Here is a 115343-nt window from a genome sequence, read left to right as displayed (position 1 = left end):
TGGGCATGTCACGTGTTCTCCCCCACGCGAGTAGTAATGACACTTCCCGTGGTTGCGGCACCCATTCTCCGGCTCAACAAGAAAGCGGGGATTGGCGATGAGGTCGCGACAGAGCCCAATATGCGCATTCTGTGGCAACTCTGAAGCCCTTTGAGCGATACGGCCCGATACTATGAAGCGCCGCGTCGGATGGCGCTGAGCGACATCAACGCTATCTCGAAAGCGCGTGATCGTGATCTCAGCTCGGGCCGGATAGATGAGCCGCTTGTCGACATTGTAGAATCCAGAGGAGAGGTCGATGAAATCGAACGGCAGGGCTGCGATGCGGTCTTGCAACGCTATGGCACCGGACGCGTCGAATTGGATATCGCCGGTCCGCATCGATATCCGGATTGAGCTCTCGACGCCCTGTGCGCGCAGCCACTCAGCCAATCTTCCTAGCCTGTCTTCGACGTGGCTCGCGTCGGGATTGATCCGCTCGTCTACGAGAAGGTTAAGCAAGTAACCGTGGGCCGCATGGACCTGAACGTGAATGAAGCCATGCTCAATGGCGATGGCCGCTGCGGCTCCGAAGGAGTCGAGGACGCGGTCACCCCCATGACGTCCAAGCGAGCGGACGAGCTCCCTCGCGCGCCTTATAACCTGAGCGGTATCAGTCGATCGAAACTTCCGGGCGCCTTCGTAGCCCTCCCATGCTGTTGCGAGCTGAATACCCGGGAGCGATCCACGCTCGCGTATCGCGCCGGCTAAGTGCGCCCACATCGGGTTTGATCCAATAGATGGCGTTGAACGATTGCTCCCGTGACCTCCGGGAACGATCACGTTGCCAACAATGGCGCAGTGAAGATCAGCTGAGCTTCGCTGGCTGTAGAAATCGATGTACCGCGCGTCCGGTTCCCCGTCAGTCACGAAGCCTGTGTTCACCCCCAGCAAGAAGACGAGCTTATCGCTCCAGCTTGCGGTAGCGGTCGTCATTTACGTCCATCTTAGAAAGAATGTCCCGCTCCAGATCGCCGCCGAGGATGGTCGAGAGACGAAAAAGATAAATTGCGGCGTCAGCTAGCTCCTCGCGCAGGTGCGGTGTAGCCTCCCCGAGGCTTGGACCTGTGTACTTTGGATTGTTCAGACCGAGACCTACTTTCTTGAGCTCGTTCGCGAACTCCCCTATCTCGCCGACAAGGCCGACGAGGTCGCGAACGAGTTGATCGTGCCGTTCAGCGTCGGAGCCGAAGTGAACCGGGAATCCTCGCCGCTCGTCAGCGCCGATCTGCCGGGCAACGATCGCAGAAAAATCCATTACCTATTCCTTCCGAGCAGATTGATCGTCAGCGATCCTAAGCTGATTATCGACGCGGCCACGAGGCTTGCAATGACGCCTATCATGCCATCGACAAGCCATTTTTCCATCACGAAGATCGCGAATGAGTTGATGATGATGGCGAGAACCAGTCCGATGTTCGTCCAGAGCTGTGTCGTTTCCATGCGGCGTAGCACGGTTCGTGTTGCTGCGGGAAGGAGGGCGAGGCTCTCCTGCTTTTCGGACAACACACGTCGATCATCTGCGACCTCGCTGTGAGTCTTCTGAAGGTGCGTCTTGATAGGCCAGATGCCAAGCTGAAAACCGTGCTGCCCCTCGTAGAGCCTCGTGGCCGGACTCGAAAGCCTAGTGAAATCTGCCTTGGCGATGGGCTCGCCCTGGGGCAGCTCGACATACTTGTCGCTAATGTTTTGGGTCACGATTCCAAGGTTCCCTTTGAAGCCCGGATCGGCGTAGGTCGCAACCGGACTCAGGCCGATGCTGAAGAGGGATCCCTTGCTGACTACGCGGACTAGGATATGCGCGGGGGTGTCGAGTTCCTCCGCGGTGATCAGGACGACCCGATGCCCGGGCTTTATTAACGCGTTTTCGCCCGGCTTCAGCTGAAAGCGCGTGCCATTTTCAGTAAGGTCATAGTACACGCTTCCAAGCCGGAGCTCGTAGCAGGCGCCATCGAGCATGTCCGGGTCCGCATTCCGGATCAACCTTCCGGCATCAAGTTCAGTCATTATCTCGTTATCGCTGAGCGTCGTCATGTTGCCCTCCATTGATGGTAGGGACATTGCATCGTCTGGACTGCGATTGGAACTCTTCGAGACCATGTTGCGGCGGGTCTCCGCTATGTCGGCTGCGCTCGACGAGGTCATCACATGTGATAACGGTCGACCGTCAGAAGGCGCTCGACTTCGGCGCATACGAATTGGTCGACCTCAACAACGATGCCTTGGAAGATCTCCGCACAGTCGATCTGGTGTTCGATGTCATCGGAGATGACATCCAGAAGCGTTCCGCAGCTCTGGTCCGATCCGGAGGAACGTTGGTGACCATCGCGCTTCATCCTTTCGGATCAGGCCAATGTCGTCATTCTGGTCTGCCAGGAGGGTTTTATCATCGGCGCGAACGGCAGTTTCTCGCGATCTGACACCAGCACCGGACAGTCTGGTTTCGGCCCCTCAGCGGACGGTCAGGGCGGGTATGTAGGCGAAACAGGCGAGGATGAGCAGCGCCATGAGGTAGAACGGCCAGAGCTGGGCAACCACTCGAACAATCGGCTGCTTGGCGATTGAAGCGGAAATGAAGAGCGTCGTGCCAACCGGCGGCGTGTAGAGACCGATCGCCAGTGAGAGAACCATGACCAGTCCCAATTGCACGAGGTCCAGCCCGATCTGGTTCGCCAAGGGGACGAAGATTGGCCCGAGCAGCAGGATCGCCGCGGGAAGGTCGATGAACATGCCGACGATGAGCATGATGATGATCATTGCGAGGATGATGAGCCAGGGCTCCTTGAAGGTCGCCACAGCCCAGACGGCAAAGCTCTGCGGGATCTGCGCATAAGTCAGCAGCCAGCCGATGACGGCGGAACCCATGATGACGATCATGACCACGCCGGTGGCGATGCCCGAGGAGATGACAGCGCGCTGGAGCTTTGCCAAATTCATGTCGCGATAGACAAAGCTGCTCACCAGCAGGGCATACAGCGTGGCGAGCACCGATACTTCCGTAGGCGTCGCAAGCCCGAAGCGCAGGAACAGGAGGATCATCAGCGGCATGGCTAGCGCCGGCGCGGCCTGCAGCGTGCTTTGGCCGATCTCGGTCCAGGCGGCGCGCTTCGGGTTGTAGGGGAAGCCCCTGAAGCGGGCTGAGAGATTGCAGACAAGAACGAACCCTGCGGTGATGACCAGGCCCGGTAGGACGCCGGCCAGGAAGAGCGCGCCAACGGAGACGCCCGAGACTAGGCCGTAGAGGATCATCGGGATCGAGGGAGGGATGAGCACGGCGATCATGGCCGATGCCGCGTTGTTGGCAGCGGCGAAGTCGAGCGGAAAACCCTCGCGCTTCTGCCAAGGAATGAGCATGGCACCGAGGGCGGTCGCGTCTGCGACGGCCGATCCGGAGACGCCACCGAAAGCCGCCGAGCCGACCACGGACGCCGAGAGAGGCCCGCCTCTGTAGCGCTGGACGAGCAGCGAGGCGAAGCGGATTAGATTGGCGCCGAGCCGGCCGCTCATCATCAAATTGCCAGCCAGGATGAAGAACGGCAGTGCCAGCATGGGAAAAGACTGCGTCTGCCCGAACATCTGCTGGACGATGATGTTGAGCGGCAGGAAATCGGTCGTCAGGATGCCTGCGCCGGACGCAATCAGGATCACGTGCCCCACCGGGACGGCGAGAGCGAGCAGAAGGAAGAAGACTAACCCCAAGACCAGCATCATAGCGGGCTTTCCTCCGCCGAAAGACCCGCGACGGCACCGCGGCCGCCATGCGCGATGCGTAGAGCGACGACCAGGCTTGCGACGGTCACCCCGACCGACATGTAGACGAGAGCGTAGTAGCCCCAGCTTCGCGGTAGACGCAGCAGGGAAGACATCTCGATGGAAGCTATCTGCGCTACGTTCACCGCCACGACAGCCAGCACGACATAGGCCACCGCGATCAGAAGCTGGATCAGTACGGCCAGGATTCCGGCGGCCCGTTCCGAGATCACGTCCAACAGGATATCGACAGCGATGTGGGCGCCCTGGAGCGCGGCCAGCACGACTCCGGCCGCCACCATCCATGGGAACAAATGCTCCGGCAGCTCGCTCAACCAGGAGATGCCGCCCTGCTCGAATGCATAGCGCATCGCCACGTTTACTCCGAGCGCTGCGAGCAGGACCACCACCGTGATGACGACGATCGCCTCGCTCACGCGCCGCAATATACCCTCGACGGTGTCGACAACCGGAAGCATTCGTTCGATCAGTCGCATAGCCGCCTCAGTTGCCCGCGGCCTGGACCAGCGACGTCACGAAAGTGCCGAACTCCTTAGCCTTCCAGGCGTCGTAAACAGGGGCCGTGGCCGCGCGCAGCGCCTCGCGGTCGGGCTCATTCACGGTCACCTTCGAGTTCTTTTCGAATTCGGCACGCAGCTTCTGTTCTGCCTCGCCCATCATCCGCCGCTGCAGGTTCCCCGCTTCGACCGCCGCTTCTCTCAACGCCTTCAATTGCTCCGCTGACACCCGACCGGCAGCGATCTTCGACATCAGGAATGGCGTGCTCTCCCACTTGTGGGCAGACAGCGAAATGAATGGATTGACCTCGTAGAGCTTGCTCGAGGCGATGTTGGCGAGCGGGTTCTCCTGTCCGTCAACCACGCCCTGTTGAAGCGCAACATAGAGTTCGCTGAAGGAAATCTGCTCCGTCGCGGCGCCGAGCGCGCGGAAGATATCGACCGTCATCGGGTCGGCCGGCGTGCGAATCTTCAGTCCCTTGAGATCGTCGGGTTGGTTGATGGAGCGCTTGGCGTTGGTGATATGGCGGATACCGTTATCCCACCAGTCGAGCGTCACGATGCCGACGGCGTCGAACCTGGCCGACAGCTCCTCGCCGACAGGCCCCTTGAGGACATCGAACGCGTCCGCGGGATCGTCGAACAGGAAGGGCAGGCCGAGAGCGGCGAGTTCCGGCACAAGACCGGAAGCCGCGCCCTGGCTGTTGATCGTGAAATCCAGGCTCCCGGTGCGAAGACTGGTAAGCATGGCCACATCATTGCCCAGTTGCTCTGCGCCGGCGATCCTGATCGTGACTGTGCCTCCGGTCTTTTCCGCAACGAGCTCGGCGAATTTCTCCGCTGCAACGGAACGTGGGTTTCCCGGTGCGGCGCCGTGGCCGAGCGTGAGCACCGTCTGGGCCCAAGCTCCCGCGGGCAGGACAGTTGCCGCGGCAAGACACAAGAGCCCGGCCATATTTCTGCGTGTCAGTCTGAACATTCTTTCCTCCCTGTTGTCGGTGAAGTCTGCTTGCGAGGGCTCCCTCGCGTTCACGATACCCATTGCCGGATCGAGGCGGCGACCGCGTCGGACGAGATCCCGTAACGGTCGTGCAGCGTGGGCAGGGCGCCCGCGTCTAGAAATTCGTCGGGCAGCGCGATCTGTCGGAATGGCGGCGTCACGCCCTCGCGCAGCAGCAACGCCGCCACACCTTCGCCCAGGCCGCCGATGATCGTATGGTTCTCCGCCACGACGACGAGACGGCCGGGCACGCGGGCCGCGGCCAGGATCGCCTCCGTATCGAGCGGCTTGATGGTCGGCACGTGCAGGACGGCGCAGCCGATCCGGTCTGCTTCCAACGCCTTCGCCGCCTCCAGCGCGCGCATGGTCATCAGGCCGCTCGAGATGAAGAGCACGTCCGGGCCTTCGCGCAGCATGCGCGCCTTGCCGATCTCGAAACTGTAGTCGTATTCGTCGAGCACGACCGGCACCTTGCCGCGCAGGAGCCGCATGTAGACGGGGCCCTTGTGCTCCGCGATTGCCGCAGTCGCGAGTTCGGTATCGAGCGCGTCGCACGGATCGATGATCGTCAGGTTTGGCATCCCTCGAAAGATGGCGATGTCCTCGGTCGCCTGATGGCTCGGCCCGTAGCCGGTTGTGAGGCCCGGCAGCGCGCAGACGATCTTGACGTTGAGATTCTCCTCGGCGATCGCCATGCAGATGAAGTCGTAGGCGCGGCGCGAGGCGAAGACGGCATAGGTGGTGGCGAACGGCGTGAAGCCTTCGCGCGCAAGGCCCGCCGCCGTGCTCATCAAGAGCTGCTCGGCCATACCCATCTGGTAGAAGCGGTCTGGATGTTGCTGCGCAAAAACGTGGAGGTCGGTGTATTTGGCGAGATCGGCGGTGAGCCCGACGATGTCGGCGCGCTCGCGTGCGATGTTGGCCAGCGTGTTGCCGAAGGGCGCGTTGCGCGTCGGCATGCCCTCGGGTGCGAGCGAGGCGATCATCGCCGAGGTGGTCTTGCGTTCACCGGCCGACATGGCACGGCGCGGCTCGAACTTCGATTTGTTCATTGCGGGCGTCCCTCTTCCAGGGCCTTCAGGGCAAGCACCCATTCGTGCGGTTCGACACGGATGAAATGTGTGATCTCGCGCTGCTCGAGGAAGGGCACGCCCTTGGCCATACGCGTGTCGCAGACGATCACGCGCGGCCGTGCGTCCTTGAGGTGGCGCGCGCGGTCGAAAGCCTCCCTGACCGCGTCGATGTCGTTGCCGTCGACGCGCTGGGCGTGCCAGCCGAAAGCCTGGAACTTATCGGTGACCGGTTCGGAGGACAGCGTCCTGGTCGAGGGGCCATCCGCCTGCTGGTCGTTGAAGTCGACGATGGCAATCAAATTGTCGAGCCCGTGATGGGCGGCGGACATCGCCGCCTCCCAGGTCGAACCTTCGCCAAGCTCGCCGTCGGAAAGGAGATTGTATACGAAGCTGTCGCTCTTCTTGCGCTTCAGTCCCAGACACATGCCCACCGCAATGCCGAGGCCATGCCCGAGCGAGCCGCCGGTGATTTCCATGCCGGGCGTATAGGTCGCCATTCCCGACATCGGCATACGACTGTCGTCGGTGCCGTAGGTCTCTAGTTCCTCTTCAGGCAACACGCCCGCCTCGATCAGCGCGGCATAGAGCGCGATCGCGTAATGGCCGATGGAGAGCAAAAAGCGGTCACGGCCTTCCCAGAGGGTGTCCTCCGGCCGATAGCGCATTGCGTGGAAATAGGCGACCGCTAGCACGTCGGCGACGCCGAGGGCCTGTCCGACATAACCCTGCCCCTGTACCTCCCCCATGCGCAAGGCATGGCGGCGAATATGCCAGGCACGCACGGCGAGGCTGACATTGCTGCCGAAGCGGGGCATCTCCTTCGCTATCTCAGCCATGGATCAGCATCCCGCCATTTACATCGATCACAGCGCCAGTGATGTAGGCCGACAGGTCCGAGGCCAGGAACAGGTAGGCGCCTGCTACGTCCTTCGCCTCGCCGAGGCGCGAAAGCGGTATTCCTTTGATGATGTCGGTGCGCATCTGGTCTGTCAGCTTGCCCCCGGTGATATCGGTCTGGATCAGGCCGGGTGTCACGCAATTGACGCGGATGCCGTCGGGACCGAACTCGCGCGCCATCGCCTTGGCGAGGCCGAGCACGCCTGCCTTCGCAGCTGAGTAGTGCGGCCCGCCGAAAATGCCGCCGCCACGCTGTGCCGAGACGGAGGACATGCAGATGATCGAGCCGCCCCGCCCGCGCATGTGCGGGATGAAGGCCTGGCTGAGGTAGAGTACGCCGCGCAAATTGACGTCGAGGATGCGGTCCCAGTCCTTCGGACCAATCTCCAGCGTTTTCACCGGCTGGGTGATGCCGGCGTTGTTGCAGAGGATGTCGACTGTGCCGAACGCCTCGACCACTTGGGCGGCGGCAGAGCGGCATGCGTCGAGATCGGTCACGTCGCAGGCGATCCCGATGTGATCCGGCCCCAGCGAGGCGGCCGCCTCCGCCGCCTGGCCGGCGTCCAGATCCACGATCGCCACGCGCGCCCCGTGCTCGGCCATCAGCCCCGCCGTCGAGCGCCCGATTCCGCGCGGACTGGCGCCCCCGGAGATCACCACCGTCTTTCCTTCAAGCAACATGGAATTTCCTCGTATCTTCGTTCATTGCGTTGGTTTGCCTACAGCCGGTAGAAGCGCGCGGCGTTGTCGTGGAACAGCGCCAGCCGCTCGCTGTGGGAATATTCCCTCGTTATTTGCTTGAATGCGTTCAGGATGGCGTCGAAGCTCGAGAAGAGCTTGTCGACCGGGAAGTTGGTCGCAAACATCGATCGCTCGACGCCGAATGCGGCAATTGCTTCCTCGACATAGGGACGGATCGATTCCGTCGTCCACGTCCAGTCGCCCATGCCAAGGCCGGAGATCTTGCAGGCGACGTTAGGCGCCTGGGCGAGCAGGCGCATATTCTGCTTCCAGGCCTCGAAATGGTCGGGCCCGTCGACCTGCATGCCGGTGTGGTCGAGGATGATCTGCACGTCCGGGAAATCGCGGGCGAGATTGAGAAATTCCGGCATTTGCGGGTAATAAAGCTGCAGGTCGAAGCTGAGCCCGCGCTTCGCCAGTTCCTTGAAGCCCCGTCGCCATTCCGGCGTGCGGCTCACCTCCGGCCGCGACTGATAGGTCTTGGCCGGATCGGCATGAAAGTTCATGGATTGGCGGATGCCGCGGAAGTTCGGATACTGCATGTGCCGGTCGAGAAGCTCGCCGACGTCGGGCTTCGACAGGTCGGCATAGCCGACGATGCCATGCGGAAAGCCGCGTGTGTCCGCGATCTCCTGCAGCCACTTCGTTTCGCCAACCGGGTCCGTCGGGTCGAAGCCGACGTCGAGGTGCACGGATTTCACCAGGTTCTGGTTCCTGGCATCCTCAAGATAGTCGTCGAGCAGGTAACTCTTGCGGATGGCGCTGTAGTCGCCGAACGCAGCCGGCTTTACGCCGTCCGTCAGCCACGGATAGTAGTTGGTGTCGAGATCCCAGAGATGGTGATGCGGGTCGATGAAAGGCAGTTCGGCCACGATGCGCTCCTCATTGCTTGCCACGCCCGCCGGGGCAGCCGGCGGGCGCATCTTGCGAGCGGTCAGTTGCTCGGGGGGAAGACGCGGGCGATGACCTTCTGCGCCTCGGGGCTGTCGACCTTGTCGGCGGTGACCAGCGGCATGACAAGCGCGAGGTTCTGGGTCACGGGCGCGCCGGTCAGCGCGTTGTAGACCTGCTGGGTGCCATCGATTCCCTGGCCGACCGCCTCCTGGAAGAAGATGCCCTGGATCGCGCCCTGCTTGAGGAGCCCGATGGTCGTCGGCGAACCGTCGGCGACGGTGACGCCGACCTTTCCGGTGAGGCCGCGGGTCTCCAGCACCTTGGCCGCGCCGGTGCCGGCCTCGTCATACATGCCGTAGATGGCCTTGATGTCGGGGTTGGCCGTCAGCAGGTCGTTGGCCTGCGTCACGGCCTCGTTGATGGTGAGGCCGCGCGTTTCCAGCATCTGTACGAGGTCGCAGCCTTCAGCTTCGAAGGCCTCCTTGGCGCCGGCCAGATATTTCTGCGCGTTCTCACGATCCTGCGGTAGCGAAAGCATGCCGACCTTGTTGCCGCCCCGCTCCTTGGCCAATTCGCAGGTGAACTTGGCCTGAGCCTTGCCGGTCTCGAAGTTGTTGGCCGTAACCGAGGAGGTGAAGTTGGTCAGCCCCGGCTGCGGGCCAATGCCGGCGAAGGCAATCGGAACACCTTCCTTCTCCAAGTAGTCGAGCAGTGGCGGGGTGGAGGTCGAGCTGACCGGCCCGATCACGATGGCGTCGACGCCCTTCGTCACCGCCGTGCGCGCATTGTCCATCTGCTTGGCGGGCGAATTCTCGGAGGTGAATTCGACATAGTCCATGCCGAGTTCCTCCGCCTTCTGCTTCACGCCATAGCCCACCCATTGCCAGTAGGAGATGTCGAGCGAGGGCGCGATATAGGCGACGGTCTTCTTGTCTTGCGCATATGCCGAGCCGGATATGGCGGCGGCCACAAGGGCTGCGAGTAGGACTGTGGTTCCGGTCTTCATCTTGGTTCCTCCCTTTGTGAAGATTTAGGTGCGCTTGCTATGGCTGAATCGGTCGATCAGCACCGCGAGCAGGATGGCCGTTCCAGTAACGGAGCCCTGCCAGAAGCTGTTGACGCCGATCAGGTTCACGCCGTTCTGGATGGCGGTGATCATCAGTGCGCCGAGCACGGCGCCGATGGCGCTGCCGGTTCCCCCGAAGAGGCTCGCGCCTCCGATCACGACGGCTGCGATTGCCTGGAGCATGAGGCTTGCGCCCGCCATCGCCTCGGCGTTGAGGATGTAGCTGACGGTGAGCAGCCCGGCGAAGGAGGCGAGCAGGCTGGACGCGACATAAGCTGCGAACTTGATGCGCAGGACCGGAATGCCCAGCAGCCGGGCGGCTGTCGCCGACGAGCCGACCGCATAAAACCAGCGGCCGACGACCACTTTGCGAAGCACATATTCCAGCGCGACCATCAGCACGATGCAGAAGAGCAGATGGTTGGGCACACCCGGGATGATTTCGCCCGAGTTCAGCAGCCAGAAATTCGGCGCGCCGATGGGCATCGAGCGCCCGTTGGTGACGATGAAGGCGAGGCTGCCGGCCACGGCATAGGTGATGAGGGTGACGACGAAGGGAGCGAGGCCCACGATAGTCACCAAAAACCCGTTGATCGCGCCGAAGACGAGGCCGACCGAAAGCCCGGCGAGGCTCGCCGTAAAGGCATCGGCGCCGTTCGCCATGGCAAGCGCCGTAACCATTCCCGTCAGCGAGAACACGGAGCCGACCGATAGGTCGATGCCGCCGCTGACGACGACCAGAAAGACGCCAAGCGACATGATGATGAGCGGCGCCGCGGCCTGGATGATGTTGCGCATGTTGCCGGTGCTCAGCGCGGCGGGCACGTACATGCCGACCGCGAGCATCAGCACGACGATCGCGCCGGCGATGGCCAGTTCCGTGCGGTAGGATTTGACGATCCCTGGAGCCCGCATCCTCGGGCCGCGCCCCTCCTGAGTGGTTGCCATGTGATTTGTCGCTTCGGTCATGCAGCCATCCCCGTCAGTTCGGCGAGGCTTTCCTCGGTGAAACGGTCTTCGGGCAGGAATCCCCGCGGGCTCCCTTCGGTGTCGAAGGCAAAGATCGCGTCGCAAAGTTCGATGAGTTCGACGTTCTCGGTCGACCACCACACGATGATCGCGCCCGCGTCCGCCATCTGGCGGATCAGGGTGTAGATTTCACGTTTGGTGCCGACATCCACGCCGCGCGTCGGCTCCTCCAGCACCACCATGCGCAGCGGAAGGTTCAGCCAGCGCGCGACGAGCAGCTTTTGCTGGTTGCCGCCGGAGAGCGAGGACGGCATGTCCCAGATGGACCCGGCCTTCAGCTTGAGCGCCGACACCAGGTCCAGGCATTGCGGCCTCTCGGCCGCGCGCACCAGTTGGGTTCGTTGGCGGACCCGGCGTGCGGCCACCACATTGTCGATGATCGGCAGTTGCGAGAGTATCCCCTTGGTCGCCCGATCGCCCGAGATGAAGCCGACGCCGGCCCTGACCGCGTGGGCGGGCGACCGGAAGGCGCCCCGAAAGCCATCGCCGGAGATGCTCCAGCCGTCGCCGCTTCCCGCCCCGACGAGCGGCGCGATCAGCCCGGTAGGCCCCGCCGGTGCACCGGCAAGCCCTAGCACCGTGCCCGGCCGGACCTCGATGCGGGTGTCTTCCGGCCCCGCCAGCGTGAGTGCGCCGCCTGCCGCGGCGGCAGACGGCCTGCGCTCAGTCGCGGCGCGATGCGCTGGCTGCCCCATGTACTGCACGATTTCGCCGTCGCTCAATCCGGCGAGCGGGGCGGCGTTTAACACGCTTCTACCGTCCCTCAGGATGGTACACACGTCGCAGAGCTCGCGGATCTCCTTCATCCGGTGCGAGACGAAAACGATGCCGATGTCTTCTTCCTGCGCCAGCCGCTTGAGCACGCCGAAGAGCTTCGCCGACTCGGCCGCCGTGAGGTTGGCGGTCGGCTCGTCTAGCAGCAGCACCTCGGCACCGGTCGAGAGTGCACGTGCTATTTCCACAATCTGGCCCTCGTGCAGCGATAGTCTGCCCGCCGGCTCATCGACGATCTTTCCTGCCAGAGCCGGATCGATGAGGCCCAGCGCATCGAGCGCGAGTTGCCGCATCCGGCGCATGCTGCTTCGCGAGAAGCCGGATGCCGCGTGCACAATGCCGATGTTCTCGGCGACCGAGAGTTCGGGCAGCAGCGCAAGCTCCTGGTGGACGACCGCGATGATCGGGCTTTCACGCCCGCTGCGGCCGGAGGCGAAGCGGATCGTGCCTCCATCGCGCGATGCCAGCCCGGTGATGATGCGGATCAGCGTGCTTTTGCCGGCGCCGTTGCCACCCAGCAGTGCCTGGATTTCACCTGCCCTCACGCGGAAGGCCACACCACGCAGCACGCGGGTCGCGCCGTAGTTTTTCTCGATTTCTGCAGCATCGATCAGCGTGCGGGCCGGCAGTTCACTGCCATCGATTCCTGCATCGCTGCCCGCCGCTTTGGCGGCATTCGCTCCCATCCGGCATCTCCTCCCGAGACGCGATCAAGATGAGACCAATTGACACTTCACTCAATTTTCGATTCTTAACGCTCTATGTAGCTGAGCTAAACTGACGACTGATGTCTGATCTCAATCTGAACTCGATGAGCCACTTCGAGGCGGTGGCGCGCCTGGGCGGCGTGGCCAAGGCCGCCGAGGAGCTAAAGGTCACCCCGTCGGCGGTCAGCCAGCAACTCAGGCTGCTTGAACATCAGCTCGGGGTACGACTTTTCCGCCGCGAGAAGCGTCACCTTTCGCTGACCATCGACGGCGAGCGGCTCTACCAGACGGCTACCCAGGCTTTCGAATCGCTGCGCGAAGTACGCAATGCGATCGTCAGGCAGCGGGAGAGCTTTCAACTCAGCATCCGCGTCAGCCCCTCATTTGGCGAGAAATGGCTGGCGCCGCGCCTGGCGGAATTCAGCGGCGAATATCCCACCTGGGAACTCAGGGTCGACGCGACGCCTAATTTTTCCGATTTCGAGACGGAGGTGATCGACCTCGACCTTCGTTACGGCGACGGCGGATGGGCCGGCCTCTACTCTGCCTGCGTGGTGAACGACCTCATCCTCCCGATGTGCTCGCCTTCATATCTGGCGCAACTGCGAGCGATCTCGTCCGATCCGCGCGAGCAGCTGCGCCACGCCCGGCTCATCGACAGCGTGAAGGCCTATTTCCGGTGGGACTACTGGCTGCCGCGCAACGGCATCCAGGGTGCGAACATGACCTATCCCTACCGCCTCGACCGATCATCGATGTCGATACAACTGGCCAAAGACGGAGTGGGCGTTGCGCTGGACAGCACGTCAATCGCATTCGACGATCTGGCGAGCGGCGCACTGGTTCCGCTGTCGGCCGAGTTCGACGTCATCGAATTCCCAGGCTATTGGCTGGTGTGCCCTTCAAGGCACATGAACAGACGGGCGGTCCGGTTGTTCTCCGAGTGGGTTTCCCGGATCGGCAATCGAGACACCACGCACGCACGAGGGTTTCTGACGGCCAGGGGATTCCAGATTACCTTCGAACACCGGCCTCATTTCCTGACACGCGACTGATCTGGGGCGGCAGCTCTGGACACTTCATGCCTCTGGTGATGACGATCTCCGCTTCTCGGCCAAGATGTGCATCTCGATGAAGGCGGTGACCTTGGCCGGCCCGTGGCGGGCTGCGGGATAGACGGTAAATGGCGCCTGCCGGATTTCCGCTATCCAGCAAAAAAACGCTCAGGAAGGTCGGGAAGGGGTCATTGAACGAACCCGCTCGCGGGAGGGGCGTGGGGTTTGAGGCGTGTGCTTCGTTGGCAGCATCGGTGAGGCTTTAATCGATCAGGGGTGACGGACGGCCATCGGCCTCCGAGCATGAAGTGTCAACCTTCAGCTTGAGAGGAGCATCCGATGACCGTCCCTACGCATCCATCCGGCAGCGCACTTCGCGAGCGCATGATCGAAGACATGTCCATGCGCGGCTTCACCGAGGATACACGCCGTGACTATATCCGTTGCGTGAAGGCGTTTGCAGCCTTCATCGGGCGGTCGCCTGATACCGCGACGGCTGAGGATCTGCGGCGTTTCCAACTGCACCAGACCGAGAGCGGCATGCGGCCGCCGGGGATCAACAGCTCGGTCTCGGCGCTTCGCTTCTTCTTCACCGTGACGCTCGACCGGCCCGATCTCTCGCGCCGTCTCACCATCATCCGCCAGCCGCGCAAGCTGCCGCTGGTGCTGAGCGTCGAGGAGGTGGCGCGGCTGCTCGAAGCCGCACCAGGTCCGAAGTACAAGGCCGCGCTCGGCACGGGCTACGGGGCGGGGTTGCGGGTGTCGGAGATCGTGGCGCTCAAGGTGAGTGACATCGACTCGACGCGCATGCTGATCCGCGTCGAGCAGGGCAAGGGGCGCAAGGACCGCCACGCCATGCTGTCGCCGCAACTGCTCGGGCTTCTGCGCGCCTGGTGGGGCCAGGGCAAACGCCGCGGCGTGATGCTGCCGCGGGGCTGGCTGTTCCCGGGCCGCAACCCGATCACGCCACTTTCCACGCGGCAGATGAACCGCGCCGTTCATACGGCGGCGGAGGCCGCCGAGATCAAGAAGCGGGTAACGCCGCACACCCTGAGGCATTCCTTCGCCACACATCTCCTGGAGCAGGACGTCGACATTCGCGTCATCCAGGTCCTGCTCGGCCATGCCCGGCTCAATACGACCGCGCTCTATGCCCATGTCGCCACCAAGACGATCCACACCGTGATGAGTCCGCTCGACCGGATCAGCCTGCTCACAGAGGGCGAGATACGACCGGACAGGTGACGCGGCGGCGGTGCGCCGCCCGTCCCTGGAGGTCGCCGACATCTTCCATCGCCATGGCGCCGCCTGGCGCGCGGCCCAGGCCGGCCATTTGAGCCTCGGCCAGCTAAAGGTGATGTCGGCGATCGAGACCTGCCGCACCGCGGCGCTTGGCGGTCACGTCGAGGCGTGCGAGGACTGCGGCCACCGTCGCATTGCCTATAACAGCTGCAAGAATAGACACTGTCCAAGGTGCCAAGGCGCGACGGCAAGGGAATGGCTCGCCGCACGCGAGGCCGATCTCTTGCCGGTCGGCTACTTCCACGTCGTCTTCACGCTGCCGGCCGAGATCGCCGGTATCGCCTATCCCAACAAGGCGGTGATCTACGACCTGTTGTTCCGCGCCGCCTCGGAAGCGATGCTTACCATCGCCGCCGATCCAAAACATCTCGGCGCCCGCATCGGCATCACCGCCGTGCTGCATAGCTGGGGCTCGGCGATGACCCATCATCCGCATGTCCACATGATCGTGCCCGGTGGCGGCATCTCGCTCGATGGTGAGCGTTGGGTGTCCTGCCGGCCCGGCTTCCTCCTGCCCGTGCGCGTGCTCTCAAAACTGTTCGGGCGGCTCTTGCTGGCGAAGCTTACTGATGCCCATGCCGCCGGCCGGCTGAGGTTCTTCGGCGACAATGCTGGCCTCGGCGACAAGCGCGCCTTTGCTGCCTTCCTGGCACCGCTCAAGAAGAAGAACTGGTTCGTCTACGCCAAGCCGCCCTTCGCCGGACCCGAGGCCGTGCTGGCCTACCTGTCGCGCTATACCCATCGCGTCGCCATCTCCAACAGCCGCCTGATCACGCTCGATGAGACCGGCGTGACGTTCCGCGTCAAGGACTACCGTCGCAACGGGAAGGAGCGCTTCCGGACCATGACGCTGGAAGCGGGCGAGTTCATCCGCCGCTTCCTGCTCCATGTCTTGCCCAAGGGCTTCCACCGCATCCGCCACTACGGACTGCTTGCCAGCGCCAACCGCAAGGCCAACATCGCGCGCGCTCGCGAACTTCTCGCCGCGCCGCAGCCCAAGGCCGAATGCAACGGAACGGGCGCCGATGCCGCCACGCCATCGGATTGGCGGCCGCCATGTCCATGCTGCGGCGGCAGGATGATCGTCATCGAGACCTTCGAACGCGGCGGCGACCGCGCCCGCGCGCCGCCATGGACGAGGGCGCCATGACCCCAAACCGCTGCTCTTCATCGCTCTGCATGCCCGCCGAGGGCTCTGGTCGTCGGCGGACCGATGCGATCGGGCGTCTCCGGCCGGTCGCATGTCCCGCACCATCTGCAGCGCCGAAACCGCCCGCTCTTCAAGGGCCGCATCGCTATGCGCACCGCCATCGCCAGCCCGTCGAGCTACGCCTGCCCACCCACCAAGCCCGTCGGTGCGGTCACAACGGACCAAGCCGAACCGTCAAATCCCCATAGACTCGAAACCGAGATCTCCACCCCGCGAGTTCCTTCCCTGGAGGCTTCCGGACGCCGGCATCGGAGCCACGCCATCTCAGTAGAGGGCCGGCATCCGAAACTCATCACACGTCACGACGATACTCGTACCGACCTGAAGGTCCGCAAATTGGAGGTTTGAGGTCCAAAGCTGCCATTCCGCTTGCGGCCCCATTGCGGCCTTCGAGAACTGTAGACGAACGATTGCCTATGGCCGTTGGAAGCTTTCATCGAACAGCCAAAGCTGCCGTTAGAAGGCCTCGCTTTGGGAAGCTTCGCCATGCTTCCCTGCAGGGTAAGAATGGCTACAGAGTGGACCTCAAGGAGTAGGTCTCTATGTACCGCCTGAATAGCGTAACGATCCCAGCCCACGAAAAAGCCTCTCTCAATCAAGAGTTGAATACGTCCTCCGGGCCTCGAACCCTAGAGGGATTTTCGACTATCATCGATGCACAAGCCGTTGTCATATCGGCGTGGTTACCAAATGTCGGCATCGGTGGTTGCGTGTCCCCGCAACCAAATATCAAAACGGCCCGCATCACGCGGGCCGTTTTGCGTTTGCGGCCGGGCGCTGTGCAGATCCGGCGTAAGCGGTGTTTTGGACCCACCTTTCGAGAATGGTCGCGATCTGTGAGGTTGCCGGTTCTGCATGGGAACGGAGGTCGGCTCGTGTTCTGGACTTGACCTTACGTTCAACCTTGAGCGTCGGCCTCGACGTTTCGACGCGATCAACGGGGGCTGGTGATCATGCCTGCAGGTCGGATCCGAAGGTTTGGTGGTAGATCGCCTCGATCCGCGCCGCCTCGTCATCCGTTAGAGCGGCGAATTCCTTTTCACGGGCGCGGTTCGAAAGGCGGCCGCCGTTCTGATGAAGGAAGCGAAAGAGCGAATCGGTCAGACGCTCGGGCATGTCGATGAAGGCATCGACCTGCTGCCGGAACTGATCGTAGCGGCGCAGGAAGGCGGTCTCGTCGGGAAGATCCTTTTCTATCGTCCGCCGGACGCAGGTGTAGAGAAATTCGGCGTGGGGTGTCGCGTCGAAGAAGCGGTAGAAATCCCCAGTGTCGTTCAGGACACGGACATTGAATTGCGGCGTCGGCTGCCATTCGATCAGCGGCAGCAGGCGCTGCGAAAAACTCTCAAGCACGCCCCGGTACTCGTCGATTTTCTCCAGTATCGCGGCCGAAACAGGGAACACTACTCCTGGCGGGTTGAAGCCGCGCGCGGCAAGGACATGATGGATCAGGTAGCGGTGAATGCGGCCGTTTCCATCTTCGAATGGGTGGATGTAGACGAAGCCGAACGCGAGGATCGCCGCGACGATGACCGCATCGAGGCCTTGGGCGGGGCCGCGGTCGAACGCGACCATGCCGTCGATCAACGATTCCAGGTCCTCGGGCCGGGCGCTGATGTGATCGGGCAGCGGCATGCGGTTGTCGCGGTCATGCGCGCCGACGAAGCCGCCCTCCTGCCGAAAACCGAGCTTCACGAAGCGGGCATCGCCGAGCACGATCCTTTGCAGGCGCAGCAGCTCATCGCGATCAAGCGGCTGACGACCAGCCTCGCCGATGGCGCGGCCCCAGCGCTGCATGCGGTCCTGCGGCGGACGCTCGCCCTCTATCGCATAGCTTGATCGCGAGTCCTTGAGCAGAAGGAAAGCGGCTGTCCGAGCAAGCAGGTCGCGCGGCACGTCCGCGACGATCGCCTGCGCGCGCCGAGGCAGGTCGAGGCCGATGAATTCTTCAAGGACCCTGGTGCGGAACACGAGCGGGCAGAAATACGGCGTGCCGGGCAGGTTATCCTTCACGCGGTAGCGCGGAGCGGTCTTATCCTGCGCCGCCCATTGCAGTTCGGGGTCGACAACAGGAACATAGCGTCCGGCGGTCGCGTCGGGGAGATCGAGGCGCGTGTCCATCAGCCACTCATAGAGAAACCAGATCCGGCGGGCGTAGCCGCCGGTCGGGCTTTTGCGGACAAGCGCTTCAATCGGTGCGGTTCCGGTCACCAGAAACAGCCGCTTGAGGATTGCCAGGTCCAGTCCCTCGTATTTGAGAGCGAAGGTCAGGTGGCCTTCAAGGGTTGAATGCGGCGCATGCCGGGGCGTCATAATGCGCCAGCCGTCCCGCTCGGCAATGCGGTGATGTTCGCCGGTGGCGGAGAGAGTGTGCGGCAGGGGCACGGCAAGCCCATAGGCCCCGATCAGCGCGCTGTAGCCGGCAAGAGTCGCGGTTTCAGGAAGGCGTAGTTCCTGAAAAACGTTCACCTGCCCTGAAAATTGATGCTCCTGCGGAACAGTCATGAAAACCGTGCCTTCCATTCGAATTTTGGTACGAGCCACCAAAATCCATGAAAAATGATTCTAATTTATGAAAAATGAGGCGTCAAATGCGGATGTCTCGAAAAGCGATTCTGAAAGTAGTTGATAGACTGCTTGTTCAGGCCGCGCCTCTACCGCAGGCTTTCCAGCTCGCGGATGCGTTTGGCGCCGTCGGCCTCGAGCTGCCGGGTGACGGCGCCGATCAGCGTCTCGGCCACGACGAAAAGGGCCGCCGAGGAGTCCCAGGCCGAGGGCACGGCGGTGCGCCCGGCGATGACATGGCGGGCGAAGCGGGCGATCGGCGACAGCCACTGGTCGGTGAACAGCACGATCTGCACGCCGCGCTGATGCGCCGTCTCGGCGAAACGGACCAGGCTGTCCTGGTAGCGTCGGATGTCGAAGATCACCAGCACATCGCGCTTGCCCATGTCGATCAGCCGGTCGCGCCAGACGCCTTCCTGTCCGCCGAGGTGAAAGACGTTGGGCTGGACGATGGCGAGGTGAGCGGCCATGTAGCGCGCCAGCGGATCGGTGAAGCGGCCACCGATCAGGAAGGTTTTGCCGCGCCGGTCGGCAAGCTTTGCGACGATGTCGGCAAGCTGTTTGTCGGACAGGTGCCTGAACGTCTCGCGCATGTTGTCGAGCGTCGCCTCCAGCATCGGCGATACCGCGCCGCCATTCGGCGATGGCGGGTTGAGCGTGCGCGACGCCGGCGACTGCAGTTGCGCCGCCAGTTCGTCCTGCAGCGCCGACTGGAATTCCGGGTAGTTCTGGAAGCCGAGCCGGGCGACGAAACGCAGGATCGTAGGAGAGGAGACGCCAGCGGCAGCTGAGAATTCGGCGACCGTCTTCAGGCCGATCAGCGGATAGCTGGCGATCAGCGTCTGCGCTGCGCGGCGTTCGCCCGCCGGCATCGAGCCGATGCGATCCGAGATCAGTTCGGCAATGCTCGAAATCATCTTTTCCCCATGCCCGGCCGTTTTGCCGAAATCGCATTTGACCCGAAATCGCGTTTGACAAAGCCGGACAAACTGTATGAAATCATCCACAGGGACGCAATGAGGCAAAATACGTAACATACGATACAGCGCTCCCCGGGGACGACATGATAATGGAGACAGCACGGCCCGCCAGCCTTGCATCGCCTGAAAGCGTAGGGGTGACGAACCCCGGCGGATCGAGCCCTTTCGTGCTGACCTGCGACCACGCCTCCAACTTCCTGCCGCCAGAATTCGGAACGCTCGGCCTTGCTGCCGAAGAGCTTTCCCGCCACATCGCCTGGGATCCCGGCGCGCTGCCGGTGGCCCGCCGCATGGCCGCGACGCTTGACGCGACGCTGGTCGAGACCCGCATTTCGCGCCTTGTCATCGACTGCAACCGCCCGCTCGACGCACCCGATCTGGTGCCGCCGGTCAGCGAGATCACAACCATTCCGGGCAATGCCGGCCTGTCGGAAAAGCAGCGCGCTGCGCGCATCGCTCTGTCCTGGCAACCCTTCCACGATGCGGTCGCGCGTATCATCGACACAAGGCTGGCGCGCGGGCTCGAGACGCGGCTGGTTTCAATCCATTCCTTCAACCCGGTCTACAACGGCAAGAGCCGGCCCTGGCACATCGGCGTCATCCATGACGAGGATCGTCGGCTGGCAGCGCCGCTTGTCGCCGCGCTGCAGCGGCTCGCCGGCGTCACAGTCGGCGTCAACGAACCCTATTCGCCGGCCGACCGCGTCTATTTCACGCTGGAACGGCACGCGCGTCCGCGGGGGTTACCCTGCGCGATGATCGAAATCCGCAACGACGAAATATCCGACGGAGCCGGGCAGCGAAAATGGGCGGATCTGCTCGCGAGGATTTTTTCCGATCTCGAGCCGTCATCCGGATCCCAGGGATCTGGCCGGCGCGGGCTCGGCCATCCGGTGGAACCGGTCAACTGACAAGAAGAAGGGGACTTTCAAATGGCAGGCGGTAATACGAAGCACGTTGGCAGCGTCGCATACGCGAAGCGCGACAAATCTTATTTCGAGGACCGGCAACTGGTGCGTCATGCCAATGTCTGGCATCTGTGGGCGCTCGGCGTCGGCGCCGTCATTTCCGGACATTTCTCGGGCTGGAATTTTGGATTCGGGACAGGCGGCTGGGGCGGCATGCTGGTGGCCGGCATCATCATCGCCATCATGTATGTCGGCCTCGTCTTCTCGATCGCCGAGATGAGCCCGGCTTTGCCGCACACCGGCGCTGCCTACTCCTTCGCCCGGACGGCGATGGGGCCGTGGGGTGGCTTCATCACTGGGCTTTGCGAAAACGTCGAGTATGTGGTGACGCCCGCCGTCATCGCCTTCTTCATCGGCTCTTATATGGGAGGCATCTGGTCGGTCGCCTTTCCCGACTCCAGCGTCTGGCCACCGCTCTGGTGGCTGGTGACCTATGGGCTGTTCCTGGCGTTGAATATTTTCGGCGTCGCGCTGTCCTTCCGCGTCACCCTGATCGTCACGCTGCTGTCGCTCGCCGTGCTGATCGTCTTCTGGATCAGCGCCATCCCGAGCATGGACTTTTCGCGCTGGGCGCTGAACATCGGCGTCGGTCCGGACGGAGCGGCGATGGAGCTTCCTGAAGGCAATGGCTCGATGTTCCCGTTCGGCTTCTCGGGCGTGTTGGCGACGTTGCCTTTCGCGGTTTGGCTGTTCCTGGCGATCGAGCAGCTTCCGCTGGCGGCGGAAGAATCGGTCGACCCCAAGCGCGACATGCCGCGCGGCATTATCGCCGGCATGCTGACGCTGATGGTCTCGGCCTTCATGATCGTGCTGCTCAACCCGTCGGTCGTCGGCGTCGGTTCGTTCAAGCTCGCCACTTCCGGCGAGCCTCTGCTTGACGGGTTCCGGGCGATCTATGGCGACTCGGGCGCAGTGCTGCTTGGTGTCATCGCGCTGATTGGATTGATCGCAAGCTTCCACACCATCATCTTCGCCATGGGCCGCCAGGTCTATTCGCTGAGCCGCGCCGGCTATTTCCCGTCGGCGCTGTCGGTCACCCACAAATCGTACAAGACGCCGTATGTGGCGATGTTTGCGGGCGCCATCGTCGGCTTCGGCATCATGCTGATCATGTGGTTCGCGCTTGGCGGCGCTACGGCCGGTTCGCTCATCGGCTCGGTGTTGCTGAATATGGCGGTGTTCGGCGCGATGTTCTCCTACATCCTGCAGGCGGTGTCCTTCATCCTGCTGCGCCAGAACCAGCCGAACATGGAACGTCCCTATCGCAGCCCGCTCGGCGTCCCGGGCGCCGTGCTGACGATCATCATCGGCGTGGTCACCCTGCTCTACCAGATTCAGGACGCGAACTTCACCAAGGGCGTGGTCTGGGTGGCGCTGTGGTTCGCCATCGCGATCGTTTATTTCGGGCTGGTCGGCCGTCACAAGCTGATCCTGTCGCCGGAAGAAGAGTTCGCGCTGGAGCACGCGCAGAAAGCCTGACCCTGTCTCGGACCTCAAGAAACACCCGGCCGCTTCCTGCGGCCGGGTCCAGAGTTGAACTCTCGAAGCGCCACAAAGGCGGCGGAGCTTGCAAGAATGGCCGGAAATTTCTCGTTCGATCAGTTGAAAATGGCGGTCTCCAGCGGTGAGGTCGATACCGTGCTGGCGTGCATTGTCGACATGCAGGGGCGGCTGGCGGGAAAGCGGTTCCTGGCGCAGTATTTCGTCGATTCCGCCCATGACGAGACGCATGGCTGCAACTATCTCCTGGCCGCCGACATCGATATGGAACCGGTGCCCGGCTACAAGGCGGCGAGCTGGTCGAAAGGCTATGGCGACTTCGTCATGAAGCCGGCTATGTCGACGCTGCGGCGCATTCCATGGCTGGAAAAGACGGCGCTGGTGATCTGCGACGTGCTCGACCACCACAGCCATGACGACCTGCCGCATTCGCCGCGCGCCATCCTGAAGAAGCAGGTCAAGCGGCTGACCGAACGCGGCTATATCGGCTATTTCGCCTCCGAGCTCGAATTCTATCTGTTCAGCGAAACCTACGATTCCGCCCGCAAGAAGCACTGGCAGGGCCTCGACACAGCCTCGCCCTATATCGGCGATTATCAGATCGGCATCACCACCAAGGAAGAAGGCGTCATGCGCCGGCTGCGCAACGAGATGCAAGCGGCCGGCATTCCGATCGAGAACTCCAAGGGTGAGTGGGGTCCGGGCCAGGAAGAAATCAATGTGCGCTATGCCGAGGCCCTGGAAATGGCCGACCGCCACGTCATCCTGAAGAACGGCGCCAGGGAAATCGCCGAGTCCGAAGGCAAGGCGGTCTCGTTCATGGCCAAGTACAATTACGGGCTGGCCGGCAATTCCAGCCATATCCACAACTCGCTGTGGAGTGCCGACGGCCAGACGCCGCTTTTCTACGACAGACAAGCCGAATGGACCCTGTCGACGCTCGGCCAGCAATGGGCGGCGGGGCAGCTCAAATATGCCAGGGAATTCACCTGGTTCCTCGCGCCCTACGTCAACTCCTACAAGCGCTTCCAGGCCGGCACCTTCGCGCCGACCAAGATCATGTGGAGCGAGGACAACCGCACCGCCGGTTTCCGCCTGTGCGGCGAGGGCACCAAGGGCATCCGCATGGAATGCCGCATCGGCGGCGCCGACCTCAATCCCTATCTCGCCTTCGCCGCGCTGATCGCGGCCGGCCTTGCCGGCATCGACGAAAAGCTTGAACTGCAAAAACCCTTCGTCGGCGATGCCTATCAAGCCTCGCAGCTGCCGGAAATTCCGAAGACCCTGCGTGACGCCACCGAGACGCTGGCGAAATCGGAGATGCTGAAGCAGGCGCTCGGCGACGGCGTGCTCGAGCATTACGTCCATACGGCGCACTGGGAGCAGTTCGAATACGACCGCCGCATTACCGATTGGGAACTGCACAGAGGGTTCGAGCGGTATTAAACTACGCCAGCGCTGCCGTTCAGCCTTTGCTGCCCGACGGGCGGGCGACCCAAAGACCGCGATTGTCATAAACTGCGAGGACTCAAGGAATGACCGACACGGTCAAGATAAAATCTCCCGTCGATGGTTCGATCTATGCCGAACGGCCCATCGCCACGGACCAGGCGATCAATGCCGCGGTCGAGCGTGCCAAGGCGGCGCAGGAGAAATGGGCTGAGACGCCGATCGTCGAGCGCGGCAAGTACATGCTCGCCATGCTGGAAGCGCTGGTCGCCATGACCGACGAGATCGTGCCGGAGATCGCCTGGCAGATGGGCCGCCCGGTGCGCTATGGCGGCGAATTCGGCGGCGTCAGGGAACGCACCAGCTACATGGTCGAGATCGCCGAAGCGGCATTGAAGCCAGTGATGGCCTCCAATCCCAAGGACGGGTTTCGCCGCTATGTGAAGAGAGTGCCGCTCGGCGTGGTCCTGGTGATCGCGCCGTGGAACTATCCCTATCTCACCGCCGTCAACACGATCGTGCCGGCGCTGATGGCCGGCAGCGCCGTCATCCTCAAGCATGCGGCGCAGACGCTGCTGGTCGGCGAACGCTTTCAACAGGCGTTCGACAAAGCAGGCCTGCCCAAGGGTCTGTTCCAGAACCTCGTCATGAACCATGCGCAGACCGAAAAACTGCTCGGCTCGGGCAAGATCGACCATGTCAATTTCACCGGCTCGGTTGCCGGTGGCCGCGCCATCGAAAAGGCCGCAGCGGGCACCTTCATGACACTCGGCCTCGAACTCGGCGGCAAGGATCCGGCCTATGTCCTGGCCGATGCCAAGATGGACCACGCCGTCGCCAACCTGGTCGACGGCGCCTTCTACAATTCCGGCCAGTGCTGCTGCGGCATCGAGCGCGTCTATGTCCATGAGAAGGTCTATGACGAATTCGTCGAAGGCTTCATCGCCGAAACCAGGAACTACGTCGTCGGCAACCCGCTCGACCAGGCGACGACGATGGGGCCGATGGCACAGGCGCGCTTTGCCGACCTGATCCGCGAGCAGAAGGCCGAGGCGCTGCGCAAGGGTGCCAGGGCGCACATCAACATGACGGTGGCCAATGACGAGCAAGGCTCGCCCTATCTGGCGCCTGAAGTGCTGACCGGGGTCGATCACCAGATGAGTGTCATGCGCGAGGAGAGCTTTGGGCCGATCGTCGGCATCATGAAGGTGCGCAACGACGAGGAGGCGATCGCGCTGATGAACGACAGCCCCTACGGGCTGACGGCCTCGATCTGGACGCGCGACACCGACCATGCCGCGGCTCTCGGCGATCGCATCGAGACCGGCACTGTGTTCATGAACCGCTGCGACTATCTCGATCCGGCGCTGGTCTGGACCGGCGTCAAGGACACCGGCAAGGGCGCCGCACTCTCGGCCATCGGCTACGACAATCTGACGAGGCCGAAATCATATCATCTGCGTGAAGCCATCTGATTTTTTCGAAAGACAAAAATGACAAAATTGATTTCCAAATGGAACTACCCGACAACCGTGCGCTTCGGCGTGGGGCGCATCAAGGAATTGCCTGATGTGCTTGATGCCACCGGCATCAAGCGGCCGCTCTTCGTCACCGATCCAGGGCTGGCCAAGCTGCCGGTCGTCGCTTCGACCTTGAAGATCCTCGACGACGCCAAGGTGCCCTATGGTGTGTTTTCCGAGGTCAAGCCGAACCCGGTTGACTCCAACCTGACCGCCGGCATTGCGGTGTTCAAGAAGGGCAAGCATGACGGCGTCATCGCCTTCGGCGGCGGCTCGGCGCTCGACCTCGGCAAGCTGATCGCTTTCCAGGCCGGCCAGACGCGGCCGGTCTGGGATTTCGAGGATGTCGGCGACTGGTGGACGCGCGCCAACTCCGACGCGATCGCACCGATCATCGCCGTGCCGACCACGGCCGGCACCGGCTCGGAAGTCGGCCGCGCCGGCGTCATCACCAATGAAGCGACCCACACCAAGAAGGTCATCTTCCATCCGAAACTTTTGCCGGCCATCGTCATCGCCGATCCGGAACTGTCGGTCGGTATGCCCAGCTTCATCACCGCCGGCACCGGCATGGATGCGCTCGCCCATTGCCTCGAAGCCTATTGCGCGCCGGGCTATCATCCGATGGCCGACGGCATCGCCGTCGAAGGCGTGCGGCTCGTCTTCGAAAACCTGCCGAAAGCCTTCGCCAACGGCAAGGATCTGGTCGCCCGCGCCCACATGATGAGCGCGGCCGCGATGGGCGCTGCCGCCTTCCAGAAAGGGCTGGGCGCCATCCACTCGCTGTCGCATCCGGTCGGCGCGCTCTACGACACCCATCACGGCATGACCAACGCCGTGTTCATGCCTTATGTGCTGGCCTTCAACCGCGACGCCATCGAGGTGCGCATCGCCCGGCTCGCGGCTTATTGCGGCATCAAGGGCGGCTTCGACGGTTTCGCCAAGGCTGTCACCAAGCTGCGCAAGGAATTGAAGGTGCCGCACGCGCTGCCAGGCCTGATCAAGGGGCTCGACATGGACAAGAAGCGCAAGGGCCTGATCGCCGATATGGCAGTGGTCGATCCGACCGCCGAGGGCAACCCTGTCAAGCTGACCAGGAAGGCGGCGCTGACGCTGCTCGAAAATGCCATTGCCGGCACCGCCTGACACAGTATTCGCGCCGGAAACTGATCCGGGAAATTGAGGGCAATGAAAGGGGGAAAGATGAAAGGTAAGACGGAAACTCGTTAGCCGGAAAAATAGTCGCGAGGCGATTGCTACAGCCGGTTAAAAAGAGTTTACTTTTTCGTACTGCAGGGCATCGCTTTCACAAACCATTCATCGGGCTGTCACACGAAAACGATACCGCATCGCAGGCGTCCAACGGCGTCAGTTCAACGGAGAGAACACATGTTCAAATTCACGGGAAAAGTACTTTCCCTTACGGCCGTCGCCCTGATGGCGACCTCTGCCATCTCGTCGGCGCAGTCAATGGATGAACTGGTCGCCGCCGCCAAGGCGGAAGGCCAACTCACCACCATCGCGCTGCCGCATGACTGGTGCGGCTATGGCGCGGTGATCGCCGGCTTCAAGGCGAAATATCCGGAAATCACCGTCAACGAGCTCAACCCCGATGCCGGCTCCGGCGACGAGATCGAGGCGATCAAGGCCAACAAGGACAATAAGGGCCCGCAGGCGCCCGACGTCATCGACGTCGGCCTGTCCTTCGGCCCGACCGCCAAGGCCGACGGCCTGATCCAACCCTACAAGGTGTCGACCTGGGACACGATCCCCGACAGCGCCAAGGATCCCGAAGGCTACTGGACCGGCGACTATTACGGCGTGCTGGCGATGATGGTGAACAAGGATCTGGTCAAGGAAGTGCCGACTGATTGGGCCGATCTTCTTAAGCCGGAATACGCCAACGCCGTCGCGCTCGCCGGTGATCCACGCGCCTCGAATCAGGCAATCCAGGCGGTCTACGCCGCTGGTCTTTCAAGCGGCGCCGCGGCCGGTGAAGCCGCAGGTACTGCCGGCCTCGAGTTCTTCAAGAAGCTCAATGCCGCCGGCAATTTCGTGCCGGTCATCGGCAAGCCGGCGACGCTTGCACAGGGTCAGACACCGATCCTGATCAACTGGGACTACAACGCGCTTGCCGGCCGCGACACGCTGAAAGGCAATCCGCCGGTCGACGTCGTCGTGCCGAAGACCGGTGTCGTCGCCGGCGTCTACGTGCAGGCGATCAGCGCCTACGCGCCGCATCCGAACGCTGCCAAGCTCTGGCTGGAATATCTCTATTCCGACGAAGGCCAGATCGGCTGGCTGAAGGGCTATTGCCACCCGATCCGCTTCAACGATCTCGCCAAGAACGGCAAAATCCCGGAGGACGTGATGGCCAAGCTGCCGCCGGCCGCATCCTATGAGGCCGCGGTGTTCCCGTCGCTCGATGAGCAGGGCAAGGCCAAGGAAGTCATCACCAAGAACTGGGACGCCGTCGTCGGCGCCAACGTTCAGTAAGGTTGAAAACCGCCGGGCGGCTTCACCGCCGCCCGGTATTCCCGCTAGAGCGACGTGCGTCGGACGCACAAAGTACGCTCTAGAACTCAAATTTCCGCATCGTGCTTTCCGAAAATCGAGTTCGATTTTCGGGCCGATGCGATAAGACGGTAGCCGGCGCATGACCGATCTCTCGCTTTCCGATCACGCGATTGCCGGGAAGACGGCGCCGCCCAGCGAGGCGCGCGCGTTTCGGCTGCCGACGCAATGGCTGGGCGTGGCGCCGTTCTTCATCTTCGCCATCATGTTCCTGGTCCTGCCCACACTCTATCTGGTGCTTGGCGCCTTCCAGAACGCTGCCGGCACGTTCACCTTCGACAACATTGTCGGTATCTTCGACCCACCCAATCTGTCGAACTACATACAGTGCCAATATGATTCCTGGATCTCCTGGGTCGACGGAAACTGCAGGCTGCCCACTATCCTTGCCGCCTACTGGATCTCGATCAAGATCAGCCTCGCTTCGTCGCTCATCGGGGCATTTGCCGGTCTGGCCATTGCCATTGCCATCGTGCGCGGCGGCCTGCCGAACTGGATACGTTCGGCGACGCTGACCTTTTCCGGCGTGGCTTCGAATTTCGCCGGCGTGCCGCTAGCCTTTGCGTTCCTCGCTACGCTCGGCCGGCTCGGCCTCGCGACGGTGATCCTGAACACCGTGTTCGGCCTCAACATTTACGCCCACGGCTTCAACATCCTGTCGTTCTGGGGCCTGACGCTGACCTATGTCTATTTCCAGATCCCGCTGATGGTGGTCATCATCACGCCGGCGATCGACGGACTGAAGAAGGAATGGGGCGAGGCGGCCGCGACGCTTGGCGCCACCACGGCGCAATACTGGCGCATGGTCGTCATCCCAGTGATATGGCCGAGTTTTCTCGGCACCGTCATCCTGCTGTTTGCCAACGCCTTCGGCGCTATCGCCACCGCCTATGCGCTGACCGGCTCGTCGCTCAACATCATTCCCATCGTGCTTTACGCACAGATCCGCGGCGACGTGCTGCACAACCCGCATCTCGGCTATGCCATTGCATTCGGCATGATCGTCATCACCGGCCTCGCCAACGTCTTCTACATCTGGTTCCGGACGCGCAGCGAAAGGTGGCTCAAATGAAGAGCGGACGTTTCTGGGCCTGGGTCGTCTTCGCGCTGGGTGCGGCCTATTTCTTCATTCCGCTGATCGCGACCGTGGAATTCTCGATGCGCATGCGGCGCGGGGTCTATTCCTTCGATGCCTACGAGGTCGTGCTTGGCGATCCCCGCTTCCAGGCGACCTTCGGCTATTCGGTGCTTGCCGCCATCTTCACCATCATCCTCGGCGTGCTCATTGTTGTGCCCACCGCCTACTGGATCCGGCTACGGCTGCCGCAACTGAGACCGGTCGTCGAGTTCATCACTCTGCTGCCGCTGGTCATCCCGGCCATCGTCATCGTCTTCGGCTACATCAGAATGTACGGATCGAACTCGCCGCTGCCGTTCCTGGCGAGCGACACGGGCACCAACGCCTTGCTGGTCATCGGCTATGCGACGCTGGCGCTGCCCTATATGTACCGCGCCGTCGACACCGGGCTTCGCACTATCGACGTGCGCACGCTGACGGAAGCGGCGCAGATCCTCGGCGCCGGCTGGGGCACGATCATCGCCCGTGTCATTCTGCCCAATGTGCTGATCGCGGTATTGTCGGGCGCCTTCCTTACCTTCGCTATCGTCCTCGGCGAATTCACCATGGCCAGCCTGCTCAATCGGCCGGCCTTCGGTCCCTACCTGCAGAACATCGGCGCCAACCGCGCCTATGAGCCGGCGGCACTTGCCATCATCGCCTTCGCCATTACCTGGGCGTGCATGTCGCTGATCCAGATCCTGTCGCGTTTTGCGCCGCGATCGGCGAACCGGCCAAACTGACCGAAAAGTACTGACCGAAAGAAAAAAAGCCATGGCCGAGCCGTTCCTCTCCATCCAGCATGTGCGAAAATCCTTCGGCGCCACCACCGTCGTCCAGGATTTCAACCTCGACGTCGAGCCGGGCGAATTCGTCTCCTTCCTCGGGCCGTCGGGCTGCGGCAAGACGACGGTGCTGCGCATGGTCGCCGGCTTCGAGGAGCCGAGCGCCGGCAAGATCGTCGTCGCCGGCAAGGACATCACCCGGCTCAAGCCCAACCAGCGCAATGTCGGTATGGTGTTCCAGGCCTATGCGCTGTTTCCCAACCTGACGGTGGCGCAAAACATCGGCTTCGGGCTGAAGGTCGCGGGCATGCCTAAGACCGATGCCGACAGGCGCGTTGCCGAGATGCTCGACCTCATCAAGCTGCCGCAGATGGGCGACCGCTATCCCTATCAGCTCTCCGGCGGCCAGCAGCAGCGCATCGCGCTGGCGCGGGCGATTGCGCCGAAGCCGAAGCTCCTGCTGCTCGACGAGCCGTTATCGGCGCTCGACGCCAAGGTGCGCGTGTCGCTGCGCGAGGAAATCCGCTCGATCCAGAAGAGGCTCGGCATCACCACCATCTTCGTCACCCACGACCAGGAAGAGGCGCTGTCGATCTCCGACCGCATCGCCGTCATGTATGGCGGCAAGGCCGAGCAGGTCGGCACGCCGTTCGAGATCTACAACCGGCCGGCAACCAAGTTCGTCGCCAATTTCGTCGGCACGCTGAACGTGCTCGAAGGCACCGTCACCGATGCAGCCTCGGGCAAGGTGCGCGTCAATTCGCAAGAGGTCTCGCTGCAGGGAAAGCTGAACGGCTCCAAGTCCGGCGACACGCTGTCGTTGGCGCTGCGGCCCGAGGCGATTTCGCTCGGCCGCCATCCCGGCCGCGACTCCAGCCTTTCGGGCGAGATCACCGAAGTGCATTTCCTCGGCTCGGTCATCCGGGTTCGCGTCGGCATCGGCGGCAGCACGGTGTCGCTCGACACGTTCAACAGCCCGGCCGCGCCGCCGCCCGCTGTCGGCGAGAAGGCCGAGATTTCGTTCTCGTCGGGCGACATGCTGGTGCTGCATTAGGGGAAGAGTGAATAGTGAATGGTGAATAGTGAGTAGTGAGTAGTGAGTAGCAAGAAGGGCACTTTACGCGGCGAAATTGCTCTGCAAGCGACCATTCACCATTCACCATTCACCATTCACCATTCACCATTCACCATTCACCAGCCAAAGCCGGTCGCCGTTTTTGCAGTGCCAATCGCCCGGCTTCACCGCTACGATGAGGCATGGCGCTTTTCGAGCTGACCCTTGTTCTCCTGCTGATCGCCGTCGCGCTGGCGGCGTTGTCGCGGCGTCTCCAGGTTCCTTATCCGTCGTTGCTGGCGCTGGCAGGCGCGGGCATCGCCTTCCTGCCGTTTGCGCCGACCATCGAGATCGATCCCGAACTGGCGCTCGCCTTGTTCATCGCGCCGGTGCTTCTCGACGCGGCCTACGACACGTCGCTGCGCGATCTCAATCGCTACAGACTGCCGCTTTTCTTGCTGGCGCTTGGCGCCGTCGTTTTCACCACCGCTGCCGTGGCGCTCGTTGGATGGACAATGGCAGGCCTGCCGATCGCTGCGGCCATCGCCCTTGGCGCGATCGTGGCGCCGCCCGATGCCGTCGCGGCGTCTGCCGTGCTTGGACAGTTCAAGGTGCCGCACCGCGTCACCGCGATCCTGCAAGGCGAAAGCCTGCTCAACGACGCCACGGCACTGCTGATCTACCGCATGGCGGTTTCCGCAACTGCCGGCTCCATCCTGGTGAGCAGCGCGGTTCCGATGATCTTGCTGTCGACGGTCGGCAGCCTCGCCGCGGGCTATGTGCTCGGCCGATTGTCTCTCGTCACACTCAGCCGCATCAGAGATCCGGCAAGTGGCACGGTGGTGCAATTTGCCGGGACGTTCGGCGTCTGGATCCTGGCCGACAGGATCGGGCTCTCCGCCATCATAACGATCGTCGTCTATGCCATGACCATCGCACGTACCGCGCCGCGCCACATGCCGGCCAGAAATCGCGTCAGCTCCTACTCGGTCTGGGAGACGGCGGTGTTCGTGCTCAACGTGCTGGCCTTCGTCCTGATGGGACTTCAGGCACGGTCGATCGTCGGCCGGCTTGCCGAGCAGGGGCAGGTCGGAGCGTTCGTCTTCGCCGCAGCCGTGCTGGCTGTCGTCATCGTCTCGCGCCTCGTCTGGGTGCTGGGATGCGGTGCGATCATGAGGTGGCTCGCCAGCTTCGGTGACGCGGAACGGCAGGCCGAGGCGCCGTCATTTCGCGGCGGCGTGCTGATCGGCTGGTGCGGCATGCGCGGCCTTGTCACGCTTGCAGCAGCATTTGCCTTGCCAGCTGACTTTCCCGGCCGCGACCCAATCGTGCTCGCCGCTTTCTCGGTCGTCCTCGGCACCCTGGTGCTGCAAGGCATCAGCCTGAAGCCGCTGCTGCGCCTGCTTCGTCTCGATCCGGACGGAACTGTCGACCGCGAGGTCGCGCAGGCACGCGTCGCCATCATGCAGGCCGCGCTGGACGTGTTGAGCGGCAAGACATCGAATGCCGCGGCGGTGGTCCGCGAGCAATTTGCCGCGCAACGCACGATCGCTGAAAACCCGGAGGACGCCCAGGCAGCGACCGAGTACGACAGGTTGCGCCTCTATGCCATCAAGAGCCAGCGTGACGCGCTGGAGCAATTGCGTATCGACGGGACGATCGGCGACGAAGCGTATCATCGCCTGGAGGAGGAAATCGACTGGTCGGAATTGGCCGCTTCTCCGCCGGGACGATTCCAGCCGTTGACGACTTAGAGCGGCGGACTTTCAAATCGAATCGTACCGCCGCTCTATCTCTTTGTTTGAGCATCCGGCTGCACATTGCAGCCGATCAGCCCAACGGCTACTGCTTTCAGGGAATTGAGCCGGATAAGCAATGAAGCTGGTCAGCTACAACATCCAGTACGGGTTCGGCGGCGACGGCCGCTACGATCTCTCGCGCTGCGCCAAGATCGTCGCCGGCGCCGACATCATCGCCTTGCAGGAGGTGGAACGGCACTGGCTGCGCAGCAACGAAGACGACCAGCCGGAACTTCTTTCGCGATTGCTGCCCGAATACTATTGGGTTTATGGACCGGCCTTCGACATGGACGCCAGCGAGCGGCGTGACGGCCGCATCGTCAACCGGCGGCGGCAATTCGGCACCATGCTCCTGTCCAGGCTGCCGATCGTCTGGTCGCGCCTGCACACGCTGCCGCTGCGCCGCACCGTGCGTCCGCTCAACACCCGTAACGCAGCGCTTGAATGCATGATCCACACCCCTGCCGGTCCGGTGCGGGTGCTGTCGCTGCATCTGGCGCATATCGCCGCCGAAGAGCGGCTGGAGCAGATCGACTATCTGCTCGCCGAGCATCGCCGGGCGCCGTCCGACGGCGGCCCGTGGAGCGGCGCCGACGATGAGCCCGTGCGCAACTGGAGCAATGGCGAGCCGGAGCCGGAAAACCCGCTGGCGGCGATCTGGATGGGCGATTTCAACATGGAGCCGGGCAGCGCCGAGTACCGGCGCATCGTCGGCAGCACGCCATATCATCGCGGTGCCGTCTATCTCGACGGTTTCGTCGATGCCGCCGCCGTCACCGGCGAACCAACGGCGGATTTCCACACCCATGTGAAAACCATCGACGGCAGGCTGGCAAAGCGCCGGCTTGATCATTGCTTCGTCGGCGGGATGTTGGCGGGACGGGTGCGCTCGGTCAGCGCCGATATCGGCGAAATCGCCTCCGACCACTTCCCACTGCGGGTCGACATCGACCTGGAAACGCCGTTCGCGACAGGGACCGGAGGCGGATGAGCCGCCGATGACCTTGTCCGTCTTTTTTGCGGTGCTTGCTGCCGCCGCCATGCACGCGATCTGGAACGCGCTGGTCAAGGTCCATCTCGACCGCTTTTTGTCGATCACGCTGATGACGCTCGGCATGGGCGCCGTGGCGCTTCTGGCGCTGCCTTTCGTCGAGGTGCCGAAAGCGGACGTGTGGCCTTACATCATCGCCTCGGTAATCTTCCACATGGGCTACAGGACGTTCCTGATCGCCGCCTACAAGGCCGGCGATTTCGCCCAGACCTATCCGCTGGCGCGCGGTACCGCACCGCTGCTGGCTGCACTTGGCGGCATCGTGGTCGTCGCCGAAGTTCCGGCGCCGCTCGCCATTCTCGGCATTGTTCTCTTGTCGGCCGGGACGCTGGTGCTGTCGTTTCGCGGCGGCGCGCATCTGGAAAGGCTGAACCTGCGCGCCGTAGGCTTTGCGCTGGGCACCTCGATCTTCATTGCCGGCTATACGCTGTCCGACGGCAGCGGCGCGCGGCTGGCCGCGACGGCGTCGAGCTATGCCGCATGGCTGTTCGTCTGCGATGCGCTGTGGGCGCTGGTGCTGTGCCTGATCTTCCGCGGACCAAAGGCGCTGCCGGTCCTGGCGCGCGACTGGAAGGCGGGCGTGTACACCGGCGTGCTCAGCGGCGCCGCCTACTGGATCGTGATGTGGGCGATGACCAAGGCGCCGATCGCCTCGGTCGCGGCGCTGCGCGAAACCTCGATCCTGTTCGCCATGATGATCTCGGTGTTTGCGCTCGGCGAGAAGATGACGGCGTGGCGCGGTGCCGCCGTGCTCAGCATCGTTGCCGGCGTCGTCGCGCTGAGGCTTGGATAGGCTAAAGCGCGTCGCGTTCGACCACCTGACGCGACGCGCTTTAGATTGTTGTTTTATGCATGTCGTTAACGCAAAACCGCTGCACACTTTTGCGCGACATGCATTAAGCGCCTATCTCGAGGTCGAACACCATCAGCCCGTCGGTTCCGCCTTCAAGCGCCGCGACCAGCCGAGCGCCGGCTCGGCTGTGAGCCTCATGCACCAGATAGGCGTCGCGTGCGGCGGCATCGCGGAAGTCGATGGTGAAGCCGTGCGTGAAGCCGCGCGCGAACGGTTCTGGGCTGACATTGGCGCTGAATTCGACCTTGCCCATACCGTCGATCACCCGCCGCAGCGCCTCAAGATCGGCATGGATTGCCGCGCGCTCGTCGTCGGTGATGTCATTGCGGAATCGAGCGAAAACACAATGCCTGATCATTCTTGGAATCTCATGCCGCTTGGTTGGTGGAAAACACGGCCGGCGGCAGCGGGACGCGGCCAAGGATCAGATCGGCGCCTTTTTCGCCGACCATGATGGTTGGCGCATTGGTGTTGGAGGATGGGATGCGCGGCATCACCGACGCGTCGCAGACGCGCAAGCCCTCGATACCACGCAGCCTGAGATCGGGCGTCACCACGCTCATCGCATCATGACCCATGCGGCAGGTGCCGACAGGGTGGTGGTCGGTCTTGGAACTGCGGCAGGCATAGTCGAACAGCTCGTCGTCGCTGGTGAGTGTCGGTCCCGGCAGCACCTCGCGCAGCACGTAGGGGGCCAGCGCTTTCTGCCGCATGATCTCGCGTGCCAGCCTGAGGCCCTTGATCGACATGTCGCGGTCGTAGGGATCGGACCAGTAGTTCGGGTCGATCAGCGGGTGGTCGGCGGGGTCGGCGCTGTTCAGCCGCACCGTGCCGCGCGATCGAGGGCGCAGGAAGGCCGAGTTCAGCGTCACGCCCGGATTTTTCAGTTTTTCGACACCGGCCTCGATGCCGGAGCCGAGGCCGAGATGGAGCTGGATGTCGGGCGAGGCGGCGGTCGGGTCGGCGTACCAGAAGCCGCCGGTCTCGAACAGGCTGGAGGCAACCGGGCCTTTTTTCAACAGCAGGTACTGCAGGCCGGCCCACACCGTCCGGTGCAGCTTGGCGTAGTTGTCGTAGGTGTGGTCGCCGGTGCATTCGGCAATGACGAACAGGTCGAGATGATCCTGCAGGTTGGAACCGACGCCGGGCAGATCGTGTACCGGCGTCACGCCGACCGACTTCAGATGGTCGGCCGGGCCGATGCCCGACTGCATCAGCAGCTTCGGCGAGCCGATGGCGCCGGACGAGACGATGACTTCGCGTTCGGCACGCAGGATTTTCTTCTCGCCGCCCGGCCTGTCGACGATCTCGACACCGACGGCGCGGCCCTTGTCGATGACGATGCGCGTGACCAGCATATCTGTCCTGACGGTCAGGTTCTTGCGCGCGCGGATCGGCCTGAGATAGGCGACCGAGGCGGAGGAGCGTCTCGCGTCCTTCTGCGTCAATTGATAATAACCGACGCCTTCTTGGGCCATACCGTTGAAGTCGGGATTGAAGGGAATGCCCATCTCCTGTCCGGCGCGGAAATAAGCCTCGCAGATCGGCAGCGGCGCAATCGGGTTCGACACACCGAGCGGACCCTGGTCGCCGTGAAAATCGTTGGCGTAGCGCTGGTTGTTCTCGGCCCGCTTGAAATAGGGCAGCACGTCGCGATAGCCCCAGCCGGCAAGGCCCTCGTCCTTCTCCCAGGCGTCGTAGTCGCGGGCGTTGCCGCGTGTATAGATCTGGGCGTTGATGGAGGAGCCGCCGCCGATCACCTTGGCCTGCGTGTACCGGAAGACGCGGTCCTTCATGTGCTTTTGCGGCACGGTCGACCAGCCCCAGGCGGCAATGCCCTTGGTCATCTTGGCGAAGCCGGCCGGCATGTGGATCAGCGGGTGCCAGTCCTTGCCGCCCGCTTCGAGCAGCAGCACTGAATTCGATGGCTCTTCGCTCAGCCGGTTGGCCAGGACGCAGCCGGCCGGGCCGGCGCCGACGATGATGTAGTCGGTCATGGCGTCACCTGTTCACAGCCTCGGCACCGACAGCGCGCCGTCGACATTGATGATCGAGCCGGTCGAAAAGCCGAGCTTGCCGCCGGCGAGTGCCACTACGGCGGCGGCGACATCGGCGGCTTCGCCCCAGCGCTTGGCCGGCACCAGACCGCCGTCGATCAGCGCGTCGTATTTGGCCGCTACCCCTGCGGTCATGTCGGTGTGGATGATGCCCGGCCGCACCTCGAACACGCCGATATTTTCGGCGGCGAGGCGAAGCGCCAGTGTTTTCACCCACATCGAAAGTCCGGCCTTGGAGATGCAGTAGTCGGCACGTTCCGGCGAGGCCATTTCGGCGCTGACCGAGGTGATGGTGATGATCGATTTTGGGTGGTCAGCCGGCGCCGCAAGCATCGCCCTGGCAACGGCCTGGCTGAGGAAGACGGTGCCGCGCAGGTTGATGGCGAGGATCCGGTCGAAGTTTTCCGGTTTCAATTCCAGCAGGTCGCCGCGTACCACGGGGCCGATGCCGGCATTGTTGACCAGGCAGTCGATGCGGCCGAAGGCGCTTGTCGCGGCATCGACCAATGCGGCATGGTTGTCGAGATCGGCGATGTCGCCGCAATGGTAGGCGAATTTCGCGCCGCGGGCGGTGATGTCAGCGGCAAGCCCGTCGCCGGCTTTTTCGGCAAGGTCCACGACAAGGATATCGAAGCCCGCATCGGCCAGCGCTTCGGCGCAGGCAAGGCCGATGCCGCGCGCGCCGCCGGTGACGATGGCTGCCGGGCGGGTCATGTGAAGATGTTCCTTTGGATGTCAGCGCCGCCCCTCACCCTTACCCATTCCGGGGCGAGCCGCTTGTCTCGCCCGTCCTTCGGACCCCCGTGAAGAACGGGGAGAGGGGGATCGCCAGCGTTGCGGCAAGATCCCTTATCCCCGTTCACGGGGAGAAGGTGCCGGCAGGCGGATGAGGGGCGGCGCAGACCGATCACGCGACAAGCTCCGTCTTGCGGATGTGGTCGGCAACGCGCAGCGCTTGTGCGGCGATCGACAGCGCCGGATTGACCGCGGCTGAGTTCGGCAGGAAGCCAGCGTCGACGACAAACAGGTTCTTGTGGTCGAACGAGCGGCAGAACGGGTCGAGCGGCGAGGTTGCCGGATCGTCGCCCATTTTGACCGTGCCGCACTGGTGCGACGGCGTGCGCTTGTCGAAAGGCCGCGACAGGACGATCGGATAGCCGCAGGCGCGGAAGTTTTCACGCATCACCCTGGTCAGCCCGTCGAGAGACTGCATGTTGGAGCGCCGCCACTGCATGACGATGTCCTTGCCGTCGACCATAATGCGGCTTTCGGGGTCCGGCAGGTCCTCGCACATCAGGTACCAGTCGACGGCGTGGCCAGCCATGAAGTCCAGCGCGAATTTGGGCGCAAGCTTGACGTTGGCCCTCAGGATATGACCGTCGATCTTGCCGAGAAGCTGGACGTTGCCGAGCGGCTTGCCGCCCTTGCCGTCGGATAGATAGTAGTCGTTGAGCATCAGCGTTTTCTGGTAGACGGAGGTGTTCCTGCGGCGCGGGTCGATCGCCAGCATGGCGCTCGAATTGTGGTTCATGAAGTTGCGGCCGACCTGGTCGGAGCGGTTGGCAAGGCCGTTTCCGTTCGGGGACGGCGAACGCAGCAGGATGGCGGCGGAATTGACCGCGCCAGCCGAGAGGATGACCAGTTTCGGCGTCACTTTCTTCAGCCTGCCGTCCTGGCGATAGTGAACGGCGGCGATCGTCCTGGCATCCGATGAGGCTTCGAGGTATTCGACATGAGCACCGGTCTCGAGCCTGATGTTCCGGTCGGCAAGTGCCGCTGTCAGCGGCCCCGATTGGGCGTCGACCTTACCGGTCCCGGTGTTAGGAAACGCGTCCCAGCCTGTCTTGCCGTCCTTTAGCCAGGCATCGATGTCGACGCCGAGCGGCAGCGATGCCGGATGCAGGCCGAGGCCCATGAGTTCGGCGCGGGCGCGGGCGATCGGCGGCTCGTCCGGCACCGGCCCGAAGGGGTAGGGGATCGAGTGGAACGGCTCGGTCGGGTCTTCGCCGAGTGCGCCGCGCACGCGAAAAAGCTGCTCGGCCCTGGAGTACCAGGGCTCGAATTCCTCATAGGAGAACGGCCAGGCCGGCGAGACGCCGCCATAGTGCTCCATCTCCGAAAAGTCTTCCTTGCGGTAGCGGATCAGCACCGCGCCATAGAATTTCGAATTGCCGCCGACATAGTAATAATTGCCGGGATTGAACGCAGCACCCCCGGCCTCGCGCCATATCTCCTTCGGCCGGTAGTGGCCGTCGACGAAGATGGCGCGCGTGTCGCGCGTGTGCGGCGTCGCCGGCAATAGTTCGCCGCGCTCCAGCATCAGGATCGAGGCGCTACTGCCGGCAAGGCCGGAAGCGATCGTGGCGCCGCCGATGCCGGAGCCGATAATGACGATGTCCGGGTTTGTCATGGCTGTCAGAGGATGCGGTTCTCGGTCGCCGGATCGAAGAACACCGCCTTGGTCAGGTTGAAGGCGAGCGGCGTGCTGGTGCCCGGCTGGATGTTGGCGTCGGCGCGCAGACGCGCCACCACCGCCTTGCCGCCGAGATTGGTGACGGCGAAGGTGTCGGAGCCGGCCGGTTCCACGACTTCGATGTGACAGTCGGCGGTGGCGATGTTCGATGCGTTGCGTTCGGCTCCTTCAGGATCGGTCAGGGCCTCGGGGCGGACGCCAAAAATGATCGGCTTGTCGTGGAATGCCGACAGGCCCGTCGGCGCATCGGCCAGCGGCAGCGAGATCGGCTCGCGCGCCTCGCGCTGCAGCACCACGGAAAGCGCATTGCCATTGCCGCCGATCGTCGCCGGGATCAGGTTCATCGCCGGCGAGCCCATGAAATCGGCAACAAACAGGTTGGTCGGGTTGTTGTAGATTTCGGCAGGCGTGCCGAACTGCTGCACCTCGCCGTCGCGCATCACCGCAATCTTGGTGGCCAGCGTCATCGCCTCGATCTGGTCGTGGGTGACGTAGACGATTGTTGTGCCGGTGGTCGCATGCAGACGCTTGATTTCGATGCGCATGTCGACGCGCAGCTTGGCGTCGAGATTGGAGAGCGGCTCGTCGAAGAGAAAGAGCTTGGGGTCGCGCACCAGTGCCCGGCCCATGGCGACGCGCTGGCGCTGGCCGCCGGAAAGCTGGCTCGGCTTGCGCTGCAGGAGGTGGCCGATCTGCAGCACCTTCGCCACCTTGTCGATCGCCTTCTGGCGCTCCTGAGCCGGCACGCCGCGCATCTCCATGCCGAAGGCAATGTTTCCCGCGACGGTCATGTTCGGATAGAGCGCGTAGCTCTGGAACACCATGGCGATGTCGCGCTTCGAAGGGTGGAGATCGTTGATCGTGCGGCCGTCGACGCGGATTTCGCCTTCAGTGATGGTTTCCAGGCCGGCGATGGTGTTGAGCAAGGTCGACTTGCCGCAGCCGGACGGGCCGACCAGCACGAGGAAGCCGCCCTTTTCGAGATCGACGTCGATGCCCTTCAGGATCTCGACCGATCCGAACCGCTTCCTCAGCCCATCAATTTCGAGAAAAGCCATTCGATTATCCTTTGACGGCGCCGGCCATCAGGCCGCGCACGAAATAGCGGCCAGCGACCACATAGACGAGAAGGGTCGGCAGTGCGGCGATCATCGCCGCCGCCATGTTGACGTTGTATTCGACGACGCCGGTCGAGGTGTTGACGACGTTGTTCAGCGCCACGGTCATCGGCATTGCGTCGCCGGTGCCGGCATAGGCCGAGGCGAACAGGAAGTCGTTCCAGATGTTGGTGAACTGGTAGATGACGGTGACGACGAAGATCGGCATCGAATTCGGCAGCATGATGCGCCGGAAAATCTGGAAGAAGCTGGCACCGTCGACCTGTGCCGCCTTGACCAGTTCGGTCGGGAACGCCTCGTAATAATTGCGGAAGAACAAGGTGGTGAAGCCAAGCCCGTAGACGACGTGGACAAAGACCAGGTTGACCGTCGGATTGCCCAGGCCGAATGAAAATCCCGTGGCGTTTCGCAGCGTCACGCCGAAACGGCCGAGGCTGCCGAGGATCGTCGCCATCGGCAACAGCACGGACTGGAATGGAATGAAGCAGGCAAACAGCATCAGCCCGAAAACCAGCGTGTGGCCGCGGAAGCGCCATTTGGTCAGCACATAGCCGTTGAGCGCGCCGAGCAGCGTCGAGATCAGCACCGCTGGAACCACCATCTTGATGGAATTCCAGAAATAGCCCTTGATGCCGGCGCAGGTCAGGCCGACGCACGTCTCGCCCCACGCCTTCAGCCACGGCTCGAAGGTCGGCGCCTGCGGCAGCGCCAGCATGTTGCCGTTCTGGATCTCGTCCATGGTCTTGAACGAGGTCACCAGCATGACGAACAGCGGCATCAGGTAGAACAGCGCGAACAGCGCCAGCAGGCCGTAGATGACGATGCGGTTGACGGTCCGGGCGCTGATGCCGCCAGTGCTCTGGCGAGCGGGCGTGGCAATGACGCTCATCGCGGTCGCTCCCTGAGCTCGGAGTAGAGATAGGGCACGATGATGGCGGTGATCGTCATCAGCATGATCACGGCGCTGGCTGAGCCGACGGCCATCTCGTTGCGCTTGAAAGTGTACTCGTACATGAAGTTCGACGGCAGCCAGGCCGAGCCGCCGGGCCCGCCGCTGGTCAGTGCTACGACCAGATCGTAGGACTTGATGGCGAGGTGCGCGAGCACGATGAAGGCCGACAGGAAGATGGGCCGCAGCAGCGGGATGACGATGCGCCGATAGAGCTGGAAGGTGGTGGCGCCGTCGATCTGCGCCGCCTTCATGATCTCGCCGTCAATGCCGCGCAGGCCGGCCAGGAACATCGCCATGATGAAACCCGAGGCCTGCCAGACGCCGGCGATCACCACGGTGTAGATGACGAAATCCTTGTTCTTGATCCAGTCGAAATGGAAGCTCGTCCAGCCCCATTGATGCAGCGTCTGCTCCAGGCCGAGGCCGGGATCGAGGAACCATTTCCAGGCGACGCCGGTGACGATGAAGGACAGCGCCATCGGATAAAGATAGATCGGCCGCAACATGCCTTCGCCGCGGATTTTCTGGTCGAGCAGGATCGCCAGGAAAAGGCCGAGCGCCAGGCAGATGAAGATGTAGAGAAAGCCGAAAATGCCCATATTGGTGATCGACGTGTACCAGCTCGACGGCGGGTCGCTCTCGAAGGTCCAGCGCCACAGCCGCTGATAGGCACGCGGCCCGGTCAGCGTATAGGACGGGAACGTCTTGGAATTGGTGAAGGACAGATAGACCGTCCACAGGATGAAGCCGTAGACGAAGACGATGGTGATCGCAAAGCTTGGCGCCAGCACGATCTTCGGCAAGGCGTCCTGCAGGCGCGAACGCACCGACGCGCCCGGGCGCGCATTATGCTCCGGCGTCAGCTTGATCTGGGTCGCGACCGTTGTCATGGGCTCCTCCCTCGCGGGTCCCTTCACCGCCAGGCGGGGAAGGATAGCCCCGCCGAGACGGGGCGTGTTGGTTGATCGCCGGCGCCATTCCGACCAGAGGCCGACCATCCTGGCTTGGTGGAACCTTCCCCACCGGAGCGGGGAAGGTCCTTTCATGCCGGTTCCTACTTGGCGTCTTCGATTGCGTTGACCAACTGGGTCACGGCCTCGTCCGAGGTCTTGATCTGGCCGTGGACGAATTTCGAGACGACGTCCTTGTAGGCATTGGCGACGGCGGGCGGCGCGCCATAGCCTTGCGCCAGCGAACCGAACAGCGTGCCGCCTTCGTTGGCGGCCTTCAGGTCGGCCATGCCCTTCTTGCCGCAAGCGTCGAAGTCGGTGTCGGGCACGTCGGTGCGGGCCGGGACCGAGCCCTTGACGACGTTGAAAGCCGACTGGAAGCTCTTCGACAAAGTGGCGGTGGCCAAGGCGACCTGCGCGGCCTTGCGGTCCTCCGGAACGTCGAACATGCCGAACATGTCGGAGTTGTAGACCACGCTGCCGTCGGTGCCCGGGAAGCGGTAGCACAGGAAGTCGGTGCCCGGGGTCTTCTTGGCGGCGTTGAATTCGCCCTTGGCCCAGTCGCCCATCACCTGCACCAGCGCATCACCCTTGATGACCATGGCGGTGGCGAGGTTCCAGTCGCGGCCGGAGAAGTTCGGGTCGACATAGGTGACGAGCTTGGCAAGGTTGTCGAACGACTTCTTCATCGTGTCGGACTTCAGCTGCTCCTCGTCGAGGTCGTTGAAGGCCTTCTTGTAGAACTCAGGTCCGCCGGTCGACAGCACGACCGAATCGAACATGGTGGCTTCCTGCCAGTTCTGGCCCCCAAGCGCGAGCGGGATGACGCCCGCCGCCTTGGCCTTGTCGAGCAGCGCGATGAATTCGTCGAAAGTCTTGGGCTCGGTGCCGCCGATCTTGTCCATCACCGCCTTGTTGATCCACAACCAGTTGACCGAGTGGACGTTGACCGGAGCCGCGACCCACTTGCCGTCATAGACCGAGAATTTCTGCAGGGCGGCCGGCACCGATTTGTCCCAGCCTTCCTTTACCGCCGTCTCGGTCAGGTCGCCCATCACGCCGGCCGCGGCGTAATCGAGCACGGTATAGCCGAGCATCTGCGAGGCGGTCGGGTAGTTGCCGGCCGCGACCATCGCCTTCAGCGCGGTCATGGCGGCGTCGCCGCCGCCGCCGGCCACGGGCACGTCCTTCCAGGCAAATCCTTGCTTGGCCAGATCCTCCTTGAGCACGTTCAAGGCAGCCGCTTCGCCGCCAGACGTCCACCAATGCAGCATCTCGACTTCCTTGACGTCCTGGGCATGGGCCGCGAACGCAAGACCCGAGCCGAGAGCCGTTCCGATAAGCAGTTTGCGCAACATGTACTTCCTCCCTTGTTGCAGCTACACGACCGGCGGCTGTCCGCCGGGTTCTTCACAGCTCAGCCGACCCACCATCCGGTGCGCTGGCCGCGATGAAACTGGATTGTCTTTTCCTCGGTATAATCCTCGACGGCGCGCTTGCCGAGTTCGCGTCCGAGACCGGATTGCTTGTAGCCTCCGAAAGGCAGCTCGGGATAACCTTCCATGAACGTGTTCACCCAAACGGTTCCCGAACGCACACTCCGCGCCACCGACATGCAGGTGTCGATGCTGGCGCTCCACACGCCCGCCGACAGACCATAGGGCGTGTTGTTGGCGATGCGCAACGCCTCTTCAATCGATCCAAACGTCAGCACCGACAGCACTGGGCCGAACACTTCCTCACGTGCAATGGCCATGTCTTCGGTGACGCCGCGAAGGATGGTCGGATCGAGATACTGACCGGCATTGGAGGCGATCTGCTTGCCGCCGCTATAGATGCTGCTGCCGTCGTTTGCCGCCGCCGCCACGTAGCCGGTCACCTTGGAGAGGTGCTCGGAAGAGATCATCGCGCCGACCTTGGTGCTGTCATCGAGCGGATCGCCGACGGTGACCCTGGCGGTGAGCGCCTTCACCGTGTCGAGGAAGTCGTCGGCGATCGCCTCATGGACGATTAGCCGGCTGCCGGCGTTGCAGCATTCGCCGGCGTTGAAGAAGCCGCCGAACACCGCCGCGTCGGCGGCGGCTTCGAGGTCGGCATCTGGAAAGACGATCTGGCCGTTCTTGCCGCCGAGCTCCATCGAGACCTTCTTCAGCGCGTTCGCAGCCGATGCCATGGTCACCTTGCCGACCCGGGTGGAACCGGTGAACGACACCATCTCGACCAGCGGATGGCTGACCATCGGCGCGCCAACATCAGTGCCCAGTCCAGCGAGGATGTTGACAACGCCATCCGGCAAGCCGGCCTGCATCAGGATGTCGCCGAGCACGAAGGTCGAGGCCGAGGTCATCTCGCTCGGCTTGACCACTGCCGTGCAGCCGGCGGCGAGCGCGAACGGCAGTTTCTGGCTGACGATGAGGAACGGAAAATTCCATGGCGTGATGATCGAGACGACGCCGATCGGTTCACGCAGCACGACGCCCAGCATGGCGTCGCCGAGATTGGCGTAGCTCTCGCCATGGAGCGTGCGGGCAAGCGCCGCGGCATAGCGCCAGATGTCGACGGCGCCGCCGATCTCGCCGCGCGCCTGGGCGATCGGCTTGCCGGATTCCAGCGCGTCGAGCCGGGCAATCTCCTCGAGCCGCGCCTCGATCAGGTCCGCCGCCTTGAGCAGGACCGTGGCGCGCTCGCCGGCCTTCATGCGCGGCCAGGGGCCGGTCTCAAAAGCCTTGTGCGCGGCCTGTACCGCCGCCTCGACTTCCTCTTCGCCAGCTTGCGCATAGCGCGAAACGGTGAAGCCGTGGCCGGGGCTGTTGCGCTCCAGCGTGCGGCCGTCGCGGGCATCGACGAACTTGCCGTCGATCAGCAGCCGGTAGGTCTTCGGTGCTGCGGATGCCTCGGCGGGCATGGCGATGGTGAGGGGCAAGTTCATGTGAGGTTCCGCTCGCATTCTCATGATCTTGAAAACGCTGGTTTCCGCTTGGCCTTGAAAGCGTCGACACCAGCCTTGAGGTCTCCAGTGAGCGCGATGAAGCCGCTGGCCAACGCCTCTGTCGCGGCAGCACTTTCCTCGCCCTCGGCGACCGCGATCATCAGCTTGGCGGCCTCGGTTGCCAGCGGGCCGCGCTCGGCGATCTTGCCGGCCCAGGCCTTGGCCTCGGTGAATGCATTGCCTGTTTCGGCCACCCGGTCGACGATGCCCAGAGCGAGTGCTTCGGACGCCACGAACGTCTCGCCGCCGATTGCCATGCGCCGCACCGTCTGCGCGCCGAAGCGGCGCACCGCGCGCTGCGTGCCGGACCAGCCGGGCACCACGCCGATCGAGGTTTCCGGAAAACCTAATTTGACCTGCGCCTCGGCGACGCGGAAGTCGCAGGCGACCGCCAGTTCCAGCCCGCCGCCCAGCGCATGGCCGGACAGAACGGCGATCGTCGGCTGCCGCAACCGCGCCAGCCGGTCGAAGACGCGGTGGCCGTAGCGAACCCATTGCACCTGGAAATCGGCGGCGCCCATTTGCGACCACGCTTCGACATCGCCGCCGGCGCAAAAGCCCTTGCCTTCGCCGCACAGCAGCACGACGCGGACGCCGTCCGCGGCCTCGGCCGTATCGAGCGCGGCTTCCAGCGCGCGCAGCATCGGGATGTCGAGCGCGTTGAATTTCTCCGGCCGGCGCAGCGTGACGATGCCGAGGTCGCCGTCGGTTTTAAAGGTGACGAGTCGCTCAGCCATGCGCGCCTCCAAGTGAGGCGCCGCCATTGAGCGACAGTCCGATCGGCCGGTCACGGTAGAGCGCGTCCGGCGTGACCTTCAGGTCGTTGGCGACGGCGAGCGGGATCTCGGCCTGCGCCAGCACGTCGCGCTCGAGGTCGATGCCCGGTGCCAACTCGGTCACCATCAGCCCATCCGGCGTCAGCTTCATGACGCAGCGCTCGGTGACATAGGTGATGTCCTGTCCTTGCGCGACAGCGCGCTTGCCGGAGAAGGAGATGTGCTCGACCTCGCCGACCACCTTCTTGACCTTGCCTTCCCCGTCGATGCGGATGCCGCCATCGGCCAGCGACAGTTTGGCGCCGGCATTGAAGAAACCGGAAAAGACGATCTTCTTGGCCCGCGCGGTGATGTCGACGAAACCGCCGGCGCCGGCAGTGACATGCGGTCTGGCCGAAAGCTTCGACACGTTGACCGAGCCGTGGCGGTCGATCTGCAGGAAGGACAGCAGCGACGCGTCGAAACCGCCGCCCTGGAAATAGATGAACTGGTGCGGCGAGGGCATGATGGCCTCGGCATTAGAGGCGCAGCCGAACTTGAAGTCGAGCAGCGGCACGCCGCCGACCGCGCCCTGTTCGATCACCCAGGTGACCTTGCCGTGCTGGCCTTCCTCGATAAGGATGCGCGGCACGTTGGCCGAGATGCCGAAACCGATGTTGACGGCCATGCCGTCGGCAAGCTCCATGGCGACGCGTCGCGCGATGACCTTCTGGACACTCATCTCGGCGTTGCGGAAAGTCGACAGCGGCCGGAAGATCTCGCCGGAGATGGCCGGGTCGTAGGGTGTCAGCGTCGTCTGCAACTGGTCGGGTGCCACCACGATATGGTCGACCAGCACACCGGGCACGCGCACATCATGCGGCTTCAGCGTGCCGTTCTCGACGACGCGCTTGACCTGCGCGATGACGATGCCACCGTTGTTGCGGGCGGCGAGCGCCTGTTCCAGCCCGCCGAGATAAGCGCCCTCGTGCTCATAGGTCAGGTTGCCGCGCTCATCGGCGGTGGTGGCGCGGATGATTGAGACGTCAGGCACGATCGAGCGGAAGTAGAGCCATTCCTCGCCGTCGAACTGCTGCACCGAAACGATCGGCTCGCTGGCCGCCGCGTTCATGGCACAGCCCTGATGACGCGGGTCGGCGAAGGTGTCGAGGCCGACCTTGGTCAGCACGCCAGGGCGCTTGGCAGCGGCCTCGCGATGCATGTCGAACAGGATGCCGGACGGCACGTTGTAGGCGGCGACCGAATTGTCACCGATCATCTTCCATATCTGCGGCGGCTCCGAAGAGGACGGGCCGGACGGATAGGAGCCGCACAGCGTGCGCTTCAACAGGCCGGGTTTGGCCAGATGGTCGATACCCCTGATTCCGTACATGTCGCCGGCGGCGATCGGGTGCAGCGTTGTGATGTCCTTCGGATGGCCTTGCGCGTCGAAGCGCTCGCCTATCGCGGCAAGCACCGCATCCGGGCAGCCGAGGCCGCTCGACGACGACACCGAAACGACCATGCCGTCGCCGATCAGGCTGGCGGCTTGCGCTGCGGAGACGAGTTTGCTCACCCTGCGCCCCCGAGGTTCGGGTCGATCGCGACCGATTTTCCGGACTTCGCGGATTGCAACGCCGCTTCGGCTGATGTCAGCGACCAGACGCCGTCCTCGCCGGTGGCCGACGGCTGGCCTTCGCCACCGATCGCCGCATGGAACTGGCGCAATGACCTGACATAGAGATCTTCGCGGTCGAAGCTCAATTCCTCCTCGCCCGTTGCCGTGCGCAGCAGCACAGAGCCGATCGGCTTCTGCGTCATCACATCTTTCGCGATCAGGGAGCCTTCGCTGCCATGCACCTCGAAGCCGGTGCCGGCGAATTTGGTGGTGAAACCCTCATGCGACTGGGCGATGATGCCCGATCTGAAGCGCCAGATGCACATGGCGCCATCTTCCAGCCCGCCGCTGGCCATGCCTGCGGCCTGGGTGAACGCCGAAACCTCGAGCGGATCGTCGCCGAGCACGAAGCGCAGCGTGTCGGTATCGTGCACGGTGATGTCGAGCACCACGCCGCCGCCGGCTTCCGGCCTGGTGATGCGCCAGCCCTGCAGATTTTCGGGCAGATAGACGGAGTGGAAGACGCGCGCGGCAATCGGCTTGCCGATGCGGCCGGCGGCAATGGCTTCGCGCATCGTCCGGTGCGAGCCGGCATTGCGCAGATGATGGTTGGTGCCGAGCACGAGACCTGCTGCCTTGGCGGCGGCGACCATTGTGCGCGCATCGGCGCTGGTCAGCGCCAGCGGCTTTTCGCACAACACATGTTTTCCCGCGGTGATGGCGGCCAGTGCCTGTTCGAGATGCAGTTCGTTGGTGGTCGAGATGTAGACGGCGTCGATGTCGGAGCCGAGCAATGCATCGAGCGTCGAGACGGCGAGCGCAATGCCGTTCTCCTTGGCATAGGCCGTAGCGCGCTCCGGGCTGGAACTCATCACCGCCGCGATCTCGCTGTTCGGTTGCGCGCGGATGGCGTTGATCACGAATTGCCTGGCGATCGTGCTTGCGCCGATCAGTCCCCATTTCACGGTCATGCCGCGTCTCCCATTCCGGCACGGCGATCAGGACCGCAACTGTCCCTGACGACGAGGTTGACGGCGCCGATATGATCCTCGGCGCGCGTGGTGCGCGACTGGATCATCTTCAGCATGACATGGGCGGCGCGCTCGCCGAGGCCTGCCGAATCCACCGCGACACTGGTCAGCGCCGGCATGTAGTGCTGGGCTTCGATCACGTCGTCGAAGCCGACAACTGCGAAATCCGCGCCGGGCTCGAGTCCCCGCTTGCGCAGCGCCAGCATGACGCCGAAGGCGACCGCATCGTTAAAACACAGCGCCGCGGTCGGCGGCTCGGCCATGGCGAGGGCCGTCTCCAGGCAGGCAATACCGCCCTTGCGGCTGGTTTCGCCTTCGACGACCAGTGTATCGCGCTTGGCGATGCCGAGCCCCTCGCAGGCCTCGCGAAAACCGCCCAGCCGCTCGTGATAGACTACCAGGTCCGATGAGCCGCCGAAGAAGGCCAGCCGGCGATGCCCTTTGCCGATCAGATGGGCGGTGGCGAGCCAGGCGCCGCGATGATTGTCGGGCGCGATCACCGGGATGCGGCTTTCAGGAAGGCGGCGCATGGTGAAGACGATCGGAAGGCCCGCCATCTCGATGCGGCGGAACGCACCGGGAGTCGTGCCGCGCGCCGGCGACACGATCAGCCCGGCGACACCTTGCTCCATCAGCGATTTCAGCACCTCTTCCTGGCGCACCGGGTTTTCCGCCGTGTTGGCGATGAACGGCACGATGCCCGCCGACTGGAACACACGCTCCATGCCGACCGCCATTTCGGCGAAGAACGGGTTGGTAAGGTCGTTGATGACCATGCCGATGACGTTGGAATGGGCCTTGCGCAGATTGGCGGCGCCGCGGTTGTAGACATAGCCGACATCCTCGATCGCCTTGCGAACCTTCAGCGCGGTCTCAGGTCGGATCAGTCCGCTGCCCTGCAGCACCAGCGACACCGTCGACTTGGACACGCCCGCCTCACGGGCAATGTCGAGTATCGTCGCCTTGGGCCTGCTGGCCATTCAGATACGTCCTCCGGTGTTTTCTGGCCGAATTTATTGGAACGTTCTAATTCTGAGCTGGATTTGAGTCAATCAGGATTTTTTCCCGAATTCGAAAAATCTCGCATCGGCGCTTAAATGCCGCTCTTAAACGACTTTCTTCGCTGCGATGCAGCATTCTGGGGTATGGATCGAGAATCCACAAAGGTCCTTGATTTGTTGGAACGTTCCATTTAATAGCGCGACCAAGGGAGAGATCGATGGACATTGCCTTGCCCGGGGAGGGCGATCGCAGCACTCGCTACCGCCTTGTCGGCCAGCCGGCACAGCCGGTGATCGGCGCGCGGTTTTCGCGTATCGCCTATGCCGCCGCCCATGTCGTTGCCGATCCCCTCGCGATGACCGATCCGTGGTCTCATCCTGCGGTCGACTGGGAGCGCACGATGGCGTTCCGCCATCATCTGTGGCGGCTCGGCTTCCGCATCGCCGAGGCGATGGATACCGCGCAGCGCGGCATGGGTTTCGACTGGACAAACGCCAGGGAATTGATCCGCCGCTCGATCGCCGAGGCGCGAACCGTCGAGGGCGCCGATCTCGCCTCAGGTGCCGGAACAGACCATCTGGCGCCGGGCGCCGCCAGGACGCTCGACGATGTCATCGCTGCCTATGAGGAGCAGTTCGATTTCATCGAAGGCCTGGGCGGCAAGGCGATCATGATGGCCAGCCGCGCACTGGCGGCTGTCGCCAAGGGTCCCGAAGACTATGCCAGCGTCTATGACCGCATCCTTCGCCAAGCCTCCGGCAAGGTCATCCTGCACTGGCTGGGCGACATGTTCGATCCGGCGCTGAAGAATTATTGGGGCAGCCATGATTTCGACACCGCGCTCGATACGGTCGTCGCCATCATCGAACGCCACCCCGGCAAGGTCGAGGGGATCAAGGTATCGCTGCTCGATGCCGGCAAAGAGGTTGCCCTGCGCAACCGGCTGCCGGAAGGCGTCGTCATGTTCACCGGCGACGACTTCAACTATCCCGAGCTGATCGCCGGCGACGGCGAAAGACACTCGCATGCGCTGCTCGGGATTTTCGACGCCATCGCGCCGGTCGCCAATGCCGCGCTGGCGAAACTGGCCGCTGGCGACCGCTCAGGCTATGACGCGCTGATGGCGCCGACGGTACCTCTGTCGCGGAAAATCTTCGAGGCGCCGACCGAATACTACAAGGCCGGTATCGTCTTCCTGGCGTGGTTGAACGGCCACCAGGACCATTTTTTGATGATCGGCGGCATGCAATCGGCACGCGGCATTTGCCACTATGCCGATGTGTTCCGCCTTGCCGACCAGGCCGGATTGCTGGTCGACCCGGAGCTTGCCATCGCCAGAATGGAGAACCTGTGCGCCGTGGCGGGTGTCTGACCGCCATACCACAAGAAGAGCTCGCCCGAATCTCCGATTTGGCTTGTCTCGGCAAATCTGTATGCGCTATGCGTCCGACGCAGGACCATCCGGCACGCCGACGCCAGATGGTCATAGCGGCCGTTCTGCATAGGGATACGCCAATGGACTTCGACCTAAGGGGCAAGCGCGTTTTCGTGGCCGGGCATCGCGGCATGGTCGGCTCGGCCATATTGCGCAGGCTGGCGGACGAGGATTGCGAGGTCCTGACGGCATCCCGCGATGAACTCGACCTGATGGACCAGGCCGGCGTGCGGCGCTGGATGGCTGGCCACAGGCCGGACGCGGTGGTGATGGCAGCGGCCAAGGTCGGCGGTATCCTGGCAAACAACAGGTTGCCGGTCGATTTTCTGCAGGACAATCTCATCATGCAGACCAATGTCATCGAGAGCGCCTTCCGCAACGAAGTGCAGAAATTGTTGTTTCTCGGTTCATCCTGCATCTATCCGAAGTTTGCGGCGCAGCCGATCTCCGAGGATGCCTTGCTGACCGGTCCGCTCGAACCGACCAACGAATGGTACGCGATCGCCAAGATCGCTGGGCTGAAACTGTGCCAGGCCTATCGGCGCCAATACGGTGTCGAGTACATCTCGGCGATGCCGACCAACCTCTATGGCCCCGGCGACAATTTCGACCTCTCCACCAGCCATGTCGTACCAGCCCTGATGCGCAAGGCGCACAAGGCCAAGCGCGCCGGCGACAAAACCCTGGAGGTCTGGGGATCGGGCACGCCGATGCGCGAGTTCCTGCATGTCGACGACGCCGCCGACGCTCTGGTCTGGCTGCTGAAAAATTATGCCGGCGACAGCCACGTCAATGTCGGCTCGGGCGAAGACATCACCATTGCCGAACTGGCCCGCACCATGCTCGCCGTCGTCGGCGCCGAGGCGGCGCTCACATTCGATGCGACGAAGCCGGACGGCACGCCGCGCAAGCTGATGGACGTGTCGCGCCTGTTCGCCACGGGCTGGCGCCCGCGCTACTCGCTTCAGAGTGGCTTGGAGCAGACCTATGCCTGGTTTCTCCAGCATATCGAGACGGGCGATCTCCGCCTCGGCGCGGCGTGATCTCAATCGACGCTGATTGCTGCTACCAGACATGACGGCCTGGGCGGCCGTGGCCAATGCAAAGTCGCTCGCCGACACGCTTGAACACCGTCTCGGATTCAGCTGGGAGAGCGATGCCTCCAACGGACACCAATTTCATATCGTCGAGGTGGCCGAAGAGATATTTTCTGCCGACTTCGCCAACTCCAGTGAGAGCATTGGCTGGCCCAAAGAATCAAGGCGTCCGATTCTTGGCATTCTCGAGAATCGGCGTTCGCCGTCCAGCCTGAAGCGCTCGTCAGACGAAGAAATCCGCGGGGCACGAGATGCGGCGGATTGTCTGGATGGTGGGCGTGACAGGGCTACCCCCATCGTCTTGAAGCCCAATGCTGCTGGGCATTCTGGTCAGGCAGGGAGACGAAATGCCTCCCTTCGATGCCTTCCTACTAGCAGCTATGCGGAATCGACGCAAACGCCTCGCTCACCATCAGAGAAGTATTGAACGTACGACCAACCTTGAGCATGCTTGGCTCAAGCCGCAATGCTGTCTTGCGTAATGCCTTCGAAGAAATATTTCACTATATATCGATCAAATGGCGTGAGTGATTTCAAGGAAATTACCGCCTCTACCCCTAAGCTCTGGAACTCTCCTATCACCTTTCTGAGATCAAGAGAGGGGTCTGATAGTTTCACTAAGCCTTCGCTATTTATCTTTCGTGAGATCATACGAGGTAATCCGTACTCCTCAAGCTGATATACGACACCCGGGAGAAAAGCATGGCTAAGTTTGAATATAAATGGGGATACGTCAACAGACGGATTGACAATTATCTTGTGGAGTTCGTTTACATCCCTAAGAAGTGCGGACATCTTAAAGGTAACGTTACGCTCAAGCTGGAAGAATTGTTCTAGGCCAATGCCCACTTGGTCTAGACGAGAAAGAAGCCTAGGTATGCCCTGTTGCCAATTATCAGATAATACTTTTATGAAAGCGACAAGCTTTGAGAATTGTATATCCCAACCGGAGGGGCTCAAATTTATAACCTTATAAAGCATTCTTTCCCAATTTCTCGGATCGTCAGAATTCAGATATGCGAACCCATTCCATTCCTCTGGATTTCTCTTCATATTTCGAGCCAGTTCTAGTATGAAATCCGAGTCGCTATTCTGTATAAGGTTCCCCTTGCTGATCCTTTCGAATTCGTCTTCGCCTAATATCTCGGTCATTTCGTACTTATATGCAATAATATGTTCAACTTGTCGGTCGTTCAAATCATCTCTATGCTCAACTTCATCTAAATCACCAAGAATCGCGTCAGGAAATTGAATCTCCAATTGAGTGTCTTCTTCCTTCGGAGGAGGTTCAAGGAGGTATATCCTTCCCACAAAATGCTTGAACATCCTTCCGCCTCTTCCGATTATGTTCTTATAGGTAAAATCCTTGAGGCGCGTATTTCCTAAGCGATTTCTCCAGATAATCACATTCTCTGCGGACGTGTTGACCCCCTCAATAATCGACGATGTCGAGATGATGCTATCGAATCCGTGGGGCGCCTCGAATATCTTAATCTGGATCTGACTCAACGAACGATGCATCCGCCCGTTGTGAATTCCGACGCCTCTACGAACAAGGTGCGTTAATTGCCAGTTTGGTCCGTAGTTCTCCCCAAGCCATCTTGAGAAATGATTCAGGACAGGTCGGTCCAGTACCTCCATGCTAGTCATTATCAGGTTGGCGACCCTATCGATTTGCGGATACGACCCCGCATAGATAAGTGACTTCGCATTCCGAAGCCCGATTATCTCAAGCAGCTTCTGACCTTTGCGCTCTTCATCGTCACCAATATCTTTATATAATTCGTGTTTTTCAAGGTATACGGTATTGAAATCAAGAAGTTCTATGAATTCCATTCCTCGCGTAAACACGTTGTTCGCAATAGTCTTGACGTTAGGTGCGAGAAAATACCTTTGTTTTGCCTTCTTTGAAAGTTTCAATATGGCCTTTAGCAATGACGGAGAGCGCTCTTTGTCGTGGTTCGCGCTAGCTTTGTAGAATTCGTCAACGATTAGGAGATCTATTGAGTCAATCTTGTCGATGTAACTGAATGCACGCTCTTGCGGAAATATGAATATATTGCGATCTGATATATTCATTTCGGTTGCGGTGATGATATTGTATTTGTCAGAAAATTTCTTAAATATTCGACGCCGTGTCTCGTCCATCAGCGCGATGGTCGGAACGATGATAAAGACGTTTTGAGGGCGTTTTGCGGCGATGAATGCGTCAATTATGAAGCTCTTGCCAAAGCTAGTCGGCGCGCTCACCGCAATATGAGATCCTTCCAGAAGGCGGGAAAGTACGTAAGATTGTTCTCTGTGAAGAGTGGCATTGGCGCGACCAACGTCAACCTTGAAGGCTTCGGTCACAAACTTCTCCTGCCAAGACGCAGTCTCCAGTTGCAGGTAGGGGTAAAGGCCGGCTTCGCGGATAAGATGGTTCAGAACGTCAGGATAGGGAATGTCGTCGCGACTTAGCTCGCCAAGAAGGAGGATCAGCTTATTCCTGGCCTCCGGGATATCCCCTGACGATGTAAGATGGTTTATCTCTTGGCATGACTTGAATATGTCCATCACGCTTGCCCCTTGTAGAAGGAAACGCCATCAATAAAAGCCTTGACTATTTTTTCTTTATTCGGAACAGGGAAGAAGATAACATGGAAATTGATTTCGTCATACATAAAGACTGGCGATGAAGCGGAGATTTGCTTCTTGAAGTACGATTCTGCGCGATCTTTGTGATGGGTAACGAGTGAGTCTCTATAAGTCTTGTTGATAATTGAATTCGACGATGTAATTGAACATTCGTGGAGAAGCATTATTGGTATGTGTATCTTCGATTTTATGTTGTCGATCGATTCGCGCGGCTGAATGGCAGCAATAATTTTCGCTTTAAGATCAAGTGGTATCTCTAGATCGTGTATATCGAATATGTTTGTAACGATGCTATTCTCTTTCTTTAGTTTGTCAGTTCGAAGTGATTCGATAACAGAGTTAACGATCGCATCCAATCGACCATCTGAAATTGAATTGTAAAACTTCGCTTCTCCAAACCACAGGGTAAAGTCGTCGTCTTTTATAACGATATGTACGCTGTCTGCACCTTTGGCGTTATCTTGACTATTCTGTTTATAGAATATCTTAGGAACAACCGGCAGAGCGCCGAAATGATCTTTCATCACACCGTAGAGAAATACCTCAGCTATCTCGCTTCCTTGCCCAATTTTATCGCTGTCAGTCAGACGGAGATTCTTGGCAGATTCCACAAGAGCCGTGTGACCCTTACCTACCAGTGCGTTTCGTTCTTTCTGCGATAGCGCGGTCTCGGCGATATTGTCCCAGAGAAAGCTTTGGAAGCGAGCATAGCGCCATTCTCCGTCCTCATAGTCATTGACTAGGCTTAACATCCGCTTGTTGAGGGCGGTTTTCAGCTCGTTGACGTTTGAGACGGCTGACAGGGACGTGTCGAGCAACGTCTCAAAGGTAATAGTCGTGCTCATATAAGGAATGACCATGGTTGTGCCATTCCGATATTTTATCAGCGACAAATAAACAACGGGTGCATTGGACAAAATACAGTATTTTGTCTTTGAATGGTCGTGGGTCGGGTGCCTGAGTAAATTGAGTGCGGGTTCAACTGGCGTTTATGTGAGTCGTGCGCGTCAAGCGGGCACTCGTAAGGGACCTAGTGGTCGAAATCTGACGCTTGGTTCCGGGGCCGTAAGCCCGCTCAGGGTGGAATGTTGCCATTCGTCTCGTCGACCGGAACGAGCAGGTAGCGCCAACTCCTGACCTTGGCGTTTGGACGTGACGAACGCCGCGATCCGCCTCACTGCGGACGCTTTGGCGAGATGTGGGCAATGACCGCTCCGTCGGGCTCAAAGGACATTCCGCTCCGTTGGGTTTCCCTCGATCCGCTCCGCCACAAGGCGTTGAAGCCGCCAGAGGTTGCTGTCACGTATGCCCTTTGATTCGAGGTGAGAAACCGTGTTGAGCAAGTACTCGGCCCCGGTGCCCCAATGACCGCAGGCCCGGGCCAGGACGTCGGCAACCGCTTCGAGCGACTGGCGGCCGGCATAGAGCGGCGAGGCGCGGTTCATGACAAAGGTCAATGCCGGAATGGCTCCAGAGGCGGTCTCGACCGTGATCCACCGGGGCATGCTGTTGGCCGGCTTGTAGGTGAATTCGCGTCGAAAGAGTTTGCCGAATTGGCTTTCGAGATTGTCCCTGGGAAGGTCGTACAGGACGCCCCGGCATTGCCCTCCACGATCGAGGGCCATCATAAGGCCGGGCTGCTCTGGCGTACCCCGAAAACGGGTCATACGGAAGCAGAAAGCCCGATGCCAACCCCGAGCAGCGCCTAGCTGCTCTCCGATATGCTCGATCTCCGGCTTCCAGATCAACGAACCGTAGGCAAAAAGGCGGGTCGGTGCTTTCGGGGCCGGATGAGTTCGGATCATTTGCTTGACCCAGCTGTCGTAGTCGGCATCGGTGTGTAGCTCGGCACCTGGCGTCAAACCCTGATCCTGAACGACCTTGTGGACCCGCGCGACATGGTCCGCGGTCAAGGTCAGCTTTCTCATTTGGCTCGGCATCCCGTGCTCCATCGGATCAGGATCGCGTATCCTTGGCAGATGCTACGGGCGTTGCAAGATACGAACCGGCGCACGGCGTGAATGCGCCATGTTCGGACCTACACGGGACGAGCGTGAACGTCTCATTCCGTTACATTCCAGTCCAAACGGACAAACGCGCGTCTCGGGTGCGCAATGAGCCAAGCTTGCATCAAATCGACGCAAACTGCGTTGTCGGAACCGACGCAGATGGTGCGACCTCAACGGCTCAGGGCGTCCAGCGCCCTTTGTGCCGCGATGAGGTCGACAATTGGATACCTAGTGTTAAATGTGTGGACCACCGCTCGCAGACGCGTCGCGGCCTCATGGACACGACGTTGACGTGCCAGAACTGGTGCTAGTTGCGTTGCGGCGCGAAGCTCGAAGAGTCTCGCTTGCTGCCGACGGGCAGTGGCAATTGCTGTTTCGAATAGGTGCGCGGCACCCATCAGGTCATCTCTGCCCGCGGCGATTTGGCCACGAAGGCGAATACATTCTGCTAGGTAGCTCGCCTCGTCCGTATCGAAAACGAGGGTATCGACATCATCAAGCATTTGCGATGCGTCTTCGATGCGATTGGCCCGCAGGAGAAGATCACAAAGTTCGCATGCTTTCTCAGGGGTATGAAATACGGCGCCCTGCCCACGCCAAAGAACCATACTCTCCCAGGCGTCATCGATGCCGGCATCCAGTTCACCTAAATGCGAGCGGGCATGGCCACGCCACCTAATGGCGCTACTTCGACGCGCCGTGTAGCCATGCCGTTCGCAAATCTCGACGATCTTCGTAGCGTTCTCAAGGAGTTCCTCGTATTGACCGAATAGCGCACACAAATCGCACTGAGCGAGAAGACGCCAGGCCAAGTCGAAGGGCTTGTCGAATTGGTCAACATTTCGAACCAAGCGCTCGTTCTCTTCGACTGCAGCATCGATGAAGCCCAAAATGATCAGCGAACCACTAAGATAGTCCTGGGTAGAGACACGTTGATCCGCACCGGCGAACAAAATACGGCGACTTGGGTCAACACGATCAATCAGATCTAAGGCCTTCCGCAACGCCTCCGCTGCCTGCGGTTGTTCTCCCCGGTTGAAATGAGCAATCCCCTTGGTTGCCCAAAGACCACTCAGATAGGCCGTTGGAAGGAGATCGGCATCGTTTGCGAGCTGCTCTTCGGCCAGGATCAGGTAATCTTGATTGCGCCCAGTGGCATAAAAAAATGGAGCGAGTGAAAGCGCAACGTCACATTGCAATTCGACCGATGCAGTGTTCGCGGCAGCAAGACGTGCATCTTGAAGCGCCTTCCCAAGGCGCTCAGAACGATACCCTTCAGCCTGCATCAAGGCATTGGCCATCGCTAGGTGGAGACGTGTCATCCGTTCGGCACCGCCGGAGACGTCGCCAAGTCTCCTGCTGCAGTCGATCGCACTGGCAAAGTGCGATACGGCTTCCCTAGTGGCAGCTCTGGCCACGGCGGCCCCTCCCGCCTTTTGCCAGTGATCGAGCGCGCCCGCCCAATCCCCAGCTTCCTGAAAGTGGTGCGCGAGGAGCTCGGGTTGCGCTTCAGTGATTTCGGTCCACTTTTCCTCCAACACATCTGCGACACGCTTATGTAGCTCCTGGCGCTTAGCGCGCAGCAGCGTGCCATAGGCTGCGTCCTGAACGAGCGCATGCTTGAAGAGGTAAGTGGCCAGTGGCCGCGTCCCGCGGCAGAACACCAGACCGGCGCTGACGAGTTGATCCAGTGCGCCATCTAGCTCAGCGGCATTTCGCTGTGCGACTGCTGCCAGCAATTCGTAGGAGAGCTCCCGACCGAGAACCGCGCCGACCTGTGCGACCTCCTTAGCGGCTGAGCCGAGGCGATCGAGCCGCGCCATCAACGAGGCATGCAGCGTAGCGGGAACGTTCAACACCGTCGCGGCAGCTCTTGAGAGCACTGTCCTGGCGTTGCCGCTCTCCAACACCGCCTTGGTCAGTTCCTCGACGAACAGTGGCACCCCATCCGTGCGCTCGATGATCTCCGCGACAACGTCGCTCGGCAGATCTCCGGTGCCGACGACCCGCTGGACCAGCGCGGCGCCTTCACGACGGTCGAGCCGATTGAGGACCAGAACCGTGACGTGCGACTGCCCGGTCCACGGCGGTTGAAACTCGGGGCGGAACGTGAGGAGAAGCAGCACTGGCAGGCGCGGCACCCGCTCGATAACTAGGTCGAGCAGCTCGCGCGAGCTGGGGTCGATCCAGTGGACATCCTCGAAGAGCATCAGCACCGGACCTTGTCGCGCCAGGTCTTCGAGCCGCCGGAGCAGCGCATCGAAGGTTTTCTCTTTCTTACGCTGGGGCGTCAGTTGGAGAGGCGGAAAGCGGCCATCGGTCGGCAACGACAGCAGCTCGGCCAGCAGCGCCCCCTCCTCCGGCGAGGCCGGGGCAAGCAGGGCCGCAAGCTTATCCAGCTTTCTCTCAGGCGGGTCGTCGCGCTCCAACCCGGCGGCACGTTCTAGCTGCGCAATGGTCGGGTGGAGCGCGCTGTCTTGATGGTGCGGCGAACAGAAATAGCGCAAGCGGGTGTGTGGCTCATTCTGGATCCGCTCCTGCAAGGTGACAGTGAGGCGCGACTTGCCTATGCCCGGCTCGCCCGAGAGCAGCACCACACGACCTTCGCCACCTTTCGCGCGATGCCAGTGGCGCTGCAGCAGGTCGACCTCCTCCTCACGCCCAACCAGCGGCGTGGGCGTCGTCCCATGCAGCGCCTCGAACCGGCTTTCGACAGCGCTCTCACGAACCACTTGATAGGGATGGATCGGCTCCGGAAACCCTTTCACCTCGACGGCGCCAAGATCGCGATATTCGAAAAGATCGCCGACCAGCTGCCGCGTTTGCGGCCCGATCACGACCGCGTCGGGTTCGGCAAGAGCTTGCAGGCGGGCGGCGAGGTTCGGCGTCTCGCCCACGACGCCGCGCTCGTGCCCTTCGCCGGCGGTGATCAGATCGCCGACGACGACCTGTCCGGTGCCGATGCCGATACGAACCCGCAATGGCTCGGGCTCTGGGAGTCGCCTAACGGCATCGACGAGAGCAAGGCCAGCGCGCGCCGCCTGCTCGGCGGCGTTCTCGTGCGCCTGCGGGTAGCCGAAATACACCAAAACTCCGTCGCCCATGTGCTTGGCGATAAAGCCGCCGAAGTGGGCGACCGTGTCGGCGACACAGCGGTGATACGCTCCGATGATCTCACGCAGGTCCTCGGGATCCAGACGCGTCGCCAGCGCCGTCGAGCCGACGAGATCCACGAACATCACGGTCAGCTGTCGACGCTCCGCGCTTAGCTCCCGGGTGCTCTGAGCTGCGATGTCATCGGTGCTCGCGTCGGGATGGCTTGACGACGGCCCCAGCCCCACTACCGCCTTGCGGAATCGCTTGCGATGACCGAGGAGCATACCGAGCTTCTCGAGGTCGGCATCGGTCAGCTCCGGCAGGACTTCCGCGTCGATCGCGTTGTCGCGAAATGCCTGCTCGTATTGCTGGAGGCCGAGGCCTCGCAACCAAGCGGCAACGTCCACACAGCTCTCCCAAGGCTGAATTCGGGTCCCTCAGCCGCAATATTAACTCAGATGCCAGGGAAATGCTGTAGTCCGACATGGTTACCGCGGCGGTGACAGCTTCTGGCAGCAAAGCGGACGATACGCTCCTAGTGATCAAGCGTCCGCATCGGGTCATGGGCGTAAGTTCAGCCGAGGGACAGCCAACTTCCGCTTGGGGTCGGCAGCGGTATTCCGTTTCGGTACCAAGCGTCAGGTTTTGACCACTAAGATATCGAAATATCGCTGGTGGTTGAGGCTGCTAGATGCCTATTTCGAGGATAATTTAGAAGGACCTCTTTCACGCGTTGCGCGTCCGAAGATGTGACTAGGGCAATCTCGATCTCGCCCCCCAGAATCTCGCTCAAGAGTTCGAGGTGCTGGCGTTTCTGATCCTCTGACCGTTTGACCCAGCGATCCGCTTTCTTTTCCTCGGCCATGAATTTGATTGCAACGGCACCAAGAGTGTCTTTTGAGCTGGATGCTGGTTTTGCAAATGTCGTCCCTGAGGGAAGGGCGGCTTCATCGAAGTCGAAGCTATCAAAGGACTGATCATGGGCCAGGACCGCAGTGCAGTAGTCCCTGTATGCCCTTTTCATCTCGTTCTTGAATGTCACGAAGGCGTCAGAACCCGGAGCCAGCGGAATCTGATGTTGTTCGGCAAAGCGGATAGCTAACGAGTCGTCGGTTTCATGGGGAAAGATATCGCGGCCCGTCAATATAGCGTCGTCGGCGAACGCTACCCCGTTCTGCAAGGCAGCCAAGGTCTCGGGTGTCAGTCGGCCTTTCGCAGCCATCTCGTTTTTGCTGCGTTCCAGAGCGTCTTGAAAGTGCGTTCTAAGTGCGGCACGTAATTCATCATACCGCATGCCAGATGCCGACCACCGTTTCACAAGAACTTGGCCGACATAGCTTAGGTGCCGAGCTAGGTACAAGGCCTCTGAGTCAACCCGCGTACGAAGCGACACTTTGAGGCTTGCTGGCTTTCCACTGCTGCCAGCACAAGGCTTTGTCAGCGGCCAGCGAAAATAGAAAATCCGATTTCGGGAGAGTTCAAGATAAGTAGGGTTTCGCATTCTGGTGCGTCCCTTGGATGCCTCACCAGCGAAAACTCAGCGTAACCCATTGATTTTCAAGAGGATGGTGGGCGTGACAGGGATTGAACCTGTGACCCCTGCAATGTCAATGCAGTGCTCTCCCGCTGAGCTACACGCCCATCCGAAGCCGCGCATACACCATTTTTGCCACGGCGCGTCAATAGCAGGAAAAGGGAAAGAAAGGTTCGCCTTGCCGCACCGTCGAAGGCGCGCCGGAAGCCGGCGGCGGAAAATGTGTCAGGCTGCCTGCAGCATCTTTTCGACCTCGTTGACGAGGTCGCGCAGATGGAACGGCTTCGACAGCACCTTGGCGTCTTTCGGCGCCTTGGAATCCGGATTGAGCGCAACGGCGGCGAAGCCGGTGATGAACATGACCTTGAGGTCGGGATCGATCTCGGTGGCGCGGCGGGCGAGTTCTATGCCATCCATCTCCGGCATGACGATATCGGTCAAGAGCAGCGAGAAAGGCTCTTCGCGCAACCGCTCATAGGCGCTGGCGCCATTGTCGAAATCGCTGACCTGGTAGCCGGCACGCTCCAGCGCCTTGACGAGGAACCGGCGCATGTCATCGTCGTCTTCCGCCAGTAGAATGCGTGCCATCTTGTCCCGTCCGAATCACCCGCCCGAGACTGCCGTAGGGCAGCCCGTTAACCATCCTGTATATGAGGAGGCGAGGGTAAACATCAAGTGAACGATAAAGGCCCGACCGGCCTTAACAAAGCGGTCCGGACGCCGAAACGCTGGACATGCGGCCGGCGAGGTGGCACCTTTCCAACCATGATGCATGGGTGTTTCCGGATTCTTTCAAATTGAAAACGGCAGCCGAGGATTTTTCGGTCGTTCCCCCCTTCGAAATCCGGTCGGGCGCCGAACAGCGCGTCCCCTTCCTCTTCAACTCACCGCATAGCGGCCGTCACTATCCGGACCGGTTCCTGGCGATGGCAAGGCTGGACCGAAACGCCATCCGCCGCTCCGAAGATTGCTATGTCGACGAATTGTTCGGCGGCGCCGTCGCGCTCGGCGCGCCGATGCTGGCGGCAAACTTCCCGCGCGCCTATCTCGACGTCAACCGGGAGCCGTGGGAACTCGATCCGCGCATGTTCGCCGAACCCGTGCCGTCGTTCTGCAATATCCGCTCGGCGCGCGTCGCCGGCGGGCTTGGCACCGTGCCCAAGCTGGTAGGAGAGGGGCTCGAAATCTATGCCGGCCGCTTGCCGTTGGCGGAAGCCGTCGGGCGCATCGAGGCTGTCTACAAGCCTTATCACGAGACGCTGAAACGGCTTTTGACCAGGACCCATGCGCGGTTCGGCTTTGCCGTGCTGATCGATTGCCACTCGATGCCGGCGAGCATCAGGGTCGGCGACAGCGGTGTCAGGCCCGACTTCATCGTCGGCGACCGTTTCGGCATCTCCGCCGCGGCAGCGTTGACCGAGACGGCGATCGGCCTGCTGATCGGCATGGGCTATACCGTCGCCCATAACAAGCCTTATGCCGGAGGCTTCATCACCGAGCACTATGGCCGCCCCGTGCGCCACCTCCATGCACTGCAGATCGAGGTCAATCGCGGGCTTTACATGGACGAGCGGACGTTCCAGAAATCCGCCGGCTTCGATGCGCTCGCCGACGATCTGGCGCAATTCTCGGCCGACCTGATGGCGATGCCCGACCACAATTTTATCGACCTGCCGCTTGCCGCCGAATGATTGCCGAAAAACGAAACGAGATCTGGCGCCGGATATAGGCATCGGGGTGCGGGTCGGGACGCGCAATCGGCTGAGTGCCGCGCCGAAAAAAAGACCGCATCGTTTGCACGACACGGTCGAAGTCTAGGGAGGAAACGCCCAAGGAGGGCATGGACAGGAGAACCTGTCCGAGAACAAATCTATTGTGCGATGCACAAATGTCAAGCCGCCGTGCGGCGTTTTTAATTCACTATGATGTGGAAACTGCGTTTCGAGGGCGCCAGCGTTGCATTCGAGCAACAGTCGTCGATGCGCAAAAGTCCCTCACGCCCTTGTTTTGGCGGAAATCCACAGGCAGACGATGGTTCCAGCACGCTAAAGCGCCTCGCGTTTGACCGGACGACGCGCTTTAGGTTGTTGTTTTATGCATGTCGTTATCGCAAAACCGCTGCACCCTTTTGCGCGACATGCATTACGCGGGAGAATCAGTTGGACATCAGCATCGATTTCATGCGGCGCATTGCGGATGCCGCGGCAGCCGAAACCTTGCCGCGCTTCCGCAGCCAGGGCGCGATCGCCAACAAGGAGCAAGGCAGCTTCGACCCGGTCACCGAGGCCGACCGCGAGGCTGAGCGGGTTATCCGCGCGCTCATATCGGCGGAATATCCCGATCACGGCATTCTTGGCGAGGAGCATGGCAGCGAGAACATGTCCAGCAGGCATGTCTGGGTGATCGATCCGATCGACGGCACCCGCGCCTTCATTTCCGGCCTGCCGGTGTGGGGAACCTTGGTCGGGCTGACTGTCGACGGCGATGCCGTTGCCGGCATGATGTCGCAGCCCTTCACCGGCGAGCTTTTCTACGCCAACGCGTCCGGCGCCCATTATGAAGGCCCGGGCGGACCGCGTAGGCTGACGACACGCAAGACGACAAGCCTCGCCGAGGCGACGCTGTTCACCACCACGCCGGCACTGTTCAAGGGAGACGCGCGCCTGCGCTACGACCTGTTCGAGCGGCAGGTCCAACTCGCCCGCTACGGCACCGACTGCTATGCCTTCGCCATGGTCGCGGCGGGAAGCGTCGACATTGTCGCCGACCCCGGTTTGAAACCCTACGATATCGTCGCGCTGATCCCGATCATCGAGAAGGCCGGCGGCGTCGTCACCACCTTCGAAGGCGGACCGGCGGAAAGGGGCGGCGACATCCTGGCTGCGGCGACGCCGGAGCTTCATGCCGCCGCGATGGCGGCGCTGCGTGGCTGAACCGGCTGGGCAGCTGGCGATTGCGGACTGAGGTGCCCACGGCGACCACAACCCAATGCTCCTGACGGCAAGGTGTCAGCAGCTCTCGGCTATGGAGACAATGCCACGGGAGGGAGTCTCATGCCGACGCAGTCAACAACCAGCCGTTCCGAAGATGCTCCAGTAGAAAATGCGCCGGCAGAAAATGCTCCATCAGATGGGCGGGCCGATTTCGATTTCTTCTTCGGACGCTGGAACGTCAGCCATCGAAGGTTGCAGAAGCGCCTGCAGGGCGACACGAACTGGGACGTGTTTGGCGGGACATGCGAGGTGCGCCCGATCCTTGGCGGGCTCGGCAATGTCGATGACAATGTGATTGAATTGCCCGGCGGCGCCTATCGCGCCGCCACGCTGCGGACCTTCGATCCGGCGACGAGACAATGGTCGATCTGGTGGATCGACGGCCGCAGCCCGGCGACCATCGATATTCCGATGCGCGGCGCCTTCGAAGCAGGCGTCGGCACGTTCCTGTGTGAAGACGTCTTCGACGGACGCGATATCCGGGTTCGCTTCCTGTGGTCGCGGATCACTGAAAAATCGGCGCGCTGGGAGCAGGCTTTTTCAGTGGATGGCGGCAAGACCTGGGAGACCAACTGGATCATGGATTTCGCCCGGCAAGTGTAGGCCGGCGATCGACCTGGCAGGCATTTTTTCAAGCCAAGTCATTTTTTCAAGCCAAGTCGTGGATTTTCAATGATTTGGAGCGGTCTTTTGCGCGCCCGGAGGAGCACGGCACTCAATCAAGAGTTGTCGTCGCTTCCCGGGATGAAGGCATCGAAGGCGGCAAAGAACTGCTCGCGATAGAAGTCGGTTTCCTGCAATATTTCATGGCGTGCGCCATCGATCACCAGCAGCGAACCGAGACGCAGGCGTCTGGTGTAGGTTTCCACCGCCTTCGTCGAGACGACCTGGTCGGCGCCGGCGGCGACCACCAGCAAGGGAACCCGGATCCTGGCCATGAAGTCGGGATCGCTGATGACCTCGGAGGCCTGCGCCGCCGCTTTCAGCCAGCGGATCGTCGGGCCGCCGAGCGCCAGCTGCGGGTAGGTTTCGTAGAGCAGCGTGTTGCGCCGATACCGCTCCGGATCCGATGTCACCTTGTTGACGGCAAAGGGTATGGTTTTTCTAGGCCGCGGACCCCAGGCGGCGTAAAGCTTGCCAAGGCCCAGCAGGCAGAACAGCGAGCAGAGGCGGCGAACGGTGGTTGTCGAGACCGGCAGGTCGGGCACTGCCAGGAAGGGCGCGATCAGCACCATGCGCCGTACGCGGTTCACCATCGACGGCCCGGCAAGCAGCGTGATTACCGCCCCGGCCGAATGGGCCAATATGTAATACGGCCCCCGGCAGTCGGGCAGCACGATCTCCTCGAAGAACTGTTCCAGGTCGCCGGTGTAGTCGAAGAAACTGCGGACATAGCCGCGCTCGCGATCGCTGATCAGCCGGTCGGAACCGCCCTGGCCGCGCCAGTCAAAGGTGGCGACGCCAAAGCCGCGGTCGGCGAGATTGCGGATGGTCTCGAAATACTTTTCGATGCACTCGTTGCGGCCGGTCAAGAGGACCACGGTGCCCTTCATCGGGCGGGCAACGGCGGCAAAGAGGCCATAACGGATCTTCTTGCCGTCGCGCGTGGTGAAGAAACCACCGGCCGCATTTTCAGGTAGCGGATTGCCCGGAATTTCGCGGAAGAGAGGAGTTTTGGCGAGGAGGTCCGTCATTCGGCGCTGCGTTTCAAGTGTCGCTGCCTGCATGGCGCAAGCTTTGGTAGGCATAGACGCCCATGCAGCAAAAGCAAAGGAATTCCGGACGCGTTGGAAAGGCTGGAACGAGGCAGCCGGCGAGTGAGGCCGAAAGCAGCTTGCGGCATGCTTCCGGCCCCCCGTCGATCCGGGAGGAAGGGACGTTACACCCGGTCGGCCTCGTTGCGGCATCTCGCGCATAACCCCGAAAACCGCAGCCGATTTCGCTGTGAATCATGCGCAATCAAAGTGTTACAGCTTCCTTTTGCGTGTCCGAGATGACGCGCGACGCTGTAACCGCCGCCTGTTCCTTGATCCTGGAAGCAGATTAGCGCGGCTTAGCTGAACGTCCGCCGAAGCCGCGGTTCATCTGCCGTTCATCGAGGCGGCAGAATCTTGAAATGCCTTCTCGTGCTCCCCAAATGTCTGCTGCGGCCGCCAATGTCGGGGCCGCTGGCCCATCCGGAACGCCGTCACGGGTTTCGCACCGGCCATACGTTTGTTGCTCAACAGGAGAACACACTATGCGTCACGTTGATTTTTCCCCGCTTTATCGTTCGACCGTCGGTTTCGACCGGCTGTTCACCATGCTCGATTCGCTTGCTCAGCCGGAAGGTGCACAGACCTATCCGCCCTACAACATCGAGCGCACCGGTGAGGATTCCTATCGCATCTCGATGGCGGTCGCCGGCTTCTCGGACGATGAGCTCTCGATCGAGGCTCACCGCAACGTTCTGACTGTCAAGGGTGAGCGCAAGGAGGGCAACGGCGAAGGCTCCGAACTGCTCTATCGCGGTATCGCCAGCAGGGCCTTTGAGCGCCGCTTCCAGCTTGCCGACCACGTTGATGTCGTCGGCGCCTCGCTGAAGAACGGCCTGCTCTTCGTCGACCTCAAGCGCAATATTCCCGAGGAGTTGAAGCCCCGCAAGATCGCGATCACCGCGTCTTCGGCGAAGGCCAAGCAGATCGAGGCCAAGACCACCGCGTAAGCTGCGTGACAAAGACGACCTAACAGACGAGGGCGGCGCCTGGCGCCGCCCTTTTGATGGATAGGTGCCGCTATCCAGCAATTAGCTCGCCAAAGCGGTCGACCTCTTCGGCCGTGGTCGCAAAGCTGGTGACGAAACGATAGAGCGCTTCGTCCTCGCCGATATGGCCATCAAAGTCGTGCGGCTTGTGCCAGTCGTAGAAGGCGGCACCGGCCAAATGCACCCGTTCAGCCTTGGCCTTTTTCATCACTGCGAACACTTCGTTGGCTTGCGGCAGCCAGGCCAGACGCGCCGACGGGGAATCCCCGATCAGTGCTGCGAGGCGTGCTGCCATGGCGTTGGCATGCCGCGCCGTGTCGAGCCACAGGTCGTCCTTGAAATAGGCTTCGAACTGCGCTGCGATGAAGCGCGATTTCGAGAACAATTGCGCCGCGCGCTTGCGCAGGAAGGCCAGTTCCCTGGCGCGGTCGAGGTCGAACAGCACGATAGCCTCGGCGCACCAGCAGCCGTTCTTGGTGCCGCCGAAAGAGAGGATGTCGACGCCGCCCTTCCAGGTCATCTCCGCCGGTGTTGTCTCGAGCGCGACCAGCGCATTGGCGAAGCGGGCGCCATCCATGTGCAGGGGCAGTTTGTGATGCTTGGCGATCGCCGAAATCGTGGCAATTTCGTTCAGTGTATAGATGGTGCCGACCTCGGTCGACTGGGTGATCGACACCGCCATCGGGCGCCCGGAATGGACGATTTCAGGCGCGAAGCGGCCGACCGCCCTGTCCAGCATATTCGGATCGATCTTGCCCAGCGCACCGTCGACGGCATGGAGCCGTGAGCCGCCGGTAAAGTATTCCGGGGCGCCGCATTCATCCTCGATTACATGCGACTCTCGATGGCAGAAGGAAATGCCGCCCGATTTGTTGTAGGCGGTCAGCGACAGGGAATTGGCGGCGGTGCCGGTGGCCACGAAAAACACCGCGACCTCGCGCTCGAAGATTTCGTTGAAGCGCTGGTATGCGGCCTCGTCGAGGGCGCCGTCGCCATAGGCGGTGGAAAAGCCGCCGGCATGGGCCGACAGGCCCGCGGCGATGCTGGGATGGGCGCCTGCCCAGTTGTCGGAAGCGAAATTCATGCGTTTGCCTGTGCTGGGAAAATCGAGGCGACCTTGGCCGCTTTCGCATGCCGCTCGCAAGTGCCAAGCGCCGGAAAAGCGGTAAAGCCAGCGAGAGGCCGGGGCACAGGCGGACGACTGAAGGTTGCGTTTTGACGGGGTGGCGCGTAATTTTCTGTCTCTGGATGCCCACAATTGTTGTGAATCGGTCTTGTGCGCATCCGCAATTTCTGTCATAAAAATTTAGGACAGTAGTGCTGTCTTATTTTGTCGCACAAAACAGGCTGGATTGGCGTATCATTGGGCCTCTCCGGCCGTTGCCGCGAGCGACAGGTAGACAGCCCGGCTCTGGCCTGTACGATTGCCGGATGCGAACCAGGCCGCCTGGTTCGGCAAGGATTTCGCAAGACGTGCCGCAAGGATGAGAGGGAAGCTCATGCGCTTCCCAACGGAAAACCAGCGCCCTAAGGGCTGGGGATGGAGGACAGGACGATGACGGAAGTGACGCCATCTGCGACGAACGGCCCGGCCGCGCAGACGAAAGCGCCAGCCGTCAAAAATCCGTCCATCGCCACTGGCCTGACCAGGATCGGGCGGACCCCTACCGGGTTCGCCGCCCACGGCCTTTACGATCCGCGCAACGAGCACGATGCCTGCGGCGTCGGCTTCATCGTCAATATGAAGGGCGTCAAGTCGCATCAGATCGTCACGGACGGCCTGGCGGTGCTCGAAAATCTGACGCATCGCGGCGCCGTCGGCGCCGACCCGCTGATGGGCGATGGCGCCGGCGTGCTGGTGCAGCTTCCCGACCGCTTCTTCCGCGAGGAGATGGCCAGCCAGGGCGTCGAACTGCCCAAGCCCGGCCATTACGCCGTCGGCCATGTGTTCATGCCGCGCGATCCTGAGCTTCAGGCGCATATCGAAGGCATCATCGCCGAGGTCGCGCAGCTCGAAGGCCAGCCGCTGCTCGGCTTTCGCGACGTGCCGGTCGACAATTCATTGCTGTCGAAGGCGCCTGATATCGCTGCTTCAGAACCGGTCCAGCGCCAGGTGTTTCTGGGTCGTGGCGCCGAGATCGAGAGCGACGACGATTACGAACGGCGGCTCTACATCCTGCGCAAGGTCATTTCCGGTCGTATCCATGAAGAGACCAAGGGCGTCGACAATGGCTTCTACGTCGTGTCGATGTCATCGCGGACCATCGTCTACAAGGGCATGTTCCTGGCCTATCAGGTCGGCGCCTATTACAAGGATCTGACCGATCCGCGTTTCGAGACGGCGCTGATCCTCGTCCACCAGCGTTTCTCGACCAACACCTTCCCGTCGTGGAAGCTGGCGCATCCCTATCGCATGGTCGCCCACAATGGTGAGATCAACACGCTGCGCGGCAACGTCAACTGGATGGCGGCGCGGCAGGCCTCGGTCGATTCCGAACTGTTCGGCAACGACATCTCCAAGCTGTGGCCGATCTCCTATGAGGGGCAGTCGGACACCGCCTGTTTCGACAATGCGCTCGAGTTCCTGACGCAGGGCGGCTACTCGCTCGCCCACGCGATGATGATGCTGATCCCTGAGGCCTGGGCCGGCAACAAGCTGATGGATCAAGATCGCAAGGCCTTTTACGAATACCACGCCGCTCTGATGGAGCCGTGGGACGGGCCGGCGGCGGTGGCCTTCACCGACGGCCGCCAGATCGGCGCCACGCTCGACCGCAACGGGCTGCGCCCGGCGCGCTACATCGTCACCGACGACGATCGCGTCATCATGGCCTCGGAAGCCGGCGTGCTGCCGGTGCCGGAGGAAAGGATCGTCAAGAAGTGGCGGCTGCAGCCCGGCCGCATGCTGCTGATCGACCTGGAGAAGGGTCGCATCGTTTCCGACGAGGAGATCAAGTCGGAGATCGCGACCAGGCATCCCTACAAGAGCTGGCTCGCCAACACCCAGCTCATCCTCGAAGACCTGAAGCCGGTCGAGCCGCGGGCGCTGCGCAGGGACGTCAGCCTGCTCGATCGCCAGCAGGCGTTCGGCTTTACCCAGGAAGACACCAAGCTGTTGATGTCGCCGATGGCGACCACCGGCCAGGAAGCGGTCGGCTCGATGGGCACCGACACGCCGATTTCGGCGATGTCGGACAGATCGAAGCTGCTCTACACCTATTTCAAGCAGAACTTCGCCCAGGTCACCAACCCGCCGATCGACCCGATCCGCGAGGAACTGGTGATGAGCCTGGTGTCGTTCATCGGGCCGAGGCCGAACATCTTCGATCTCGTCGGCAATTCGCGTCGCAAGCGGCTCGAAGTGCGCCAGCCGATCCTGACCAATGGCGATCTTGAGAAGATCCGCTCCATCGGTCACACCGAGGACCGTTTCGACACCAAGACGATCGACATCACCTATGCTTCGAACGAAGGCGCGGCCGGCATGCAGGGCGCCATCGACCGGCTGTGTGAGCGCGCCGAGGCGGCGGTCGCCGGCGGCTACAACATCATCATCCTGTCCGACCGTCAGCTCGGGCCGGACCGCATCGCCATCCCGGCATTGCTGGCGACGGCGGCGGTCCACCATCATTTGATCCGCAAGGGATTGCGCACGTCGGTGGGGCTGGTCGTCGAGTCCGGCGAACCGCGCGAGGTGCATCATTTCTGCTGCCTTGCGGGCTATGGCGCCGAGGCGATCAATCCCTATCTCGCCTTCGACACGCTGCTCGACATGCACAAGCGCGGCGAGCTGCCGGCCGAAGTCGACGCCAATGAGGTCGTCTCCCGCTACATCAAGTCGATCGGCAAGGGCATTCTCAAGGTGATGTCGAAGATGGGCATCTCGACCTACCAGTCCTATTGCGGCGCGCAGATCTTCGACGCCATCGGGCTGAAGACCGACTTCGTGCAAAAATATTTCACCGGCACCGCGACGCTGATCGAAGGCGTCGGGCTGGAAGAGATCGCGGCCGAAACGGTCAGCCGCCACGCCGACGGCTTCGGCAACGACCCGGTGCTGCGCAACAGCCTCGAGGTCGGCGGCGAATACATGTTCCGCATGCGCGGCGAAGCGCATATCTGGTCGCCCGATGCGGTGGCCACCCTGCAGCACGCCGTGCGCCAGGGATCGTGGCTGACGTTCAAGGACTATTCCGCTCAGATCGACAGCGAGACGGCGCGGGCGCAGAGCATTCGCGGCCTGTTCAAGATCAGGCTGGCCGAAGAAACCGGGCGCAAGAAGGTCGCGCTCGACGAGGTCATGTCGGCTGCCGATATCGTCAAGCGGTTCTCGACCGGGGCGATGTCCTTCGGCTCGATTTCCAGGGAAGCGCACACCACGCTGGCCCGCGCCATGAACGCCATCGGCGGCAAGTCTAACACCGGCGAGGGCGGCGAAGAGGCCGACCGTTACCTGCCGCTGCCGGACGGCGGCAAGAACCCCGAGCGTTCGGCGATCAAGCAGGTCGCTTCCGGGCGTTTCGGCGTGACGGCGGAGTATCTGGTGAACTCCGACGTGATGCAGATCAAGGTGGCGCAAGGCGCGAAGCCCGGCGAGGGCGGTCAGCTGCCCGGTCACAAGGTCGATGCCACCATTGCCAAGGTCAGGCATTCGACGCCCGGTGTCGGCCTGATCTCGCCGCCGCCGCATCACGACATCTACTCGATCGAGGATCTGGCGCAGCTCATCTACGACCTCAAGAACGTCAATCCGGCGGCTGATGTCTCGGTCAAGCTGGTTTCGGAAGTCGGTGTCGGCACGGTTGCGGCCGGCGTCGCCAAGGCGCGCGCCGATCACATCACCATTTCCGGCTATGACGGCGGCACCGGCGCATCGCCGCTGACCTCGCTCAAGCACGCCGGCAGCCCGTGGGAAATGGGCCTTGCCGAGACGCACCAGACGCTGGTGCTCAACGGCCTCAGGTCGCGCGTCGCGCTGCAGGTCGATGGCGGCCTGCGCACCGGCCGCGACGTCATCATCGGCGCGCTGCTTGGCGCCGACGAATTCGGCTTCTCGACCGCGCCGCTGATCGCGGCCGGCTGCATCATGATGCGCAAGTGCCATCTCAACACCTGCCCGGTCGGCGTCGCGACGCAGGACCCGGTGTTGCGCAAGCGCTTCAAGGGCACGCCGGAACATGTCATCAACTTCTTCTTCTATGTGGCGGAGGAGGTCCGGGCGTTGCTCGCCGAGATGGGCTACACCCATCTCGACCAGATCATCGGCGACACCGAACTCCTGGAGAAGCGGGCGCTGATCCAGCACTGGAAGGCGCGCGGGCTCGATTTCAGCAGGATGTTCTTCAAGCCGGATGCCCCGCACGAGGCGGTGCACTGGACAGAGCGGCAGAAGCATCCGATCGACGACGTGCTCGACCGCAAGCTGATCGAACTCGCCAAGCCGGCGCTGGAAGCCAGGCAGCCGGTCAGCATCGAGCTGCCGATCCGCAATGTCGATCGTTCGACCGGCGCCATGCTGTCGGGCGAAGTGGCAAAGCGCTTCAAGCACAAGGGCCTGCGCGAGGACACGATCTCGGTGAAGCTCACCGGCACCGCCGGCCAGTCCTTCGGCGCCTTCCTGGCGCGTGGGGTTTCGTTCGAGCTGGTCGGTGCGGCCAATGACTACGTCGGCAAGGGCCTGTCGGGCGGACGCATCGTCATCCGCCCGCCTGAGAACACGAAAATCGTCGCAGCGGAGTCGATCATCGTCGGCAACACGGTGCTTTACGGCGCGACCGAGGGCGAGGCCTATTTCTGCGGCGTCGCCGGCGAGCGTTTTGCGGTTCGCAATTCGGGCGTCGCTGCCGTCGTCGAAGGTGTTGGCGACCATGGCTGCGAGTACATGACCGGCGGCATTGTCGTCGTCATCGGGCAGACCGGCCGCAACTTTGCCGCCGGCATGTCGGGCGGCGTCGCCTATGTGCTCGACGAGGTGGGTGATTTCGCCGAGCGCTGCAACATGGCGATGGTCGAACTGGAACCCGTTCCCGAAGAAGACGACCTGATGGAGAAACTGCTCCATCATGGCGGCGACCTCGATCACAAAGGCCGCGTCGACGTGTCCGGCGACATGACCAGCCATGATGAGGAGCGGCTCTATCAGCTGATCTCGAACCACGTCCATTACACGGGTTCGGTGCGCGGCCGCGAGATCCTCGACAACTGGGCGACTTTCCGGCCGAAATTCCGGAAGATCATGCCGGTCGAATACCGCCGCGCGCTGATCGAAATGGAACGCATGCGCATGGGCGTTGCGGCGGAATAGGTATTGGGATTGCCGGGAAGCAAAGCTTCCCGGTCGATGCCTTCATCAACAATCCTGGCCTCGGACTGAAGGTTGCCATGGCTGCCTTATGAGGTTAACGGGTGCGTCGTCGAGCGCGCCATCTGGACAGCAGGGACTGGACTATGGGCAAGGTAACAGGGTTTCTCGAGATCGACCGGCAGGTGCACAAGTACCAGCCGGCTTCCGACCGCATCCGGCATTTTCGCGAGTTCACGCTGCCGATGTCGGACAAGGAGGTCGAGAAACAGGCCGCGCGCTGCATGGATTGCGGCATTCCGTACTGCCACGGGCCGACCGGATGCCCGGTCCACAACCAGATCCCGGACTGGAACGACCTCGTCTACAATGGCGACTGGGACAATGCGATCCGCAACCTGCACTCGACCAATAATTTCCCGGAATTCACCGGCCGCATCTGTCCGGCGCCTTGCGAGGAAGCCTGCACGCTGAACCTCGAGGACATTCCGGTCGCCATCAAGACGATCGAGCAGGCGATCGCCGACAAGGCCTATGAAACCGGTCATATCCGGCCCTATCCGCCGGAAAAGAAAACCGGCAGGCGCGTCGCCGTCATTGGCTCGGGGCCGACCGGCATGGCGGCCGCCCAGCAGCTTGGCCGCGCCGGCCACGACGTTCACGTCTATGAGCGCGAGAGCCGGCCGGGCGGGCTGATGCGCTACGGCATTCCCGACTTCAAGATCGAGAAGCACTATATCGACCGGCGCATCGAGCAGATGCAAGGCGAGGGCGTGAGCTTCCATTGCGGGATCAATGTCGGCGTCGACAAGCCGGTGGCGGAGCTGCTCGCCGAATATGATTCGGTGCTCTATTGCGGCGGTTCGGAAACGCCGCGCCCGGCCAACATTCCCGGCGACGATCTCGACGGCGTGCATGACGCGATGCCTTACCTGGTGCAGCAGAACAAGCGCATCGGCGGCGAGCCGATCCAATCGGTGGCGTGGCCGTCGCCGCCGATCGTCGCCGGCGGCCAGCATGTCGTCGTCGTCGGCGGCGGCGACACCGCGTCCGACTGCGTCGGCACCGCCTTCCGCCAGGGCGCCGTTCGTGTCACCCAGCTCGACATCCGGCCGCAGCCGCCGGAAAAGGAGGACAAGCTTTCGGTCTGGCCCTACTGGGCGACGAAGATGCGCACCTCGTCCTCGCAGGCGGAAGGCGCCGAGCGCGAGTTCCAGGTGGCGACGCTCGAATTCATCGGCGAGGACGGCGCGTTGACCGGCGTCAAATGCTGCGAGGTCGATGAAAAGCGCAAGCCGATCGCCGGCACGGAATTCGTCATCCGCGCGGATCTGGCCTTCATCGCTATCGGCTTTGCCGGGCCGGTCGCGGTCGGGCCGGTGTCGGAGCTGGCTGGCCAGATGAAGATCGCCATCGACAGCCGCCGCTCGAACAACGTCGAGGCCAATGATCGCGACTACAAGACCAGCGTCGAAAAGCTCTATGCAGCGGGCGATGTGCGCCGCGGTCAATCGCTGGTCGTCTGGGCGATCCGTGAGGGCCGTCAGGCAGCGCGTTCGATCGACGAGGCGCTGATGGGATCGAGCGTGCTGCCGCGCTGAGACCGTTTGAGGCTTTTCTGCGCTTCCGGCCTTCGCCGGCCGAAGCACTTGTGAGCGGTCGTGGCAGTTAAAGCTACGGCCGGCGTAGGCCGGTGCCCGGAGCAGTTCACTTACGGAGTGATCGCCGTGGTCGTTTCGGGCACGGCCGCCGCTGCAGGCTGCTTCCTTGGCGGCCAAGAAAAATCGTCGGCGCGGCCGGGCGAAGCAGTTGATGCCTTGCCCCCGACGACGAGTTTTTCGCCGGGCCCGTTCGCCTTCGCCGGCGCTGCGGCGCCGAGAAGTTCCGAACCGCCGTCGAGTGCCGGATCGCTGAGCAGCATCGGCACGGTGCGGTCGACGGGCATGGGGGTCGGTGCCGGCGCCCCGACGGGAGCGCCGGCTGGCGCATAAGCTGCCGGTGTGCCCGGAGGCGCGGTCATTCCAAGGATCTTCAGCAAGGGTTTTTCGGCATAGAAGGCGAGCTTGCGTTTGCCGGCTTTCGACACACGGATGCCGTCGTCGGTACGCAGGCGCACCGGCTGGCCGTTGATATCAGGCCCGCTGGTGACAAAGGCGCCTTCCTCGTCGACGAAACCGTCCCAGATGTCGACGAATTCGCCGCCGTGGCTTTCGGCCGTCGAGCGGTAGATGTCGTTGAAAGCCAGCATGTCGGAGGTCATCTTCGGCGCCTTGAAGGCCGGCATGCCGACCCACAGATACGGCACCTTGGCCGATGCAATGGCCTTGCCGAACGCTTCGGTACGGCGTTCGTATTCCTTGGTCCACGCTTCGGTCCGTGGCTGTTCGCGTTCACCGTTCACGCGCATCTGCTGCCGATCGTTGGAACCCAGCATGACGATCACGGCCGCGGGCTTTTCGGTCTCGATCAGCGACTTGATCTGTTCGGGCCAGTTGTAGAAATCGTCACGCACGAAACCGGACGAACCATTGCTGCGAACGACGATCCTGACCTTATTGTTTTCGGCAAAGGCGGTGTCGAGACCCTCGGCGAGGCCGGTCGCCATGAAATCGCCGACCACCAGAACGGTGCGGGCATCCGGCGCCTTCTGGACAATGGGGGCTGCCGGCTCAGCCGGCCGGCGCGGCGCGGCACGCGACTTTCTGACTTTTGGCTTGCGTGGCCCGATCCTCTGAATCCGTCGCGGCTCAATCAGTCGCGGCGGTTCCACCCGCTCGCTTCGGCGCAGAAACAACAGGTCGCGCAGCGACCAGCCACGCCTTTGTTCTTCCTGCGCCACGGCCGGCGTGTGAAAGACGGCGGCAGTGCCGACGGCCAGGACGGCAATAGCCAGAATCAGGATCGGCACGCGACGAAGGATCACACGGATACGCGCAGCCGAAACCAATTACCGTCTCCATCCCTAAAGAGCGCCGGACTCCGATACAACCGTGCCGCCGCTCTACCTTAAGTTGAGCATCGGATTTTCTCAAAACCGGTTTGGGTCCGATGCTCCAGGTCTGCCCTATGCGAGGCTAGTTCTGCCTGAGCCATTTGAGCACTTCCATGCTCGGATGTCCGTCCTGGGTCAAGCCAGCCTTCGCCTGGAATGCCATGATGGCGGCTTTCGATCCCTCGCCGATCTTGCCGTCGAACTTGCCGTCATAGTAGCCGTACTGGGAAAGCCGTTGCTGAAGCTCCTGCCTCTCCTCGAAGGAGAGCTTCGTGAAAGGCCGCTTCCAGTCCTGCACAAGCCCACCATAACCGGCGATTTCGTCGGCAAGAAGGCCAACGGCAACCGCGTATTTGTCGGCATTGTTGTAACGCTTGATGACCGAAAAATTCTTGACCATCAGGAAAGCCGGGCCGCCACGGCCGCCTGGCACCTTCAGCGTGGCCTTCTCCGCACTGTTGAACGGCTTGCCGTTGGCACGCGTGACACCCAGCGCTTGCCATTGCGACAACGACTTCGATCCAGCCGGGAACTTCTTTCCGTCGGGAAGGCTGACTTCATAGCCCCAGGTCTTGCCGGCCTGCCAGCCGTTCTTCCTGAGCAGATTGGCGGCCGTTGCCAATGCATCGGGAATCGAATTCCAGATGTCGCGCTTGCCGTCGCCATCCATGTCGACCGCATAGGCCTGGTAGCTGGTGGGAATGAACTGGGTATGGCCCATGGCGCCGGCCCATGAGCCACTGAGGTGGCTTTTATCGATGTCGCCCCTTTGCAGGATCTTCAGCGCCGCGATCAACTGTGTGCGGGCAAACTTCGATCGTCTCGAATCGGCATAGCCAAGCGTTGCCAGCGAACGCACGACATTGCGCATGACATCGTCGCGCTTGAGGATTTCGCCGTAGTTCGATTCCATCGACCAGATCGCCAGCAGGATGTGACGGTCGACGCCGTATCTTGCCTCGATCCTGTCCAGCCACGGCTTCCACTTCCTGGCCATCTGCTTGCCAACAGCGACCGACTGGTCATGGACGCGGTTGTCGAAATAGTCCCAGGCGGGCGCGGTGAATTCGGGTTGATAACGCGCTTTTTCCAGCACGACCGGGTCGGCATCGCTGATGCCCTCGAATGCGCGGTCGTAAACGGCGCCGGAAACGCCGCTCCGCACCGCGGTGCCGCGGAAGCTCGCCACCCATTGCCGGAAACCGGCGTCGGCAAAAGCCGATCCGGTGGGCATCAGCAAGGCAAGCGACAGACTGGCGGCCGCAACGATGCTGGTGAAGCGCTTTGCGGCGTCGCGAACGGACATCTTTTCCTCCTTCTTCATCACAGGAAGATCATTCATCGCCGAACCCGGTTAGCATTTAGTTTACCATAGGTGCCGTTGGGAACGAAAAGGCGGGTTGGTGCTTTACGGACTACAGATTTTTTCTGACCAGCCGTTCCATAATCCCAGATTCCGGCACGAAAATGTCTTGAAGCGGGATTGCCGAACAGCCTTAGAAGCGGATATTTGACAGCATGAAGAGAGTTCGCAAGGCAGTTTTCCCGGTCGCTGGCCTCGGCACGCGTTTTCTCCCGGCCACCAAGGCCATACCCAAGGAAATGCTGACCGTCGTCGACAGGCCTGTCATCCAGTATGTGGTCGACGAGGCACGCGAAGCCGGCATCGAGCATTTCATCTTCGTGACCGGACGCAACAAGGCGGTCATCGAGGACCATTTCGACGTTCAGTTCGAACTCTATGACACGCTCGCCCAACGCGGCAAGGACGACGAGCTCGCCCGCCTGCAGCGGCTGCAACCTTCGCCAGGGCAGACCAGCTTCACCCGCCAGCAGGTGCCGCTTGGCCTTGGCCATGCCGTCTGGTGTGCCCGCGAGCTGGTCGGCGACGAGCCCTTCGCGCTGCTTTTGCCCGATATGATCATGCAGTCCGAAAAAAGCTGCATGAAGGAGATGGTCGAGCTTTATGCCGAGACCGGCAACAACATCGTCGCGGTTCAGGAATGCGACCCCGCCGAGGCCCATAAATACGGTATCGTCGGCCGCGGCGAGGATACGCATCACGGTTTCCGCATTACCGGCATGGTGGAGAAGCCGAAGACCGGCACGGCACCCTCCAACCTATACATCAACGGGCGCTACATCCTGCAGCCGGAGATATTTGGGATACTCGAAGGCCAGGAGAAGGGCGCCGGCAACGAGATACAACTCACCGATGCGATGCTGAAGCTGGAGAAGCAGCAGCCCTTCTATGGCTGCCACTACCGAGGGCGCACCTTCGATTGCGGATCGCCGGAAGGCTTTGTCGAGGCCAACGTCGCCTTCGCGCTGTGGCGCAGCGACATGAACGGACGCATGGCGGGCGTTATCAGCAAGCTTCTCGACGAGATGAAACCGTCAGAGCAGCGGGGCGCGGCGTTCTACCCCCCGGGCTAATGCATGCGCGCAAAAGCATGCCCTCGGGCCTGAACCGAGGGTGCGCGGCGGCTTGGTTTACGGCTGCAGTGTCACCCCGACAAAGATGCTGTGGGCGGTGTAGTCGCGGCCCTCGATGTTGCTGGTCTGTTTTTCGGTTCTGGCGCGGGTGGTCAGTCCGGCATATCGGTTCAGCCACCATGTCAGTCCGGCCTCGGCGCTCAGCGTCAGATCATGGCCGTCCGACCCGATGTAGTCGCGCCAGTCTACGCCGAGAGCTGCGTTGCCGATCAGGTTGGCACGGATTTCCCGCTCGGCGGTGAGGCGGCCGGAGTAAAGGATGGTGCCACTTTCGTCGGCGGTTGTCGTGCCCTCGACGGTCGTCTGCCCGGTGAGGCCGATCGTGGTGCCGCGTTGCGGCGACCATCTGAGGTCGGCGTTCACCGTGGCGCCCGAAATTGCCGGCAGGCGGTCATCGTCGATCGCCTCGCGCAGCCAGCCGGCCGAGAACTCGCCGGCAAGCTTCTCGCCGAGGTCGAGCTCGGCGCCGGCCCGAACCCCAAGCCGCGTCGAGGATCGTTCGAAACCATTGCTGTCGACCCGCAAATCATAGACCCGGCGGCCGATTTCGACCTCGGTGAAAGGGGTGATGGCGGGCGAAATCTCATAGCCGGTGCGCAAGGTGGCGGTATAGAGCGTCGAATCGCGGTCTTTCTGCGACAGCGTTCCGCCCGTCGAAAGCCTGGCGTCGCCGTAGATGTCGTGTTCGACTGCGCCGGTCAGGGCGAAGCGCATCTTGCCGGCATCCTTCTCGACCGCCAGGCTGCCATCAATGGTCTGGCGCACCGGCTGCTCGGCGGTGCCTTCGATGACGACCGGCGAGGAAGCCGATTCCGGTGCCGCCTCGTAACCGAGCTTGGCGATGGCGCGCAGATCGTTGTCGAAGTCGACATTGAGCGTGCCTTCGACACGGCCGCGCGCCTCCTCAACCTCGTCGCCCGATAGGGTCTTGAGAAAGGTGCCGTAGCCGTCGACGGTAGCCGAATTCTCCCGCCAGTCGGAGATGGCGTTGAAGCGCAGCGTCGTTTCCGACAGCAGGGCCGGCTTGCCTTCGCTGCTTGAATCGGCATTCGATGAGGCCTTCAGGCCTTGCTCGAGCGTCGGCCTGATCACGAAGGAGCCGAGTTTGATGCCGGTGGCGGCGAACGGGTCGTCCTCGGCCCTCCTGTCCCGGCCTTCGATGGCTTCGGCGCGCTCGGCGCCCGGATCGAGTTGCTGCCTGTCGGCGGAAGCGATGGTCACGGCACGGGAATTGATTGGGTCCGTCTCGGCGGTGTCCTCGTCATCCGTCGGGGCCGTCGTCGCGGTGGCGGCCTGTGTCTCGGCGGCTTCGTCCTGATCGGCTGCGCCCTGGGTTGCGCTCGATGGCCGGCGCGGCGGGACGGGAACGGGGGCGTCCGCAAACGGATCGTCGGTTGCTTCCGGCGGATCAAAAATGCTGCCGGTCGCGGGTGCCGCGTCGTCGTCCTGCTCGGCGCCCGGGCTGGCCGGCTGATAGGTGGGCGTCGGCGCAGTGCTCTGGGTGGTTGCACCGGCCTGCGCCGTCTGATCCTGGGCGATGCTCAATTGCCTGGTTTTGCGCTGCTGGTCGTCCAGAATCGCCGATTCCGAAACCTCGCCGCGCAGCTCGGTTACCTGGGCATAGGGCTGCGCAGGCCGCAGCAAGGCGAAGACGCTGGTCGCCAGCAGCAAGGCGCAGACCGCCTTGCCGTTTCGTCTTCTTTTCTTTTCAGGCGGGGCCCCGGACATCGCTACCACTGCTTGCGCGGCGCACGCGCGCCATACTTACCGAACCGTAAACGGGGATGGTTAACGGAGGGTTGAGCGGCGGTCGATCAAAGCCCACTGGATAGCTACCGGATGGCAATTCCGTTGGACAGGCGCGCAGCAAAGCGCTAATCGCATCAGCCATGCATGCGGGATCCCCAGACAAGAAGCGGCTCGATGGGCAGGCTTCGATCGCCTCGGCGCTTAGAACGGTAGCGACCGAGCAGGCCGGTGTCGCGGCGCTGGCGGCCGCGCTCGAAAACGGATTGACCGAACCGTTCGCGCGCGCCGTCGATATGGTGTCGCATATCGCTGGCCGCGTCATCGTCACCGGCGTCGGCAAGAGCGGCCATATCGGCTCAAAGATCGCGGCAACGCTCGCCTCGACCGGCACGCCGGCTTTCTTCGTCCATTCTGCCGAAGCCAATCATGGCGACCTCGGCATGATCGCCAGGGACGACGCCATCATCGCCATCTCGTGGTCGGGCGAGAGCCGCGAGCTCAAGGGCATCATCGCCTATTCCAGGCGCTTCTCGATTCCGCTGATCGCAGTCACCGCCGGAGAGCGATCGGCGCTAGCGCGGGCGGCCGATGTGGTGCTTTTGCTGCCGCGCGCGCCGGAAGCCTGCCCGCACGGCCTGGCGCCGACGACATCGACGCTGCTGCAACTGGTGATCGGCGATGCACTGGCCATCGCGCTGCTCGAAGCGCGCGGCTTCACGCCGGATCATTTCCGCACCTTCCATCCCGGTGGGCAACTTGGCGCCAATCTGACGCAGATCCGCGAGATCATGCATGTCGGCGACAGGCTGCCGCTGGTGCCTTCCGGCACTGGAATGCACGAAGCGATCCTCGAATTGTCGCGCAAGGGGTTTGGCTGCGTGGCGATAACCGATGCGGATGGTGCGCTGATCGGCATCATCACCGACGGCGACATCAGGCGCCACATCGGCAGCAATCTTCTGGCGATGAGCGTCGATCAGGTCATGACCAAGGAGCCGAAGACGGCCGGATCGGATACGCTGGTGGCGACCGCGCTGCAGACGATCAACAGTTCGACCATCTCCAGCCTGATGGTTGTCGAAGGCAGACGGCCGGTCGGACTTGTCCATCTGCACGACCTGCTGCGCATCGGCGCAGCTTGAGCTCGCCTGAGCGAATTTCGAAACTGAGAGACATCAGGCCTGTTTGAAAAGTCGCCTGCCGAGATGGTCGGATCAGTCCAGGACCGCCTCGACCGTCAGTTCCAGATCGGTGTCGGCCGCGCCCGTCACGCGCACCTGCGTGCCGGCCGGCAGGTCGGGGCCGGAGACGCGCCATAGCGTGTCGCCCAGCTTTATGCGGCCGCGGCCGTCCCTGATCGGCTCGTCCAGGGTGGCCATCCTGCCGATCATCTGTGCGCCGCGGCGGTTGAGCAGTGGCTGATCGGTGCCATCATCGCGCCCACCCACCAGTCTCTTGCCGACATAGGTTGAAACCAGCGACATCGCCAGGAAGGCGAGAACCTGGATCTGCCAGGTCCAGAAGTCCGCGTCCCAGATGAGCAGGGACACCACGCCGATCAGCAGAGCGGCGATGCCGATCCACAGCATGAATATGCCCGGTGCGATGACCTCCATCACCAGGAGGACGAAGCCGAGAACCATCCAAACCCAGGGGCCGAGTTCGGAAATGATGCGTTCGAACATGGCCTCAGGTCTCGCTGGGACGAACCACGGGCGGGCGTGCAGCCTGCCGCGTGGTGCCGGCAGTGCCCTCGCTGCCGAAAACTTCCTTGGCGATCGCGCCGATGCCGCCGAGCGTGCCGATCAATGACGAAGCTTCCATAGGCATCAGCACGACCTTGCTGTTTGTGGCGGAGCCGATCCTGGTCAGTGCTTCGGTGTATTTCAGCGCAACGAAGTAGTTGAGCGCCTGCACGTCGCCCTTGGCGATCGCTTCCGACACCACTTGCGTGGCGCGGGCCTCGGCCTCGGCCGAGCGTTCGCGCGCCTCGGCGTCGCGGAAGGCGGCTTCCTTGCGGCCCTCGGCTTCCAGGATCTGCGACTGCTTGAGGCCTTCGGCGTCGAGGATCTGCGCGCGCTTGTTGCGCTCGGCCATCATCTGGCGCCCCATCGATTCGACGAGATTGGCCGGTGGATTGATGTCCTTGATCTCGACGCGGGTGATCTTGATGCCCCAGGGATGTGCCGCCTCGTCGACGACGCGCAGCAGGCGTTCGTTGATGGCGTCGCGGTTCGACAAAAGCTCGTCGAGGTCCATCGAGCCCATCACGGTACGGATGTTGGTCATCGTCAGGTTGAGGATGGCGTTCTCCAGCCCGGCGACCTGGTAGGCGGCCTGCGCCGCGTTGAGCACCTGGTAGAAGGCGACGCCGTCGACGGCGACGGTGGCGTTGTCGCGGGTGATGATCTCCTGCGTCGGGACGTCGAGCACCTGCTCCATCATGTTCAATTTGGAGCCGATGCGGTCGACGAACGGCACGATGAGGTTGAGGCCGGGGCTCAATGTCCTGGTATAACGGCCAAAGCGTTCGACGGTGTAATTGTAGCCTTGCGGGATTGTCCGGATGCCTTTGAAAAGCACGAGCACGACAAGAGCGACAAGAACAAGAAGCGCGATATCGAAACCACTGAAATCCATTTGGCTCTCCCTCAGATGCCGGCCACGGAAATGTTTCAACGCAAGCGACTTCACCAAACACTTAAGTGTGTTTCAGGAACGTTACAATCAGGTGATAGTGGATTGCCGGTGCATAGAAAGCCGGTTGGCGGCGCTCGATTGTATCGGCTTCACACCCAACCCGACAGTTCGCGCCGCACCATCGCCTCGATCACCGCCATGCCCTCGGCACTGTCGTTGAGGCAGGGAATATGCGCGAACTTTTCGCCGCCGGCATGATGGAAGGTCTCGGCCGCCTCCCTGCCGATCTCGTCCAGCGTCTCGATGCAGTCGACAGAAAAGCCCGGATTGACGATGGCGATCGATCTCACGCCTTCTCCGGGCAGTTTCTCGACCGTCTTGTCGGTGTAGGGCTGCAGCCACTCCTGCGCGCCGAAGCGCGACTGGAACGTGGTGATCAGCTTCTTCTCATCCCAGCCGAGCTTTTCCCGCAGCAGCCGGGTCGTCTCAAGGCAATGGGCCTGATAGGGATCGCCCTTGTCGGAATAGGGCTTCGGAATGCCGTGATAGGAGGCAATGACCATTTCCGGCTCGAAATCAAGCGTCGCCAGATGGCGCTCGATCGAACGGGCAAGCGCCTCGATATAGACCGGTTCGGCATAGTAGGGCGGCACGCTGCGGATCGCCGGGGCGCGGCGCATCTTCATCAGCGCGCGAAACAACTGGTCGTTGGCGGTCGCGGTCGTGGTCGCGGAATATTGCGGATAAAGCGGAAAAGACAGAATGCGGTCGCAGCCCTGCGCGACCAGCCCTTTGGCGACGCTCTCGGTCGAAGGATTGCCGTAACGCATTGCCCAGTCGACGCTGACGCCGGGCAGGTCGCGCAGCGCCTCGGTCAGCTTTTCGCTCTGAGCGCGGGTGTAGGTGCGCAGCGGCGACTCGTCACGCTGCCGGTTCCAGATCCTGGCATAGTTGGCGCCCGACTTCTTCGGCCGCGTGGTGAGAACCAGCCCGTAGAGGATCGGGTACCAGATCGCCTTGTTGAGTTCGATGACGCGCGGATCGGACAGGAATTCCCTGAGATAGCGCCACATCGGCTTGAATTCCGTGCCGTCGGGCGTGCCGAGATTAACCAGCATGACGCCGATCCTGCCCGCCCCGACCGGCGGCTGTCCTGCCGGCAGCGGGTCGAGGACCGTCGCGGCCTTGGGATCGGCAGGGTTGGAAGGCGTCATAAGGGATCTCCGGACACCGCGCGAAACTAGCGATGCCGCGCCGGTTTTCAATGCAGCGTCTGGCCGCACCTTACCTTGGCTGGGGAGGCTAAAGCCGAAAACCCGCCCGGTTTGCCGGACGGGTCTTCCAACAATGACAGAAGAATTCAGTTTGCGGCCGGGATGGTCAAGGTTGCGCCGACCGGAAGGCGGCGCGGCTCGTAGTCCTGGTTGGCGTCGGAGATCGTTTTCCACCTGGCGCCATCGCCATAGGCCTTTTCCGCCAAATCCCAATAGGTGTCGCCGGCAACGATCACATGGCTGCTTTCGGCCGGCTTTGCCGGCTCGGCAGGCGCAGCCTCCGCTGGTGCCGGCGCTGCCGGGGCGGGTTCCGTCGGCACGGCTGGCGGTGTCGTGGCAATATCGTCCGAACCGGCCGGCGGTTCGGGCATCGCCGGCTCCGCAGTCGTGGCTGGAGCCGTTTCTGCCGGTTTTGCGGGCTCGGCCGGAGCGGGAGCCTCGGCCGGCTTCGCCGGTTCCTGGGCCGATTGCTGGGCTGATTGCTGGGCCGGTTCCGCCGCGGCGGCGGCTGTGATTTCGGTGATGCGGCCCTCGAGCTTCGGCGTATAGGGCCGATGCGCGCCGAGGTAATCGGCGACCACCTGCTCGAGGCCCGGACCGTAATCGTAGGCGTTTTTGGCCTTGTCGGCGAACACCTTGTAGCCGTCGCCGCCCTGGCGCACATAGTTGTTGGTCGCGACCAGGTAGTCCTTGTCCGGATTGATCGGCGTCCACGCGCCGCCCTCCATGACTTCGACCGACTTGACGCGCCCGGCATTCGCGGCAGCCGATTTGTCGAATGAATATTTCAGGCCGGCAACCTGCGGGAAGCGGCCGGCGCCGTCCTCGATCTGGCTGAGACCATTCTCGAGCCCGGCAACCAGATCCTTGCCGGAAATCTGGAAGGTCGCCACCGTGTTCTGGAACGGCAGCACGTTCAGCACCTCGCCCATGGTGACGGTACCCTGGTCGATCGAAGCGCGCAGACCGCCGCCATTCGTGATGACGATCTCGACACCCTGGTCCTTGACGCGGTCGAGGACGGCATCGGAGACAAGATTGCCCATCTCGCACTCGCGGGTGCGGCAGTTCTCGCGGCTGCCGTCGATCGCCTTGGTGGTTTCGGCGACCTCCTTGTTCTTCAACGCCTCGATCGGCGCGCCGAGCTCCTTGATGCGGGCAAGCACGGCGGGGTCTGGCGTGATCGACTTGTCGAGGTAGATCGGGTCGCCGCTGGCTTGCTTGACGACGCCATTGTCGTCGAACACGACCTTGAACTCGCCGAGATACTTCGAATAGGACGCCGCCTGGACGACCGGCACCTTGTAGCCGTCCGGATTGTCGACCATCGTCGGGTAGGGGCCTTCAGCCTTGGGGTCGGTGTTGGACAGCAGCGAATGGCTGTGGCCGCCAACCACCACGTCGACACCCGGGATCTTGGCGATGACGTCACGCTCGCGCTTGTAACCAATATGGGTGACCGCGATGATCTTGTTGACGCCTTCTCCCTTCAGCCTCTCGACCTCTGATGTGATCAACTTGACGTCGTCCTCGATCGTGACGTTAGGGCCTGGCGAAGCCAGCTCCGGCGTGTCGTTGGTGACCGCGCCGACGACGCCGATCTTCTGGCCGCCGACCTCGATCACAACAGACGGTTTCACGCGGTCACCGAGCTTGGATTGCGCGTTGGCCTTCACATTGGCGCCGAGCACCGGAAACTTGATCATATCCAGGAACGGCGCCAGCGCCGCCTCGCCGTCGTCGAACTCGTGATTGCCGACCGCCAAGGCGTCGAATTTCATCTGGTTGAGGAATTCGCCTTCGGTCTTGCCCTTGTAGGTCGTGTAGAACAGCGAACCCTGGAAATTATCGCCGGCGCTGAGCAGCAGCACATTCTGGCCTTCCAGCTTCTTGCGCTGCTGGGCGATCGCCGTGATCAGCCGCGCCGCGCCGCCGGTGCACTCGCCCTTGGTCTCCTCTTCGGCCGAGCAGGTCGATTCATATTTGTTGTTGCTTTCGATGCGGCTGTGCCAGTCGTTGATGTGCAGGATGTTCAGCGTGTAGTCGGCAAAGGACATGCCGGTCGACAGGCCAAGCGTAGACGCCGACAGGGCGGCAATGGCGGCGATCTTCTTCATCTTCGTCTCCCGGATGACCTGTTTAACGCCCTCGCTCGACTGGAACATAACAGCCGGCTTTTCGCCCATGTTCACATCGCGTTTTAGCCGATGCAAGCGGAATCGGGCCCAGCTTTGCCGGCACAAAAAGACGGCGGCCTCAAGCCGCCGTCCTTTGCAAAAGCAGTTCAGTATGGGCTCAGGTGCGTCGCGTCAGCACAAAGTTCTGCCCGCTCACGCTGGTGCAATTAAGCTGCGAGGTGGAGATCAACAAGCAGTTGAAGCTGATCGGCGTCTGGCGGATCAGCGAAGTGCCCTGGATTTGGACCGAGGTGCCGCCGGTCATGGCGTAGCTGCCGTCGGCAAGCTTCTGGCCGGTGTCGGTGGCGACGGTCTTGAAGCTGCCGCCGGCGAAGGTCGACAGGCCCGTGCCCTGCGCGTCGATCCATGAGCCTTCGACCGGACTCCGCGTGGCCGATGGCGGCCCGCCCGGGCCGGCGGTGGTGCACGCCGCCAAGGCGGCAGCCGCCGCGACAACGCCGGCCGAAAACAATTTGCGCGCAATCGTCATCATCAAGATCCTCTCCTCTCGCATTGGCCCGAAAATCGATGCGATTTTTCGGAAAGCACGATGCGTACACTCGAACCGCCAGAGCGTACTTTGTGCGTCCAAATGGATGCACGTCGCTCCAGGCCGCCTTCCTTCAATCGCCCGATTTCCAGACGATTGCAAGGCAGTGAGACATTGCTTTCGAACGAGGATGCTGAACTATCGAACGAGGATGTTGCGGAATTGCCATGGGTCGTTTTTGTCGAGGTCTTCCGGGAACAGCCCAGGGCGGTTGTCGAGCGGCGTCCAGTCGGTGTAGTAGCCCTTGACCGGCCCGAGATAGGGCGACTGCACTTCCAGGCAGCGCCTGTAGTCCATCTCGTCCGCCTCGACGATGCCGGCCTCGGGATTTTCCAGCGCCCAGACCATGCCCGCCAGCACTGCCGACGTGACCTGCATGCCCGTGGCGTTCTGATAAGGCGCCAGCTTGCGCGCCTCCGCCAGCGACAGCTGCGAGCCGTACCAATAGGCGTTCTTGTCGTGGCCGTAGAGCAGCACGCCGAGCTCGTCGACGCCGTCGACCAGTTCGTTCTTATCGAGCACGTGATGCACCGGTTGTGCCTTGCCGGCGGCGCCGAACATCTCGTGCAGCGACAGCACGGCGTCGTTGCAGGGATGGTAGGCGTAGTGGCAGGTCGGGCGATATTGGACCTTGCCCTTCTTGCCGCGCAGGGTGAAGAAGTCGGCGATCGAGATCGACTCGTTGTGGGTCACCAGGAAGCCATATTGCGGGCCCGGCGTCGGGCACCAGCTGAGCACACGCGTGTTGGCGCCCGGCTGCTCCAGATAGATTGCGGCCTTCGAGCCATGCTTGTGCTTCTTGCCGTTCTTCGGCATCCACGTCTCATGCGTGCCCCAGCCGAGCTCGGCCGGTTGAAGCCCTTCCGAGATGAATCCTTCGACCGACCAGGTATTCCAGAACACGTTCATCGGCTTCGGCTTCTTGGTGCGCTGTGTGTCGCGCTCGGCGATGTGGATACCCTTGACGCCGGCCTTCTTCATCAGCCTGGCCCAAGCTTCGCGATCGTGCTGCGCGGGCTCGGAGAACTCGAGGCCAAGATCGGTGGCGAGGTTGACCAGCGCCTGCTTGACGAACCACGAGACCATGCCTGGGTTGGCGCCGCAGGTGGAGATTGCGGTCGCCCCGCCGGGGTGCGCGCGCTTTTCTTCGATCATGGATTCGCGCAGCGCATAATTGGTGCGGCTGCCAGTGTCGGCCTTGGTGTCGAAATAGAAGCCGAGCCATGGCTCGACGACGGTGTCGATGTAAAGCACGCCCAGCTTGCGACAGAGCCGCATCAAATCCACGGAGCCGGTGTCGACCGACAGGTTGACGCAAAAGCCCTGGCCACCGCCTTTGGTCAGCAGCGGCGTCAAAAGCTTCTTGTAGTTCTTGCTGGTCACCGCATCCTGCATGAAGGTGATGTCGCGCTCGTCGAGCAGCTTGCGATCGGTATCGCGTGGGTCGATGACCGTCATGCGCGACTTATCGAACTTGAAATGGCGCTCAATCAGCGGCAGCGTTCCCCGTCCGATCGAGCCGAAGCCGATCATCACGACAGGGCCGGTGATCTCACCGTAAACGGGCCAGTTTTCATTCGCCATTTTATCGATTACTCCCTCAGATAGGCTGAAAAGCCGGGCAAACAGACGCAAAGCGGAGCATTTTTTTGCCCGACCGCCACGCGCTACAACCACAGATCATTGTCATAAACCAGCGAAAAGCCGCGAGCTACGCCGCATTCGTCATGTGGTTAAGGAGACGATCAGCCGCTGACGGCCGGCCGTCATTCCCCTGTTGTCGAGTTGGCCCTTGTAGTCGAGTTGGGCGAAGTCGAGCGCCAGCAATGGCGCGGCGAAAGATGCGGCGAGCACCAGTTCTCATCGATGGTTCCCGATCTCGGTCCCGTTCCGGTGACACTCGGTAAGCGCCACAGCCTCGGTCGCGAGGCCGAACACCCTGCGCATACGCCGATCCATTCACCCTCGCGGCAGATCGTGCGAGGTCACATCGGCGATTGCCTTGTTGACCCGGATCATCTCGATTTTCTCGCCGGGACGCATTATGCCGATCACCGGTTCGATGTCGGGACAGCCATTTTTGCGGCATGCCAGCTCCGTGACGGACACGACGACATCGTCATCGAGCCCGCAAGCCTTGCGAACCCAGACCTTGATCTGGCTGGTCTTCTCCGGAACGGCAAACCCGCGCGGGGCGAGTGGGTTCGCGAGACGATTCACTTACAATCCCGTTCCGAAGACCAAGGCGCCCGGCCAGACCAACGGGATAAAGGACGCGCGCTGCCGTCGGCCTTGCCGAACCTATGCATTCAGCGCCACCAGCGTGTCCATTTCGACACGGCATTTGAGGAAGCCGTCTTCAATCAGGCCTTTGGGCAGGTTGCGGCCGATAAAAACCAGGCGGCTGACGCGCTTCTCCCCCGCTTTCCAGGGGCGCTGGTGGTCGCCTTCGAGCAGCATGTGGACGGCCTGAACGACAAAGCGGTCTTCATCGCCCTTGAACGCCAGGATGCCTTTCATGCGCAGCATGTCGATGCCGAATTTCTGTGTGATCATCTGGATCCACGGCAAGAATTTGCGCGGATCGATCGAAGCTTCCGTGACGAGAGAGAAGCTGGTGACGTGATCGTCATGCACATGGTCGTGGCCCGCATCGAGAAAGTCCGGCTCGACTTCGAGGACACGGTTCAGATCGAACGCGCCGCGACCCAGAACCTCGTCGAGTGGAACGTTGCAACGTATGGAATGCTTGATCGCAGCCGTCGGGTTGATCCTGCGAATGCGCGCCTCCACTGCCTTGAGTTCGGCCTGCGCCACCAGGTCCGTCTTGTTCAGTATGACGATATCGGCGAAGGCGAGTTGCTCCTGCGCCTCATGCGCATTATCCAGTTCGCCGAGGAGATGCTTGGCATCGGCGACGGTGATGATCGCGTCGAGTGTCGTCTTCTGCCTCACATCGTGGTCGACGAAGAAGGTCTGGGCGACGGGGGCGGGATCGGCAAGGCCGGTCGTCTCGATCAGGATGGCGTCGAAACGGTCTCTGCGCTGCATCAAGCTCTCAATGATCCGGATCAGGTCGCCGCGCACCGTGCAGCAGATGCAGCCGTTGTTCATCTCGAAGACTTCTTCGTCGGTATCGACGATGAGGTCGTTGTCGATGCCAATCTCGCCGAACTCGTTGACGATCACGGCGTAACGCTTGCCGTGCTGTTCGGACAGGATGCGGTTGAGCAGCGTCGTCTTGCCGGCGCCGAGGTAGCCGGTAAGAACCGTGACGGGCATTTTCTGGGAGGCTCAAGCGGCATAGTCGTCTCCGGATGTTGGATTGTTGCGGATTCAGCTGGGTCAGGCGCGAGCCGATTGGATCGCCCGTAGACGGAAGGCCGGCGCCTGTTCAATGCGCGCAAGCCTCGCACAGACCCGAAAGCTCCACCGTGGCCGAGTTGGTTTGGAAGCCCTGCCGTCGGGCAATGCGGCGCAGCACGCGCTCCAATCCGGGGTCATGAACCTCACTTGCCCGCCCGCAATTCGCGCAGATTGCAAAGGCGGCGCGCCCATGGGTGCCGCAGTCGCTGTGGACGCAGAGCGCAAACGCGCTCAGGCTCTCAATCCGGTGAACCAGGCCCTGCTCGACGAGCCGATCCAGAGCGCGATAGATCTGTAGCGGTGAGCGGAGCCCTTCCTGGCGAAGAAGTCCAAGCAGTTCATAGGCCCCCATCGGCCTCTCGGAGCGCGTCAGCGCGTCGAGTACCAGCTGCTGGTTGCGTCCAGGCATCCGCTGTTCCCTCGTATTCCAGGCAGTTTCGAGCACAATGGCGGGCGTCGGTTATAGTATAACATTTTGGATTGACGAGCGTGATAACATAACATAACGGATCGTCAAGAGCGGGGCTGACTTCGATGGCTCCCGCGGAGATGGATCGAATGGCTGCCTGCGTGATCTTTCAAGACCTGACACTTCAAATCCTGACGCTGGGCCACAACAGCCATCCCGCCGCCTCGATGGGATCGTGCAGGACGACGATCATTTGTCGGCGGGCACGATCCACATTCCCTTTTATCTCTGCCGGGGCGCGCGGCTGCTCGCCACGCGTCCGGCGCATCTCCCACAGAACCGCTTGAACAAAGGAGTCGATCGAATGTCCAGGACGCTAAAACTCGCCGTCGTGATAGGCGCTATAACATCGTTGCCAATCGCTCCGTCGGTGGCCGCTGCCGAGAACCTCAGGGTTGTCGCCAGTTTCTCGATCATCGCCGATTTCGCGAAGAATGTCGGCGGCGATCGTGTCGACATCATCACGCTGGTCGGCCCGAATGGCGACGCCCATGTCTACGAACCGAAACCGGCCGACGCGGCAACCGTCGGTTCGGCCGACGTGGTGCTGGTCAACGGCCTCCAGTTCGAGGGTTTCCTCCAGCGTCTCGTCGAGGCGAGCGCCACGAAGGCGCCGATCGTGGAATTGACCAAAGGCAGCGAGGTGTTGCGCAACGCCGAGGAAGAAGGTCACCACGATCAGGATCAAGCCGCCGAGGGCGGGGGAGAGCACGCCGCGGCGGAAGAGGGCCATGAGGAAGGGCACCATCATCACGGCGAGTCCGATCCCCATGCATGGCAGTCCGTGCACAATGCCGAACTCTATGTGAAGAACATCGCCGATGCCTTCTGCGCCGCCGATGCAGCCGGCTGCGACACTTATCGGGCCAATGCCGAATCATACGGCCAGCAGCTCGAGGCACTGGAAGCGGAGATCAAAGCTGCCGTAGCTGAGATCCCCGAGGCCAAGCGCACGATCATCACTTCCCACGACGCCTATGGCTATTTCGAACACGAATACGGCATAAAATTCCTGGCACCGGAGGGCGTCTCCACCGAATCCGAGGCTTCAGCCTCCGACGTCGCGGCCCTGATCAAACAGATCAGGCAAGACAAGGCTTCGGCAATCTTCGTCGAGAACGTCACCAATCCGCGCCTGATCGAGCAGATCGCCAGCGAGACGGGCCTGAAAGTCGGCGGTGAGCTCTACTCCGACGCCCTGTCGGATAAGAACGGTCCGGCTGCGACCTATCTCGAGATGATGCGGCACAACATCACGACGATCAAAGGCGCGATCATCGGAAGCTGACCGCCAGCCCTGTGATGGAAAGGCGGAGCAATCCGCCTCTTCGTCGATCACAACGAGTTATGTAATAACATTCAAGGAGAATACCGTGAGGACAAATTGGGCGTCAGCCACGGCCATCGCGCTGCTTGTGTCCCTATCAACAAGTGCTGCCCATGCCGAGGAGGTGACCGCATGGCGCCTCTTCATCTCGGATCACGCGGACCCGAAGGTGACCGTAGTCGATGCGATCGATGGCCAAAAGGACGCTTGAGATCAAAGGGCCGGCGTCGCTCCATCGCAGCGAAAGCGGCAGCACCGTGTTTGCCGTGCAGGGCTCGGCCGGCGTCGTTGCCGGGATCGCGAGCGGCATTTCCTTCGAGGACCACGGCGAGCACGGCGATATCGACGTCGAAGCGCCAAAACTTGCCGGCGTCGAGATCACAGGCAAGAAGCCGTCGCATTTCGTCGAGCATGACGGAGACTTCGCCGTTTTTTTCGACGGCGAGGGTGTCGTGCGCATCATCTCCGAGAAGTCGGTCCTGGAAGGCAAGCCGGATTTCAGGGCAGTGAAGACCGACGCGCCGCAGCACGGCGTCGCAGTCGCCTATGGCTCCCATGTCCTCCTGTCGGAGCCGAACAGGGAAAAGCCGGACGAACTCCCGGTCGGCATCAGGGTCGCTGACAAGGCCGGCGCGCCGATCGGCGGCATCCACGCCTGCCCAGACCTCCACGGCGAGGCGTCTTCCGGCAATATCCTGGCTTTCGCCTGCGCGACCGGCCTGCTTGTCGTCAGCCATGGCGACGGCAGCCCGGCGATCCGTCATCTGCCCTATGCCGACAGCCTGCCGGATGGCAAAACCACGACGCTGATCGGCGGCAGAGGCCTGCAATATTTCCTCGGCAACTACGGCGCCGACAAGGTGGTGCTGATCGATCCGACGATCGAGAGCGACGCATTCCGGCTGATCAACCTTCCGACGCGCCGCGTGCATTTCGCGGTCGACCCCGTTCGTGCCAAGTTCGCCTACGTCTTCACCGAGGACGGCCAGCTTCACCAGCTCGACGTGGTGAAGGGGGAGATCGCAAACTCGCTCAAGCTGACTGCCCCCTATTCGATGGACGGTCACTGGAGCGATCCGAGGCCGCGTGTCGCGGTCGCCGGCGACAAGATCGTGGTCACTGACCCACTGCAAGGCGTGCTGCATCTCGTTGACGCGACGTCGTTCGAGAAAACCGGCGACATTGCCGTCGAAGGCAAGCCCTTCGACATCGTTTCCGTCGGCGGCTCGGGTCAGACCCACGAAGGCGAATAGTCGCTCCTCCCAAGCGGCTGCCGCGCGTCCGGCCCATTCTTTTTCGGGCCGGACGCATCCAACTCGCAAGGGAAACCATGCGTGAGATACAGCACTGGGCGCGTCGTCCGGCACCGATTGCGTTTCAGCCCAGCCGTGCCGGGATCAGTCCGCGCAGTGAATTGCCGACGAACAGCGCTTTGGCCGACTTCAGATCATCCAGGCTGTAGATTGCCTCGCGGGCGCGGCCTTCGTCCAGCAATTCGCAGCGCAATACACCAGGCAGCAAGCCGCAATCGAGCCGCGGTGTTGCCAACGCGCCGTCGCCGAAATCGGCGAAGAGATTGGTGATCGTGCCCTCACAGATTTCGCCGCGCTCGTTGGCCAGCAGAACCTCGTCGGCCCGATTGATCAGATATTCGGCGCGCGCCCGCTGATAGATGTCCCGGCGGCTCGTCTTGTGGCGCAGCAGCGTGTCGCTTGAATCAAGCCGCACCCGCGCCAGTTGCAGCCTCCAGACCTTGTCGGCTGCGTGCGGCTCATAAGGCAGCGCCGAGACAGTCACCTTGCCGCTGCGCGACAGGGCCAGGCGGGTGCGCAAGGCTATGTCCGGCCGGTCGACGGCGTTCTTGAGCATCTCGCCGACCTTCTGCGGATCGCAGGCAAAACCCAGTTCGGCCGCCGAGCCATAAAGGCGTGCCAAATGGCGGTCGAAACGGAGGAAGCCCTGGCCCGGCTGCCAGCGCATGGTTTCGATCAGCTCGAAATCGGCGGTGTTCCCGTCGCGTAGCGCGCTTTCAGCAGGCACTCCTGATACTCCTCCTCGGCCGTCGAATCGAAGACGACGCCGCCGCCGACATTGTAGACGGCCTCGCCGCTGGAAAAGAGCGATATGGTGCGGATCGCCACCGAAAAGCGCATCGTGCCGCCGGGCGCGATCCAGCCGATGGCGCCGCAATAGACGTCGCGCGGCGTGGCTTCCAGATCGTGCAGGATTTCCATGGCGCGGATTTTCGGGGCGCCGGTGATCGATCCGCATGGAAACAGCGCAGCGAATATCCGGCGGATGGTGAGGTCGGGCAACAGCTTGGCCCGCACGCGGCTCACCATCTGGTGGACGGTTGGGTAGCTCTCGATGCGGAAAAGCTCCGGCACCTCCAGCGTGCCGACTTCGCTGATCAGCGAAATGTCGTTGCGCAGGAGATCGACGATCATCCGGTTCTCAGCCTGGTTCTTCTCGTCATTGAGCAAGAACGTCTTCAGCCGCTTGTCCTCCGCCTTGGTCGCGCCGCGCGGGGCGGTGCCCTTCATCGGATGCGTCTCGATCATGCCTGCGGCGTCGATCTCGAAGAACAGTTCCGGCGAACGCGACAAGACGACCGGATCGCCGAGCGCGATCAGCGCGCCGTATTTCACCGGCTGGCGCTCCGTCAGCGCGTCGAAGGCGGCCAGCGGATCGCCCGACCATTGCGCATGAACCGGAAAGGTCAGATTGCCCTGATAGCAATCACCCTTGCGAATGTGATTGTGGAGTCGGGCAAAGCGTTTTGCGTAGTCTTCCGAAGTCCAGGCGGCCCTGGCGTTGAAGATCGGGCCGTTGGTCGACGGCGCGTTGCCGGGCACAACCGGCTGTTCGACAGGCGCGTCGAAGATCCCCAGGCAGACAAGCGGGGCGCGGCGTCCGCCCGGCAGCAGCGGAACGAGCTTCGGTTCGAGCAGGTAGCCGGCCTCGTAGGAGAAATAGCCGGCCAGCCATTTGCCGGCGTCATGCGCGGCCTGCGCAATGTCCAGCGCCGGCAGGAAATCCTCTGCCTCATGCGCCACGATGATGTCGGCCGGCTGGTCGAAGACGAGCTGATGAGCGCGCTCGTCATTTCGAAAAATTGCAGAGGGCAGGGGCATGGGACTCGGATGCTGCGATCGATGACGCCAGCTATCGCTCTATATGGCGGCTCGATCGCGCGCAATCGAGAGACCGGCGTCTCAAGACGCAAACGCAGCTAGTGCAAAAGCAAACCGGCGGCACCTCGCGGGCGTCGCCGGTCCCTTATGTGCTCGATGCCGGCAGGCAATTCAGGTGTTGCTCCCGGTCCCCGCGGTCGGGAAGCGGCGCGCGAATTCCTCCTCATCGCCGGCGGCAAGCAGTTTCGCCTGCTCGATCCAGCGCTCACGCTCGATGCGGCCGTCGAAGTTCAACGTCTCCTCGATCCGCTTGACGTCGGCGGCCGTCCAGGCGGCGATTTGCGCATAGGTTGTGACTCCGAGCCCGTGGAGCAATCGCTCGTTGGCCGGACCGATGCCGATCAGGCGTCGCAGATTGCTGGCTTTGCCCACCGCCGCCTTTGTTGTCGCGGCTTTCTTTGCCGCTGGCGCAGCGCTCTTTGGTGCAGCACTCGTTGTCGATGCGGGAGGTTTTGGCGCACTTGCCGGCGACGCACTTGCCTGCGAGGGACTCGTTTTCGATGCACTGGCCTTCGGCGCGGCTGCCGCCTTCGCGGCCGCCGGTTTCTTGGAAGTGGTCTTTGCTGGCCCGGACTTTGCTGGCCCGGACTTTGCTGGCGCGGTCTTTGCTGACCCGGTCTTGGCGGGCGTCGTTTTGGCCGGCGTCGTATTGGCCGGCGCGGATGTCGCCATCAATGCCGGCGGTGCCGGGATTGCTGCCTTTGTCGCGCCGGTCTTGGTGCCTTGTGCCTCTCCCAACTGGCGCTCCAGGTCGGCGCGGGCGCCGCGGCATACTTCCAGCTCACGGGTGAGGCGGTCGGCGTCGGCGCGTACCCTGTCGCGCTCGCTGCGGGTGCGGTCCATGTCACCGCGCAGGCTGTCGAGATCGCCACGCGGGCGTCCCCAGATGAACCAGCCAACCAACACACCTGCTAGGAACGCCAGGAGCATGTAGAAAAAAGTGCCCATTGTCTCTCTCCAGTCCGATCCATCTGCCGTGGCCTGGGACCTTGGCACAAGGACCATTCAATGGTGGCTCCGCTGCTCGCGGAACAGCCGGCTTAAATCGCGCTGTCGGCGACCGGCTTTCCTGCCATGGCCAACGGCGCTGTCGCAAATCGTCGAATCCCCGTGACCGGCCGAAGATTGGCCTAAGCCCGCGCCCGACTGAGCTTGAGGCGGGACGCTATCATACGGCTTCCGGAAAGCTAACGGAAAAATTCCACGGAGAGTTATTCAAGAACAGATATTTAGAGCAAGAATAGAATGGCCCCAATATGCATTGCGGCTAAACTGTTCTGTCGAACCTGGATGTTCAGCGCTGTGTGTCAATTGTCCAAAGCTTCGAGCTCGTCGATCAGCCCGCCGATCACGCCAAGTCCAATCTGCCAGAAGGCAGGATCGGTGGCATCAAGACCGAAGGGTGCCAGGAGCTCGGAATGATGCTTGGTGCCGCCGGCGCGCAGCATGGCAAAATACTTGTCCTGAAAGCCACGCTCTGCATTCTGATAGACCGCATAGAGCGAATTCACCAGGCAGTCGCCGAACGCATAGGCGTAGACGTAGAAAGGCGAATGGATGAAGTGTGGAATATAGCTCCAGAAGACCTCGTAACCCTCGCGCAGCTTGATCGCCGGCCCGAGGCTTTCCGCCTGCACCTCCAGCCAGAACTGGCCAAGTCTGTCCGATGTCAACTCGCCGTTTTTGCGCTCGGCATGCACCTTGCGCTCGAACTCGTAGAAAGCGATCTGGCGCACGACCGTGTTGATCATGTCCTCGACCTTCTGGGCAAGCATGGCCTTGCGCTCGCGCCTGTCGGTGGTCTGGTCCAGCAGCGAGCGGAAGGTGAGCATCTCGCCGAAGACGGACGCCGTCTCGGCCAGTGTCAGCGGCGTCGAGGCCATCAGCGCGCCCTGGCCTGCGGCGAGCACCTGATGTACGCCGTGGCCAAGCTCATGCGCCAGCGTCATCACGTCGCGCGGCTTGCCCATGTAGTTGAGCAGAACATAGGGATGCGCCGACGGCACGGTCGGATGCGCGAAGGCGCCAGGCGACTTGCCAGGCCTTACTGGTGCGTCGATCCAGTTGCGGTCGAAGAAAACCCGGGCAATCTCCGCCATGTCAGGTGAAAAGCGCTGATAGGCGGAAAGCACCGTGTTCTTGGCCTCGTCCCAGCCGATGATCGCTTGCGGGGTCTCCGGCAACGGCGCGTTGCGGTCCCAGTGGTTCATCACTTCCATGCCGAGCCAGCGCGCCTTCATCGCGTAGTAGCGGTGTGACAGGCGCGGGTAAGCGTCACGAACGGCTGAGGCCAGCGCATCCACCACGCTGCGCTCGACGCGATTGGCGAGATGACGCGAATCGGCGATGTCGGCGAAGCCGCGCCAGCGGTCGGAAATCTCCTTGTCCTTGGCCAGCGTGTTGGTGATCAGCGTGAACGTGCGCAGATTCTTGCGGAAGGTTGCGGCCAGCGCTTCAGAAGCCCGGCGGCGCACCTCGCCATCGGGATGCTGGAGGCGGTTCAGCGCCGGCTCCAGGGTCAGCTCTTCGCCATCGATGTCGAAGCGCAGATCGGTCATCGTCTCGTCGAACAAGCGGTTCCAGGCGCCGCGTCCGGTAATCGACTTCTCGTGGAGAAGCTGCTCGACCCGATCTTCGAGCTGGTAGGGTTTGTCCATGCGCAGATCAAGCACCCACGGCCGGTAGTGAGCGAAGGCAGGATCGGCAGCAAGCGCGGTTTCGATCGCGGCATCGTCGACAAGATTCAGTTCGAGCGCGAAAAACAGAAGATGCGCGCTGGCGTCGGTCATCTTCTCCTGAATGTCGCCATAGAGCTTGGCGCGCTGCGGATCCGCGGTGTTACCGGCGTAGATCAGTCCGGCATAGGAGACGATCCGGCCAATCAGTTCCTCCAGCGCCTCATAGGCGGCAAGCGCCTCGCCCAGCCTGCCGCTGTCGGCACGCTCCGCCTCGGCGGCGAGCGTGCCTTTCCAGCGGCTCTCGAAGCTGATGGCATCGGCGAGCGCCTTGGCGATGTCGCGTTTCAGCTCGGGGGCGTCCATGCCGGAATAGAGATCGGCGAGATCCCATTCCGGCAGATCACCAAGCTCCGCCGCGCCCTGACCGGACGCCGCCGCCGCAAGCTGCCGACCAAAAACCATGCTCATTGCCGACACTTTCCAGATTGCAAGACCTGAGAGACCGTTTGGAAACTCTACTCTGGCGGCCATCTGATGGCGTTTTCTGCGCTTCCGGTGCTCACGGACCAGCGCATGACCCTGGAAACCGATTTCGGTTTCCGGAAAGGATCATGCGCCCAACCAAAGTGTTAGAGCGTCCTTTGCGCGTCCAATGGACGCGCGGCGCTCTAATGTCCGCTGCGCGCCGGTTCTCGAAACCACCACCATATGACTCGCCAGAGCGAATTTCGAAACAGTCTCTAAGCGGTCAGCCCCAAAGATTCAAAGGGCCAAAGATTCAAAGAGGATGAGAAAGCCGGTCAAATCCTAAGGAATTCGTTCACCGGGTTTTTTGAAAGCTTATTTAGAACCCTGTGCCAGGATGATCCATAGGGTTGGATTCCCCATTGGGAAGACACAGTGGGGTGGGCATATTGGGCGAGCATCGTTGAACCAGTCATGACAGGTTCCATACTCATAGTCGATGACGATCCCGTGCAGCGCAGGCTGCTCGAGGCGGCGGTGACGAAATTCGGCCACAGCGCGATCATCACGGATGGCGGCGAGGCCGGTCTCGATGCGCTCGACGGGCCCAAGGCGCGCGACGTGTCGGTGGTCATCCTCGACCTCGTCATGCCGGGCCTCGACGGCATCGGCGTGCTGAAGGCGATGCGTGAGCGCGGCATCCAGGTTCCGGTCATCGTACAAACCGCCCAGGGCGGCATCGAAACCGTCGTTTCGGCCATGCGTCACGGTGCTTTCGATTTCGTCGTCAAGCCGGCATCTCCCGACAGGCTGCAGGCATCGATCGGCAACGCGCTCAAAGTCGAGGCGGTCGAGGGAGAAGTGAAGCGCACGTCGCGGCGGCGCGGCGGCCATCTGACCTTCAAGGACATGATCACGCACAGCCCGGCGATGGACCGGGTGATCCGTCTCGGCCAGAAGGCGGCCGCGTCCAACATCCCGATCCTTATCGAAGGCGAATCCGGGGTCGGCAAGGAGCTGGTGGCGCGCGCCATCCAGGGCAGCGGCGATCGCCGCTCAAAACCGTTCGTCACCGTCAATTGCGGCGCCATCCCCGACAATCTGGTCGAATCGATCCTGTTCGGCCACGAGAAGGGCTCGTTCACCGGCGCCACCGAAAAACACACCGGCAAGTTCGTCGAGGCGCATTCGGGCACGCTCTTCCTCGACGAGATCGGCGACCTGCCGCTCGACGTGCAGGTCAAGCTGCTGCGCGCCGTGCAGGACGGTGAGGTCGATCCGGTCGGCGGGCGTTCGACCGTCAGGGTCGACATCAGGCTGATCTCGGCGACACACCGCAATCTTCTGCAGCAGGTCAAGGACGGCAAGTTCCGCGAGGATCTGTTCTACCGCCTGAACGTCTATCCGATCTTCGTCCCGCCGCTGCGCGACCGTCGCGACGACATTCCCTATTTGGTCGAGCATTTTCTGGAGAAGGTCGCGCCCACCGGTCCACGTCATCGCCTGCACGGCATTTCGGCCGCGGCGCTCGCCATGCTGCAGGCCTACGACTGGCCGGGAAATATCCGCCAGCTAGAAAACGCCGTCTTCCGGGCCTCGGTGCTTTGTGAAGGCGATCTGCTGACCGAAGAGGAGTTTCCGCAGATCCGGGCGCAGGTCGAGGGCACCGTCAACCTCGATGCGCATGGCGCGCTGCCCGCGTTGCCTTTGGTCACCGAGCCGCTTGGCGAGGATAACGGCATCGCTGTAGCCGAGCTCGATCCGCCAGCCAGGCCGCAGCCTCGCTTCGGCACGCTGCGGGCGCTGGACGAACGCGGCAATGTGCGGGCGCTGGCCGATGTCGAACTCGAAATGATCAAGCTCGCCATCGACCATTATAGCGGCCAGATGAGCGAAGTTGCCCGCCGCCTCGGCATCGGCCGCTCGACGCTCTACAGGAAGCTCAAGGAATATGGCATCGATCCGGAAACGGGCCGTATCGACCGGCTTGCTTCCTGACAGGCAAGCCCGGACCAGCTTGCCAACCTGGCATCAGGACAATCGACAGTCGTCGAATCGGGCGTGACGCGGTCGGGCGATGCGCTTGCCGGCAGTGTTCACGCATTGAAGCGTCTGGTAACAGATCGTGTTCAGGCAAAGCCCAAAACATGATCTAAACCAGCAGTTTACCAAGAAACCCCGTGCAATATTTTTGACGGGATATCGCCACGGTGTTACCGCATTTCGGCTTCAATAAGCGATGATTAACCATTAGGATCGATATTCGGATGTGAACACCACCGCATCCGTTGGTCAAATCCGGGGACAAACGGCAGCCTGCAAGGCCTTTTGATTTGAACAAAGTCGAACGACACACAAACGGGCGGCACTATCACATGAGCGCCTGGCCGAGATGGCTGGCAGCGGTGATTCTCGCCTTTGGCTTCCTTACAGCGGCTGCGACCGGCGCCAGCGCCCAGACACGTTCGCTGAAACTCTTCAACCTGCACACCAAAGAGAAGGCGGAGATCGTCTTCAAGCGCGGCGGCCGCTACGATCAGGCGGGTCTGAAAAAGATCAACGTCATCCTGCGCGACTGGCGCCGCAACGAGCCGACCAAGATGGATCCGCGCCTGCTCGACCTGGTCTGGGAGGCTTACCGGCAGAGCGGCGCCCGCGACTATATCCAGGTCGTGTGCGGTTATCGCTCGTCGTCGACGAACTCGATGCTGCGCAGCCGCAGCAGGGGCGTTGCCAAGAAAAGCCAGCATACGCTCGGCAAGGCCATGGACTTCTACATTCCCGGCGTGCCGCTGAAGAAACTGCGCGACATCGGTCTGCGGATGCAGGGTGGTGGCGTCGGTTATTATCCGAGGTCCGGCTCGCCCTTTGTCCACATGGATGTCGGCAATGTGCGGCACTGGCCTGGCATCAGCCGCCAGGAACTGGCGCGCGTGTTCCCCAACGGCAAGACGCTGCATGTGCCGAGCGACGGCAAGCCGTTGCCCGGCTATTCACAGGCGCTCGCCTCGTACAAGGCGCGGAAGGGCGCCGGCGCTCCCGCCATCGAAATGGCCAGCGCAGGTGGCGGTGCCAAAAGAACCGGCGGTCTGCTGGCGGCTTTCTTCGGCGGCGGTGAAGACGAGGCCGATGACAGCGCCGATGTGGTGGCCGCGCCAACGCCGAAGTCAACCAATGTGAAGGCGGCGAGCGTGAAGCTGGCGATTGCCAAGCCGGCACCGGCCGCCAGGAACAGCAAGCTTCCGGGCATTGCCATCGTGTCGCCTGAGGATGCGAAGCGCGCCGAGATTCCGCAAATCGCCGATGCCCCTGCTCCGGAACCGGAGGAGGACACGCCGGAAACGATCATCGCGGCGCTGCCGGCGCGCAGCGTGCCGCTGCCCGATTTCGCCCCGCGTCCGAAGGCCGATGTCGCTCAGCCGCCCGAAAACGTTCCGTTCGGCGTGGCGGATGCCACCGCCACCACCGAACAGGCGGTGACGACCGCGCAAGCGCCGGCGAACGCTCCCTTCGGCATGGCCGAACCGTCCGTTGTCGCCGATGCGGCGCAGGTTGCCGCCAACAACATTCCGTTGCCGACCTGGCGCCCCAATCACTCGTTGCCGGCCGACCTTGCAGCGGCCGACCTTGCGCCCCAGGACAAGGCTGTGCTTCTGGCGCTGGCGGATACGGCCGGGCACGGCAAGACCGCTACCGATGTGTTCTCGGTGCTGCCGTCGGCTCGGCCAGATCTGGCCCATCCTGACTTGGCCCAGCCCGAGTTGGTCCAGCATGATCAGGTCCAGTCCGCCGCGGTCCAGTCTGACGCGGTCAAAGCTGTCCTCGAGCGGGTCAGCGCAACCGACGAATACCAGGTCGCTTCGCTCTCCCAGCCAAGCGCGGTCCTCGGTGAGCCGGCGAAGGGCAATGCCGCATCGCCGCGCGAGGCTGTCTTTGCCCGCCCGGCTGGCTCCGATCCGGCCGCGGCGATCGGCACGGGTGTGAAGACCACCCGCAAGGCAGCCAGGGCAACCGCCCGTGACCTGAAGCCTGGTCCCAAGTCCGTGGTGGTCGCCGCCGAGCCGAAGGCGGCGCGCTGGGCGTTGAACAGCGGCGAGAATGTCGCCACTGTCTCCAGCGCAACGACGGCGCCGCGCTACGCCTACAATATCGTGCACACGCCCCCAACCGAAGTCTATACCGTGGGCTTCCAGTCGGACGATCAACTGGCCGACGCCAACCGGTTCACCGGCAATGCCGTCAAGTTCCTGTCGGTCGCCCGCTTCAGGACCGAGTAGCGGATCGACCAACCAATAAAAAGCCGCGTCGGCAACCCGCGCGGCTTTTTTTATGCATGTCGTTATCGCAAAACCGCTGCATGCTTCTGCGTGGCACGCATCGGTCCGCTTGGGGTGAGAGTGTCTCTATCGCCCGAGCTTGCTCGCGGCGCGCGCCAGGGCTTCGATTTCGTCCCATTTGCCGGCCTTGACCAAATCGTCCGGCGCCACCCAGGAGCCGCCGACGCAGATGACGTTGGGCAGGCTCAGATAGTCGCTGGCGTTCTTGTCGGTGATGCCGCCGGTCGGGCAGAATTTGACATCGGCGAGCGGCGAGGCGAATGCCTTGAGCGAGGCGATGCCGCCCGACTGTTCTGCCGGGAAGAATTTCAGGAAGCGCAAGCCCGCCTCGCGGGCGGCCATGATCTCACCGGGCGTGATGGCGCCGGGCAGCAACGGAACGTCACTGTCCTTCGCCGCCGCCAGAAGCTCGCGGGTGATGCCGGGGCTGACGATGAACTTCGACCCGGCTGCCGCCGCCTCGCCGAACTGGCGGGCGTCCAGAATGGTGCCGGCGCCGACGATGGCGTCTTCGACCTCGCTTGCCACGAGCCGGATCGCCTCCAGCGCATCAGCGGTCCGCAGCGTGATCTCGATCGCCGGCAGGCCGCCGCGCGCCAGCGCGCGCGCCAGCGGCACGGCATCGGCGAGATTGGCGATCTTCAGCACCGGGATAACCGGTTGGCCGTTGAGGAGCGACAGGAGCTTTTCGGTCTTGCTGGGCATTTGTCGTCTCTCCGGTATTGATCCGTTCAATCGGTTAGCAGAAGGCCGGTTTTCTGTCCACGAAGCGAGGCGTGTCGCGATGTCACGCGCTGCCGGCAAGTCCGTCAGACCGGCCGTCAAAGGCCACCAAAGGAGAAGCTGCTCCGCGCGGCGGCCTTGAATCGGCTTTCATGAGCGTTTAGTGGCTTCGGCGATGACACTGCCCAATCAAGCCGTGCGCGTTGTCGCGCTCTACAGGTTTGCCCGGCTCGACGACTTCGAGGCGTTGCGCGCGCCGCTCGCCGCCTTTTGCTGCGGACGCGGTATCAAGGGCACGCTGCTGCTGGCGCATGAGGGCATCAACGGCACGGTCGCCGGCAGCGAAGCTGACATCGCCGCGCTCATCGATCATCTCGAATCCATCGAAGGTCTCGCCGGTCTCGAGGTCAAGTACAGCAGCGCCGCGCAGATGCCGTTTCACCGCATGAAGGTGCGGCTGAAGCGCGAGATCGTCACCATGGGTGTTGGGGATCTCGATCCGGCGGCAAGCGCCGGCACCTATGTCGCACCGGCCGACTGGAACGCTCTGATATCGGATGCGGACACGATCGTCATCGACACGCGCAACGCCTACGAGGTATCGATCGGCACGTTCAAGGGAGCGGTCGACCCCGCGACAACGAGCTTTCGCGAATTCCCGGCCTGGGTCGAGCAGCATCGGGCCGAACTCGTCGGCCGCAAGGTGGCCATGTTCTGCACCGGCGGCATACGCTGCGAGAAGGCAACGGCCTATGTGAAGTCGCTCGGCTTCGAGGATGTGTTCCATCTCAAGGGCGGTATCCTGAAATATCTCGAAGAGGTGCCTGCCGAGCAAAGCCTTTGGCAGGGCGAGTGCTTCGTCTTCGACGAACGCGTCTCGGTGTCGCACGGCTTGGTCGAGGGTGAGGCCGAACTTTGCCGCGCCTGCCGGCATCCGCTGACCGGGCAGGACCTGCTGTCGTCGACATACGCCGCCGGCATCTCATGCCCGCATTGCTACGATGCCCGTTCCGACGAGGATCGCGCCCGCTACGCCGAGCGTCAACGCCAGGTCGAGCTGGCGCAAGCGCAAGGCAGGGCTCCGCATATCGGACGTTAAAGCGACGTGCGTCAGCTTGGATGCACAAAGTACGCTCTAACACTTTGAATCCATAAATCGTGGTTTCCGAAAATCGATTCCGATTTTCGGCCCAACGCGTTGGACAAGGCGGATTCTGAGATCATCTCGTTTGTGCCATCACCGGCAAAGCGCCCATCCGTCATTGTAATGTCCATATGCGGGGCCTACCTGTTCAACGTCCGAAATCCTGCCCGGCGCTTTCGGCCGGCCAATTCTGGAGGCACTGATGTTCGATCCCAAGAAGCTCCTCAATGATCTGCTCGGCTCGCAAATTCCCGGAACCGGATCGACCGTGCGCGACAAAGGGGGCCAGGCGGTGCAAATGGCCAAGGACAATCCGCTGGCCGCTGGCGCGCTGGCCGCGGTGCTGCTCGGAACCGGCGCTGGCCGTCAGGTCGCCGGCACGGCGGTGAAGCTCGGCGGCCTGGCCGTCGTCGGCGGCCTCGCCTACAAGGCCTACCAGAACTACAAGAACGGCAAGGCGCCGGCTGAAACGCAAGTTGCCGGTGAACCGGAATTGCTGCCGCCGCCCGCCGACACCAGCTTTCATCCCTCGCAGGCGCCGCAAGGCGAGGACGAATTCACGCTGACGCTGGTGCGCGCGATGATTTCGGCGGCGAAGGCCGACGGCCATATCGACGACGACGAACGGCAAAAGATCGCCGGCAAGCTCAGTCTCGCGGGCATCGACTCCGACGCGGAGAAATTCCTGTTGTCGGAACTGGAAAGGCCGCTCGACCTGGATACGCTGGTCGCCGGCGCCCAAACCGACGCCCAGAAGCTCGAGCTCTACACCGCCTCGCGCCTCGCCATCGATCCGAATACACGTGCCGAACGCGGCTATCTCGATCTGCTCGCCGGCCGCCTCAGCTTGCCCGATGCACTGCTCGACCATGTCGAGGCGACGGTGGCGGCGGCAAAAGTGCCGGCGCCAAAGGTGCCGGAGTCTGGGGTGCCGGAGTCAGGGGTGCCGGCGTCAGGGGTGCCGGGATCGGGCAAGGCAACCGCCAATTCGCGCTGGTAGGCTTCGGGGCCGCGGAGAGCGGCAATCCGGCGTCCTTTCGCGTTAATGTCTCGTTTACCCAGGAAGCGCATGATTTTAAGCAGTCGGATCGGCTTTCCTCCTCCCAGCCGGTTCAGATTAGGGCGGCCGCCAATGGCCGCCCTTTTTGTCGCAGCCGGTTAGCGCATAAGCCGAAATCGGAATCGATTTTTGCAAGCGATCATGCGCAAATTCAAAATTGCTCAAAATCATGGTGCTATAGCGTCCTTGCGGGCATGCGGCGCTGTAGGAGGACAGTTATGACAGACTACAAAACAGCCATCGTCACTGGTGCCGGCACGGGCATCGGCAAGAGCGTCGCCACGGCGCTGCTCAGAGCCGGCTGGAATACGGTGTTCTGCGGACGCCGCAAGCCGGTGCTGGACAAGGCAATCGCTGGGGCCGGATCGACACAAGCCAAGGCGCTGGCGGTCGCCTGCGACATCAGCAAGGCCGACCAGGTCGACGATCTGTTCGAGACGGTGGCGGCGGCTTTCGGTCGTGTCGACCTGCTCTTCAACAATGCCGGCGCGGGCTACAAGTCGACATTGATCGACGAGATCCCCGTCGAGGTGTGGAACGACATCGTGGGGGTCAATCTCACCGGCTCGTTCCTGTGCGCCCGCGCCGCCTTCGGCGCCATGCGCAGGCAGCAGCCGATGGGTGGCCGCATCATCAACAACGGCTCGGTGTCTGCCTATGCGCCGCGTCCGGGCTCAGTGCCCTATACCGCGACCAAGCACGCCATTACCGGGCTGACCAAGACACTGGCGCTGGACGGCCGGCCTTTTGACATCGCCTGCGGCCAGATCGACATCGGTAACGCCTTGACCGACATGGCGCAGGCGATGACGGTCGGAGTACCGCAAGCCAATGGCTCCATCGCCGCCGAAGCGGTGATGGATGTCCAGCAGGTCGCCAATGCCGTCCTCCATATGGCCAGCCTGCCGCTCGACGCCAATGTGCTGTTCATGACCGTGATGGCGACGAAGATGCCGTATGTCGGGCGAGGGTGAGCGGCCGGTTCGCGTAAGCGAATTCATCGTGCCACTGGCACGATGAAAGGCCGGCGACGCCGGGACGCTGCGCAGCAGCGGGGACCCGGCCGGGCGGCGTTCAATTTTGGCTAATGCATGTCGCGCAAAAGTGCGCAGCGGTTTTGCGAGAACGACATGCATAAAACAAGAACTAAAGCGCGTCGCATCCTTCAAACGCGATGCGCTTTAGGACTGCGTCACCGAAAGCGGCACGCCCGGAAGATATAGCGAAATAGGGCGGATTTCGTAGACGGCCGTCGGATTGACACGGCGAAAGTCGCGCGCAATCGCGATCGCGGCGTCGCGCGTGGCGCAGTCGACGACGTATAGTCCCAACAATTGCTCCTTGGTCTCGGCGAAGGGTCCGTCAATGACCATTCCGGCGCCCGGCCCGCGCAAGGTGCACGCGTCTTGGGTCGCTCCGAGCCGCGCCGCCGGGCCGAGGCTACCATCCCGGTAAAGCCGTTCGTGGATCTGGAGCAGGTCGGCCATCAGCGCCGCGTCCTCCTCCGGCGTCAGCGCCGTGATCACTTCTTCCACGTGATAGGCAAGGATGGCATAGAACATCTGACATCTCCTTTCGTCGGTCGCGTACCCGCCCTCACTTGCCCAGAAACGCCTTGGTCCGTTCCAGCGCGCGCAGGATGTTCTCTTCGGAATTGGCGTAGGACAGCCTGATATAGCCTTCACCGAGAACGCCGAAATCAGGTCCGCCGATCAGCGCCACGCCGGCATCCTCGAGCAAAGCCGAGGCGAGTTTCTTCGCCTTCCAGCCGGTTTTTGAGACATTAGGGAAGGCATAGAAAGCGCCTTTCGGCGTGATGCAGGAAACGCCTGGTAAGGCGTTCAAGCCTTCGACCACGACCTTCCTGCGGCGGTCGAAGGCGCGCATCATCTTGTCGACGTCGTCCTGCGGACCGTCGATGGCTGCGATGCCGGCATACTGGCTTGGCGCATTGACGCAGGACCAGCAATTGACCGCCAGCTTGCGCACCTTGTCGTAGAGGTGGGCGCCCTTGTCGCCGTTCGGCCAGATCGACCAGCCCATGCGCCAGCCGGTCATCGCCCAGGTCTTCGACCAGCCGTTGAGCACGATCAGTCGGTCGCGGATTTCGGGGAAATTGAGCAGCGAGAAGTGCGTCTCGCCGTCATAGGTCATCACGTCGTAGATCTCGTCGGAGAGGATGGCGACGTCCGGGTGCGCTTCCAGCCCCTTGACCAGCTTCTCGATCTCGGCGCGGGGGGTGACCCCGCCGGTCGGGTTGGCCGGCGAGTTGAGGATGAGCAGCCTGGTCTTCGGCGTGATCAGCGCCAGCGTCTCCTGCGCCGAGAAGGCAAAGCCGTTCTCCTCGCGCATCGGCACTGGTATCGGAGCAGCACCGGTGAACTCGATCATCGAGCGATAGATGGGAAAGCCAGGATCGGGATAGAGGATCTCGGCGCCCGGTTCGCCGAACATCAGGATAGCGGCGAACATGGTCGGCTTGCCGCCGGGCAGGATCATCACCGCCTCGGGCGACACCTCGACGCCGGTTGTGGTCAGCGTGCGGCGCACCACCGCTTCGCGTGTCGCCAGCAGGCCGTTGGCCGGCGTATAGCCGTGGTGGCCGTCGCGCAGCGCCTTGATCGCGGCCTCGACGATGTGCTGCGGCGTCTTGAAGTCGGGCTGGCCGATGCCGAGATTGACGATATCGCGGCCCTGATGGGCGAGCGCGGTGGCACGAGCCAGCACCGCAAAGGCGTTTTCCTCGCCGAGACGATCGAAGGCCGAAATCGTGTGGAGCATTTTTCCCGTCCCTGTGGTTCTTTCACCGAGCGAGCGTTTTTGTGAGCGTCCTTTCGCAAAAGTCAAACGGATTGGAGCTTTGGGTGTCGGAAAATCTCAAGAATTGGCAACCGCGCCCGTGGCCGGAACGCAAGGTGCTGGAGGGGCGCACTGTCAGGCTTGAGCCGCTGACCTCCGAAAAGCATGGCGACGGCCTGTTCGAGGCGTCGTCGGTGCCTGATGTCGACGGCCGCTTCGCTTGGCTGCCCGATTATCCGCCGCAGACCCGCGCCGCCTTGCAGCCGTGGCTGGACAAGGCCGAAGCCAGCGAGGACCCGCTGTTCTTCACCGTCATCGACAAGGCCAGCGGCAAGGTCGCCGGACGCCAGACGCTGATGCGCATCGACCCTGCCTATGGCGTGATCGAGATCGGCAACATCTATTGGGGTCCGCTGATCTCGCGCAAGCCGGCGGCGACTGAAGCGCAATTCCTGTTCATGAAATACATCTTCGACGAGCTTGGCTATCGCCGCTACGAATGGAAATGCAACAACCGCAACGAGCCGTCGAAGCGCGCGGCGGAGCGTTTCGGCTTCAAGTTCGAGGGCATTTTCCGCCAGCATCTTGTGGTCAAGGGCGAAAACCGCGATACCGCGTGGTACTCGATCATCGACAAGGAGTGGCCGGCACTGCGCAGAGCCTATGAGGCATGGCTCGATCCGGGCAATTTCGACGGCGACGGCCAGCAGAAGCGACGGCTCGAGGATTTCCGCGCCGAGTTCGGCGCCTGACCATGATCCAGGACCACGATCCCGAAAAGTGAAGGCCGAGTTTTCGGGCAGGATCGTGGTCAAACAGGAAGGACCATGATCCCGAAAAGTGGAAGCCGGTTTTCGGGCAAGATCATGGGCAAACAGGAAGACAGAGCCTCCATCCCGATTCTGCCGGGATGGATCAGTTCTGACAGGAGTTCGCAGGTGGCGCATACCCACGACCATGGTTCGCAAGGGCATGACCGCAGCCACGGCGTCGGTCATGTGCACGGCTCGACCGACAAGAAACGCGTGCTGATCGCCGCCTGCCTGACCGCCGGCTTCATGGTCGTGGAAGCGCTTGGCGGTCTCTTGACAGGATCGCTGGCGCTGCTGGCGGATGCTGGCCACATGCTCGCCGACTGTATCGCGCTCGGCCTTGCCTGGTATGCTTTTCATCTGGCCGGCCGGCCGGCCACGGTTCGTCTCACCTACGGGTTCGGCCGGGTCAAGACGCTGGTCGCCTATACCAACGGCATCGCCATCTTCGCCATTGCGCTGTGGATCATCTATGAGGCCTGGGAACGCCTGCTGACGCCTGCGCCCGTGCTCGGCGGGCCGATGCTGGTCGTTGCGATCGCCGGCCTGCTGGTCAATATCGGCTGCATCTTCGTGCTGCATGGCGGCGACCGCGACAGCCTGAACATGCGCGGTGCCATCCTGCACGTGCTCGGCGATCTGCTTGGCTCGGCGGCGGCGATCATGGCTGCGCTGATCATCCTGGCGACCGGCTGGACGCCTATCGATCCGATCCTGTCGGTCCTTGTCTCGCTGCTGATCCTGTCCACAGCCTGGTCGCTTATGCGTGAAGCGGCCCATGTCCTGCTCGAAGGCGTGCCGGCGAGCCTCGATCGCGACCTGATCGCCAGCGACATAGAAGGGACGGTGAACGGCGTGCGCGAGGTGCATCACATGCATGTCTGGTCGCTTGACGGGTCAAGCAACATGGCGACCTTGCATGCTTGCCTCAACGATGGCGTCGATGCCCACAAAGCGGTCAGCGCCATCAAGAAGCGGCTTGCCGCGCATGGCATTGCCCACGCCACGGTAGAACCGGAATTCGGCCATTGCGCCGATGATAAGCACGATGGCGAGCACGACCATGCGCATGATGCGGCTCCGCATCATCGCCACTATCACTGATCCCAGGAGTTCCATGGCATGGTAACGAAGTTGACGAATCCCCGCCGTGTCGGGGCCGCGTGATGGATCGTGACACGCGCAATGCGGCGATCGGCGCACTGTGGGTGCTGCTGCTGTTCGGCATCGCCGCCTACTATTTGCCAACCGTGATGCTGGCGGTCGGCCGCGTGTCGACCATTCTTGCCGCTATTATTGCCGCTGTCTTCATGGTGGCCATTTTCGTCGTGTTTTGGCTGCGTGGCCGCAGCCAGCGCAAAAAGGATCATTGATATGCGTGTTTTGATTACCGGCGCGGCAGGCATGGTCGGCCGCAAGCTCATCGCCCGGCTGGCGAAGGATGGAAAGCTCAGCGGCCGGAAGGTCGCCGCGCTCGACCTTCACGACATCGTGCCGCCGCAGGCGCCGACACTGGATGGCGTCGACGTCACCATCCATACAGGCGATCTCGCCGCGGCGAGCGCGATGGAACGGCTGGTCGCGTCGCGCCCAGATGTGATCTTCCATCTCGCCGGCGTCGTGTCGGGCGAGGCGGAGGCCAATTTCGATCTCGGCTATCGCGTCAATCTCGACGGCACAAGGGCGCTGTTCGATGCCGTAAGACTGGCGGGATTTGCGCCGCGCGTCGTCTTCACCTCGTCGATCGCCGTGTTCGGCGCGCCGTTTCCGGACATTATATCAGACGAATTCCACCCGACGCCATTGACCTCCTACGGCACGCAGAAGCTGATGGGAGAAGCGCTGCTCGCCGATTATACGCGGCGCGGCTTCTTCGACGGCATCGGCATCAGGCTGCCGACCATCTGCGTCAGGCCGGGCAAGCCCAACAAGGCCGCGTCAGGCTTCTTCTCCGGCATCATCCGCGAGCCGTTGAGCGGCCAGGAGGCGATATTGCCGGTGCCGCGCTCTGTCGTGCACACCCACGCCAGCCCGCGCTCGGCGGTGAGTTTTTTGATCCACGCAGCAGGGATCGACGGCAGCGCCGTCGGGCCGCGCCGCAATCTGACGATGCCCGGCGTCGCCGTCACGGTCGGCGAGCAGATCGAGGCCCTGGAACGCATTGCCGGCGCCAAGGCGGTGAAACTGATCCGCGAGGAGCCCGACGAAACGATCTGGGCGATCGTCAAGGGCTGGCCGACACGGTTCGAGGCGCGGCGGTCGAGGGAGCTTGGCTTTGCCGCCGAAACCAGCTTCGACGACATCATCCGCGCCCATATCGAGGATGAGCTTGACGGGAAGATCGCGGGTTAGGTGTCGATATTCGGGCCAGCGGCAACACACAAAGTGCCGATCTCGGCGCTGCCCCTCACCTGCCTGCCGGCATCCTCTCCCCGTAAACGGGGCGAGGGGGCTGCCTCAACCTTGGCGATCCCCCTCTCCCCGTTTTTTACGGGGAGAGGGTAAGGGTGAGGGGCAGCGCCGACGCCCGGTAAGGTGAATATGGGACTGCGTCATCCACCAGCCGTCAGGCTTGCCGAAAGCAGCAGCAGCCCGAACAGGAAAACGAAGGCTGCGCCGCCGATCTCGACGATCGAGTGGATCCGGTTGCCCATGCGTCCGTCACCGGCGAAATACACCGCCCAGTTCTTGGCCGTCACCGCCAGCGTCGCCAGGATCGAGACGGTGATCGCGGTGCCGAGTGCCATCGCCAGCACCGACAGGATGCCGCCGAACCACAGCCCGTTGAGCGCGGCAAAGCTCAGCACGATCAGGGCGCCCGAGCAGGGCCGGATACCGACCGCAGCCACCGCCGACCAGGCGGTGCGCCAGTCGAAGCGGTCGCCGGAAAGCAGCGCCGGGTCGGGCGCGTGTGAATGTCCGCACGTCTCGCAGACTTCGCCCGCCCCATGGTGATGGTGCCCGCCATGGTGATGGTGCCCGCCATGGTCATGGTCGTGTGCGCCATGATCATGGTTATCGTGGCCGTCATGGCCATGTGCGTGAGGCGCATGCACTGAATGTGCATGTGCAGGATGGCCTGTTTGCGAATGGCCGGCATGGGCCGCCGAGAGGCTGTAGGCAGGGTTCGCGCCGAACAGGCGAAGGATGGCAGGGCCGGCCTTGCGCCACAAAAGCCAGGCGCCGAACAGGGTGACAAAGACAAAACTCGTGACTTCGAGGAACCATGCCGCGTCGGTCATCGATATGGTGGTGCCGCGCAGGACGAAGTAGGCGAGCATCATCACAAGGATCGCCGTCAGCGCCTGCAACAGGGCCGAGACGAAGGACAGCATGATGCCGCGCCTGAGCGCGACTTCGTTCGCGACCATGTAGGACGAGATCACCGCCTTGCCGTGACCGGGGCCGGCGGCATGGAAAATGCCGTAGGCGAAGGACAGGCCGATAAGCAGCCACAGCTTGCTGTCGTCCTCACGCATCGCCTTCATCGCACCGGCAAGCGCGCGGTAGAATTCCTGCTGACGCAGATTGATCCACATCAGGATGTGGGCAAACGGGCCGGTGGCGGGAGCTATCCCGTCATTGGTGCCGATGCCGAGCGAGCTCTGGGCGTGGGCGGAGCCGAGGACGTGCGTCATCACAAGGGCGGCGGCCAAAACGCCGAAAGCCAAACGCAGGGACGGTTTCGTCACCGGATTATCCTTTTGGCTGACAGTTCAGTTCAAGCTTGGTCGCAAATATCTTGCTCATATCGGTGCCTGTCGGATCATTGAAGAAGGCATCCGTCAGGTTCTTCTGGTTCGCGGCGATCGCCTCGTCGGGGTTCGGACGAACGACCTTGCTCGTGCATATCGACGGCAAGTCGGCAACCTGCATATTGGCATCCTCGGTGAAGTCGATCGCCGTGTAGAAGGTCGGGTCATAGACGCCGATATCGATCTTGCCGGCCAGCCTGGTCGGCGCCTTGGGTTCGGATTCGAACAGGATAATAAGCTGGTCGTTGTCGAAATTCGCCATCAGCTGCGGCGGCGGGCTCATCGCCTCATCCTTGCCGTCGACGGTGACGAGTTGGAAGTAATTGAACTCCGCCAGCGAAGCATGGACGGTATCGGCGACTTCCTTCAGTTCCTTGTCGTCGAGCTTCAGGTCGGAATTCTTGTCGAACTCCATCATCACCGTGCTCGAAAACAAATCGTCGAAGCGCCAGACATGGCGCAAGGCCTTCACACTTTGGTGATCCGGGCTGAGGATCACTTCGAGGCGAGCCTCGGCGAAGACGTGGGGATGCACGTCGGCTGGCCCGACCGTGGCAAATGTCGCCGCCATGGCCGAAGCCATCATGATTGCTTGCCGCTTCAGGTTCATTCTGGGTGGTGATTCCATCGACTTCGGTGACTGTTGAGAGTTACCAGAAAGCGGGCGAAAATGGGACCGCGGGCGGCTAAAAGCTCATGCATTGTCAATCGACTTGAACCACTGCACCAGGAAATCGACAAAGACGCGAACTTTCGCAGGCAAATAGCGCCGGTGCGGATAGACGGCGAAAATGCCGCCACCCGGCAGGATGCGGTCATCCAACGCGGTCACCAGCCGGCCACTTTCGATATCGGGCGCTGCGATGAAATCCGGCAGGACGGAAAACCCCAATCCCGCCACGGCGGCCGCCCTTGCCGCCATCGGACTGTTGACCTCGATCGGACCTGAGACCGAAACGGTCACCGTGTCGCCGCTATCGCCCTTGAACGGCCAGTTGGTCAGCCAGCGGCCATTGGTGTCGATGATGCAGGGCATGCGGCCAAGGTCCTGCGGCCGCGCCGGCATGCCGTGCCTGGCGATCAGCTCGGGAGATGCGCACAGCCGCACCGAGAACGGCGCCAGGCGCCTGGCGATCAGCGAGGAGCTTTCCAGCCGCGAAATGCGCACGGCGAGATCGAAACCTTCCTCGACCAGATCGACGAAGCGGTCGTCGAGATGAATGTCGAGCACGATGTCGGGATGCTGCTTGGCGAAGTCGATCAGCGATAGGCCGATCGGCGCGTCGGCAAAGGTGCGCGGCGCCGACAGCTTGATCCTGCCGCGCACGTCGCCGGAGGATTCACGCACCGCATCGGCCAGGCTGTCGACCTCGCGGACGATTTCCGAGGCGCGGCGGTAATAGGTGTGGCCGGCCTCGGTCAGCGAGAACTGCCGGGTGGTGCGGTTAAGCAGCAGCGCGCCCAGCTCGTCCTCCAACTCGCGCACATATTTCGACAGCAGCGCCTTGGAGCGGCCGATCTTGCGCGCCGCTGCCGAAAATCCTTCGGCCTCGACGACGTCGATGAAGGCGCGCATGCGGGTCAGCGTATCCATGTCATGCGCTCCTCTGGTGGGCTGAAAGGATGCGCGCGGCAAGCGCCATCAGCTGCCGGTCGCTGTTTTTCGGTCCGAGCAGCGAGAGGCCGAACGGGGGGCCGTCAACCAGGCCCAGCGGCAGGGTGATCTGCGGAAAGCCGGACAGACCGGAAAGACACAACAGTCTCAGCGCGCGTTCGCGATAGGTCTGCAAATCGTCGAATGAGGCGGCCTTGAGCGGGGCGGCACCTGGAGCGGTCGGCAGCACAAGAACACCGTCTTCGCCAAGCAGGCCGGCAAGTTCGCGACGAAACGAAACGCGACGTTCCGTTTCAAATTGTGCGGTTGCCGCGTCAATGGTTGCGCCATGCTCGAAGCGCTCCTTGACGCCGGGGCCGAGCATCCGATCGCTGCCGGCGATCCAGGCACCATGATTTTGCCAGGCCTCGTACCCCTGCAGCTTGCGGAAGCACCAATAGAGATCGTCGGTGGAATGCGACAGCGGGGCAACGGTGCGCGGTGCGCCCAGCACCGATGCGACGGCGCGGACCATGGCGCGATACTCGTCGGATTCCCGCGGGCCGAGCACGAGTCCGTCCAGCGCGTCCAGGACGAGGGGGTGCTGCAATTTGTGGTTGTGCGGATCGTCGCCGAGCAGCACCGCGCCGACCTTTTCGTAGGTGACCATGTCTCTGGCGAA

The 115343-nt window shown here is 62.3% G+C and carries 97 protein-coding genes, 1 tRNA gene and 1 pseudogene (2 of these 99 cut by a window edge); 38 read left to right on the top strand and 61 right to left on the bottom strand.

Features of this window, described 5'->3' with window-relative positions; translation table 11 throughout:
- The 3 genes in view from M727_RS36450 to M727_RS0114570 are tightly spaced (each overlapping or abutting the next) and all read right to left on the bottom strand, a layout consistent with a single transcriptional unit that may run on beyond the window.
- Window positions 1-975 carry the 5' portion of a hypothetical protein gene (locus tag M727_RS36450; protein ID WP_036262250.1) on the bottom strand. Its footprint begins 24 nt before the window's first position, so 975 of the gene's 999 nt are visible here — the first part of the coding sequence; it begins with the start codon at window positions 973-975; its stop codon lies beyond the left edge, outside the window.
- Window positions 944-1297 carry a hypothetical protein gene (locus M727_RS0114575; RefSeq protein WP_027153307.1) on the bottom strand — a complete coding sequence of 118 codons (354 nt, stop codon included), beginning with the start codon at window positions 1295-1297 and terminating at the stop codon, window positions 944-946. Before M727_RS0114575 ends, M727_RS36450 begins: the two co-directional genes overlap by 32 nt.
- The gene (locus tag M727_RS0114570) at window positions 1297-2073 is read right to left on the bottom strand and encodes a hypothetical protein (protein ID WP_156941538.1); all 777 of its coding nucleotides are present in this window, start codon (window positions 2071-2073) and stop codon (window positions 1297-1299) included. Before M727_RS0114570 ends, M727_RS0114575 begins: the two co-directional genes overlap by 1 nt.
- A gap of 128 nt (window positions 2074-2201) precedes the next feature.
- Between M727_RS0114570 and M727_RS39955 the strand changes: the two are divergent.
- Window positions 2202-2363 (top strand): annotated as a pseudogene (locus M727_RS39955) (NADP-dependent oxidoreductase); the annotation flags it as partial.
- Window positions 2364-2490: 127 nt separating this feature from the next.
- Here M727_RS39955 and M727_RS0114560 read toward each other — a convergent pair.
- The 10 genes from M727_RS0114560 to M727_RS0114515 form a co-directional block, all read right to left on the bottom strand.
- Window positions 2491-3750: a TRAP transporter large permease subunit gene (locus M727_RS0114560; protein ID WP_027153304.1), complete on the bottom strand. Its 1260-nt coding sequence runs from the start codon at window positions 3748-3750 to the stop codon at window positions 2491-2493.
- Complete coding sequence (locus tag M727_RS0114555; protein ID WP_036262249.1) at window positions 3747-4286, bottom strand: TRAP transporter small permease subunit; 540 nt, start codon at window positions 4284-4286, stop codon at window positions 3747-3749. Before M727_RS0114555 ends, M727_RS0114560 begins: the two co-directional genes overlap by 4 nt.
- Window positions 4287-4293: 7 nt before the next feature.
- Window positions 4294-5262, bottom strand: coding sequence for a TRAP transporter substrate-binding protein (locus M727_RS0114550; RefSeq protein ID WP_198032641.1), 969 nt, complete (start codon window positions 5260-5262; stop codon window positions 4294-4296).
- Window positions 5263-5336: 74 nt separating this feature from the next.
- Window positions 5337-6359 carry a transketolase family protein gene (locus tag M727_RS0114545; protein ID WP_027153301.1) on the bottom strand — a complete coding sequence of 341 codons (1023 nt, stop codon included), beginning with the start codon at window positions 6357-6359 and terminating at the stop codon, window positions 5337-5339.
- Window positions 6356-7195: a transketolase gene (locus tag M727_RS0114540; protein WP_027153300.1), complete on the bottom strand. Its 840-nt coding sequence runs from the start codon at window positions 7193-7195 to the stop codon at window positions 6356-6358. Before M727_RS0114540 ends, M727_RS0114545 begins: the two co-directional genes overlap by 4 nt.
- A gap of 13 nt (window positions 7196-7208) precedes the next feature.
- Entirely contained in the window at window positions 7209-7958 is a 750-nt protein-coding gene (locus M727_RS0114535) for an SDR family NAD(P)-dependent oxidoreductase (RefSeq protein WP_027153299.1), read from the bottom strand.
- A 38-nt stretch (window positions 7959-7996) separates the two neighbouring features.
- Window positions 7997-8890 carry an amidohydrolase gene (locus M727_RS0114530; protein WP_027153298.1) on the bottom strand — a complete coding sequence of 298 codons (894 nt, stop codon included), beginning with the start codon at window positions 8888-8890 and terminating at the stop codon, window positions 7997-7999.
- Between the two features lie 62 nt (window positions 8891-8952).
- Window positions 8953-9918 carry a substrate-binding domain-containing protein gene (locus M727_RS0114525; protein WP_027153297.1) on the bottom strand — a complete coding sequence of 322 codons (966 nt, stop codon included), beginning with the start codon at window positions 9916-9918 and terminating at the stop codon, window positions 8953-8955.
- A gap of 24 nt (window positions 9919-9942) precedes the next feature.
- Window positions 9943-10947: an ABC transporter permease gene (locus M727_RS0114520; protein WP_027153296.1), complete on the bottom strand. Its 1005-nt coding sequence runs from the start codon at window positions 10945-10947 to the stop codon at window positions 9943-9945.
- A complete protein-coding gene (locus M727_RS0114515; RefSeq protein ID WP_084646729.1) occupies window positions 10944-12467 on the bottom strand; it encodes a sugar ABC transporter ATP-binding protein in 1524 nt (507 codons plus the stop codon). Before M727_RS0114515 ends, M727_RS0114520 begins: the two co-directional genes overlap by 4 nt.
- 101 nt (window positions 12468-12568) lie before the next feature.
- Here M727_RS0114515 and M727_RS0114510 point away from each other — a divergent pair, with 101 nt between their 5' ends.
- The 3 genes from M727_RS0114510 (at window position 12569) to M727_RS0114500 (ending at window position 15995) form a co-directional block, all read left to right on the top strand.
- Window positions 12569-13543 (top strand): LysR substrate-binding domain-containing protein, encoded by a 975-nt coding sequence (locus tag M727_RS0114510; protein ID WP_027153294.1) that lies wholly within the window; start codon window positions 12569-12571, stop codon window positions 13541-13543.
- Window positions 13544-13882: 339 nt separating this feature from the next.
- A complete protein-coding gene (locus M727_RS0114505) occupies window positions 13883-14788 on the top strand; it encodes a tyrosine-type recombinase/integrase (protein WP_027153293.1) in 906 nt (301 codons plus the stop codon).
- Window positions 14789-14798: 10 nt separating this feature from the next.
- Window positions 14799-15995 (top strand): IS91 family transposase, encoded by a 1197-nt coding sequence (locus tag M727_RS0114500; RefSeq protein ID WP_027153292.1) that lies wholly within the window; start codon window positions 14799-14801, stop codon window positions 15993-15995.
- Between the two features lie 1011 nt (window positions 15996-17006).
- On the opposite strand, the gene M727_RS0114490 is transcribed toward M727_RS0114500, so the two are convergent.
- Window positions 17007-18560 carry a Fic family protein gene (locus M727_RS0114490; protein WP_027153291.1) on the bottom strand — a complete coding sequence of 518 codons (1554 nt, stop codon included), beginning with the start codon at window positions 18558-18560 and terminating at the stop codon, window positions 17007-17009.
- Window positions 18561-18709: 149 nt separating this feature from the next.
- The gene (locus tag M727_RS0114485) at window positions 18710-19537 is read right to left on the bottom strand and encodes a MurR/RpiR family transcriptional regulator (RefSeq protein ID WP_027153290.1); all 828 of its coding nucleotides are present in this window, start codon (window positions 19535-19537) and stop codon (window positions 18710-18712) included.
- A 152-nt stretch (window positions 19538-19689) separates the two neighbouring features.
- Between M727_RS0114485 and M727_RS0114475 the strand changes: the two genes are divergently transcribed.
- From M727_RS0114475 to M727_RS0114420, 12 genes are all read left to right on the top strand, one after another.
- Complete coding sequence (locus M727_RS0114475) at window positions 19690-20511, top strand: N-formylglutamate amidohydrolase (protein WP_027153289.1); 822 nt, start codon at window positions 19690-19692, stop codon at window positions 20509-20511.
- A gap of 21 nt (window positions 20512-20532) precedes the next feature.
- Window positions 20533-22047 (top strand): amino acid permease, encoded by a 1515-nt coding sequence (locus M727_RS0114470; RefSeq protein WP_027153288.1) that lies wholly within the window; start codon window positions 20533-20535, stop codon window positions 22045-22047.
- Window positions 22048-22143: 96 nt separating this feature from the next.
- Entirely contained in the window at window positions 22144-23514 is a 1371-nt protein-coding gene (locus M727_RS0114465) for a glutamine synthetase family protein (RefSeq protein ID WP_027153287.1), read from the top strand.
- An 89-nt stretch (window positions 23515-23603) separates the two neighbouring features.
- On the top strand, window positions 23604-24992 hold the full coding sequence (locus M727_RS0114460) for an aldehyde dehydrogenase family protein (protein WP_027153286.1): 1389 nt from the start codon (window positions 23604-23606) through the stop codon (window positions 24990-24992).
- A gap of 18 nt (window positions 24993-25010) precedes the next feature.
- Complete coding sequence (locus M727_RS0114455) at window positions 25011-26183, top strand: iron-containing alcohol dehydrogenase (protein ID WP_027153285.1); 1173 nt, start codon at window positions 25011-25013, stop codon at window positions 26181-26183.
- A gap of 243 nt (window positions 26184-26426) precedes the next feature.
- Complete coding sequence (locus M727_RS0114450) at window positions 26427-27533, top strand: ABC transporter substrate-binding protein (RefSeq protein ID WP_023798107.1); 1107 nt, start codon at window positions 26427-26429, stop codon at window positions 27531-27533.
- A 160-nt stretch (window positions 27534-27693) separates the two neighbouring features.
- Window positions 27694-28683 carry an ABC transporter permease subunit gene (locus M727_RS0114445; RefSeq protein ID WP_027153284.1) on the top strand — a complete coding sequence of 330 codons (990 nt, stop codon included), beginning with the start codon at window positions 27694-27696 and terminating at the stop codon, window positions 28681-28683.
- Window positions 28680-29471 (top strand): ABC transporter permease, encoded by a 792-nt coding sequence (locus M727_RS0114440; RefSeq protein ID WP_027153283.1) that lies wholly within the window; start codon window positions 28680-28682, stop codon window positions 29469-29471. The genes M727_RS0114445 and M727_RS0114440 overlap by 4 nt, the downstream gene beginning before the upstream one ends.
- A gap of 31 nt (window positions 29472-29502) precedes the next feature.
- Entirely contained in the window at window positions 29503-30567 is a 1065-nt protein-coding gene (locus M727_RS0114435) for an ABC transporter ATP-binding protein (RefSeq protein WP_027153282.1), read from the top strand.
- Between the two features lie 203 nt (window positions 30568-30770).
- The gene (locus M727_RS0114430; RefSeq protein WP_027153281.1) at window positions 30771-32321 is read left to right on the top strand and encodes a sodium:proton antiporter; all 1551 of its coding nucleotides are present in this window, start codon (window positions 30771-30773) and stop codon (window positions 32319-32321) included.
- Window positions 32322-32442: 121 nt separating this feature from the next.
- The gene (locus tag M727_RS0114425) at window positions 32443-33357 is read left to right on the top strand and encodes an endonuclease/exonuclease/phosphatase family protein (protein WP_027153280.1); all 915 of its coding nucleotides are present in this window, start codon (window positions 32443-32445) and stop codon (window positions 33355-33357) included.
- 7 nt (window positions 33358-33364) lie between these two features.
- The gene (locus M727_RS0114420) at window positions 33365-34210 is read left to right on the top strand and encodes an EamA family transporter (protein ID WP_027153279.1); all 846 of its coding nucleotides are present in this window, start codon (window positions 33365-33367) and stop codon (window positions 34208-34210) included.
- A 103-nt stretch (window positions 34211-34313) separates the two neighbouring features.
- Here M727_RS0114420 and M727_RS0114415 read toward each other — a convergent pair whose 3' ends face one another.
- From M727_RS0114415 to M727_RS0114355, 13 genes are all read right to left on the bottom strand, one after another.
- Window positions 34314-34628: a Dabb family protein gene (locus M727_RS0114415; RefSeq protein ID WP_027153278.1), complete on the bottom strand. Its 315-nt coding sequence runs from the start codon at window positions 34626-34628 to the stop codon at window positions 34314-34316.
- Window positions 34629-34638: 10 nt separating this feature from the next.
- A complete protein-coding gene (locus tag M727_RS0114410) occupies window positions 34639-36267 on the bottom strand; it encodes a GMC family oxidoreductase N-terminal domain-containing protein (RefSeq protein ID WP_027153277.1) in 1629 nt (542 codons plus the stop codon).
- A gap of 12 nt (window positions 36268-36279) precedes the next feature.
- Window positions 36280-37041 carry a 3-ketoacyl-ACP reductase gene (locus M727_RS0114405; protein WP_027153276.1) on the bottom strand — a complete coding sequence of 254 codons (762 nt, stop codon included), beginning with the start codon at window positions 37039-37041 and terminating at the stop codon, window positions 36280-36282.
- Window positions 37042-37234: 193 nt separating this feature from the next.
- Window positions 37235-38737, bottom strand: a complete 1503-nt coding sequence (locus M727_RS0114400) for a GMC family oxidoreductase (RefSeq protein ID WP_027153275.1) — start codon at window positions 38735-38737, stop codon at window positions 37235-37237.
- 5 nt (window positions 38738-38742) lie between these two features.
- Entirely contained in the window at window positions 38743-39858 is a 1116-nt protein-coding gene (locus tag M727_RS0114395; RefSeq protein WP_027153274.1) for an ABC transporter ATP-binding protein, read from the bottom strand.
- Between the two features lie 4 nt (window positions 39859-39862).
- Complete coding sequence (locus M727_RS0114390) at window positions 39863-40807, bottom strand: carbohydrate ABC transporter permease (RefSeq protein WP_027153273.1); 945 nt, start codon at window positions 40805-40807, stop codon at window positions 39863-39865.
- On the bottom strand, window positions 40804-41760 hold the full coding sequence (locus M727_RS0114385; protein WP_027153272.1) for a sugar ABC transporter permease: 957 nt from the start codon (window positions 41758-41760) through the stop codon (window positions 40804-40806). Before M727_RS0114385 ends, M727_RS0114390 begins: the two co-directional genes overlap by 4 nt.
- 164 nt (window positions 41761-41924) lie before the next feature.
- Window positions 41925-43178: an ABC transporter substrate-binding protein gene (locus M727_RS0114380; RefSeq protein WP_036262246.1), complete on the bottom strand. Its 1254-nt coding sequence runs from the start codon at window positions 43176-43178 to the stop codon at window positions 41925-41927.
- A 59-nt stretch (window positions 43179-43237) separates the two neighbouring features.
- Entirely contained in the window at window positions 43238-44749 is a 1512-nt protein-coding gene (locus M727_RS0114375; RefSeq protein ID WP_036262245.1) for an aldehyde dehydrogenase family protein, read from the bottom strand.
- 20 nt (window positions 44750-44769) lie between these two features.
- Window positions 44770-45546, bottom strand: a complete 777-nt coding sequence (locus tag M727_RS0114370) for an enoyl-CoA hydratase/isomerase family protein (protein WP_027153269.1) — start codon at window positions 45544-45546, stop codon at window positions 44770-44772.
- On the bottom strand, window positions 45539-47140 hold the full coding sequence (locus tag M727_RS0114365) for an acyl CoA:acetate/3-ketoacid CoA transferase (protein WP_027153268.1): 1602 nt from the start codon (window positions 47138-47140) through the stop codon (window positions 45539-45541). The genes M727_RS0114370 and M727_RS0114365 overlap by 8 nt, the downstream gene beginning before the upstream one ends.
- Entirely contained in the window at window positions 47137-48153 is a 1017-nt protein-coding gene (locus M727_RS0114360; protein WP_027153267.1) for a Gfo/Idh/MocA family oxidoreductase, read from the bottom strand. Before M727_RS0114360 ends, M727_RS0114365 begins: the two co-directional genes overlap by 4 nt.
- Window positions 48150-49193: a LacI family DNA-binding transcriptional regulator gene (locus tag M727_RS0114355; protein WP_023798089.1), complete on the bottom strand. Its 1044-nt coding sequence runs from the start codon at window positions 49191-49193 to the stop codon at window positions 48150-48152. The genes M727_RS0114360 and M727_RS0114355 overlap by 4 nt, the downstream gene beginning before the upstream one ends.
- Before the next feature lie 239 nt (window positions 49194-49432).
- On the opposite strand from M727_RS0114355, the gene M727_RS0114350 reads away from it, so the two are divergent.
- The 3 genes from M727_RS0114350 to M727_RS41500 all read left to right on the top strand — a co-directional run bounded on the left by M727_RS0114350 (window position 49433) and on the right by M727_RS41500 (window position 52174).
- Entirely contained in the window at window positions 49433-50587 is a 1155-nt protein-coding gene (locus M727_RS0114350) for a dihydrodipicolinate synthase family protein (RefSeq protein WP_036262244.1), read from the top strand.
- Between the two features lie 143 nt (window positions 50588-50730).
- Entirely contained in the window at window positions 50731-51693 is a 963-nt protein-coding gene (locus tag M727_RS0114345) for a GDP-L-fucose synthase (RefSeq protein ID WP_027153265.1), read from the top strand.
- Between the two features lie 31 nt (window positions 51694-51724).
- Window positions 51725-52174 (top strand): hypothetical protein, encoded by a 450-nt coding sequence (locus M727_RS41500; RefSeq protein ID WP_156941537.1) that lies wholly within the window; start codon window positions 51725-51727, stop codon window positions 52172-52174.
- Between the two features lie 29 nt (window positions 52175-52203).
- Here the strand turns inward: M727_RS41500 and M727_RS0114340 are convergent, their stop codons facing one another.
- The 7 genes from M727_RS0114340 to M727_RS0114310 form a co-directional block, all read right to left on the bottom strand.
- Complete coding sequence (locus tag M727_RS0114340; protein ID WP_036262243.1) at window positions 52204-54303, bottom strand: DEAD/DEAH box helicase; 2100 nt, start codon at window positions 54301-54303, stop codon at window positions 52204-52206.
- Window positions 54303-55244 (bottom strand): DUF1837 domain-containing protein, encoded by a 942-nt coding sequence (locus M727_RS0114335; protein WP_245268627.1) that lies wholly within the window; start codon window positions 55242-55244, stop codon window positions 54303-54305. The genes M727_RS0114340 and M727_RS0114335 overlap by 1 nt, the downstream gene beginning before the upstream one ends.
- A 363-nt stretch (window positions 55245-55607) precedes the next feature.
- On the bottom strand, window positions 55608-56246 hold the full coding sequence (locus tag M727_RS0114330; protein WP_348627161.1) for a gamma-glutamylcyclotransferase: 639 nt from the start codon (window positions 56244-56246) through the stop codon (window positions 55608-55610).
- A 317-nt stretch (window positions 56247-56563) separates the two neighbouring features.
- Window positions 56564-59896, bottom strand: a complete 3333-nt coding sequence (locus M727_RS0114325) for an AAA family ATPase (protein WP_027153261.1) — start codon at window positions 59894-59896, stop codon at window positions 56564-56566.
- 245 nt (window positions 59897-60141) lie between these two features.
- On the bottom strand, window positions 60142-60783 hold the full coding sequence (locus tag M727_RS0114320) for a hypothetical protein (protein ID WP_027153260.1): 642 nt from the start codon (window positions 60781-60783) through the stop codon (window positions 60142-60144).
- Window positions 60784-61055: 272 nt separating this feature from the next.
- Window positions 61056-61130 (bottom strand) — tRNA-Val (locus M727_RS0114315).
- A 118-nt stretch (window positions 61131-61248) separates the two neighbouring features.
- Window positions 61249-61611 carry a response regulator gene (locus tag M727_RS0114310; protein ID WP_006199474.1) on the bottom strand — a complete coding sequence of 121 codons (363 nt, stop codon included), beginning with the start codon at window positions 61609-61611 and terminating at the stop codon, window positions 61249-61251.
- Between the two features lie 146 nt (window positions 61612-61757).
- Between M727_RS0114310 and M727_RS0114305 the strand changes: the two genes are divergently transcribed.
- From M727_RS0114305 to M727_RS0114295, 3 genes are all read left to right on the top strand, one after another.
- Window positions 61758-62714 (top strand): N-formylglutamate amidohydrolase, encoded by a 957-nt coding sequence (locus M727_RS0114305; protein WP_036262242.1) that lies wholly within the window; start codon window positions 61758-61760, stop codon window positions 62712-62714.
- A gap of 468 nt (window positions 62715-63182) precedes the next feature.
- Window positions 63183-63956, top strand: a complete 774-nt coding sequence (gene hisN, locus M727_RS0114300; RefSeq protein WP_027153258.1) for a histidinol-phosphatase — start codon at window positions 63183-63185, stop codon at window positions 63954-63956.
- A 120-nt stretch (window positions 63957-64076) separates the two neighbouring features.
- Window positions 64077-64619, top strand: a complete 543-nt coding sequence (locus tag M727_RS0114295; RefSeq protein ID WP_027153257.1) for a DUF1579 family protein — start codon at window positions 64077-64079, stop codon at window positions 64617-64619.
- 116 nt (window positions 64620-64735) lie between these two features.
- Here M727_RS0114295 and M727_RS0114290 read toward each other — a convergent pair whose 3' ends face one another.
- A complete protein-coding gene (locus M727_RS0114290) occupies window positions 64736-65710 on the bottom strand; it encodes an alpha/beta hydrolase (RefSeq protein ID WP_027153256.1) in 975 nt (324 codons plus the stop codon).
- Window positions 65711-66255: 545 nt separating this feature from the next.
- Between M727_RS0114290 and M727_RS0114285 the strand changes: the two genes are divergently transcribed.
- Window positions 66256-66720 carry an Hsp20 family protein gene (locus M727_RS0114285; RefSeq protein ID WP_023798077.1) on the top strand — a complete coding sequence of 155 codons (465 nt, stop codon included), beginning with the start codon at window positions 66256-66258 and terminating at the stop codon, window positions 66718-66720.
- A gap of 70 nt (window positions 66721-66790) precedes the next feature.
- Here M727_RS0114285 and M727_RS0114280 read toward each other — a convergent pair whose 3' ends face one another.
- Complete coding sequence (locus M727_RS0114280) at window positions 66791-67843, bottom strand: low specificity L-threonine aldolase (protein ID WP_027153255.1); 1053 nt, start codon at window positions 67841-67843, stop codon at window positions 66791-66793.
- Window positions 67844-68314: 471 nt separating this feature from the next.
- Here M727_RS0114280 and gltB point away from each other — a divergent pair, with 471 nt between their 5' ends.
- On the top strand, window positions 68315-73063 hold the full coding sequence (gene gltB / locus M727_RS0114275) for a glutamate synthase large subunit (RefSeq protein ID WP_027153254.1): 4749 nt from the start codon (window positions 68315-68317) through the stop codon (window positions 73061-73063).
- 143 nt (window positions 73064-73206) lie between these two features.
- Window positions 73207-74661: a glutamate synthase subunit beta gene (locus tag M727_RS0114270; protein ID WP_027153253.1), complete on the top strand. Its 1455-nt coding sequence runs from the start codon at window positions 73207-73209 to the stop codon at window positions 74659-74661.
- A 110-nt stretch (window positions 74662-74771) separates the two neighbouring features.
- Here the strand turns inward: M727_RS0114270 and M727_RS0114265 are convergent, their stop codons facing one another.
- Together M727_RS0114265 and M727_RS0114260 are read right to left on the bottom strand one after the other, a co-directional pair.
- On the bottom strand, window positions 74772-76007 hold the full coding sequence (locus M727_RS0114265; protein ID WP_027153252.1) for a DUF459 domain-containing protein: 1236 nt from the start codon (window positions 76005-76007) through the stop codon (window positions 74772-74774).
- Between the two features lie 127 nt (window positions 76008-76134).
- Entirely contained in the window at window positions 76135-77358 is a 1224-nt protein-coding gene (locus tag M727_RS0114260; protein ID WP_027153251.1) for a lytic murein transglycosylase, read from the bottom strand.
- A gap of 212 nt (window positions 77359-77570) precedes the next feature.
- Here M727_RS0114260 and galU point away from each other — a divergent pair, with 212 nt between their 5' ends.
- Window positions 77571-78488 (top strand): UTP--glucose-1-phosphate uridylyltransferase GalU, encoded by a 918-nt coding sequence (gene galU, locus M727_RS0114255; protein WP_027153250.1) that lies wholly within the window; start codon window positions 77571-77573, stop codon window positions 78486-78488.
- A 57-nt stretch (window positions 78489-78545) separates the two neighbouring features.
- On the opposite strand, the gene M727_RS0114250 is transcribed toward galU, so the two are convergent.
- Entirely contained in the window at window positions 78546-80276 is a 1731-nt protein-coding gene (locus M727_RS0114250) for an outer membrane beta-barrel protein (protein ID WP_036262239.1), read from the bottom strand.
- Window positions 80277-80437: 161 nt separating this feature from the next.
- Here M727_RS0114250 and M727_RS0114245 point away from each other — a divergent pair, with 161 nt between their 5' ends.
- Window positions 80438-81439: a KpsF/GutQ family sugar-phosphate isomerase gene (locus M727_RS0114245; RefSeq protein ID WP_027153248.1), complete on the top strand. Its 1002-nt coding sequence runs from the start codon at window positions 80438-80440 to the stop codon at window positions 81437-81439.
- A gap of 72 nt (window positions 81440-81511) precedes the next feature.
- On the opposite strand, the gene M727_RS0114240 is transcribed toward M727_RS0114245, so the two are convergent.
- The 10 genes from M727_RS0114240 to M727_RS0114195 form a co-directional block, all read right to left on the bottom strand.
- Window positions 81512-81982, bottom strand: coding sequence for an NfeD family protein (locus tag M727_RS0114240; RefSeq protein ID WP_027153247.1), 471 nt, complete (start codon window positions 81980-81982; stop codon window positions 81512-81514).
- Between the two features lie 4 nt (window positions 81983-81986).
- A complete protein-coding gene (locus M727_RS0114235; protein ID WP_027153246.1) occupies window positions 81987-82937 on the bottom strand; it encodes an SPFH domain-containing protein in 951 nt (316 codons plus the stop codon).
- A gap of 149 nt (window positions 82938-83086) precedes the next feature.
- The gene (gene hemH, locus M727_RS0114230) at window positions 83087-84151 is read right to left on the bottom strand and encodes a ferrochelatase (RefSeq protein WP_027153245.1); all 1065 of its coding nucleotides are present in this window, start codon (window positions 84149-84151) and stop codon (window positions 83087-83089) included.
- Window positions 84152-84297: 146 nt separating this feature from the next.
- The gene (locus M727_RS0114225) at window positions 84298-86328 is read right to left on the bottom strand and encodes a bifunctional UDP-sugar hydrolase/5'-nucleotidase (RefSeq protein WP_027153244.1); all 2031 of its coding nucleotides are present in this window, start codon (window positions 86326-86328) and stop codon (window positions 84298-84300) included.
- A gap of 178 nt (window positions 86329-86506) precedes the next feature.
- Window positions 86507-86878, bottom strand: a complete 372-nt coding sequence (locus M727_RS0114220; RefSeq protein WP_027153243.1) for a hypothetical protein — start codon at window positions 86876-86878, stop codon at window positions 86507-86509.
- Window positions 86879-87076: 198 nt separating this feature from the next.
- On the bottom strand, window positions 87077-88522 hold the full coding sequence (locus M727_RS0114215; protein WP_027153242.1) for a homospermidine synthase: 1446 nt from the start codon (window positions 88520-88522) through the stop codon (window positions 87077-87079).
- A gap of 141 nt (window positions 88523-88663) precedes the next feature.
- On the bottom strand, window positions 88664-88792 hold the full coding sequence (locus tag M727_RS43780) for a hypothetical protein (protein ID WP_280944163.1): 129 nt from the start codon (window positions 88790-88792) through the stop codon (window positions 88664-88666).
- Window positions 88793-88897: 105 nt separating this feature from the next.
- Entirely contained in the window at window positions 88898-89158 is a 261-nt protein-coding gene (locus M727_RS0114205; RefSeq protein WP_027153241.1) for a hypothetical protein, read from the bottom strand.
- Window positions 89159-89239: 81 nt separating this feature from the next.
- Complete coding sequence (locus M727_RS0114200; protein WP_027153240.1) at window positions 89240-90220, bottom strand: GTP-binding protein; 981 nt, start codon at window positions 90218-90220, stop codon at window positions 89240-89242.
- Between the two features lie 112 nt (window positions 90221-90332).
- Window positions 90333-90713: a Fur family transcriptional regulator gene (locus M727_RS0114195; protein ID WP_027153239.1), complete on the bottom strand. Its 381-nt coding sequence runs from the start codon at window positions 90711-90713 to the stop codon at window positions 90333-90335.
- Window positions 90714-91077: 364 nt separating this feature from the next.
- Here M727_RS0114195 and aztC point away from each other — a divergent pair, with 364 nt between their 5' ends.
- Window positions 91078-92061, top strand: a complete 984-nt coding sequence (aztC, locus tag M727_RS0114190; protein WP_027153238.1) for a zinc ABC transporter substrate-binding protein AztC — start codon at window positions 91078-91080, stop codon at window positions 92059-92061.
- 230 nt (window positions 92062-92291) lie between these two features.
- A complete protein-coding gene (gene aztD, locus M727_RS36445; RefSeq protein ID WP_245268619.1) occupies window positions 92292-93353 on the top strand; it encodes a zinc metallochaperone AztD in 1062 nt (353 codons plus the stop codon).
- A 124-nt stretch (window positions 93354-93477) separates the two neighbouring features.
- Here aztD and M727_RS0114180 read toward each other — a convergent pair whose 3' ends face one another.
- From M727_RS0114180 to M727_RS0114165, 4 genes are all read right to left on the bottom strand, one after another.
- On the bottom strand, window positions 93478-94140 hold the full coding sequence (locus M727_RS0114180) for an aminotransferase class IV family protein (protein ID WP_027153237.1): 663 nt from the start codon (window positions 94138-94140) through the stop codon (window positions 93478-93480).
- Window positions 94089-95234, bottom strand: coding sequence for an aminodeoxychorismate synthase component I (locus M727_RS0114175; RefSeq protein WP_027153236.1), 1146 nt, complete (start codon window positions 95232-95234; stop codon window positions 94089-94091). The genes M727_RS0114180 and M727_RS0114175 overlap by 52 nt, the downstream gene beginning before the upstream one ends.
- A 171-nt stretch (window positions 95235-95405) precedes the next feature.
- On the bottom strand, window positions 95406-96242 hold the full coding sequence (locus tag M727_RS0114170) for an NADH dehydrogenase (RefSeq protein WP_027153235.1): 837 nt from the start codon (window positions 96240-96242) through the stop codon (window positions 95406-95408).
- A gap of 359 nt (window positions 96243-96601) precedes the next feature.
- Window positions 96602-98440: a M3 family oligoendopeptidase gene (locus M727_RS0114165; protein WP_027153234.1), complete on the bottom strand. Its 1839-nt coding sequence runs from the start codon at window positions 98438-98440 to the stop codon at window positions 96602-96604.
- A gap of 471 nt (window positions 98441-98911) precedes the next feature.
- Between M727_RS0114165 and M727_RS0114160 the strand changes: the two genes are divergently transcribed.
- Window positions 98912-100435 carry a sigma-54 dependent transcriptional regulator gene (locus tag M727_RS0114160; protein WP_027153233.1) on the top strand — a complete coding sequence of 508 codons (1524 nt, stop codon included), beginning with the start codon at window positions 98912-98914 and terminating at the stop codon, window positions 100433-100435.
- 377 nt (window positions 100436-100812) lie between these two features.
- The gene (locus M727_RS0114155; protein WP_027153232.1) at window positions 100813-102714 is read left to right on the top strand and encodes a DUF882 domain-containing protein; all 1902 of its coding nucleotides are present in this window, start codon (window positions 100813-100815) and stop codon (window positions 102712-102714) included.
- 126 nt (window positions 102715-102840) lie between these two features.
- Here M727_RS0114155 and M727_RS0114150 read toward each other — a convergent pair whose 3' ends face one another.
- Window positions 102841-103479 carry a 2-dehydro-3-deoxy-phosphogluconate aldolase gene (locus M727_RS0114150; protein WP_027153231.1) on the bottom strand — a complete coding sequence of 213 codons (639 nt, stop codon included), beginning with the start codon at window positions 103477-103479 and terminating at the stop codon, window positions 102841-102843.
- Window positions 103480-103672: 193 nt separating this feature from the next.
- Between M727_RS0114150 and M727_RS0114145 the strand changes: the two genes are divergently transcribed.
- The 3 genes from M727_RS0114145 to M727_RS0114130 all read left to right on the top strand — a co-directional run bounded on the left by M727_RS0114145 (window position 103673) and on the right by M727_RS0114130 (window position 106675).
- Window positions 103673-104596 carry a rhodanese-related sulfurtransferase gene (locus tag M727_RS0114145; RefSeq protein WP_027153230.1) on the top strand — a complete coding sequence of 308 codons (924 nt, stop codon included), beginning with the start codon at window positions 103673-103675 and terminating at the stop codon, window positions 104594-104596.
- A gap of 247 nt (window positions 104597-104843) precedes the next feature.
- Window positions 104844-105641, top strand: coding sequence for a tellurite resistance TerB family protein (locus M727_RS36440; protein ID WP_084646728.1), 798 nt, complete (start codon window positions 104844-104846; stop codon window positions 105639-105641).
- Between the two features lie 278 nt (window positions 105642-105919).
- A complete protein-coding gene (locus M727_RS0114130; protein ID WP_027153229.1) occupies window positions 105920-106675 on the top strand; it encodes an SDR family oxidoreductase in 756 nt (251 codons plus the stop codon).
- Between the two features lie 207 nt (window positions 106676-106882).
- Here the strand turns inward: M727_RS0114130 and M727_RS0114125 are convergent, their stop codons facing one another.
- On the bottom strand, window positions 106883-107263 hold the full coding sequence (locus M727_RS0114125; RefSeq protein ID WP_027153228.1) for a YciI family protein: 381 nt from the start codon (window positions 107261-107263) through the stop codon (window positions 106883-106885).
- A gap of 34 nt (window positions 107264-107297) precedes the next feature.
- Window positions 107298-108482: a pyridoxal phosphate-dependent aminotransferase gene (locus M727_RS0114120; protein WP_027153227.1), complete on the bottom strand. Its 1185-nt coding sequence runs from the start codon at window positions 108480-108482 to the stop codon at window positions 107298-107300.
- Between the two features lie 83 nt (window positions 108483-108565).
- Between M727_RS0114120 and M727_RS0114115 the strand changes: the two genes are divergently transcribed.
- From M727_RS0114115 to denD, 4 genes are all read left to right on the top strand, one after another.
- Entirely contained in the window at window positions 108566-109252 is a 687-nt protein-coding gene (locus M727_RS0114115; protein WP_027153226.1) for a GNAT family protein, read from the top strand.
- Window positions 109253-109438: 186 nt separating this feature from the next.
- On the top strand, window positions 109439-110416 hold the full coding sequence (locus M727_RS0114110; RefSeq protein WP_027153225.1) for a cation diffusion facilitator family transporter: 978 nt from the start codon (window positions 109439-109441) through the stop codon (window positions 110414-110416).
- 62 nt (window positions 110417-110478) lie between these two features.
- Window positions 110479-110685 (top strand): hypothetical protein, encoded by a 207-nt coding sequence (locus M727_RS0114105; protein ID WP_027153224.1) that lies wholly within the window; start codon window positions 110479-110481, stop codon window positions 110683-110685.
- A gap of 1 nt (window position 110686) precedes the next feature.
- Entirely contained in the window at window positions 110687-111664 is a 978-nt protein-coding gene (gene denD / locus M727_RS0114100; protein ID WP_027153223.1) for a D-erythronate dehydrogenase, read from the top strand.
- A 200-nt stretch (window positions 111665-111864) separates the two neighbouring features.
- On the opposite strand, the gene M727_RS0114095 is transcribed toward denD, so the two are convergent.
- The 4 genes from M727_RS0114095 to M727_RS0114080 all read right to left on the bottom strand — a co-directional run.
- Window positions 111865-112950: a nickel/cobalt transporter gene (locus tag M727_RS0114095; RefSeq protein ID WP_084646734.1), complete on the bottom strand. Its 1086-nt coding sequence runs from the start codon at window positions 112948-112950 to the stop codon at window positions 111865-111867.
- A 58-nt stretch (window positions 112951-113008) separates the two neighbouring features.
- A complete protein-coding gene (locus tag M727_RS0114090) occupies window positions 113009-113677 on the bottom strand; it encodes a DUF1007 family protein (RefSeq protein ID WP_027153221.1) in 669 nt (222 codons plus the stop codon).
- An 84-nt stretch (window positions 113678-113761) separates the two neighbouring features.
- Entirely contained in the window at window positions 113762-114661 is a 900-nt protein-coding gene (locus M727_RS0114085) for a LysR family transcriptional regulator (protein ID WP_027153220.1), read from the bottom strand.
- Window position 114662: 1 nt separating this feature from the next.
- A protein-coding gene (locus tag M727_RS0114080; RefSeq protein ID WP_036262261.1) for an amidase crosses the window boundary here: on the bottom strand, window positions 114663-115343 show its 3' portion. Its footprint extends 519 nt past the window's final position; only the last 681 of its 1200 coding nucleotides appear in the window; the start codon falls outside the window, past its right edge — the gene reads right to left on this strand; the stop codon is at window positions 114663-114665.

This window comes from Mesorhizobium sp. WSM2561 (assembly GCF_000513915.1).
In the GTDB taxonomy this organism is placed as follows: Bacteria; Pseudomonadota; Alphaproteobacteria; order Rhizobiales; family Rhizobiaceae; genus Mesorhizobium; species Mesorhizobium muleiense.
Note: the sequence above shows the minus strand (reverse complement) of the source record. Positions and strands in the feature narration are given on the sequence as shown.

Coding starts and splice junctions, on each gene's coding strand:
- M727_RS0114575 (WP_027153307.1), bottom strand. CDS start 1,297: ATGGATTTTTCTGCGATCGTTGCCCGGCAGATCGGCGCTGACGAGCGG.
- M727_RS0114570 (WP_156941538.1), bottom strand. CDS start 2,073: ATGACGACGCTCAGCGATAACGAGATAATGACTGAACTTGATGCCGGA.
- M727_RS0114560 (WP_027153304.1), bottom strand. CDS start 3,750: ATGATGCTGGTCTTGGGGTTAGTCTTCTTCCTTCTGCTCGCTCTCGCC.
- M727_RS0114555 (WP_036262249.1), bottom strand. CDS start 4,286: ATGCGACTGATCGAACGAATGCTTCCGGTTGTCGACACCGTCGAGGGT.
- M727_RS0114550 (WP_198032641.1), bottom strand. CDS start 5,262: ATGGCCGGGCTCTTGTGTCTTGCCGCGGCAACTGTCCTGCCCGCGGGA.
- M727_RS0114545 (WP_027153301.1), bottom strand. CDS start 6,359: ATGAACAAATCGAAGTTCGAGCCGCGCCGTGCCATGTCGGCCGGTGAA.
- M727_RS0114540 (WP_027153300.1), bottom strand. CDS start 7,195: ATGCCCCGCTTCGGCAGCAATGTCAGCCTCGCCGTGCGTGCCTGGCAT.
- M727_RS0114535 (WP_027153299.1), bottom strand. CDS start 7,958: ATGTTGCTTGAAGGAAAGACGGTGGTGATCTCCGGGGGCGCCAGTCCG.
- M727_RS0114525 (WP_027153297.1), bottom strand. CDS start 9,918: ATGAAGACCGGAACCACAGTCCTACTCGCAGCCCTTGTGGCCGCCGCC.
- M727_RS0114520 (WP_027153296.1), bottom strand. CDS start 10,947: ATGACCGAAGCGACAAATCACATGGCAACCACTCAGGAGGGGCGCGGC.
- M727_RS0114515 (WP_084646729.1), bottom strand. CDS start 12,467: ATGGGAGCGAATGCCGCCAAAGCGGCGGGCAGCGATGCAGGAATCGAT.
- M727_RS0114510 (WP_027153294.1), top strand. CDS start 12,569: ATGTCTGATCTCAATCTGAACTCGATGAGCCACTTCGAGGCGGTGGCG.
- M727_RS0114505 (WP_027153293.1), top strand. CDS start 13,883: ATGACCGTCCCTACGCATCCATCCGGCAGCGCACTTCGCGAGCGCATG.
- M727_RS0114490 (WP_027153291.1), bottom strand. CDS start 18,560: ATGACTGTTCCGCAGGAGCATCAATTTTCAGGGCAGGTGAACGTTTTT.
- M727_RS0114485 (WP_027153290.1), bottom strand. CDS start 19,537: ATGATTTCGAGCATTGCCGAACTGATCTCGGATCGCATCGGCTCGATG.
- M727_RS0114475 (WP_027153289.1), top strand. CDS start 19,690: ATGGAGACAGCACGGCCCGCCAGCCTTGCATCGCCTGAAAGCGTAGGG.
- M727_RS0114470 (WP_027153288.1), top strand. CDS start 20,533: ATGGCAGGCGGTAATACGAAGCACGTTGGCAGCGTCGCATACGCGAAG.
- M727_RS0114465 (WP_027153287.1), top strand. CDS start 22,144: ATGGCCGGAAATTTCTCGTTCGATCAGTTGAAAATGGCGGTCTCCAGC.
- M727_RS0114460 (WP_027153286.1), top strand. CDS start 23,604: ATGACCGACACGGTCAAGATAAAATCTCCCGTCGATGGTTCGATCTAT.
- M727_RS0114455 (WP_027153285.1), top strand. CDS start 25,011: ATGACAAAATTGATTTCCAAATGGAACTACCCGACAACCGTGCGCTTC.
- M727_RS0114450 (WP_023798107.1), top strand. CDS start 26,427: ATGTTCAAATTCACGGGAAAAGTACTTTCCCTTACGGCCGTCGCCCTG.
- M727_RS0114445 (WP_027153284.1), top strand. CDS start 27,694: ATGACCGATCTCTCGCTTTCCGATCACGCGATTGCCGGGAAGACGGCG.
- M727_RS0114440 (WP_027153283.1), top strand. CDS start 28,680: ATGAAGAGCGGACGTTTCTGGGCCTGGGTCGTCTTCGCGCTGGGTGCG.
- M727_RS0114435 (WP_027153282.1), top strand. CDS start 29,503: ATGGCCGAGCCGTTCCTCTCCATCCAGCATGTGCGAAAATCCTTCGGC.
- M727_RS0114430 (WP_027153281.1), top strand. CDS start 30,771: ATGGCGCTTTTCGAGCTGACCCTTGTTCTCCTGCTGATCGCCGTCGCG.
- M727_RS0114425 (WP_027153280.1), top strand. CDS start 32,443: ATGAAGCTGGTCAGCTACAACATCCAGTACGGGTTCGGCGGCGACGGC.
- M727_RS0114420 (WP_027153279.1), top strand. CDS start 33,365: ATGACCTTGTCCGTCTTTTTTGCGGTGCTTGCTGCCGCCGCCATGCAC.
- M727_RS0114415 (WP_027153278.1), bottom strand. CDS start 34,628: ATGATCAGGCATTGTGTTTTCGCTCGATTCCGCAATGACATCACCGAC.
- M727_RS0114410 (WP_027153277.1), bottom strand. CDS start 36,267: ATGACCGACTACATCATCGTCGGCGCCGGCCCGGCCGGCTGCGTCCTG.
- M727_RS0114405 (WP_027153276.1), bottom strand. CDS start 37,041: ATGACCCGCCCGGCAGCCATCGTCACCGGCGGCGCGCGCGGCATCGGC.
- M727_RS0114400 (WP_027153275.1), bottom strand. CDS start 38,737: ATGACAAACCCGGACATCGTCATTATCGGCTCCGGCATCGGCGGCGCC.
- M727_RS0114395 (WP_027153274.1), bottom strand. CDS start 39,858: ATGGCTTTTCTCGAAATTGATGGGCTGAGGAAGCGGTTCGGATCGGTC.
- M727_RS0114390 (WP_027153273.1), bottom strand. CDS start 40,807: ATGAGCGTCATTGCCACGCCCGCTCGCCAGAGCACTGGCGGCATCAGC.
- M727_RS0114385 (WP_027153272.1), bottom strand. CDS start 41,760: ATGACAACGGTCGCGACCCAGATCAAGCTGACGCCGGAGCATAATGCG.
- M727_RS0114380 (WP_036262246.1), bottom strand. CDS start 43,178: ATGTTGCGCAAACTGCTTATCGGAACGGCTCTCGGCTCGGGTCTTGCG.
- M727_RS0114375 (WP_036262245.1), bottom strand. CDS start 44,749: ATGAACTTGCCCCTCACCATCGCCATGCCCGCCGAGGCATCCGCAGCA.
- M727_RS0114370 (WP_027153269.1), bottom strand. CDS start 45,546: ATGGCTGAGCGACTCGTCACCTTTAAAACCGACGGCGACCTCGGCATC.
- M727_RS0114360 (WP_027153267.1), bottom strand. CDS start 48,153: ATGACCGTGAAATGGGGACTGATCGGCGCAAGCACGATCGCCAGGCAA.
- M727_RS0114355 (WP_023798089.1), bottom strand. CDS start 49,193: ATGGCCAGCAGGCCCAAGGCGACGATACTCGACATTGCCCGTGAGGCG.
- M727_RS0114350 (WP_036262244.1), top strand. CDS start 49,433: ATGGACATTGCCTTGCCCGGGGAGGGCGATCGCAGCACTCGCTACCGC.
- M727_RS0114345 (WP_027153265.1), top strand. CDS start 50,731: ATGGACTTCGACCTAAGGGGCAAGCGCGTTTTCGTGGCCGGGCATCGC.
- M727_RS41500 (WP_156941537.1), top strand. CDS start 51,725: ATGACGGCCTGGGCGGCCGTGGCCAATGCAAAGTCGCTCGCCGACACG.
- M727_RS0114340 (WP_036262243.1), bottom strand. CDS start 54,303: ATGGACATATTCAAGTCATGCCAAGAGATAAACCATCTTACATCGTCA.
- M727_RS0114335 (WP_245268627.1), bottom strand. CDS start 55,244: ATGGTCATTCCTTATATGAGCACGACTATTACCTTTGAGACGTTGCTC.
- M727_RS0114320 (WP_027153260.1), bottom strand. CDS start 60,783: ATGCGGTATGATGAATTACGTGCCGCACTTAGAACGCACTTTCAAGAC.
- M727_RS0114310 (WP_006199474.1), bottom strand. CDS start 61,611: ATGGCACGCATTCTACTGGCGGAAGACGACGATGACATGCGCCGGTTC.
- M727_RS0114305 (WP_036262242.1), top strand. CDS start 61,758: ATGCGGCCGGCGAGGTGGCACCTTTCCAACCATGATGCATGGGTGTTT.
- M727_RS0114295 (WP_027153257.1), top strand. CDS start 64,077: ATGCCGACGCAGTCAACAACCAGCCGTTCCGAAGATGCTCCAGTAGAA.
- M727_RS0114290 (WP_027153256.1), bottom strand. CDS start 65,710: ATGACGGACCTCCTCGCCAAAACTCCTCTCTTCCGCGAAATTCCGGGC.
- M727_RS0114285 (WP_023798077.1), top strand. CDS start 66,256: ATGCGTCACGTTGATTTTTCCCCGCTTTATCGTTCGACCGTCGGTTTC.
- M727_RS0114280 (WP_027153255.1), bottom strand. CDS start 67,843: ATGAATTTCGCTTCCGACAACTGGGCAGGCGCCCATCCCAGCATCGCC.
- gltB (WP_027153254.1), top strand. CDS start 68,315: ATGACGGAAGTGACGCCATCTGCGACGAACGGCCCGGCCGCGCAGACG.
- M727_RS0114270 (WP_027153253.1), top strand. CDS start 73,207: ATGGGCAAGGTAACAGGGTTTCTCGAGATCGACCGGCAGGTGCACAAG.
- M727_RS0114260 (WP_027153251.1), bottom strand. CDS start 77,358: ATGTCCGTTCGCGACGCCGCAAAGCGCTTCACCAGCATCGTTGCGGCC.
- galU (WP_027153250.1), top strand. CDS start 77,571: ATGAAGAGAGTTCGCAAGGCAGTTTTCCCGGTCGCTGGCCTCGGCACG.
- M727_RS0114250 (WP_036262239.1), bottom strand. CDS start 80,276: ATGTCCGGGGCCCCGCCTGAAAAGAAAAGAAGACGAAACGGCAAGGCG.
- M727_RS0114245 (WP_027153248.1), top strand. CDS start 80,438: ATGCATGCGGGATCCCCAGACAAGAAGCGGCTCGATGGGCAGGCTTCG.
- M727_RS0114240 (WP_027153247.1), bottom strand. CDS start 81,982: ATGTTCGAACGCATCATTTCCGAACTCGGCCCCTGGGTTTGGATGGTT.
- M727_RS0114235 (WP_027153246.1), bottom strand. CDS start 82,937: ATGGATTTCAGTGGTTTCGATATCGCGCTTCTTGTTCTTGTCGCTCTT.
- hemH (WP_027153245.1), bottom strand. CDS start 84,151: ATGACGCCTTCCAACCCTGCCGATCCCAAGGCCGCGACGGTCCTCGAC.
- M727_RS0114225 (WP_027153244.1), bottom strand. CDS start 86,328: ATGAAGAAGATCGCCGCCATTGCCGCCCTGTCGGCGTCTACGCTTGGC.
- M727_RS0114220 (WP_027153243.1), bottom strand. CDS start 86,878: ATGACGATTGCGCGCAAATTGTTTTCGGCCGGCGTTGTCGCGGCGGCT.
- M727_RS0114215 (WP_027153242.1), bottom strand. CDS start 88,522: ATGGCGAATGAAAACTGGCCCGTTTACGGTGAGATCACCGGCCCTGTC.
- M727_RS0114200 (WP_027153240.1), bottom strand. CDS start 90,220: ATGCCCGTCACGGTTCTTACCGGCTACCTCGGCGCCGGCAAGACGACG.
- M727_RS0114195 (WP_027153239.1), bottom strand. CDS start 90,713: ATGCCTGGACGCAACCAGCAGCTGGTACTCGACGCGCTGACGCGCTCC.
- aztC (WP_027153238.1), top strand. CDS start 91,078: ATGTCCAGGACGCTAAAACTCGCCGTCGTGATAGGCGCTATAACATCG.
- aztD (WP_245268619.1), top strand. CDS start 92,292: ATGGCCAAAAGGACGCTTGAGATCAAAGGGCCGGCGTCGCTCCATCGC.
- M727_RS0114175 (WP_027153236.1), bottom strand. CDS start 95,234: ATGCCCCTGCCCTCTGCAATTTTTCGAAATGACGAGCGCGCTCATCAG.
- M727_RS0114170 (WP_027153235.1), bottom strand. CDS start 96,242: ATGGGCACTTTTTTCTACATGCTCCTGGCGTTCCTAGCAGGTGTGTTG.
- M727_RS0114165 (WP_027153234.1), bottom strand. CDS start 98,440: ATGAGCATGGTTTTTGGTCGGCAGCTTGCGGCGGCGGCGTCCGGTCAG.
- M727_RS0114160 (WP_027153233.1), top strand. CDS start 98,912: ATGACAGGTTCCATACTCATAGTCGATGACGATCCCGTGCAGCGCAGG.
- M727_RS0114155 (WP_027153232.1), top strand. CDS start 100,813: ATGAGCGCCTGGCCGAGATGGCTGGCAGCGGTGATTCTCGCCTTTGGC.
- M727_RS0114150 (WP_027153231.1), bottom strand. CDS start 103,479: ATGCCCAGCAAGACCGAAAAGCTCCTGTCGCTCCTCAACGGCCAACCG.
- M727_RS0114145 (WP_027153230.1), top strand. CDS start 103,673: ATGACACTGCCCAATCAAGCCGTGCGCGTTGTCGCGCTCTACAGGTTT.
- M727_RS36440 (WP_084646728.1), top strand. CDS start 104,844: ATGTTCGATCCCAAGAAGCTCCTCAATGATCTGCTCGGCTCGCAAATT.
- M727_RS0114130 (WP_027153229.1), top strand. CDS start 105,920: ATGACAGACTACAAAACAGCCATCGTCACTGGTGCCGGCACGGGCATC.
- M727_RS0114125 (WP_027153228.1), bottom strand. CDS start 107,263: ATGTTCTATGCCATCCTTGCCTATCACGTGGAAGAAGTGATCACGGCG.
- M727_RS0114120 (WP_027153227.1), bottom strand. CDS start 108,482: ATGCTCCACACGATTTCGGCCTTCGATCGTCTCGGCGAGGAAAACGCC.
- M727_RS0114105 (WP_027153224.1), top strand. CDS start 110,479: ATGGATCGTGACACGCGCAATGCGGCGATCGGCGCACTGTGGGTGCTG.
- denD (WP_027153223.1), top strand. CDS start 110,687: ATGCGTGTTTTGATTACCGGCGCGGCAGGCATGGTCGGCCGCAAGCTC.
- M727_RS0114095 (WP_084646734.1), bottom strand. CDS start 112,950: ATGACGCACGTCCTCGGCTCCGCCCACGCCCAGAGCTCGCTCGGCATC.
- M727_RS0114090 (WP_027153221.1), bottom strand. CDS start 113,677: ATGAACCTGAAGCGGCAAGCAATCATGATGGCTTCGGCCATGGCGGCG.
- M727_RS0114085 (WP_027153220.1), bottom strand. CDS start 114,661: ATGGATACGCTGACCCGCATGCGCGCCTTCATCGACGTCGTCGAGGCC.